At 60.6% G+C, this 112,804-nt stretch carries 114 protein-coding genes and 1 pseudogene (2 of these 115 only partly in view); 58 read left to right on the top strand and 57 right to left on the bottom strand.

Annotation, left to right across the window (positions count from 1 at the left end):
* The 8 genes from WHX55_RS20640 to WHX55_RS20605 all read right to left on the bottom strand — a co-directional run.
* Positions 1-665: the 5' portion of a glycosyl transferase family protein gene (locus WHX55_RS20640; protein ID WP_150758921.1), read on the bottom strand. 337 nt of this gene lie to the left of the window's left edge; only the first 665 of its 1,002 coding nucleotides appear in the window; the start codon lies at positions 663-665; the stop codon falls past the left edge of the window.
* Positions 662-997 (bottom strand): TusE/DsrC/DsvC family sulfur relay protein, encoded by a 336-nt coding sequence (locus tag WHX55_RS20635; protein ID WP_150755584.1) that lies wholly within the window; start codon positions 995-997, stop codon positions 662-664. Before WHX55_RS20635 ends, WHX55_RS20640 begins: the two co-directional genes overlap by 4 nt.
* Entirely contained in the window at positions 994-1,287 is a 294-nt protein-coding gene (tusB, locus tag WHX55_RS20630; protein WP_150755585.1) for a sulfurtransferase complex subunit TusB, read from the bottom strand. Before tusB ends, WHX55_RS20635 begins: the two co-directional genes overlap by 4 nt.
* On the bottom strand, positions 1,287-1,649 hold the full coding sequence (tusC, locus tag WHX55_RS20625; protein ID WP_150755586.1) for a sulfurtransferase complex subunit TusC: 363 nt from the start codon (positions 1,647-1,649) through the stop codon (positions 1,287-1,289). Before tusC ends, tusB begins: the two co-directional genes overlap by 1 nt.
* 1 nt (position 1,650) lies before the next feature.
* Complete coding sequence (gene tusD, locus WHX55_RS20620; RefSeq protein ID WP_150755605.1) at positions 1,651-2,043, bottom strand: sulfurtransferase complex subunit TusD; 393 nt, start codon at positions 2,041-2,043, stop codon at positions 1,651-1,653.
* 200 nt (positions 2,044-2,243) lie between these two features.
* A complete protein-coding gene (locus WHX55_RS20615; protein ID WP_353741199.1) occupies positions 2,244-2,948 on the bottom strand; it encodes a YoaK family protein in 705 nt (234 codons plus the stop codon).
* A gap of 25 nt (positions 2,949-2,973) precedes the next feature.
* Positions 2,974-3,303, bottom strand: coding sequence for a DUF6388 family protein (locus WHX55_RS20610; protein WP_150725954.1), 330 nt, complete (start codon positions 3,301-3,303; stop codon positions 2,974-2,976).
* Between the two features lie 20 nt (positions 3,304-3,323).
* Positions 3,324-3,572, bottom strand: coding sequence for a hypothetical protein (locus WHX55_RS20605; RefSeq protein WP_008049352.1), 249 nt, complete (start codon positions 3,570-3,572; stop codon positions 3,324-3,326).
* Between the two features lie 148 nt (positions 3,573-3,720).
* On the opposite strand from WHX55_RS20605, the gene WHX55_RS20600 reads away from it, so the two are divergent.
* Positions 3,721-4,071: a hypothetical protein gene (locus WHX55_RS20600; protein WP_150758918.1), complete on the top strand. Its 351-nt coding sequence runs from the start codon at positions 3,721-3,723 to the stop codon at positions 4,069-4,071.
* 130 nt (positions 4,072-4,201) lie between these two features.
* Here WHX55_RS20600 and WHX55_RS20595 read toward each other — a convergent pair whose 3' ends face one another.
* Entirely contained in the window at positions 4,202-4,627 is a 426-nt protein-coding gene (locus WHX55_RS20595; RefSeq protein WP_151214434.1) for a GNAT family N-acetyltransferase, read from the bottom strand.
* A gap of 166 nt (positions 4,628-4,793) precedes the next feature.
* On the opposite strand from WHX55_RS20595, the gene WHX55_RS20590 reads away from it, so the two are divergent.
* Positions 4,794-5,381, top strand: coding sequence for an NUDIX domain-containing protein (locus tag WHX55_RS20590; RefSeq protein WP_353741198.1), 588 nt, complete (start codon positions 4,794-4,796; stop codon positions 5,379-5,381).
* An 18-nt stretch (positions 5,382-5,399) separates the two neighbouring features.
* Here the strand turns inward: WHX55_RS20590 and WHX55_RS20585 are convergent, their stop codons facing one another.
* Positions 5,400-5,912 carry a methylated-DNA--[protein]-cysteine S-methyltransferase gene (locus tag WHX55_RS20585; RefSeq protein ID WP_150755590.1) on the bottom strand — a complete coding sequence of 171 codons (513 nt, stop codon included), beginning with the start codon at positions 5,910-5,912 and terminating at the stop codon, positions 5,400-5,402.
* A 136-nt stretch (positions 5,913-6,048) separates the two neighbouring features.
* Here WHX55_RS20585 and ggt point away from each other — a divergent pair, with 136 nt between their 5' ends.
* Positions 6,049-7,776: a gamma-glutamyltransferase gene (gene ggt / locus WHX55_RS20580; RefSeq protein ID WP_353741197.1), complete on the top strand. Its 1,728-nt coding sequence runs from the start codon at positions 6,049-6,051 to the stop codon at positions 7,774-7,776.
* Between the two features lie 69 nt (positions 7,777-7,845).
* Positions 7,846-8,379, top strand: coding sequence for a cysteine hydrolase family protein (locus tag WHX55_RS20575; protein ID WP_150755592.1), 534 nt, complete (start codon positions 7,846-7,848; stop codon positions 8,377-8,379).
* A 415-nt stretch (positions 8,380-8,794) separates the two neighbouring features.
* Here the strand turns inward: WHX55_RS20575 and WHX55_RS20570 are convergent, their stop codons facing one another.
* On the bottom strand, positions 8,795-9,697 hold the full coding sequence (locus WHX55_RS20570; protein ID WP_150755593.1) for a LysR family transcriptional regulator: 903 nt from the start codon (positions 9,695-9,697) through the stop codon (positions 8,795-8,797).
* A gap of 199 nt (positions 9,698-9,896) precedes the next feature.
* Between WHX55_RS20570 and WHX55_RS20565 the strand changes: the two genes are divergently transcribed.
* The 7 genes from WHX55_RS20565 to WHX55_RS20535 all read left to right on the top strand — a co-directional run bounded on the left by WHX55_RS20565 (position 9,897) and on the right by WHX55_RS20535 (position 19,384).
* Entirely contained in the window at positions 9,897-11,396 is a 1,500-nt protein-coding gene (locus tag WHX55_RS20565) for a cytosine permease (RefSeq protein WP_150755594.1), read from the top strand.
* Positions 11,393-12,235 carry a nitrilase family protein gene (locus tag WHX55_RS20560; RefSeq protein ID WP_150755595.1) on the top strand — a complete coding sequence of 281 codons (843 nt, stop codon included), beginning with the start codon at positions 11,393-11,395 and terminating at the stop codon, positions 12,233-12,235. The genes WHX55_RS20565 and WHX55_RS20560 overlap by 4 nt, the downstream gene beginning before the upstream one ends.
* Positions 12,236-12,321: 86 nt before the next feature.
* Complete coding sequence (locus WHX55_RS20555; RefSeq protein ID WP_150755596.1) at positions 12,322-13,344, top strand: helix-turn-helix transcriptional regulator; 1,023 nt, start codon at positions 12,322-12,324, stop codon at positions 13,342-13,344.
* A 201-nt stretch (positions 13,345-13,545) separates the two neighbouring features.
* Positions 13,546-15,342, top strand: coding sequence for an amidohydrolase (locus WHX55_RS20550; protein WP_353743074.1), 1,797 nt, complete (start codon positions 13,546-13,548; stop codon positions 15,340-15,342).
* Positions 15,343-15,360: 18 nt separating this feature from the next.
* Positions 15,361-17,100, top strand: coding sequence for an amidohydrolase (locus tag WHX55_RS20545; protein ID WP_150725965.1), 1,740 nt, complete (start codon positions 15,361-15,363; stop codon positions 17,098-17,100).
* 108 nt (positions 17,101-17,208) lie between these two features.
* Complete coding sequence (locus WHX55_RS20540) at positions 17,209-17,949, top strand: TorF family putative porin (RefSeq protein WP_150725966.1); 741 nt, start codon at positions 17,209-17,211, stop codon at positions 17,947-17,949.
* Positions 17,950-17,995: 46 nt separating this feature from the next.
* The gene (locus tag WHX55_RS20535) at positions 17,996-19,384 is read left to right on the top strand and encodes a cytosine permease (protein WP_353741196.1); all 1,389 of its coding nucleotides are present in this window, start codon (positions 17,996-17,998) and stop codon (positions 19,382-19,384) included.
* Positions 19,385-19,515: 131 nt separating this feature from the next.
* Here the strand turns inward: WHX55_RS20535 and WHX55_RS20530 are convergent, their stop codons facing one another.
* From WHX55_RS20530 to WHX55_RS20490, 9 genes are all read right to left on the bottom strand, one after another.
* Positions 19,516-20,235 carry a L,D-transpeptidase family protein gene (locus WHX55_RS20530; protein WP_353741195.1) on the bottom strand — a complete coding sequence of 240 codons (720 nt, stop codon included), beginning with the start codon at positions 20,233-20,235 and terminating at the stop codon, positions 19,516-19,518.
* On the bottom strand, positions 20,232-20,990 hold the full coding sequence (locus tag WHX55_RS20525) for a M15 family metallopeptidase (protein WP_353741194.1): 759 nt from the start codon (positions 20,988-20,990) through the stop codon (positions 20,232-20,234). Before WHX55_RS20525 ends, WHX55_RS20530 begins: the two co-directional genes overlap by 4 nt.
* Before the next feature lie 33 nt (positions 20,991-21,023).
* Positions 21,024-22,013 (bottom strand): lipoyl synthase, encoded by a 990-nt coding sequence (gene lipA, locus WHX55_RS20520; protein ID WP_353741193.1) that lies wholly within the window; start codon positions 22,011-22,013, stop codon positions 21,024-21,026.
* Between the two features lie 166 nt (positions 22,014-22,179).
* Positions 22,180-23,436 (bottom strand): serine hydroxymethyltransferase, encoded by a 1,257-nt coding sequence (gene glyA, locus WHX55_RS20515; protein WP_353741192.1) that lies wholly within the window; start codon positions 23,434-23,436, stop codon positions 22,180-22,182.
* A 30-nt stretch (positions 23,437-23,466) separates the two neighbouring features.
* A complete protein-coding gene (gene gcvH, locus WHX55_RS20510; RefSeq protein ID WP_150725972.1) occupies positions 23,467-23,850 on the bottom strand; it encodes a glycine cleavage system protein GcvH in 384 nt (127 codons plus the stop codon).
* A 404-nt stretch (positions 23,851-24,254) separates the two neighbouring features.
* The gene (locus tag WHX55_RS20505; RefSeq protein ID WP_150671676.1) at positions 24,255-25,763 is read right to left on the bottom strand and encodes a sigma-54-dependent transcriptional regulator; all 1,509 of its coding nucleotides are present in this window, start codon (positions 25,761-25,763) and stop codon (positions 24,255-24,257) included.
* Positions 25,764-25,831: 68 nt separating this feature from the next.
* Positions 25,832-26,746: a LysR family transcriptional regulator gene (locus WHX55_RS20500; RefSeq protein WP_150725973.1), complete on the bottom strand. Its 915-nt coding sequence runs from the start codon at positions 26,744-26,746 to the stop codon at positions 25,832-25,834.
* A 125-nt stretch (positions 26,747-26,871) separates the two neighbouring features.
* Positions 26,872-27,738: a phage integrase Arm DNA-binding domain-containing protein gene (locus WHX55_RS20495; protein WP_353743073.1), complete on the bottom strand. Its 867-nt coding sequence runs from the start codon at positions 27,736-27,738 to the stop codon at positions 26,872-26,874.
* A gap of 23 nt (positions 27,739-27,761) precedes the next feature.
* Positions 27,762-27,974, bottom strand: a complete 213-nt coding sequence (locus tag WHX55_RS20490) for a hypothetical protein (protein WP_353743072.1) — start codon at positions 27,972-27,974, stop codon at positions 27,762-27,764.
* Between the two features lie 494 nt (positions 27,975-28,468).
* Between WHX55_RS20490 and WHX55_RS20485 the strand changes: the two genes are divergently transcribed.
* The 7 genes from WHX55_RS20485 to WHX55_RS20455 all read left to right on the top strand — a co-directional run bounded on the left by WHX55_RS20485 (position 28,469) and on the right by WHX55_RS20455 (position 36,367).
* On the top strand, positions 28,469-28,765 hold the full coding sequence (locus WHX55_RS20485; protein ID WP_353741191.1) for a hypothetical protein: 297 nt from the start codon (positions 28,469-28,471) through the stop codon (positions 28,763-28,765).
* 321 nt (positions 28,766-29,086) lie between these two features.
* Positions 29,087-29,368 (top strand): hypothetical protein, encoded by a 282-nt coding sequence (locus tag WHX55_RS20480; RefSeq protein WP_353741190.1) that lies wholly within the window; start codon positions 29,087-29,089, stop codon positions 29,366-29,368.
* Positions 29,369-29,615: 247 nt separating this feature from the next.
* A complete protein-coding gene (speB, locus tag WHX55_RS20475; RefSeq protein WP_057714206.1) occupies positions 29,616-30,617 on the top strand; it encodes an agmatinase in 1,002 nt (333 codons plus the stop codon).
* 53 nt (positions 30,618-30,670) lie between these two features.
* Positions 30,671-32,182: an aldehyde dehydrogenase family protein gene (locus WHX55_RS20470; protein WP_151215139.1), complete on the top strand. Its 1,512-nt coding sequence runs from the start codon at positions 30,671-30,673 to the stop codon at positions 32,180-32,182.
* A gap of 246 nt (positions 32,183-32,428) precedes the next feature.
* Positions 32,429-34,003 (top strand): cytosine permease, encoded by a 1,575-nt coding sequence (locus WHX55_RS20465; protein ID WP_353741189.1) that lies wholly within the window; start codon positions 32,429-32,431, stop codon positions 34,001-34,003.
* 17 nt (positions 34,004-34,020) lie between these two features.
* On the top strand, positions 34,021-35,709 hold the full coding sequence (gene betA / locus WHX55_RS20460) for a choline dehydrogenase (protein WP_150726062.1): 1,689 nt from the start codon (positions 34,021-34,023) through the stop codon (positions 35,707-35,709).
* Between the two features lie 199 nt (positions 35,710-35,908).
* The gene (locus WHX55_RS20455) at positions 35,909-36,367 is read left to right on the top strand and encodes a GNAT family N-acetyltransferase (protein ID WP_353741188.1); all 459 of its coding nucleotides are present in this window, start codon (positions 35,909-35,911) and stop codon (positions 36,365-36,367) included.
* A gap of 1 nt (position 36,368) precedes the next feature.
* Here the strand turns inward: WHX55_RS20455 and WHX55_RS20450 are convergent, their stop codons facing one another.
* The gene (locus WHX55_RS20450; protein WP_150671671.1) at positions 36,369-36,686 is read right to left on the bottom strand and encodes an NIPSNAP family protein; all 318 of its coding nucleotides are present in this window, start codon (positions 36,684-36,686) and stop codon (positions 36,369-36,371) included.
* Between the two features lie 230 nt (positions 36,687-36,916).
* On the opposite strand from WHX55_RS20450, the gene WHX55_RS20445 reads away from it, so the two are divergent.
* From WHX55_RS20445 to WHX55_RS20420, 6 genes are all read left to right on the top strand, one after another.
* On the top strand, positions 36,917-37,579 hold the full coding sequence (locus WHX55_RS20445; protein ID WP_353741187.1) for an ATPase: 663 nt from the start codon (positions 36,917-36,919) through the stop codon (positions 37,577-37,579).
* A 67-nt stretch (positions 37,580-37,646) separates the two neighbouring features.
* On the top strand, positions 37,647-37,985 hold the full coding sequence (locus WHX55_RS20440; RefSeq protein WP_353741186.1) for a hypothetical protein: 339 nt from the start codon (positions 37,647-37,649) through the stop codon (positions 37,983-37,985).
* A 285-nt stretch (positions 37,986-38,270) separates the two neighbouring features.
* A complete protein-coding gene (locus tag WHX55_RS20435) occupies positions 38,271-39,200 on the top strand; it encodes a Ppx/GppA family phosphatase (RefSeq protein WP_353741185.1) in 930 nt (309 codons plus the stop codon).
* A 26-nt stretch (positions 39,201-39,226) separates the two neighbouring features.
* Positions 39,227-39,670, top strand: coding sequence for an arsenate reductase ArsC (locus WHX55_RS20430; RefSeq protein ID WP_353741184.1), 444 nt, complete (start codon positions 39,227-39,229; stop codon positions 39,668-39,670).
* 62 nt (positions 39,671-39,732) lie between these two features.
* Complete coding sequence (locus WHX55_RS20425; RefSeq protein WP_353741183.1) at positions 39,733-40,125, top strand: DUF1801 domain-containing protein; 393 nt, start codon at positions 39,733-39,735, stop codon at positions 40,123-40,125.
* A gap of 190 nt (positions 40,126-40,315) precedes the next feature.
* On the top strand, positions 40,316-40,705 hold the full coding sequence (locus WHX55_RS20420; RefSeq protein WP_353741182.1) for a cytochrome c family protein: 390 nt from the start codon (positions 40,316-40,318) through the stop codon (positions 40,703-40,705).
* Here the strand turns inward: WHX55_RS20420 and WHX55_RS20415 are convergent, their stop codons facing one another.
* The gene (locus WHX55_RS20415) at positions 40,706-41,581 is read right to left on the bottom strand and encodes a LysR family transcriptional regulator (protein ID WP_353741181.1); all 876 of its coding nucleotides are present in this window, start codon (positions 41,579-41,581) and stop codon (positions 40,706-40,708) included.
* Positions 41,582-41,715: 134 nt separating this feature from the next.
* On the opposite strand from WHX55_RS20415, the gene WHX55_RS20410 reads away from it, so the two are divergent.
* Genes WHX55_RS20410 through WHX55_RS20395 form a run of 4 tightly spaced genes read left to right on the top strand, consistent with a single transcriptional unit; the run spans position 41,716 to position 45,956 of the window.
* The gene (locus WHX55_RS20410; protein ID WP_353741180.1) at positions 41,716-42,768 is read left to right on the top strand and encodes an agmatine deiminase family protein; all 1,053 of its coding nucleotides are present in this window, start codon (positions 41,716-41,718) and stop codon (positions 42,766-42,768) included.
* A gap of 4 nt (positions 42,769-42,772) precedes the next feature.
* The gene (gene aguB / locus WHX55_RS20405) at positions 42,773-43,681 is read left to right on the top strand and encodes an N-carbamoylputrescine amidase (RefSeq protein WP_150725986.1); all 909 of its coding nucleotides are present in this window, start codon (positions 42,773-42,775) and stop codon (positions 43,679-43,681) included.
* A 1-nt stretch (position 43,682) separates the two neighbouring features.
* Positions 43,683-44,783, top strand: coding sequence for an extracellular solute-binding protein (locus tag WHX55_RS20400; RefSeq protein ID WP_353741179.1), 1,101 nt, complete (start codon positions 43,683-43,685; stop codon positions 44,781-44,783).
* A 48-nt stretch (positions 44,784-44,831) separates the two neighbouring features.
* Positions 44,832-45,956: an agmatine deiminase family protein gene (locus WHX55_RS20395; RefSeq protein ID WP_353741178.1), complete on the top strand. Its 1,125-nt coding sequence runs from the start codon at positions 44,832-44,834 to the stop codon at positions 45,954-45,956.
* Positions 45,957-46,102: 146 nt separating this feature from the next.
* On the opposite strand, the gene WHX55_RS20390 is transcribed toward WHX55_RS20395, so the two are convergent.
* From WHX55_RS20390 to WHX55_RS20350, 9 genes are all read right to left on the bottom strand, one after another.
* Positions 46,103-46,531, bottom strand: a complete 429-nt coding sequence (locus tag WHX55_RS20390; protein ID WP_353741177.1) for a nuclear transport factor 2 family protein — start codon at positions 46,529-46,531, stop codon at positions 46,103-46,105.
* Positions 46,532-46,533: 2 nt separating this feature from the next.
* Positions 46,534-47,268, bottom strand: coding sequence for an SGNH/GDSL hydrolase family protein (locus tag WHX55_RS20385; protein WP_353741176.1), 735 nt, complete (start codon positions 47,266-47,268; stop codon positions 46,534-46,536).
* Between the two features lie 6 nt (positions 47,269-47,274).
* Positions 47,275-47,847 (bottom strand): chorismate mutase, encoded by a 573-nt coding sequence (locus WHX55_RS20380; RefSeq protein ID WP_353741175.1) that lies wholly within the window; start codon positions 47,845-47,847, stop codon positions 47,275-47,277.
* 81 nt (positions 47,848-47,928) lie between these two features.
* Positions 47,929-48,219 carry a hypothetical protein gene (locus WHX55_RS20375; protein ID WP_150725994.1) on the bottom strand — a complete coding sequence of 97 codons (291 nt, stop codon included), beginning with the start codon at positions 48,217-48,219 and terminating at the stop codon, positions 47,929-47,931.
* 197 nt (positions 48,220-48,416) lie between these two features.
* Positions 48,417-49,970, bottom strand: a complete 1,554-nt coding sequence (locus tag WHX55_RS20370) for an amino acid permease (RefSeq protein WP_353741174.1) — start codon at positions 49,968-49,970, stop codon at positions 48,417-48,419.
* Between the two features lie 160 nt (positions 49,971-50,130).
* Complete coding sequence (locus WHX55_RS20365) at positions 50,131-51,291, bottom strand: iron-containing alcohol dehydrogenase (RefSeq protein WP_151215122.1); 1,161 nt, start codon at positions 51,289-51,291, stop codon at positions 50,131-50,133.
* A gap of 3 nt (positions 51,292-51,294) precedes the next feature.
* On the bottom strand, positions 51,295-52,686 hold the full coding sequence (locus WHX55_RS20360; protein ID WP_353741173.1) for an aldehyde dehydrogenase family protein: 1,392 nt from the start codon (positions 52,684-52,686) through the stop codon (positions 51,295-51,297).
* A 7-nt stretch (positions 52,687-52,693) separates the two neighbouring features.
* The gene (locus WHX55_RS20355; RefSeq protein ID WP_150725998.1) at positions 52,694-54,067 is read right to left on the bottom strand and encodes a glutamine synthetase family protein; all 1,374 of its coding nucleotides are present in this window, start codon (positions 54,065-54,067) and stop codon (positions 52,694-52,696) included.
* A gap of 258 nt (positions 54,068-54,325) precedes the next feature.
* Positions 54,326-55,915 (bottom strand): winged helix-turn-helix domain-containing tetratricopeptide repeat protein, encoded by a 1,590-nt coding sequence (locus tag WHX55_RS20350; protein ID WP_353741172.1) that lies wholly within the window; start codon positions 55,913-55,915, stop codon positions 54,326-54,328.
* Positions 55,916-56,174: 259 nt separating this feature from the next.
* Between WHX55_RS20350 and WHX55_RS20345 the strand changes: the two genes are divergently transcribed.
* The 4 genes from WHX55_RS20345 to WHX55_RS20330 all read left to right on the top strand — a co-directional run bounded on the left by WHX55_RS20345 (position 56,175) and on the right by WHX55_RS20330 (position 60,168).
* Positions 56,175-56,927 (top strand): SDR family oxidoreductase, encoded by a 753-nt coding sequence (locus tag WHX55_RS20345; protein WP_150725999.1) that lies wholly within the window; start codon positions 56,175-56,177, stop codon positions 56,925-56,927.
* A gap of 44 nt (positions 56,928-56,971) precedes the next feature.
* Complete coding sequence (locus WHX55_RS20340; RefSeq protein WP_150726000.1) at positions 56,972-57,385, top strand: cupin domain-containing protein; 414 nt, start codon at positions 56,972-56,974, stop codon at positions 57,383-57,385.
* A 96-nt stretch (positions 57,386-57,481) separates the two neighbouring features.
* Complete coding sequence (locus WHX55_RS20335; RefSeq protein WP_353741171.1) at positions 57,482-58,579, top strand: HlyD family secretion protein; 1,098 nt, start codon at positions 57,482-57,484, stop codon at positions 58,577-58,579.
* Complete coding sequence (locus WHX55_RS20330) at positions 58,576-60,168, top strand: DHA2 family efflux MFS transporter permease subunit (protein WP_353741170.1); 1,593 nt, start codon at positions 58,576-58,578, stop codon at positions 60,166-60,168. Before WHX55_RS20335 ends, WHX55_RS20330 begins: the two co-directional genes overlap by 4 nt.
* A 69-nt stretch (positions 60,169-60,237) precedes the next feature.
* Here the strand turns inward: WHX55_RS20330 and WHX55_RS20325 are convergent, their stop codons facing one another.
* The 9 genes and pseudogenes from WHX55_RS20325 to WHX55_RS20285 all read right to left on the bottom strand — a co-directional run bounded on the left by WHX55_RS20325 (position 60,238) and on the right by WHX55_RS20285 (position 68,434).
* Positions 60,238-60,561: a hypothetical protein gene (locus WHX55_RS20325; RefSeq protein ID WP_150759378.1), complete on the bottom strand. Its 324-nt coding sequence runs from the start codon at positions 60,559-60,561 to the stop codon at positions 60,238-60,240.
* Positions 60,562-60,797: 236 nt separating this feature from the next.
* Complete coding sequence (locus WHX55_RS20320) at positions 60,798-61,490, bottom strand: RES family NAD+ phosphorylase (RefSeq protein WP_353741169.1); 693 nt, start codon at positions 61,488-61,490, stop codon at positions 60,798-60,800.
* Positions 61,484-61,888, bottom strand: a complete 405-nt coding sequence (locus tag WHX55_RS20315; protein WP_150726005.1) for an antitoxin Xre-like helix-turn-helix domain-containing protein — start codon at positions 61,886-61,888, stop codon at positions 61,484-61,486. Before WHX55_RS20315 ends, WHX55_RS20320 begins: the two co-directional genes overlap by 7 nt.
* A gap of 127 nt (positions 61,889-62,015) precedes the next feature.
* Positions 62,016-63,209: a Fic family protein gene (locus WHX55_RS20310; protein ID WP_353741168.1), complete on the bottom strand. Its 1,194-nt coding sequence runs from the start codon at positions 63,207-63,209 to the stop codon at positions 62,016-62,018.
* Between the two features lie 341 nt (positions 63,210-63,550).
* Positions 63,551-63,700 (bottom strand): annotated as a pseudogene (locus tag WHX55_RS20305) (methyl-accepting chemotaxis protein); the annotation flags it as partial.
* Positions 63,701-64,074: 374 nt separating this feature from the next.
* Positions 64,075-64,209, bottom strand: a complete 135-nt coding sequence (locus WHX55_RS20300; protein ID WP_257605575.1) for a hypothetical protein — start codon at positions 64,207-64,209, stop codon at positions 64,075-64,077.
* 246 nt (positions 64,210-64,455) lie between these two features.
* The gene (locus WHX55_RS20295) at positions 64,456-66,492 is read right to left on the bottom strand and encodes a sulfatase-like hydrolase/transferase (protein ID WP_353741167.1); all 2,037 of its coding nucleotides are present in this window, start codon (positions 66,490-66,492) and stop codon (positions 64,456-64,458) included.
* A 32-nt stretch (positions 66,493-66,524) separates the two neighbouring features.
* Positions 66,525-67,142: a hypothetical protein gene (locus tag WHX55_RS20290; RefSeq protein ID WP_150759382.1), complete on the bottom strand. Its 618-nt coding sequence runs from the start codon at positions 67,140-67,142 to the stop codon at positions 66,525-66,527.
* The gene (locus WHX55_RS20285) at positions 67,139-68,434 is read right to left on the bottom strand and encodes a sialidase family protein (protein ID WP_150726009.1); all 1,296 of its coding nucleotides are present in this window, start codon (positions 68,432-68,434) and stop codon (positions 67,139-67,141) included. The genes WHX55_RS20290 and WHX55_RS20285 overlap by 4 nt, the downstream gene beginning before the upstream one ends.
* A 273-nt stretch (positions 68,435-68,707) precedes the next feature.
* On the opposite strand from WHX55_RS20285, the gene WHX55_RS20280 reads away from it, so the two are divergent.
* Complete coding sequence (locus WHX55_RS20280) at positions 68,708-69,610, top strand: universal stress protein (RefSeq protein ID WP_151215056.1); 903 nt, start codon at positions 68,708-68,710, stop codon at positions 69,608-69,610.
* A 35-nt stretch (positions 69,611-69,645) separates the two neighbouring features.
* On the opposite strand, the gene WHX55_RS20275 is transcribed toward WHX55_RS20280, so the two are convergent.
* The gene (locus WHX55_RS20275) at positions 69,646-70,023 is read right to left on the bottom strand and encodes a hypothetical protein (RefSeq protein WP_353741166.1); all 378 of its coding nucleotides are present in this window, start codon (positions 70,021-70,023) and stop codon (positions 69,646-69,648) included.
* A 156-nt stretch (positions 70,024-70,179) separates the two neighbouring features.
* Entirely contained in the window at positions 70,180-71,484 is a 1,305-nt protein-coding gene (locus tag WHX55_RS20270; protein ID WP_353741165.1) for an MFS transporter, read from the bottom strand.
* 356 nt (positions 71,485-71,840) lie between these two features.
* Between WHX55_RS20270 and WHX55_RS20265 the strand changes: the two genes are divergently transcribed.
* A complete protein-coding gene (locus tag WHX55_RS20265) occupies positions 71,841-74,678 on the top strand; it encodes an AMP-binding protein (protein ID WP_353741164.1) in 2,838 nt (945 codons plus the stop codon).
* 264 nt (positions 74,679-74,942) lie between these two features.
* On the opposite strand, the gene WHX55_RS20260 is transcribed toward WHX55_RS20265, so the two are convergent.
* A complete protein-coding gene (locus tag WHX55_RS20260) occupies positions 74,943-75,281 on the bottom strand; it encodes a hypothetical protein (protein ID WP_150753105.1) in 339 nt (112 codons plus the stop codon).
* A 706-nt stretch (positions 75,282-75,987) separates the two neighbouring features.
* Between WHX55_RS20260 and WHX55_RS20255 the strand changes: the two genes are divergently transcribed.
* Together WHX55_RS20255 and WHX55_RS20250 are read left to right on the top strand one after the other, a co-directional pair.
* Positions 75,988-77,421: an S-type pyocin domain-containing protein gene (locus WHX55_RS20255; protein WP_353741163.1), complete on the top strand. Its 1,434-nt coding sequence runs from the start codon at positions 75,988-75,990 to the stop codon at positions 77,419-77,421.
* Positions 77,421-77,693: a hypothetical protein gene (locus WHX55_RS20250; RefSeq protein ID WP_150759386.1), complete on the top strand. Its 273-nt coding sequence runs from the start codon at positions 77,421-77,423 to the stop codon at positions 77,691-77,693. The genes WHX55_RS20255 and WHX55_RS20250 overlap by 1 nt, the downstream gene beginning before the upstream one ends.
* A gap of 154 nt (positions 77,694-77,847) precedes the next feature.
* On the opposite strand, the gene WHX55_RS20245 is transcribed toward WHX55_RS20250, so the two are convergent.
* Positions 77,848-78,120, bottom strand: coding sequence for a hypothetical protein (locus tag WHX55_RS20245; RefSeq protein WP_353741162.1), 273 nt, complete (start codon positions 78,118-78,120; stop codon positions 77,848-77,850).
* Positions 78,121-78,562: 442 nt separating this feature from the next.
* On the opposite strand from WHX55_RS20245, the gene WHX55_RS20240 reads away from it, so the two are divergent.
* The 3 genes from WHX55_RS20240 (at position 78,563) to WHX55_RS20230 (ending at position 81,533) form a co-directional block, all read left to right on the top strand.
* Positions 78,563-79,921: an MATE family efflux transporter gene (locus tag WHX55_RS20240; RefSeq protein WP_150759388.1), complete on the top strand. Its 1,359-nt coding sequence runs from the start codon at positions 78,563-78,565 to the stop codon at positions 79,919-79,921.
* 233 nt (positions 79,922-80,154) lie between these two features.
* Positions 80,155-80,877 carry a phosphoribosyltransferase gene (locus tag WHX55_RS20235; RefSeq protein ID WP_353741161.1) on the top strand — a complete coding sequence of 241 codons (723 nt, stop codon included), beginning with the start codon at positions 80,155-80,157 and terminating at the stop codon, positions 80,875-80,877.
* Between the two features lie 86 nt (positions 80,878-80,963).
* A complete protein-coding gene (locus tag WHX55_RS20230) occupies positions 80,964-81,533 on the top strand; it encodes a YceI family protein (RefSeq protein WP_150726015.1) in 570 nt (189 codons plus the stop codon).
* 221 nt (positions 81,534-81,754) lie between these two features.
* Here the strand turns inward: WHX55_RS20230 and WHX55_RS20225 are convergent, their stop codons facing one another.
* Positions 81,755-85,144, bottom strand: a complete 3,390-nt coding sequence (locus WHX55_RS20225) for a multicopper oxidase domain-containing protein (RefSeq protein WP_353741160.1) — start codon at positions 85,142-85,144, stop codon at positions 81,755-81,757.
* A 496-nt stretch (positions 85,145-85,640) separates the two neighbouring features.
* On the opposite strand from WHX55_RS20225, the gene WHX55_RS20220 reads away from it, so the two are divergent.
* On the top strand, positions 85,641-86,363 hold the full coding sequence (locus WHX55_RS20220) for a GNAT family N-acetyltransferase (protein ID WP_353741159.1): 723 nt from the start codon (positions 85,641-85,643) through the stop codon (positions 86,361-86,363).
* A gap of 137 nt (positions 86,364-86,500) precedes the next feature.
* Here WHX55_RS20220 and WHX55_RS20215 read toward each other — a convergent pair whose 3' ends face one another.
* Positions 86,501-86,941, bottom strand: coding sequence for a hotdog fold domain-containing protein (locus tag WHX55_RS20215; protein ID WP_150759393.1), 441 nt, complete (start codon positions 86,939-86,941; stop codon positions 86,501-86,503).
* A gap of 165 nt (positions 86,942-87,106) precedes the next feature.
* Here WHX55_RS20215 and WHX55_RS20210 point away from each other — a divergent pair, with 165 nt between their 5' ends.
* Positions 87,107-87,727, top strand: a complete 621-nt coding sequence (locus WHX55_RS20210; RefSeq protein WP_353741158.1) for a TetR/AcrR family transcriptional regulator — start codon at positions 87,107-87,109, stop codon at positions 87,725-87,727.
* 296 nt (positions 87,728-88,023) lie between these two features.
* On the opposite strand, the gene WHX55_RS20205 is transcribed toward WHX55_RS20210, so the two are convergent.
* Both WHX55_RS20205 and WHX55_RS20200 read right to left on the bottom strand, forming a co-directional pair.
* The gene (locus WHX55_RS20205; RefSeq protein WP_150759395.1) at positions 88,024-89,154 is read right to left on the bottom strand and encodes a P1 family peptidase; all 1,131 of its coding nucleotides are present in this window, start codon (positions 89,152-89,154) and stop codon (positions 88,024-88,026) included.
* 178 nt (positions 89,155-89,332) lie between these two features.
* Positions 89,333-90,436 carry an extracellular solute-binding protein gene (locus WHX55_RS20200; protein WP_353741157.1) on the bottom strand — a complete coding sequence of 368 codons (1,104 nt, stop codon included), beginning with the start codon at positions 90,434-90,436 and terminating at the stop codon, positions 89,333-89,335.
* A 110-nt stretch (positions 90,437-90,546) separates the two neighbouring features.
* Here WHX55_RS20200 and WHX55_RS20195 point away from each other — a divergent pair, with 110 nt between their 5' ends.
* From WHX55_RS20195 to WHX55_RS20185, 3 genes are all read left to right on the top strand, one after another.
* A complete protein-coding gene (locus WHX55_RS20195; protein ID WP_150759397.1) occupies positions 90,547-91,320 on the top strand; it encodes a helix-turn-helix transcriptional regulator in 774 nt (257 codons plus the stop codon).
* A gap of 150 nt (positions 91,321-91,470) precedes the next feature.
* Positions 91,471-93,600, top strand: a complete 2,130-nt coding sequence (locus tag WHX55_RS20190) for an RHS repeat-associated core domain-containing protein (RefSeq protein ID WP_353741156.1) — start codon at positions 91,471-91,473, stop codon at positions 93,598-93,600.
* A 59-nt stretch (positions 93,601-93,659) separates the two neighbouring features.
* On the top strand, positions 93,660-94,295 hold the full coding sequence (locus WHX55_RS20185; protein WP_353741155.1) for a hypothetical protein: 636 nt from the start codon (positions 93,660-93,662) through the stop codon (positions 94,293-94,295).
* Between the two features lie 80 nt (positions 94,296-94,375).
* Here the strand turns inward: WHX55_RS20185 and WHX55_RS20180 are convergent, their stop codons facing one another.
* The gene (locus tag WHX55_RS20180; RefSeq protein ID WP_353741154.1) at positions 94,376-95,317 is read right to left on the bottom strand and encodes a class I SAM-dependent methyltransferase; all 942 of its coding nucleotides are present in this window, start codon (positions 95,315-95,317) and stop codon (positions 94,376-94,378) included.
* 291 nt (positions 95,318-95,608) lie between these two features.
* Between WHX55_RS20180 and WHX55_RS20175 the strand changes: the two genes are divergently transcribed.
* The 5 genes from WHX55_RS20175 to WHX55_RS20155 all read left to right on the top strand — a co-directional run bounded on the left by WHX55_RS20175 (position 95,609) and on the right by WHX55_RS20155 (position 98,767).
* On the top strand, positions 95,609-96,226 hold the full coding sequence (locus tag WHX55_RS20175; RefSeq protein WP_150726025.1) for a cytochrome b/b6 domain-containing protein: 618 nt from the start codon (positions 95,609-95,611) through the stop codon (positions 96,224-96,226).
* Positions 96,223-97,008, top strand: coding sequence for a molybdopterin-dependent oxidoreductase (locus tag WHX55_RS20170; RefSeq protein ID WP_353741153.1), 786 nt, complete (start codon positions 96,223-96,225; stop codon positions 97,006-97,008). Before WHX55_RS20175 ends, WHX55_RS20170 begins: the two co-directional genes overlap by 4 nt.
* Positions 97,009-97,061: 53 nt before the next feature.
* A complete protein-coding gene (locus WHX55_RS20165) occupies positions 97,062-97,346 on the top strand; it encodes a pentapeptide MXKDX repeat protein (RefSeq protein ID WP_353741152.1) in 285 nt (94 codons plus the stop codon).
* 290 nt (positions 97,347-97,636) lie between these two features.
* A complete protein-coding gene (locus WHX55_RS20160; protein ID WP_150756562.1) occupies positions 97,637-98,044 on the top strand; it encodes a response regulator in 408 nt (135 codons plus the stop codon).
* 60 nt (positions 98,045-98,104) lie between these two features.
* Complete coding sequence (locus WHX55_RS20155) at positions 98,105-98,767, top strand: HAD-IA family hydrolase (protein ID WP_353741151.1); 663 nt, start codon at positions 98,105-98,107, stop codon at positions 98,765-98,767.
* A 119-nt stretch (positions 98,768-98,886) separates the two neighbouring features.
* Here the strand turns inward: WHX55_RS20155 and WHX55_RS20150 are convergent, their stop codons facing one another.
* Both WHX55_RS20150 and WHX55_RS20145 read right to left on the bottom strand, forming a co-directional pair.
* Positions 98,887-99,546: an isoprenylcysteine carboxylmethyltransferase family protein gene (locus WHX55_RS20150; RefSeq protein ID WP_353741150.1), complete on the bottom strand. Its 660-nt coding sequence runs from the start codon at positions 99,544-99,546 to the stop codon at positions 98,887-98,889.
* A 72-nt stretch (positions 99,547-99,618) separates the two neighbouring features.
* Complete coding sequence (locus WHX55_RS20145; RefSeq protein WP_353741149.1) at positions 99,619-100,563, bottom strand: GlxA family transcriptional regulator; 945 nt, start codon at positions 100,561-100,563, stop codon at positions 99,619-99,621.
* A 124-nt stretch (positions 100,564-100,687) separates the two neighbouring features.
* Here WHX55_RS20145 and WHX55_RS20140 point away from each other — a divergent pair, with 124 nt between their 5' ends.
* Positions 100,688-101,479, top strand: coding sequence for an SDR family oxidoreductase (locus tag WHX55_RS20140; RefSeq protein WP_150756558.1), 792 nt, complete (start codon positions 100,688-100,690; stop codon positions 101,477-101,479).
* A 103-nt stretch (positions 101,480-101,582) separates the two neighbouring features.
* Complete coding sequence (locus tag WHX55_RS20135; protein WP_150759408.1) at positions 101,583-102,515, top strand: pyridoxal-phosphate dependent enzyme; 933 nt, start codon at positions 101,583-101,585, stop codon at positions 102,513-102,515.
* Positions 102,516-102,568: 53 nt separating this feature from the next.
* On the opposite strand, the gene WHX55_RS20130 is transcribed toward WHX55_RS20135, so the two are convergent.
* Positions 102,569-102,889, bottom strand: a complete 321-nt coding sequence (locus tag WHX55_RS20130; protein ID WP_150756556.1) for a DUF2388 domain-containing protein — start codon at positions 102,887-102,889, stop codon at positions 102,569-102,571.
* 77 nt (positions 102,890-102,966) lie between these two features.
* Here WHX55_RS20130 and WHX55_RS20125 point away from each other — a divergent pair, with 77 nt between their 5' ends.
* Together WHX55_RS20125 and WHX55_RS20120 are read left to right on the top strand one after the other, a co-directional pair.
* Positions 102,967-103,116, top strand: a complete 150-nt coding sequence (locus WHX55_RS20125; RefSeq protein WP_191625003.1) for a hypothetical protein — start codon at positions 102,967-102,969, stop codon at positions 103,114-103,116.
* Between the two features lie 72 nt (positions 103,117-103,188).
* On the top strand, positions 103,189-103,785 hold the full coding sequence (locus tag WHX55_RS20120; RefSeq protein WP_150756555.1) for a DinB family protein: 597 nt from the start codon (positions 103,189-103,191) through the stop codon (positions 103,783-103,785).
* On the opposite strand, the gene WHX55_RS20115 is transcribed toward WHX55_RS20120, so the two are convergent.
* Positions 103,706-104,626, bottom strand: a complete 921-nt coding sequence (locus tag WHX55_RS20115; RefSeq protein WP_150756554.1) for a LysR substrate-binding domain-containing protein — start codon at positions 104,624-104,626, stop codon at positions 103,706-103,708. The genes WHX55_RS20120 and WHX55_RS20115 overlap by 80 nt on opposite strands.
* 409 nt (positions 104,627-105,035) lie before the next feature.
* Positions 105,036-105,935 carry a LysR substrate-binding domain-containing protein gene (locus tag WHX55_RS20110; protein ID WP_353741148.1) on the bottom strand — a complete coding sequence of 300 codons (900 nt, stop codon included), beginning with the start codon at positions 105,933-105,935 and terminating at the stop codon, positions 105,036-105,038.
* A gap of 116 nt (positions 105,936-106,051) precedes the next feature.
* Here WHX55_RS20110 and WHX55_RS20105 point away from each other — a divergent pair, with 116 nt between their 5' ends.
* The 3 genes from WHX55_RS20105 to WHX55_RS20095 are packed head-to-tail and all read left to right on the top strand — an operon-like array spanning position 106,052 to position 108,305.
* The gene (locus WHX55_RS20105; protein ID WP_353741147.1) at positions 106,052-107,068 is read left to right on the top strand and encodes an aldo/keto reductase; all 1,017 of its coding nucleotides are present in this window, start codon (positions 106,052-106,054) and stop codon (positions 107,066-107,068) included.
* Between the two features lie 2 nt (positions 107,069-107,070).
* A complete protein-coding gene (locus WHX55_RS20100; protein ID WP_150726040.1) occupies positions 107,071-107,868 on the top strand; it encodes an SDR family oxidoreductase in 798 nt (265 codons plus the stop codon).
* Between the two features lie 26 nt (positions 107,869-107,894).
* Entirely contained in the window at positions 107,895-108,305 is a 411-nt protein-coding gene (locus WHX55_RS20095; protein WP_353741146.1) for an SRPBCC family protein, read from the top strand.
* 148 nt (positions 108,306-108,453) lie between these two features.
* Here the strand turns inward: WHX55_RS20095 and WHX55_RS20090 are convergent, their stop codons facing one another.
* From WHX55_RS20090 to WHX55_RS20080, 3 genes are all read right to left on the bottom strand, one after another.
* Positions 108,454-109,857, bottom strand: a complete 1,404-nt coding sequence (locus WHX55_RS20090) for a HAMP domain-containing sensor histidine kinase (RefSeq protein WP_353741145.1) — start codon at positions 109,855-109,857, stop codon at positions 108,454-108,456.
* Positions 109,835-110,518, bottom strand: coding sequence for a response regulator transcription factor (locus WHX55_RS20085; RefSeq protein ID WP_020796732.1), 684 nt, complete (start codon positions 110,516-110,518; stop codon positions 109,835-109,837). The genes WHX55_RS20090 and WHX55_RS20085 overlap by 23 nt, the downstream gene beginning before the upstream one ends.
* A gap of 197 nt (positions 110,519-110,715) precedes the next feature.
* Positions 110,716-111,321, bottom strand: a complete 606-nt coding sequence (locus WHX55_RS20080) for a glutathione S-transferase (protein ID WP_353741144.1) — start codon at positions 111,319-111,321, stop codon at positions 110,716-110,718.
* Between the two features lie 370 nt (positions 111,322-111,691).
* On the opposite strand from WHX55_RS20080, the gene WHX55_RS20075 reads away from it, so the two are divergent.
* The gene (locus WHX55_RS20075; RefSeq protein WP_007907888.1) at positions 111,692-112,096 is read left to right on the top strand and encodes a TraR/DksA family transcriptional regulator; all 405 of its coding nucleotides are present in this window, start codon (positions 111,692-111,694) and stop codon (positions 112,094-112,096) included.
* Between the two features lie 238 nt (positions 112,097-112,334).
* Positions 112,335-112,804, top strand: the 5' end (the start) of a protein-coding gene (locus tag WHX55_RS20070; protein ID WP_353743071.1) for a methyl-accepting chemotaxis protein. It continues 1,135 nt past the right edge of the window; only the first 470 of its 1,605 coding nucleotides appear in the window; it begins with the start codon at positions 112,335-112,337; its stop codon lies beyond the right edge, outside the window.

The following is a 112,804-nucleotide window of genomic DNA, read 5'->3' as shown; positions in this document are numbered from 1 at the left end:
TCGCGATGCACCGCCTGATAACCCGGGTGGAAAATGCTCTGCAAGCCGCAACGGGCGCCCAGCGGATTGAGAATCCGCGCCAGGGAGTGGATCGGCGAGCGCAGGCCCAGGGTATTGCGCAGGTCGATCATGCGTTGCAGCTGTGGCGCCCAGTCCATCAATGGCATGAAGGCCAGGCCGCCGTTATCCAGCGCCGAACCCACCTGTTGCCAGTTGCGGCACAGCGGGATGTTCAATTCGCCCAGCAGTTGCTCGCTGTACAAGCGTCCGGCCGTGTGGGCGCCGCCGCCGTGCATGAAAATCCGCACGCCGTTTTGCGCCAGGCACTTGGCTGCCAGCAGATACCACGGCAGATGGCGTTTCTTGCCGGCATAGGTCGGCCAGTCCAGATCCACCGCCAGCGTCGGAGGATTCAGACGCTCACGCAAGGCCTCGGTGAAGCCCGCCATCTCTTCCGCGCTTTCTTCCTTGTGCCGCAACAGCATCAGGAATGCGCCGAGTTGGGTTTCCTCGACTTTTTCATCGAACACCATGCCCATGGCCTCGCGGGCCTCGACCCGGGTCAGGTCACGGGCGCCGCGCTTGCCTTTGCCAAGGATCCGCACGAACTGGGCGAACGGATGCTCGGCGGGCGTTTCGAGTGTCAGTGCTGGGTAGTCGGTCATAAGCAATTCGTCGGTTTGGGCAGGCCCGCCAGTTTCGCGGCGAGTTTGGCGGGAGTGCCTTTGAACAGTCGGTTCAGGTGCAGGCTGTTGCCTTTTTCCGGGCCGAGTTTCAGGGCGGTGTACTTGATCAACGGGCGGGTGGCCGGTGACAGCTGGAATTCGTTGTAGAAACTGCGCAGCAGTTCGAGGACTTCCCAGTGTTCGGGCGTCAACTCGATGTCTTCGGCAGCCGCCAGGGCACTCGCCACATCGGCGGACCAATCACTCAGTTCGACCAGGAAACCGTCCTTGTCCAGTTCGATGGCGCGGGCGCCGACCGTCAATGCATTCATAGCCAACTGTTGACCTTGTCGTAGTGAATCGACAGTTCGACGAAGGCCGGGTAATCGATGGCTTTGGCCCAGTCTGGAACCGCAAGCGCACGGGCCTGGGCATCTTCGGCCAGGACGAACAGCTTCAGGCCACGTGCGCTGAGCGCCAAGAACGGCGCGGTGCCTGGCTGCAACGCATAGGCGGCATCACCGGACAACAGCAACCCGTCGCTGGCGCCGATCACGCGCAGGCAACTGGTCAGGCGTTCGTCGCCGAACGGGGAATGAGACAACACATGCAAAGTCGACATCAGAGGGTGATCACCTGGTCGTAACGGTCAATGAGGGCGGTGATTTCGTGGGCAGCCAACACTTGGGCTTCTTCCAGCGACAGGTCGCTGGGGGCCAGGCCACGCAGGGCGATGCTGTCGCCGCAGGCGAACAGTTCCTCGACACCGAACATCGGCAGGGCTTGCAGGTTGGCGCTCAGGTCCTTCTGTTGCAGGGCCTTGGCGTTCTGGCTGGCGGCCAGCTGGAACACGCCGTCATCGAGAAACAACAGGCCGATCGGCAGATCGAAGGCGCCCCCGGCCAGCACGATATCCAGCGCTTCCCGCGCGCCTGGGCCGGACCATGGCGACTGGCGGCTGATGATTAATATGGATTTGGCCATGTCATGCGCCTCCGAAACAGATCAGACGGTCGGCATCCTGCGCAGCGTCATGCAATTGGCCGAGGCCGGACAATTCCCACGGCGCACCGACGGCTACCGCCTCGCGCTGATAGCGTCTGGCTTCTTCCTCGTTCAACACACCACGCCGCAGGGCAGCGGCGATGCACACCACGCCATCGAGTTGATGGTCGCTGACAAAGGCACGCCACTGTTTGGGCAAGTCCAGTTCATCCTGGGGAGTGACCACGCTGGCGGATGCGTTGTAGACGCCATCCTGGTAGAAAAACAGCCGGACAATCTCGTGCCCACCGGACAGCGCCGCTTGGGCGAACAGCAGGGCGCGGCGCGAGGAGGGCGCATGGGCGGCGCTAAATACGGCAATGGCGAACTTCATGACGGACTCGATCAGCGAAACTGCGGCCATGATAAAGCTTTATCGGCGGGGCGGCTAAAGTGATGTTGTCTATGCTGGCCCCATCGCGAGCAAGCTCGCTCCCACAATTGTTTCGTGGTGGATTTCAATTTTGTATTCGACACCGATCCCCTGTGGGAGCGAGCTTGCTCGCGATGAGGCCCGCATAGGCACCGCCAAGCTCAACGCGGCATATACCCCAACTGCCAGCGCCGCGGGATCTTCAACGACAACACCCCGAGCCCGGCAGCCAGCAGGCCACTGGCAAACAACGCCTTGAGCCCCAGGTGATGTTCCAGCACGGCACCGAGTACCGCGCCGGCGAGCATGCCGGTCCAGGGGATCAGTTGCACGCGCCAGCCGCTACGGCGCTCGCCGAGCATCCAGCGACCCAGCCCGCGGCCGAAACGCGACAGGGCACCCGTAACGTAAGTCAGGCCAACCGGCAGGCCGTTCACTTCTTCCACCGCGGCGTTGAGCATGCCCATTGCGATGATCGCCGCCAGCAGGGCCGGCAGTTGCGCGTCATAAGGCCAGGCCGCGGCGGCGCACAGCAGGGTGGCTATGCACAACAGCAATGGCAGGGCCCGGCGGCCACCTAGTCGACTGACGATGATGCCCAGCGCGTTGCCGACGATGAAAGTGGCGACGAGGATCACCAGGCGCAGGGTCAACCCAAGGTCGCCAGCACTGATGGCGACCGCCATCCGCGTGGTATTGCCGCTCATGAACGAGACGAAGTCACCGCTGGCCATGAAACCGATGGCGTCGGTCATGCCGGCGAGGACCGAGAGCATGGCCACCAGGCTCAGGCCGATGCGCCCGCGCCATTTCTGCGTGTGCAAGTGACCGGGGCTGGCGTGGGTCCTGGCGGTATTAGGCAGCATCGGCGACGGCATCCTTGAACTGTGCTTAGGGTTTTATCCCATTCAACTCGCAATATTCCAGCCAGTCCATGCCGGCCATTTCCGCCACTTCCCGGTGCACTTCCAGGCGCTGCGCTTCGTACTCCTGGGGTGTGGCGGTGGTTAACTGCAACGTCAGTTCCCAGGCGAACAACTGCTGGCGTTCTGCTTCAGCTTCAAACGCTTCGTGCAGCCGTTCCTCGCGATACTGTTCCGCCGTTTCGCCCTTGGCCTGAGCCAGCAGCGGGTTGAGGTGGTCGAGTTCTTCGCGCAACTCGGGGCGCGCATCGAGAAACCGCTTCAGTGCTTGCTCATGCTGCAGTTCGGTTGCCGCCATGGTCGCTCCTTGAGAACGGATTACGAGGATTGCTTTTTGCCGGCCTTGGCCGCTGCCGCCAGGCATTCGAGGGCAAACTGTTCGGTGTAGGTCATCTGGATCGGCGTGGTTTCGCCTTTGACGGTTCTTTCGCCGTCGAGGATGTAGCGAATCCGCTTGTCGGTGACGCCGATTCGCTTGGCAATCCAGGAAGGCGTCTGACCGATCTGGCTGATCAGCTTGTCGGCATATTCAGTGCTCGGTTTGTAGAACTCGGCATTAGGTGTCATCGGGTTTCCAGTCAGAGGTGCGATGGGGCGTTATTGGCGCGACAGGGTGCGCGAATCGTTGCGCGCTGTCGCGGTATAAATGCAGTAAAGCAGAACGATACGGGCTGCCGGGGTGATAAAGTCCGCTTTTTCCTGATGAGTGAATGCAATGCGAATTCTGATGGCGGCGCTGGCCGTGACGTTGCTGGCGGGATGCGCCGGCTCGGCGATGAACGATGCCCGCACCAAGGCCCCGTACAAGACCCTGAACTCGGAAAAACCGGGAAAAGACGTCGCCCAGTGCGTGCAGTTTTCCTGGCAGGACGAGGCCGTGTTCGGTGTCGATGCCGCTGCGTATTTGGAGCCGGGGGAGAAGGGCGGTACGACCGTTTACACCCGTTCCGCGGAGTCTTTCGTCGACGTGACCACCGATGCCTCGGGCACGGTGTTGAGCTACTACGCACAGAAGGACGATTTCGTGGCCAAGCGCCGGTTGGCGGCGTTGGCGACTTGCCTGTGATCTGAAGGTTTGTTGCATTCCCCCTGTGGGAGCGAGCCTGCTCGCGAAGACGTAGTGTCAGTCGCTATCAATGTTGGCTGATATACCGCTTTCGCGAGCAGGCTCGCTCCCACAATGGTTTTTGTACTGATCAGTAATTCAGGCGCTTCTGGAAGAAGAAGTGCTTGTGCCCCGGCGGGTAATCGGCAATGTGCCCGATCTCGCTGTAGCCGCATTTCTTGTAGAACTCCGGTGCCTGGAATTCAAAGGTGTCGAGCCACAGCCCGACACATTTCCGCTCCCGCGCCAGGTCTTCGGCCATCTGCATCAATTTCGAACCAAGGCCCTGTCCCCGCGCCTGCTCCGGCACCACCAGCAAGTCGATGTACAGCCACTGGTAAAACAATCGGCCATGCAGGCCGCCGAGGATCTCGTCGTTGTCGTCGCGCACCAGCAAGGCGATGTGCTCAGGCACGTTACCTTCGGCCTTCGAGCCGTTGTACGCGCGCAGCGGTTTGAGGATGGCCTGTCGTTGTTCATCCGTGGGGTTTTGCGACAGTTCGATACGCAGGTTCATGGCTATATCCATATGGCATTGAAGCCGCAGCCTATCCCGGTTGCAGCGATTGTTCCATCCCCGGAAAAGTTGAACCGTCGCCAACGCGCAGCTTGCTTGAGGGGGCAAAGGCTGTCCGTTTTCACTTAACATGTGGACCCTCAGACCAATAACAGGACGCGTTGTCATGTCGAACACAGCCGAGCGGGTCAACATCCTAGAGTCTCAGGTGTTGTCCCACGACTGGTACCTGCTCAAGAAAATCACCTTCGATTACCAACGCAACAACGGTGAGTGGCAACGCCAGACCCGGGAAGTCTACGACCGTGGCAATGGCGCAGCGATTCTGTTGTACAACCGCGAAAAGAGGACCGTGGTACTGACCCGGCAATTTCGCCTGCCGGTGTTCGTCAACGGTCACGATGGGCTGTTGATCGAAGTGGCTGCGGGGCTGCTCGAAGGCGCAGCGCCTGAAGACCGCATCCGCGATGAAGCGGAGGAAGAGACGGGGTACCGCGTGCACCATGTGCAGAAGGTGTTCGAGGCGTACATGAGCCCCGGTTCGGTGACGGAAAAATTGCACTTCTTCATTGCCGAATACGATGCGAAGTCGAAAGTCAGCGACGGTGGCGGGCTGGAGGCGGAAACCGAAGAGCTGGAAGTGCTGGAGTGGGCGTTCGAGGACGCGCTCGAAGCGTTTTACCGCGGCGAAATCTGCGACGCCAAGACCATCATGCTGTTGCAGTATGCGGCGATGAAAAACCTCTTCAATTAAACGCAATCTCCTACAGGGTTAAAAGCCTGGCAGACGCGCGGTGCCGGGCCATTGCCCGCCTTCAAGGGTGAGCAACTTCTCCTTCGCCTCAAGCCCACCGGCGAACCCGGTCAACTTCCCCGACGCGCCAATCACCCGGTGACACGGCGCCACGATCGAAATCGGGTTCTTGCCATTTGCCGCACCCACGGCCCTGACCGCCGTCGGGTTACCGATCTGTTCGGCGATCTGGCTGTAGCTGCGGGTTTCGCCGAACGGGATGGTCAGCAGCGCCGCCCAGACCTTCTTCTGAAATGCCGTGCCGGCAAAATCCAGATCCAGTTCGAAGCGATCGCGGGTGCCGGAAAAATATTCGCGCAACTGCGCAGCCGTGCGCACCAGGATCGGATTGTCCGGCGCTTCGCTCATCGGTCCCAGGCGCACCCGGCCGGGTTTGTCGTTTTCCCAGAGGATGGCCGCCAGTCGTGAACCGTTCGCGACCAGCTTCAACTGGCCCACGGGGGAGGCCACGGTGGTGCAGGTATAGGTCATGCCAGGGCTCGCGCAAAATTGCTGAACAGGCGTTAAGGATACTGCCTCGACGGGGAGGCGCAATACGTAATCCCGACCATACTTGGCAACGGCTTTTGAAACGTTTCCCCGTTTAATGACAAGAAGAGACCGACTCATGAAGTACGAACCTTTTGCCAAATCGCTGATTGCGACCTCGTTGGCGCTCAGCTGCCTGACCGCCCATGCCGCCTCCGTGGCCCCGGCTACCGGGGAAAACGGCATGGTGGTCACGGCCCAGCACCTGGCCAGCCATGTGGGCGTGGATGTGCTGAAGAACGGCGGCAACGCCGTGGATGCGGCGGTCGCGGTCGGCTATGCGCTGGCGGTGGTGTATCCCGCGGCAGGCAACCTCGGCGGCGGTGGTTTCATGACCATTCAACTGGCGGACGGGCGCAAGACCTTCCTCGACTTCCGTGAAAAAGCGCCGCTGGCCGCTACCGCCAACATGTACCTGGACAAGGAGGGCAACGTCGTTCCCGATTTGAGCACCCGTGGCCACCTGGCCGTGGGCGTGCCGGGCACCGTTTCGGGCATGGAACTGGCGCTGTCCAAGTACGGCACCAAGCCGCGCAAGGAAATCATCGCCCCGGCCATCAAGCTGGCCGAAGACGGTTTCGTGCTGGAGCAGGGGGATGTCGATCTGCTGGACTACGCCACCGACATGTTCAAGAAGGACATGAAGGATTCCGGCGCGATCTTCCTGAGCAAAGGCGAGCCGATGCAGGTCGGCCAGAAACTGGTGCAAAAGGACCTGAGCAAGACCTTGCGGGAGATCTCCGAGAAAGGTGCCGACGGTTTCTATAAAGGTTGGGTGGCCGACGCCATCGTCACCTCGAGCCAGGCCAACAAGGGCATCATCACCCAGGCCGACCTCGACAAATACAAGTCCCGTGAACTGGCGCCCATCGAGTGCGACTACCGTGGCTACCACGTGGTTTCCGCACCGCCACCGAGTTCCGGCGGCGTGGTGATCTGCGAGATCATGAACATTCTCGAAGGTTATCCGATGAAGGATCTGGGCTATCACTCGGCCCAGGGCATGCACTATCAGATCGAGGCCATGCGCCACGCCTATGTGGACCGCAACAGCTACCTGGGCGACCCGGACTTCGTGAAGAACCCGATTGCCCATCTGCTGGATAAAAACTACGCGACCAAGCTGCGCGAAGCGATCAAACCACAAAAAGCCGCGGTATCCAGCGAACTCAAGCCGGGCGTAGCGCCCCATGAAGGCAGCAACACTACCCATTACTCCATCGTCGACAAGTGGGGCAACGCGGTGTCGGTGACCTACACCCTCAACGACTGGTTCGGTGCCGGCGTGATGGCGAGCAAGACCGGGGTCATCCTCAACGATGAAATGGACGATTTCACCTCGAAGATCGGCGTGCCGAACATGTACGGCCTGGTGCAGGGCGAGGCCAACGCTATCGCACCCGGCAAGGCGCCGCTGTCGTCCATGAGCCCGACCATCGTCACCAAGGACGGCAAAGTAGTGATGGTGGTCGGCACGCCGGGCGGCAGCCGCATCATCACCGCGACCTTGCTGACCATGCTCAACGTGATCGACTACGGCATGAACATCCAGGAAGCGGTGGATGCACCGCGTTTCCACCAACAGTGGCTGCCGGAGGAAACCAACCTGGAAGCCTTCACCACCAGCCCGGACACGGTGAAAATCCTCGAGAGCTGGGGCCACAAGTTCGCCGGTCCACAGGATGCCAACCACCTGGCGGCGATCCTGGTCGGCGCGCCATCCCTGGGTGGCAAGCCGGTCGGCAAGAACCGTTTCTACGGGGCGAACGACCCACGGCGTAACACCGGGTTGTCGCTGGGTTATTGAGGGTTGTGTCCGGAGGGGGACGGGCTTATGTTCGTCCCCTGATCCATCGACAAATCAAGGAAGGAAATCATGACCACTGCGTTGTTAATCATCGACGTCCAACAGGCTTTGTGTTCCGGTGAATACGAGTGCTTCGAGATTGGACGGGTCATCAACACCATCAATGACCTGTCTGCCCGGGCGCGCAAGGCGGGAGTGCCCGTGGTGCTGATCCAGCACGAAGAAGCGGGCAGCCCGCTGGCGCATGAGGCTGCCGGCTGGCAACTGGCGGAAGGGCTGGAAACCTCGCCCAAGGACCACCGCGTGCGCAAGACCACCGGGGATTCGTTCTACCAGACCAATCTGCAAAAACTGTTGCCGAAAGAGGACTTCGAGCGCCTGGTCATCTGCGGCCTGCAGACTGATTACTGTGTCAACGCCACCGTGCGCCAGGCCCTGAAACTGGGCTACGACGTGGTGCTGGCGGGCGACGCACATTCCACCGTCGACAACGGCAACCTGACCGCCGAAGACATCATTGCCGAGCACAACAAGGACCTGGCGCACCTCACCGGCTCCGTGGCGCGGATCGATGTAATACCGGCCAAGGACATCCACTTCTGAAACCACCACATCCGCCCTGTAGGAGTGAGCCTGCTCGCGATGGCGTCATTACAGCCAGCATCGGTGTTGACTGACCCACCGCTATCGCGAGCAAGCTCGCTCCCACAGTAATTTCGGTCGCTGGCAGATGTTGCGTACACCCACTAACCCTGTGGGAGCGAGCCTGCTCGCGATGACGTCGTTACAGCCAGTATTGATGTTGACTGACCCACCGCCATCGCGAGCAAGCTCGCTCCCACAGTGATTTCGGTCGCTGGCAGATGTTGCGTACACCCACAGTAATCCCGGTTGCTCGCAGATGTTGCGTACACCCACCAACCCCTGTGGGAGCGAGCTTGCTCGCGATGACGTCATTACAGCCAGCATTGATGTTGGCTGGCCCACCGCTTCGCGAGCAGGCTCACTCCCACTGGACTTACACCGCTCCGAAAATCTCGATCAGCTCGTTGAGGAACGCACTCACCAGGTCCCGCTGCCGCGCCGAATGCCGCACCGCCGCATGAAAGCTGACTTCATAGCGCAACAGGTCCGGGTTCAGCGGGTGTAACTGCCCCAGCTGTTCATGGCGGGTCGCGTAGTGCTGCGGCAGAAATCCCAGGTGCTGGCCGGACAGGATCAGCAAGGCCGCGCCGTCCATGCTGTCGGTGAGCACGGTCAGGCGCTCGATGGACGTGGGGGCCGGCATTTCCGGCAGCGGATGGCTCGGCCAGACCCAGTCGAACCCGCTGACATCTTCGCGAGTCAGTGCGCCGACCTGGCCGAACAGCGGATGCGAGGGCGCGCAATAGGCAATCTGGGTTTCCGGGAACAGCGGGAAATAATCGATGCTGGGCAAACGATGCCAGAAGTAACCGATGGCCAGGTCGATATGGCCGTTGATGATTTTTTCTTCCAGCAGCGACGACGACAGTTCGGTGAAGTGGAAGTACAGCCCTTCGTGCCGCGCCCGCAAACGGGCAATAGCCAGGCCGATTTTCCTGTTCGCCACTGGATCGATTTGCCCCAGCAGGCCGATGTTGATGCTGCCCGAGACTTTGCGGTTGATGTGCTGCACCTCGACCCGGAAACCTTCGGCCGCCGCCAGCAAGCGTCGGGCCGCGTCGATGAACTGAGTGCCTTTGGGCGTTACCGAAAACCCGCCGCGCCCGCGCTCGCACAAACGGAAACCGACCCGGGCTTCCAGCGTCGCCAACTGCGCGCTGATCGTGGGTTGCGTGGTGTTGAGGGCGGTTTGCGCCGCCGAGATGCCGCCCGCTTCGACGACGGTCAGAAATACCCGGATCAGGCGCAGATCCAGCTCCGTTACAGTTCCCAGCATGGGGGCTCCCGATTCTCGCTTACATAGATGTTGATCTATGTGAACAGTGTGCCTGCGATATTTTACTGCCCGGACTCACGCCCTACATTGCCGTGAAACCAGCGTCATCGTCAGCTTTTTATGGAGTTTCACCTGAACTGGACGTCGTAGCGAGCGCTGTACCCACAAAAACAACAAACAACAGCATAGGAACAATCGTATGTCAGGTTCCCCAGTGTCTGCGCACGCCGCCGAGGCGAGCGGCGGGTTGGCCATCGAAGGCCACTCCATCGACTACATCCCGGAAAACGAACGCCACGCCAAACTCAGCAGCCAGGGTCCATTCTGGTTCCTGGGCAATTTCCACTTCTTCACCATCTCCATCGGCTTTGTCGGCCCGAGCCTCGGCTTGTCCGCGCTGTGGACCATGCTCGCCGGTGCCCTGGGCATCATGTTCGGCACTATCTTCATGGCGTTCCACGGCTCACAAGGCCCGGAAATGGGCCTGCCGCAGATGATCCAGTCCCGCGCCCAGTTCGGTTATCGCGGGGTGATCCTGGCGTTGATGGCGACGATGTTTGTGTTCGTTGGTTTCAACGTGGTGAACATCTCGTTGATCATGAACGGCCTTGAACATGTGTTCGGCATTGACCCGACCATCGTCGCCGTGGCCGTGGTGCTGATCGGCGCGCTGTTGTCGATCTACGGCCACGACCTGATGCACAAGGCCTTCAAGTGGGCCTTGCTGGCGACCTTGCCGCTGTACGCACTGGTGACCATTGCCCTGATGTTCGGCGCGGGCCAGGAAGGCGTCACGCCGGCGACCGACCTGGGCTTCAACTGGGTGGCCTTCGCCACGCTGTTCGCCATCGGTGCCAGCTACAACATTTCCTATGCACCCTACGTGTCTGACTATTCCCGTTACCTGCCGAAAAACACCAGCCGGGCGAAACTGATCGCGGCGGTGTTCATCGGCGCCTCGTTGTCCGGCAGCTGGATGATCGGCCTCGGCGCCTGGCTGGCCCAGGAGCTCAAAGCAGCGGATGCGCTGGTGGCGTTGAACCAGGTCGGCTCCTCGATGGTGCCGGGGCTGGGCAATCTGCTGGTGATCGTCTCGGTGGCGGGCTTCCTGCCGATCATCGCCCTCAACACCTACAGCGCCATGCTGACGCTGCTGACCGGTGTCGACTCGATCAAAAAAATCACCCCGACACCCCGTGCCCGTGTGCTGTCGATCAGTGTGATCAGCGTCATTGTGTTGACCTGCGTGCTGTCGATCAAAGGTGACGGCATCGCGCTGTTGAACACCTTCCTGGTGCTGTTGCTGTACTTCCTCGTGCCGTGGACCGCCGTCAACCTGGTGGACTACTTCTTCGTGCGCAAGGGCCGCTACGCGATCCCGCATTTCTTCACGCCGAAGGGCATCTACGGCGCCTGGCAATTTCGCGGCATCGTCTCGTACCTGATCGGCTTCGCCGCCATGGTGCCGTTCTTCTACATCTACGATGCCGCTGCCGGCAAAGAGGTCTTCGTCGGCCCGCTGGCGCGAGTGCTGGAAGGCGTGGACATTGCCTGGCTGGTGGGCCTGGTGGTGTCGGGCCTGACGTATTACCTGCTCAGCCGTTCGATCGATCTGGCCGCCGAACGCCGGGTGATCGACGCGCTGAGCGAGAGCGACATCGTCGCCATGACCCATTCATCTGCGGAGGCAGGGCGTTGAACAGCGTAAAAAATACCGTGGTCGCCTGCTGCCAACTGGCACCGAAAATCGGCGACCTGGCCCACAACCGCATTCTGACCGAACGGGCGATTCGCCAGGCAGCCTTACAGGGTGCGCAAGTCGTGGTGTTGCCCGAGCTGGTGCAGAGCGGCTATCTGTTCGCCGACCGTGATGAAGCGCTGAGCCTGGCGGAAACCGTTGATGGTCCGACCTTGCAGCTTTGGCAGGCCCTGGCCCGTGAGCTGAACCTGGTGATCGTCGGCGGATTCTGCGAGCGCCTGCCCGGTGACGAACTGGCCAACAGCGCGGCGATGATCGACGCCAATGGCCTGCGCGCGGTGTACCGCAAGGCGCATCTGTGGGATGCCGAGAAGGACATTTTCACGGCCGGCGATGCGCCACCGCCGGTGGTCGAAACGCTGCATGGGCGGCTGGGCATGCTGATTTGCTACGACCTGGAATTCCCCGAGTGGGTGCGTCTTCCAGCGCTGGCCGGGGCCGATCTGCTGTGTGCGCCGGTCAACTGGCCCGACGGTCCGCGGCCGCAGACCGAGCGCCCGGCCGAAGTGCTGCGGGTGCAGGCCAATGCCTCGGTCAATCGCATGTTCATCGCCGCCTGTGATCGCTATGGCCATGAACGCGGGGTCGGCTGGGTCCAGGGTTCGGTCATCGTCGACGCCGACGGCTACCCGTTGGCCGGGCCGGCGGAGCAGGGCGGCGAGCAGTTGTTGCTGGCCACGCTGAACCTCGCCGAGGCGCGCAACAAGCGCATCAGTGCCCGCAATGACTTGCATCTGGATCGCAGGCCTCAGCTGTATGGGCTGCACAGCACGTTGTAACCGTTGATGTCGTTGCGTGCTGGACGCCCGTCACGGGCCATGGCATCGTCGAAACTAAAGGCCATGCAGTGAACGGGAACGCAATGATGGGGGAGGGAAATAGAGTCGACGGTGACGCAACGATGGTCACGCTCAAGGCATTCAATCATTGCGTATTGCACCTTGGCCGGTTGGCGCGGGAGAGCGGGGCGTCGCGATTCATCGCCGATGGCCTGCAGGCATTCGGTCAACTGGTGCCCTTCGCGTCTGCCTGGTGGGGTGAGATGTCGACCCCAGGTCCTGATGTTCCCCCTCAGAGCTGGATGCACGGCAGCATCAATCTCCCCGAATCCTTTGCCGCCGAATGGCATCCGGTGGCGGCAAACGATCAGTTCTCCCACGCCACGCTCAACCGTCCCGGTGAGGTGGTGCGCGACAACGGTTTCAACGACCCGTGCGAGGCGGTCAACGATTTCGCCCGGCGCTACGATCTCTACCACTTGATGAGCATCACCTATGAGCTGCCCGAAAGCGGCTTGATGTTTTTCGTCTGTCTCTACCGTGGCCAGGATGAACAGGCGTTCGAGGAGAACGAAGCCGAGCTGTTTTCGGCATTCTGCGATCACCTGTTCCAGCTGTGGCGGTTCCAGGTGCAGGACATGATTCGCTTCGACAGCGAAAACGGCGCGAGTGATTTTGGCGTCGCGCGCATGGACGGCAGCCTGCTGTATGTGGGCGCCAGGTTGTGCGCCGCCATTCAACGGGAATTACCCGGCTGGAGCGGTTCAATGCTGCCGGGCGAGGTGATCGCGCAACTGTCGAAGGCGCCCTGCGTCATCCGCCTGGGCCGCTGCGCCCTGACCCTGAGCCCCAACGCCGGACACGTCATCCTGTCCCTGGAAGCACCCTCGGGCGGGGACGGCCTGGCGCCACGGGAACGCACGGCAGCGATGCTGTTCGCCGCCGGCCACTCCTATAAGGAAATCGCCAAAATGCTCGCCTTGAGCCCCGCGACCGTACGCACCTACCTGCGCAATTGCTACTTGCAGTTGGGTGTGAAAAGCAAGGTGGAGCTGGGTTCGGCCCTGCGTTCGCCGGGTGCGCTGGCGGAGTCCGTGCGCCGGGATTAATCCCAGCCGTTTCAATTATTTGCCTTACCCCTCCTCATTTGCAGAGGTCCATTCGAACGCTGCGCCCTATAGGGTAGGCCCTGTCTATCAGGGGCTGGCGCAGTCGCTTCGGGCCGCTTCAAAACAATAAGAACAGGGGTGAGGCATTTGAGACTTTCCAGGCTTTTTGTCGCCTTCGCGGCGACGACGGCATTTTCCGGCATGGCATTGGCGGCGGCACCCGCCGACACGGTCATGCGCAATGGCTACGTCTACACCGTCGATGGCCAGAATTCCGTGCAGCAGGCCATTGCCATCTCGGGCGGCAAGATCGTCTATGTCGGCAGCGATGCCGGGGTCGACGGCTACATCGGCAAGCAAACCCAACTGATCGACCTGGCCGGGCGCATGCTGATGCCGGGCTTCGTCGATGCGCACATGCACCCGGGGGATGGCGGTCGCGCCATGACCTTGTGCGACCTGAAATACCAGACCATGACCCGCGCGCAGTTTCAGGCGAGCATCCAGGCCTGCCTCGATGCCGACAAGGACAAGGGCCCGGATGTCTGGCTGGAAGTCGGCAGCTGGGACCGCATGGGCATGACCGGGCTCGACGGCGACGCCGACAAATCGACCCTGGACGTGCTCAAGACCAAGCGTCCGATCCAGGTGCGCTCCACCGACTTCCACACCGTGCTGACCAACTCTCGCGGCCTGGAACTGGCCGGCATCAACAAGAACACCGCCGACCCCGAAGACGGCAAATACCGACGCGACAGCGCCGGCAACCCGAACGGCATCTGTGAAGACGGCGCCGCCGAATCGTTGGCCGCCGTGGTGCCGCCTGCCACCGACGCGGAAAAACTCAATCAGGTTCGCGCAGCCCTCGACGCCATGCGCCAGCAAGGCATCACCAGTTTCATGGATGCGCTGTCCGGCCCGGAAAACGGCAAAGCCTTCACCAGCCTGCAAAAGTCCGGCGAACTGACCGCCCGGGCCTTGCTGGCGATCAAACTGGACCCGGCCGCCGCTGCCGCCGACCCGGTGAAAACCATCGCCGAGGCCAAGGTCTTGGCCAGCACCTACGACCAGGGCGAAGTGCATGTCGCGCCGGGCGTGAACATGCGCCACGTCAAACTGTTCATGGACGGCATCATTAATGCCCCGGCGGACACCGGCGCCATGTTGACCCCGTACCTGCACAACAGCGGCACCGACAAGGCGCCGAAGTGGACGCCGGGCAAGAACCTGGGCGAACTGTACTTCCCACCGCAAGTGCTCAACCCGTTGTTGCTGCAAGCGGTGAAGGCCGGTTTCGATCCGCACCTGCACGCCACCGGCGAGCGTGCGGTGCGCGATGCACTGGACAGCGTCGCCTATGTGCGCAAGCAACTGCCCGGTCAAGACTTCCGCCCGGCCATCGCGCACGCCGAGTCTGTCGACCCTGCCGACTATTCGCGTTTCAAGGCTCTGGACGTCACGGCCACCATGTCGTTCCAGTGGGCGCAGCAGGCACCGTCCACGGTCGACGGCACCAGTGATCACCTTGGCGCCGAGCGATTCGAGCGCATGGAACCCTCAGGCAGCATCGCCCATGCCGGCGGCCGCGTGGCGTTTGGCAGTGATTGGCCGGTCGATCCGCTGGATGAATTCCTGGCGTTGAAAGTCGGCGTCACCCGTGCCGGCGACCCGACCAATCCGCACAGCTATGGGCCGAAGTATGCCGGGCGACTCAATGCCGATCCGGCGCTGTCGCGAGCCGAAGCGCTGCGCAGCATCACCCTTAGTTCCGCCGAGCAGTTGAAGCTGGACGCGGTGCTGGGGTCGGTCGAAGTCGGCAAGTTCGCTGACCTGATCGTGCTCGACAAGAACTTCATGCAGGTGCCCGAGGAGGAACTGGGCCGCAATGACGTGCTGCTGACGCTGGTCGGCGGCAAGGTCGTGTGGGCCAAGGCGCCGTTCCTGGGGCTTGCGCCGCACGTGGTTTCCCAAGCGGTTACTTCCCGATCCGCCCCATAAAAACTAGAGAGCGTTCCGATGCGATTGATTCCAAACCTGTTGGCCGCCGCGCTGGCCCTATCGTCGGTGCAGGCCATGGCCGCCGCTGACCTGGTGTTGTTCAACGGCAAAGTCTTTACCGCCGAACCCGGTCAGGCACTGGTGCAGGCTGTTGCGGTGCAAGACGGCAAGATTCTGAAAGTGGGCAGCGATGCCGAAATCAATGCCCTGGCCGATGCCAAGACCCAGCGCATCGACCTGGCGGGCAAAGTGTTGATGCCGGGCATGATCGACACCCACAGCCACCCGGTCTCGGGCGCTTTCGACAGCATGAAGGCCAACCTGCTGGACGAGGTCAAACCCTTGCCGGAACTGGAGCAATGGTTGATCGAAGAAGACAAGGCCGGGCGTGCCCGCTCCGGTGATGTAATCAGCGTGGCCGGGGTCAGTTCGGCCTACTGGGAGAAGAGCCGTGAACTCGGCAAGGTGTTCAACCAGGGGCGCTGGGCCGATCAGCCCATCGTCTTCAGCGGCATCGACGGGCACACCGGTTGGGCCAACAACGCGATGCTCAAGCGGCTGAACATCGACGCGGCACTGGTCAAGAGCCTGCCGGAGAAAGAGCGCAGCTTCGTCGGCCATGAAGCGGACTTCACCCCTAACGGCTACTTTGCCGAGTCCCGCTGGGACGTGGTGCGCAACGGTATTCCGGCGCCGAGCCCGGAGGCCATGCTCAAGGCCGCTCGCGAGGCGGTGAAGATCAACAACCAATTCGGCGTCACCGCCTGGATGGACGCGGCGGCGAACGGCGGCAGTGAAGATTCGCTGTTCGATTTCCATGCCACCGCCGAAAGTGTCGGCGTGCTGCCGCTGTACAAGGAGCTGGCGCAGAGCGGCGAACTCAGTGCCCACGTCGCTGCGTTGATGGTCACCAATCCGAAGAGCAAACCTGCCGACCTGGAAGTGATCGCCACGGTGATGAAGCAGTTCGAGGGCGTGCCTAACCTGACGTTCCCCGGCGTGAAGATATTTGTCGACGGTATTCTCGAGTTCCCGGGACAAACGGCGGCAGTCGTCGTGCCGTACAAGAACAGCCACAAGGACGGTCAACTGCTGACCGACCCGGCGCACTTCGGTGAACTGGTGGTGGCGGCGGAAAAACGCGGCTGGATCGTGCACATGCACGCCGTCGGCGACCGCGCGGTGCGTGAAGCGCTCAATGGCGTGGCGTATGCGCGCAAGCTCAGCCCGACGCCCGTGCCCCACAGCGTTGCGCACCTGCAACTGGTCAATCCCAAGGAGTTTCCACGCTTCAAGGAACTGGGCGTGATCGCCTCGATGCAACTGCTGTGGGCCACCGGCGAGTCCTACACCGTCGAACTGGTCAAGCCTTACATCAGCGCCTTTGCCTACGGTTACCAGTATCCCGCGCGGTCCTTGCATAACGCCGGCGCGACGATTGCCGGTGGCAGCGACTGGCCGGTGTCGAGCGCCAACCCGTTCAACGCCATTGCCCAGGCCAGCACGCGCAAAGGTCCGTTGGGCGTACTCAATGCCAAGGAAAGCATCGACCGCCAGACCATGTTCTACGCCTACACCATCAACGCGGCGAAAACCCTGCGCCTGGATCAGCAGATCGGTTCGCTGGCACCGGGTAAGCAGGCCGACCTGATCATCCTCGACCGCGATGTGTTCAAGGTCAGCGATGACGACCTGTTCGAAACCAAAGTCCTCAACACCTTCTTCGCCGGCAAGCAGGTCTACGCCCCCGCGTCCTGACCTGCGTACACCCAGCACCCGCAACAAACGGCCAGCCCCTCGTCGCGCGAGGGGCCTGGCATCGCCATGCCTGAAATTCCCCGTACGCCATAACAACAAGAGAACTGTATGAACGCACTTTCAGCATTGACCCTCGCGACACTGGCATTGATCCCCCTGACCAGCCAGGCCCTGACACTCAACGATGATTTCAGCCTGGAGATGACCCTGGGCGTCGTCAGCGACTACCGCACCCGTGGCATCTCGCAGACCCTGGGCGATCCGGCAGTGCAGGGCGGCGCAACGCTGCTGCACAGCAGCGGCCTGTACATCGGCGCCTGGACCTCCAACGTCGATTTCGGCGGCGGCTTCGACACCCGCCAGGAACGTGAGTACTACGCCGGTTACTACTGGCAGGCCACGGACGCCATCAGCCTGGACCTGGGCTACATCAAGTACGACTACCCGAAAAACTCCGAATTCAACCTCAGTGAGGCGTACGCCGTCCTCGACCTGTACGGCGTGAAGCTGGGTGCTTTTTACTCCAAGGACACGCCGAACTTTTTCGGCGAGGACCAGGACACCCTTTACACCTACGTGGGCTACAAAATCGATTTGCCGGCCGAAGTCGGCCTGGACCTGCGCTTTGGGCGCAACGATGTGAATGATCCCGCGTTCTGGTCCGCCAATGGCGATAGCCGTGAGTCTTACTACGAGTGGGAAGCCAAGTTGACCCGCGACTTCGTCGGCGTCACCTGGGGGCTGAGCTACGTCGACACCGACCTGTCGAAAAGCGAGTGCAGCAGTTGGTACGGCTATGACGACCTCTGTTCGGCGACAGTTGTAGCCAGCGCAACCAAGACCTTTTAAATTCCGTCCCTGACAACAAAAACAGTTCCACAAAGGAAACACCGTCATGAGTGCGCAACGCAGTCCCCTGATCGAGACCCGCTCGATCGATTTCATTCCCGAGGCTGAGCGACACGGCAGTCTCTACAGCCAGTTCACCCTGTGGCTCGGCGCCAACCTGCAAATCACCGCCATCGTCACCGGCGCCCTGGCCGTGGTGCTGGGCGGCGATGTGTTCTGGTCGCTGATCGGCTTGCTGATCGGGCAAGTGCTCGGCGGTGCCGTGGTGGCGCTGCACGCGGCACAAGGGCCGAAGCTCGGGCTGCCGCAGATGATCTCCAGTCGCGTGCAGTTCGGGGTGTATGGCGCGGCGATCCCGATTGTCCTGGTGTGCCTGATGTACCTGGGTTTCAGCGCCACCGGCGCGGTGCTGTCGGGGCAGGCGATTGCGCAGTTGATCAGTGTCAGCGACAGCACCGGCATCCTGATCTTCGCGGCGTGCATCGCGTTCCTGACGATCTTCGGTTATCGGGTGATTCATCTGGTCGGGCGGGTGACCAGCGTGCTCGGCATCATCGCCTTCGCCTACCTGTTCACCCGGTTGATGACCCTCAACGACATCGGCCTGCTGCTCGACAATCGTCATTTTGGCTGGAGCACCTTCCTGCTGGCGGTGTCGCTCTCGGCGTCCTGGCAGATCGCCTTCGGCCCCTACGTGGCGGACTACTCGCGCTACCTGCCGAGCAAGACGTCATCGTGGAAAACCTTCACCGCCGTGGGCCTCGGCACAGTGCTGGGGGCCCAGACTTCGATGGTGCTGGGGGTGTTCGCCGCCGCACTGGCCGGGGCGAATTTCCGTGGACACGAAGTGGCGACCATTGTCGGCCTGGGCAGTAGCGGTGTGATCGCGTCCTTGCTGTACCTGAGCATTGTGTTCGGCAAGGTCACGGTGTCCACTCTCAACGCCTACGGCAGTTTCATGTGCATCGCCACCATCATCAGTGGCTTCCGTCGTCGCCTGGAAATCACCGCCCGCCAGCGCATGCTGTTTGTGCTGCTGATCGTCGCGGCGTCCACCGCGCTGGCATTGCTGGGGCAGTACTCGTTCCTCAACTCGTTCAAGTACTTCATCCTGTTTTTGCTGACGTTCTTCACCCCGTGGAGCGCGATCAACCTGGTGGATTACTACTTCATCAACAAGGAGCGTTACGACATCCCGGCACTGTCCGACCCGAACGGGCGCTACGGTCGCTGGAACGTGCTGGGGATCAGCGTCTATGTGATCGGTGTGTTGATCCAGTTGCCTTTTGTCGACACCCATTTCTACTCCGGGCCGATGGTTGCGCAATTGGGCGGCGTGGATATTTCCTGGATCGTCGGGCTGCTGGTGCCGGGTGTGATCTATTACGCGCTGGCCAAACCGTCGATGGGTGCGGTGGTGGTTGAGCGGGGGTAATGCCCGCATTTGTGGCGAGGGAGCTTTTGTGGCGAGGGGGCTTGCCCCCGTTGGACTGCGTAGCAGTCCCATCTTTTGGGGCCGCTTCGCAGCCCAACGGGGGCAAGCCCCCTCGCCACAGGGTTCAGCGTTTACTGGCGTTCGGGAAGCTTCCAGTGCTCACGCATCTGCTCGTACTGCACTTCAGGCAGTTGCACCAGCACCGGGGATTTGCCCGGGTCCAGCCAGTCGAACAACCGCGCGATATCCGCCGGGTCCATGGCCGTACAGCCACGGGTCGGCGCCGCAGGGCCGCGCCAGATGTGGAAGAAAATGCATGACCCTGCGGCGGGAGTGGCCGGAGTGTTGTGCTGGATGACGATGCCTTGGCGGTACAGCTCATCCGAGCGGCGCATCCGTTCGGAACTGCTCCAGTCCTTTTCCACGACCGCTCCGTCGACCAGTTCGTTGTAGCGAGTCGATTGGCTGTCATCCACGCATTCGATGGCCGGCGTCAGCGGTAGATAAGGCAGGCGGGTTTCGGCCGAAGGCGCGTAGCCGAACGCCGTGCCCAGCTTGAACATGCCTGCCGGCGCCTTGCCATCGCCTTCCTGTTTGATCGGTCCTTCAGGTTGCCCGATATCGAGCAGCCCCTTGCCCCAACCCATGCCGTTCTTGCCGAGAACGACTGCAAAGGGAGATTCGAATTTTTCAAAGGTCTGCCCGTGCCGCTCATAGCGCTGGGCAGTCCCCTGGATGTCATCCCAGTTTTTGCTGGTGACCACGATCAGTTGGTCGCTGCCGTCGAGTCCCTGGGCCATTGCGGCCAGCGGAAACAACGCCACCAACAGGGTCTTGAGCAGAATGTTCATGGTGCAAGCGACGTGATGGGGAAGTCCATGACGTCCGGCTTCGGCGGATTCCCGCTGTACGTGAAGTGCCACCACTCGGCCGAATAACCCAAGAAGCCTTCCTTGGCCATGGCACTGGTCAGTCGCTGGCGATTGGCTTTGGCCGTGGCGTTGATCAGCGCCGAGTCGGTGTGGGCCCGCTCATCAAAGCAATCGAAACCGGTGCCCATGTCGAGCGCGCCGTCGCGCCAGCGCTGGCCGTAAGGGGCGGTGCAATCCACTGGCGTGACTGAAGGCGTCCAGGTGTCGGCGGGCAGGGCGTCGGGGCCGGTCATCGTCAGGTCTACGGTGTTGCCCCGGGAATGATTGGACACCCGGGCCACGTAACCCAGGCGCCAGAAATCCTGCTTGTCGACCCGAGGATAGAACTCGGTCTTCAGTGGATCACCCGGTTCGGTGGCGAAGCGGCCCATGTCCGCCACCGCACGCTTGGGTCGATAGCAGTCGAACACTTTCAAGCCGTAGCCTTCGGCCTTGAGGGCCGTTTGCACCCGGGCCAGGGCCTTGGCCGCGTCTGCCGACAACAGACACTCCGCCGCCTGGTAGCCGTCGAGCGGATGCCCGGTGAAGTTGTGCGCGCTGGCGTAGCGGATGTCCTGCTCGATGCCCGGGTCGACGCTGCGCACATACACCATGTGCCCTGGTTTCGACGCGTCGGCCATGCACGGCGTGGCAAGGCTCAGACACAGCAACAACAGACAGGGTGAACGCAACATCGGGAGCGGCTCCGTGCATGATCAGTCACCTCATCATGGCTTGAAACCGGCTGTACCTCCATGAAGTTGTTGATCGGCGTGATAGGACGAACGAACCAGCGGCCCGGACGCCACGTTCTTGAAGCCCATGCGCATGCCTTCCTCGGCGAACCAGGCAAAGGTGTCCGGATGCACGAAGCGCTGCACCGGCAAGTGGCTGCGCGAGGGTTGCAGGTATTGGCCGAGGGTCAGCATGTCGATGTCGTGCTCGCGCATGCGCTGCATGACCTCGATGACTTCCTCGTCGGTTTCGCCAAGGCCCAGCATCAGGCCGGATTTGGTCGGCACATGGGGCACCGATTGCTTGAATTTCTGCAGCAGGTCCAGCGACCACTCGAAGTCCGAACCCGGCCGCGCGGCCTTGTACAGGCGCGGTACGGTTTCCAGGTTGTGGTTGAACACATCCGGCGGCTCATTGGCGGTGATCGCCAGGGCCACGTCCATGCGTCCGCGATAATCCGGCACCAGGGTTTCCAATTGAATGCCGGGGGACAGCTTGCGGATTTCCCGCAGGCAATCGACAAAGTGTTGGGCACCGCCGTCGCGCAAGTCGTCGCGGTCCACCGAGGTGATCACCACGTACTTCAGGCGCAGCTCGGCGATGGCCACGGCCAGGTTCATCGGCTCGTTGGCGTCCAGCGGCTTGGGCCGGCCATGGCCGACATCGCAGAACGGACAGCGGCGGGTGCAGATGTCGCCCATGATCATGAAGGTCGCGGTACCACCGGAGAAACATTCACCGAGGTTCGGGCAGGACGCTTCTTCGCAGACGCTGTGCAGCTTGTGCTTGCGCAGCAGTTGCTTGATCCGGTCGACCTCGGGAGAGATCGGCATGCGCACGCGAATCCAGTCGGGTTTGCGCGGGAATTCATCCGTGGGAATGATCTTCACCGGGATCCGCGCGACCTTTTCCGCGCCGCGCAGTTTGGTGCCGATTTCTACTTTGGCCGGGCTTTTGCTGGTCGAATCGACAATGGCATTCATGATGCTTTCCTTGTGCAGCAGGGTACTGAACCTGTGGGAGACCCTGTGGGAGCGAGCTTGCTCGCGATGGCGGACTTTCATTCAACATCAATGCTGAATGTAATGGCCCCATCGCGAGCAAGCTCGCTCCCACAGGGTTTTTTCCATATGGTTTTGTCGTGTTTGTTCAGTCGCGGTAGACCGGGAAATCGGCACAAAGCGCTGCAGCCTGGCGGGCGACATTGGCCTCGATATCGGCATCGCCGAGGTGATCGAGGATGTCACAAATCCAGCCCGCCAACGCAATGCTCTGCGCTTCCTTGAAGCCACGACTGGTAATCGCCGGCGTACCAATGCGCAAACCGGAGGTCACGAACGGCGATTGCGGATCGTTGGGCACGGCGTTCTTGTTCACGGTGATGCCGGCGCGACCGAGGGCGGCGTCGGCGTCTTTGCCGGTCAGGCCCTGGCGGATCAGGCTGACCAGGAACAAGTGGTTGTCGGTGCCGCCGGACACCACGTCGTAACCGCGCTCGATGAAGACCTGCGCCATGGCCTGGGCGTTGCGGATCACTTGCGCCTGATAAGTCTTGAACGCTGGCTCCAGCGCTTCCTTGAAACACACGGCCTTGGCAGCGATCACGTGCATCAACGGCCCACCCTGACCACCAGGGAACACCGCGGCGTTGAGCTTTTTCTCAAGTTCAGGATTGGCCTTGGCCAGGATCAAACCGCCACGTGGACCGCGCAGGGTCTTGTGGGTGGTGGTGGTCACCACGTCAGCGTAGGGCAGCGGGTTCGGGTACAGACCGGTGGCTACCAGCCCGGCGACGTGGGCCATGTCGACGAAGAAGTACGCGCCGACCTTATCGGCGATCTGGCGGAAGCGCGGGAAGTCCAGGGTTTTGGAGTAAGCGGAGAACCCGGCGATGATCATCTTCGGCTTGTGCTCGACCGCCAGGCGTTCGACTTCGTCGTAGTCGATCAGGCCCGTGGTGGTGTCAATGCCGTACTGCACGGCGTTGTACAGCTTGCCGGAAAAACTCACCTTGGCGCCGTGGGTCAGGTGACCGCCGTGGGCCAGGCTCATGCCCAGCACGGTGTCGCCGGCTTGCAGCAAGGCCAGATACACCGCGGCGTTGGCCTGGCTGCCGGAGTGCGGCTGGACGTTGGCGTAGTCGGCGCCGAACAGCTGCTTGGCGCGGTCGATGGCCAGTTGTTCGACCACATCGACGTGCTCGCAGCCGCCGTAGTAACGCTTGCCCGGATAGCCTTCGGCGTACTTGTTGGTCAGGCCGCTGCCTTGTGCCTCCATCACCCGCTGGCTGGTGTAGTTTTCCGAGGCGATCAGTTCGATATGGTGTTCCTGCCGCGCATCCTCGGCGTTCATCGCCGCCAGCAGTTCGTCGTCATAGCCTTTGATCTGGTCCTGCTTGCTGAACATAGTGTGGTCCTTGTGTGGAAGGGTTGGGCTTCAAGCGTCGGCGTGTTCTGCGGTCAGGCGTTCATAGGCGTCTTGATCCAGTAGATCGCTCAACGCCAGGGCATCGACCGGTTTGAAGCGAAAGAACCAGCCTTCGCCCAATGGGTCTTCGTTGACCAGTTCCGGGGTGCTCTCCAGCGTCGCGTTGATCTCGACCACTTCACCATCCAGCGGCATGCCGATACTGCTGGCGGCTTTCACCGACTCCAGCACCGATACTTCCGCGCCTGCATCGAAGGCGCCCAATTCAGGCACCTGAACGAACACCACATCCCCCAGCGCCTGCTGGGCAAACGCCGTGATGCCGACGGTGACCAGGCCATTGCTCTCAAGGCGCAACCATTCGTGATCGACGGTAAAACGCAATTGGCTCATCTCAACTCCTTATTGTTTTAAGGCTCGTGGCGGGGCGACGAGCGGGGTTGCAGGAGTGATAGCAAGGGCGGTGCCAAGGTTGATTAGTTGTTTTAAATCAATGGCTTGATGTGATTTTATTAAGTGCGAGAGATTCCATCCGTATTAAAATCAATACAGACAAGCAGGGCTGTGGGCGCAGACGCCGTAAATGCGGGTGGGAAGGGTTTTGTCTTGATTTCGATACGCTGTATCGATTTGCAGACGAAAAATTCAGCAACACCACTGATCCCCTGTGGGAGCGAGCTTGCTCGCGATTGCGGTGTGACAGGCAAAATTGATATCGACTGACACGGCCTCATCGCGAGCAAGCTCGCTCCCACAGGGGAATGTGTTGTCGGTGACAATGTGTTCCGACAGATCACTCAGGGCTTGGCGGGAATCCCGTATTTGCGTAATCGAATGGCGATGGCGCTATGGGACGTCTGCAACCGCGCCGCCAGCAACCGGCTGGACGGATAACTGCGATAAAGTTGCTCCAGCAGGTTCTTCTCAAAGTCGCCAACCGCTTCTTCCAGGCTGCCGACTTCGCCGTCGTTTTGCCGCTCTACCGCCGTGCGCGCAATGTCCAGGTCGTCGATGTCCACCAGCGGGTTTTCGCAAATCGCCGCCGCCCGGAAGATCACGTTTTGCAGTTGCCGCACGTTGCCCGGCCAGCGGTTGCCGAGCAGGGCGCTGAAGGTGCTCGGTGCCAAACGACACGGCGGTCGCTGGATCTGCGCGCAGGCCTGTTGCATGAAGTGATTGGCCATCAGCAGGATGTCGTGACCGCGTTCGCGCAGCGGCGGCACTTGTAGGTTGAGTACGTTGAGGCGGTAGAACAGGTCTTCGCGAAAACGCCCTTCGGCGACCATTTTTTCCAGGTCGCGGTGGGTCGCGCTGAGTACCCGCACATTGACTCGGACTTCCTTGTCACCACCGACCCGACGGAAGCAGCCATCGCTCAAAAAACGCAGCAACTTGGCTTGCAGATAGGGCGACATTTCCCCCACTTCATCGAGGAACACCGTGCCCTGGTCGGCCAGTTCCAGCAGGCCGAGCTTGCCGCCCCGTTGCGCGCCGGTGAAAGCGCCGGGGGCGTAGCCGAACAGCTCGCTTTCGGCCAGGCTCTCCGGCAGTGCCGCGCAGTTCAGGGCCAGGAACGGCGCGTCGTGCCGTGGGCTGATGGCATGGCAGGCGCGGGCCACCAGCTCCTTGCCGGTACCGGTTTCACCCTGGATCAGCAACGGCGCATCGAGGGCCGCCACCCGTTGCGCGCGGGCCTTGAGCGCACGGATCGGCGGCGATTCGCCAAGCAGCGCATCGAAGCCTTCGGCATGGTCATGGTGCAGCGCCGACAGGCGTTCACCAATGCGGTTCGGTTGATACAGGGTGAGCAGGGCGCCGGCGTCGGTGATCGGCATCGCGTCGAGTAGCAGTGTCTGGCCGCCGAGACTGACCTCGTGCATCGGCAGGCGGAAATGCTGAGCGATCAAGGTGCGTTGCAAATCGGCATCGTCGAACAGCGCGGTCAGCGACTCACCGGCCGGTTCGCGGCCGCAGAGGGCGATCAGCGCCGGGTTGGCCAGCAGTACATGGCCGCGGTCATCCACCGCCAGCACCGGGTCGGAACTGGCTGCCAGCAACGCGTCCAGTTGCAGGCGCCGGCGTTGTCCCGGAAGGATGTCGACCATGGTCACCGCTTGCACGCCGCGCACGTCGAAAAGCGCCTCGCGCAACTCCTCCAGCACCTCGGCGCCGAGGGTCGGCGCATCGATGTAGACGTTCGGCGGCACCATCTCGACGGCGTCCAGGTTGAAACTGCGACCACCGAGCAGGGCCAGCACTTCCTGGGTGATGCCGACGCGGTCGATGAAGGTGACGTGGATACGCATGACGGGCCTGCAAGGTTGGCGAACCGAATCAGTATGCCCGGCAAAATTTGAATTTGGCGAGTGTCACATCACGGCTTGCCGGTTTTACGGGTGCTGGCGGCCAGGTCCTCGAGGAACGCTTGCAGGATCGGTGGCGGTGCCGTGCCGCGACGGGTGATCACGTCGAACGGCGATTTCAAACGCAGACTTGCGGGTGCCAGTTGGTGCATCTCGCCGCTCTTGACCCACTGGGCGGCGAAGTGCTCAGGCAGAAAGCCCAGGTAGGCACCGGAAATGATCAGGATCGCCGTGGCTTCGATGTTGTCCACGGTGGCGGCAGCCTTGCTCACGCCCAAGTGTTCGAGGTCGTATTGCTGCATGTAGCCGCGCACGACGATGCGCCCGGCAGCGACTTCTTCGAGCAGCTCCTCACCTTCGGCGTGGCTGCCGTACAACGGGTGACGCCGGCCGCAATACAAACCCAGGGCTTCCTGGTACAGCGGTGATTGCAGCAGGCCCGGCACATGGATCGGGAAGTGCCCGATGGCCAGGTGCAGGCGACCGTCGAGCACCCGCTCTTCGAGTTCCGCCGGGGTGCCGACGTACACGTTCAGGTGCACGTCATGGCCCCGTGAAACGAAGCGCTGGGTGGTGCGCGGGATCGGCGAGTCGGGGTCGGTGATCGTGGTGTCGATGATCCCCAGGTTGAGCTTGCCGCTGATGTGCTGCTTGAGCACGTCGGCGTCCATGCAGAAGTTTTCCACAGCGGACAATAATCGCTGTGTAGCTTCGTGAATTGCGACACCTTGTTCGGTCAGTCGAAAACCGCTTCGACCTCGTTGGCAAAGCTTCACACCAAGACGGGTTTCGAGGTGCGTCATCTGTTCGCTGATTGTCGACTGGCCCGCGTTTAATGCGGCCTGCGCGGCAGAAAAGCCACCACAACGGACAATCGTAGCGAACACTCTGAGCAACTTCAAATCGACATCGTGTAGCTGGATCACATGGAAACTCCCGCCTGAAAATGAATCAGAAACGCCGACATGGAATCAGAAAATGCAGGTCTAATTCCACATCAGTCGTGTACCCCGTGCGCAACAGATGCGCAACAGATGCGCAAAAGGATTGCTCAAAATTTCCCGGAAATCTCACTGATATCTAGATCTGGATTTGCTTCTGACCAGATGATTTCGTCGTGGTCTTTCTGGTAGTTTTTGGTCATCCCTGATGAAGCGTGACCAGCGATCTTTTGACCATCCTTGCCAGCCTTCTTGTACAGGTGAAGGGAGAACGCTCGTATCTCATGGAAGCCCGGCAACTCAGCATCAGACCAGCCAGCATAACAACCTGCTTCCTTCCTAGCCGCTTGGAACGCCATATCGAGGATGTCGTTACGGCGCTGTGCAGTAATCAAAGCAATGTCGATAGCGTTCTGTAGCCACACTGGCGACACTTCCCGTATAGCCCTCAACCCTTCGGCTGTGTGGCGTTTACGCTGCTTCTTCTCGATACGCTTAATCACAACCGTTGCTGGATTGTCAGGACACAGGCCCTTTGACGCAGCGTGATTGAAGATATCAACCAGAATATTCCTACACTGGTTCGATGACCTGGGGGGCAGGGAGTCTAGAAGTTCAGCCACCATTCTGATGGTAATCTCATCAACACGCTTGCCTTCAAAAGCCTTGCGATAGCGCCGAAAGTGAACCCGATACATACACAGTGTGGCTTTGGCCAACCCTCTTGGCGGCAATAGCACATCCTCGTAAAGAGCAAGGAATGCGCTAAAGGTTTCAGACTCTTCAGGACTCTTAGCCATCACGTTGCTAATAAGGTCTGCACCATGCATAAATGTAAGGTTCAGTTGCATAGCAGCATCAATAGCTTTTAAACGATCCTTGCCGAATTGAAACCACTTGCCATCTGTTGGGCGTCGGTATGGGTAAGATAACCTGCGCTTATCGAAGTACAGGTTTTGCGGTAAACCCTTGTTAATCTTTAAGCGCGACCTGTTGGACGTTACACTGTTCCTTTAAGCACCATAGATACCAGGTCATTGCCTGCGGCTTTACTGTACACACTCCAATCCACGTACCACAACTTGCCTATTTGCTCGCCGGGAATGCGGCCATTTTTAAGTTGATTGCGTATTGCTTGGCTGCATGGTGGAGTGCCGTTTACACCCCAGCGACGTTTTGCAAATTCACTAATCTTAATTAACTCGAGCTTCATCATTGCTAAAAAACTGGCTTTTGTTTTTAAAGGAAATCCGAGCTAATTTAACGGGTGTGCACAAAGAGGCAGAGCGCCAAAAATCTCGCACATATTGAACGTTGACAGGCAACTAGTCGCGTCCTACCATGCTGCGCCCTTGATCTTAAAGACCTCCGAGCTAATCTAATTGATTAACTCTATATATGTGGAGTTGGAGAATAAGTGAACAAGCATTATGTACTGTTCCTGCTGATGGCATCTCTTGCTGCGTTCTTGACCTTTAAGATCTCCGAGCTAATCTGATTGATTAGCCCTATACATATGGAATTGAACGTGAAAAAGTATTTTGTACTGTCCCTGCTGATGACATCCCTTTTAGGGTGTTGTTTTCGTCCGGGCTCAAGTCCTTTGTCGCTGAAATAAACTACAACACTACAACTGGCAGGTACGCTATTAGGTCCATGTAGTTTAAGTGTCTGTATTTGGTGATCAAACGAAATTGGAGAAACACAGTGAAAAAGCTTCTAGCAATATTTGCACTACTCGTACCTCTATCCGCTATGGCAGAAAACAAGGTAGAGAAGCTTTGTCAGGTGCTCATTCCTGATATTCAAAAGGGCTATCCCCTATCCAATATTGCTTTGACACCCTCGGGGGTTGTGCTGTCAAAGGATGAGGTGCCTATTATTCATTGTTTGTATACTGCTGCGTACCATCCCGACCTTGCGGTAATCAACAATAGTATTGCCGTAGCGGTTTACGTAGATGTAGACACGGCAGCGAAGACGTTCACTGTTGAATTCATGTAACTGATCCCCTCATTGCGCACTCTGCCTGGAGAAACAAACTGAAAACGTTTCTAGCATTACTTGCACTGCTGACTCCACTATCTGCGGTGGCGGCTACGAATAGTGCCTGCAATAAACTGATACCAAATATCGTCGAAAACTATGACGTAGACAAAGTGGTATGGCAGCCTGCTGGCAATCCACAGGTGTCAGAGTTTTTGGTGAATTGTATCTACAGTGCCGTTGTAAAAGAGGTTTGGGGCGATAGGGCCGTAATGCTCGTTGCACTGCTGAATACAGAAAACAAAAGGTTTACAGTCGAAGTTCGTTGAGGATGGCAGATTGAAAAAGCTACTTGCCCCACTGATCCTGCTTGTGCCATTTATGGCAATTGCTGACGAACCTGGCCACGAAGCTATTTGCAAGAAGCTCAGGCCAGACATCACACGAAGCTATGAAGTGTTCAATTTGGTGTTGATAGATAGCGGTAGTTCATACTCGTCAGAGGAGGGGCGTGTACTTTGTGTATATGACGGCATTGTCCAGAAATTTTACGGCGAACGCGCTGTAAGAGTAATGGCCACACTGAACACCGCTAACAACAAGCTGAATGTCCTGTTCTAAATGGCTTTAACTGTAGATTCCCAGGAACTCACGTTCTTCAACAGTTCTGTGAGTAATTTTGCGTGGCTTCAGGTCGACATCGTGCAGCTGGATCATCTTGGACCTCCGGCATGGGGATGCATCGGGAATACCGATATGAGTATCTGATGTTTAGCATTTTTTCCACGAAAACCTGCGCCCATAGTCTTTCCAACGGCGGTCGCCTTGCAGTCCGTCAAGCCGATAACAAGAAGTGGAGAGGCTAGAAATGTCGAACAACGGTTATGAATCCGGTCGCCTGAACCTGCCATTCGTGGGTCATTGCACCTTTGGCAAATCCCCGGTGTGCACCGATTGGGATGCACTGGATGCCGACGTTGCGGTGCTCGGCGTGCCCAACGACATGGGCACCCAGTGGCGCTCCGGCGCACGCTTCGGACCACGCGGGATTCGCGAAGCATCGACGCTGTTTTCCTTCGGCCACGCCGGCGCCTACGACCACGAAGATGACGTGATGTACCTCACCGCATCGGACGTGCGCATGGTCGACGTCGGTGATGCCGACATCGTCCACACCGACATGGCCACCAGCAACAAGAACACCGAATACGCCGTGCGCAAGATCCTCGATGCCGGCGTGATGCCGGTGGTGCTCGGCGGTGACCACTCGGTTCACGCGCCAGTGATCAAGGCCTTCGAAGGCCGCGGCCCGATCCACATCATCCACTTCGATGCGCACCTGGATTTCGTCGACGAACGCCACGGTGTTCGCTACGGCCACGGCAACCCGCTGCGCCGTGCTTCGGAAATGAACCACATCGTCGGCATGACCCAGATGGGCATCCGCAACGTGTCGTCGTCCAACCGCGATGACTACGAAGCGGCCCATGAAGCCGGTTCGAAAATCCTCTCGGTGCGTGACGTGCGTCGCCTTGGCGTCGAAGGTGTTTTGGCGCTGATCCCGCAGAACATCAACTACTACATCACCATCGACATCGACGGTTTCGACCCGTCCATCGCCCCCGGCACCGGCACCCCGAGCCACGGCGGCTTCCTCTACTACGAAGTGCTGGAAATCATCCAGGCCCTGGCCAAGCGCAGCAAAGGCAACATCGTCGGCATGGACCTGGTGGAAGTGGCGCCGGTCTACGACCCGACCGGCATGACCTCGATCCTGGCCGCGCAACTGCTGCTCAACAGCATCGGTTTCATCTTCCACGAGCGTGGCAAGGTGCGGGCGGCCGCCGAGAGCGAAACCGCATCAGCCTGATCATCGAAACCAGTGACCCGGCAGGCTCTGACTGCCGGGCAGAGAGAATAAAAATGGACACGATCGTCAAAAGTTACCTGCAAAAATTCGGCGTCAGCGAAGCCACCCAGACCTTCCTCGGCAAGGTCCAGAAAATGTTCATCGGCGGCGCCTGGGTCGAAGCCAGCGATGGCCAGACCTCCGATGTGATCGAACCTTCGACCGAAGGCCTGATCACCCGCATTCCCATGGGCACCACCGATGACCTGGACCGCGCCGTGCAAGCCGCCCGCGCGCAGTTCGACGGCGGCGCCTGGCGCCAGGCCAAACCGGCCGAACGCGAGCGCATGATGCAGCGCCTGGCCGACCTGATCGAGCAGAACGCTGCGGAACTGGCGGAAATCGAATCCATCGACATGGGCAAATCGGTTGCCTTCGCCAAGGACGTGGACATCCAGGGCACCGTCGATACCCTGCGTTACTTCGCCGGCTGGGCCACCAAGCTGCATGGCCGTACCGTCGAACCTTCGCTGCCGGGCAATTACCTTGCCTATACCCGCAAGGAAGCGGTAGGCGTAGTCGGCGCCATCGTGCCGTGGAACTTCCCGCTGCAAACCATGGCCTGGAAGCTCGGCGCGGCGCTGGCGACCGGTTGCACCGTGGTGGTCAAGCCCGCCGAACTGACTTCGTTGTCGGCCCTGCGTTTCGCTGAACTGGTGCAGGAAGCGGGCATTCCGGATGGCGTGATCAACATCGTCACCGGGCGCGGCAGCGTGGTCGGTGCGGCCATGGCCACCCACCCGGGCATCGACAAACTGACCTTCACCGGCTCGACCCCGGTCGGCCAGACTGTCGGCCGCGCAGCGCTGGATGACATGAAGCGCCTGACCCTCGAACTCGGTGGTAAATCACCGGTCATCGTCTGCGCCGACGCCGACATCCCGGCCGCCGCCCAAGCGGTCGCCAACGGCGTGTTTTTCAACTCCGGGCAGGTATGCGACGCCGGTACACGGGCCTATATTCATAGCAGTGTCTACGACGAATTCCTGCGTGAGCTGATCGCCTACACGCGCACCCTGAAAATGGCCCCGGGCCTGGATCCTGATTGCTTCATCGGCCCGCTGGTTTCGGCCCTGCAAAAGCAGCGCGTGACCGAGTACATCGAAACCGGCAAGGCCGAAGGCGCCGAACTGGTCTACGGCGGCCAACCGATCGATGGCCCAGGCTTCTTCGTCGAGCCGACCATCTTTGCCAATTGCCGAAACGACATGCGCATTGTCCAGGAAGAAATCTTCGGCCCGGTGCTGGTCACCGCACCGTTCGATGACGAGGAAGAAGCGCTGGCCCTGGCCAACGATTCGCCTTACGGCCTGGCGGCGGCGCTGTATTCCAACGACTTGGGCAAGGTGCACAGCCTGATCCCACGCTTGAAAGCAGGCTCGGTCTACGTCAACGCCCACGGCACCCTCGATCCGTCGATGCCGTTCGGTGGCTACAAACAGTCCGGATTCGGCAAGGACCTGGGCGCCGAGCAGCTCGACTACCTGCTCGAAACCAAGGCGGTGTGGATCACGCTGCCAAGCTGACGCTGATCAGTTAAGACAAGGAACAATGCAATCCCTGTGGGAGCGAGCTTGCTCGCGATAGCGGACTGTCAGTCAACATCAATGCTGCATGTCACGCCCCCATCGCGAGCAAGCTCGCTCCCACAGGTTTTCGATTCCAGCAACAACGCCAGGTAGGCACGGGCAACTGACTCAATCCCTGTGGGAGTCGTTCACCCGAAAGAACGCGGTTATCTCGTCATGATCTTCCAACAATAAGAGTCCATCATGAACACTAACGCCAAGTCCGCCCCGAGCGTGTCCAGCCTCGACGAAAAATCCGTCGTCGAGGGGCATTCGATTGACTTCATCCCCGAGAACGAGCGCACCGACAAGCTGGCCAGTCAGGGCCCGTTCTGGTTCCTCGGCAATTTCACCTTCTTCACCATGACCATCGGCTTCGTCGGCCCAAGCGTCGGCCTGACCGCGCTCTGGACCACGCTGGCCGGCACGCTGGGCATCATGTTCGGCACGCTGTTCATGGCGTTCCACGGCTCCCAGGGCCCGCACCTCGGCCTGCCGCAAATGATCCAGTCCCGTGCACAGTTCGGTTATCGCGGGGTGATTTTGGTACTGCTCGCAACGCTGTTCGTGTTCGCCGGCTTCAACATCGTCAACCTGGTGCTGATGATGCAGGGGCTGCATACGCTGTTCGGGTTCAACCCGGCGGTGATCGCGGTGGCGGTGACCATCCCGGCGGCGGTGCTGGCGATTCTCGGCCATGACTGGATGCACCGCAGCTTCAAATGGGCGTTATACCTGTCGTTGCCGCTGTACGGCCTGGTGACCGTGGCGGTGGTGATGGGCTGGGTGCCGGATGCGGTGCTGCCGGCACTCGCGGAAGGCGAAGTGGCCCGGGAACCGCTGGGTTTCAACTGGACCGGTTTCATCGCGCAGTTTGCGGCGGCCGCCAGCTACAACATCGCCTATGCGCCTTATGTGTCGGACTACTCGCGCTACCTGCCGAAAAACACCTCCAGCGGCAAACTGATCGCGGTGGTGTTCCTCGGGGCGTCGCTGTCCGGTGCGTGGATGATTTCCGTGGGTGGCTGGCTGGCCGATCACCTGCACTCCACTGACGTGCTGGTCGCCCTCGGGCAAGTCGGCAACACCGTGTCGCCGCTGGTGGGCACGGCAGTGGTGGTGGTCACCATCCTGGCGTTCCTGCCGGTGATCGCGATGAACATCTACAGTGCCAAGCTGACCACGCTGACCTGCGTCGACTCGATCAAGCACATCGAACCCACCCGCAAGGCACGCATCCTGGCCATCGGCTTCGTGATCCTGCTGCAACTGGGCGTGGCCCTGAGCATCCAGAGTTCCGGCAAAGGCTTGTCGGTGCTGGGGATCTACCTGGTGGTGATGCTGTACTTCCTGGTGCCCTGGACCTCGGTCAACCTCACCGACTACTTCTTCGTGCGCAAGGGCCGCTACGCCATCCCGCACTTCTTCATGCCCCACGGCAACATCTACGGCAGCTGGGGACTGCGCGGTATCGCCGCCTATGCGATCGGTTTTATCTCGATGATCCCGTTCTTCTACATCTACGACGGCGTTGAACAACGCGAGGTGTATGTCGGCCCGCTCGCCAAGGCGCTGGGCAGCATCGACATCGCCTGGCTGGTCGGGCTGATCGTGTCGGGCGTGGCGTACTACTGGCTGAGCCGCTCGATCGATCTCAAGCGCGAGGAGGCGGTGATCCAGCAGATCGAGAAAAACTCCCCGCAATACACCACCGGTGACACGCTGACCCACAAACAGCAGCCAGTGCCGGTTTTCACTGAATCGACGGTCGGGAGATAGTCATGACCACGCAAAGAATGTCTACGCAAAAATACGACTACATCATCATTGGGGCAGGCTCGGCAGGTTGTGTGTTGGCCAACCGCCTGAGCGAAGACCCGGCCACCTCGGTGCTGGTCCTGGAATTCGGCGGCAGTGACAAGAGCGTAGTGATCCAGATGCCGAGCGCATTCTCGATCCCGATGAACACCAAGAAGTACAACTGGCGCTACGAGACCGAGCCGGAGACCCACCTCAACGGCCGACGCATTCACTGCCCACGGGGCAAGGTGCTGGGCGGTTCGTCGTCGATCAACGGCCTGGTGTATATCCGTGGCCATGCGCTGGACTTTGACGAGTGGGAATCCCTGGGTGCCGAAGGCTGGGGCTATCGCAACTGCCTGCCGTACTTCAAGCGCGCCGAGAGCTACGAGTCGGGTGGCGACAGCTATCGCGGGCAGACCGGGCCGCTGCACACCACCAACGGCAACCACATGAAAAACCCGCTGTACGGTGCCTGGGTCGAAGCCGGCGCGGAGGCGGGCTACATCAAGACCGAAGACTGCAACGGCTACATGCAGGAAGGTTTCGGCGCGATGCACATGACCGTGAAGAACGGCGTGCGCTGTTCCACGGCCAACGCCTACCTGCGCCCGGCCATGGGCCGTCCGAACCTGACGGTGATCACCCATGCGATGACCCGTCAGATAATCCTCGAAGGCAAGCGGGCGGTGGGGGTCATGTATGACCACGGTGGCCAGACTCACCAGGTGTATTGCAACCGCGAAGTGCTGATCTCGTCCGGGCCGATCGGCTCGCCGCACCTGCTGCAACGCTCGGGCATCGGCCCGGCGGACGTCCTGCGCAAGGCCGGGATCGGCGTACGCCATGACCTGCCGGGAGTAGGGGAGAACCTGCAGGATCACGCCGAGGTGTACATCCAGTTCGGCTGCAAGGAGCCGGTGACCCTCAACAACAAGATGGACCCGCTGAGCAAGCTGATGATCGGTCTGCGCTGGCTGCTGTTCAAGGACGGCCTGGGCGCCACCAACCACTTCGAGGCCGGTGGTTTCATCCGCTCCGAGAAGGGCTTGCGCTGGCCGGACATCCAGTTCCACTTCCTGCCGGCAGCGATGCGCTACGACGGCAACAAGCCGATCAAGGGCCATGGCTTCATGGTGCTGACCGGGCCGAACAAGCCGAAAAGTCGCGGCTATGTGCGAGTACGCTCGGCCGACCCGTACGAGCATCCGGAAATCCGCTTCAACTATCTGGAGCGGGAAGAGGACCGCGAAGGCTTCCGCCGCTGCATTCGCCTGACCCGCGAGATCATCGGCCAGAAAGCCATGGACCGCTTCCGCGATGGCGAAATCGCCCCGGGCGCCCAGGTGACCAGTGATGAAGACCTCGACGCCTTCGTGCGTGACAACCTGGAAAGCACCTACCATCCATGCGGTTCGTGCCGCATGGGCGAGGACGACATGGCGGTGGTCGATTCCGAGTTGCGCGTGCGTGGCATCGCCGGTCTGCGGGTGATCGATTCGTCGGTGTTCCCGACCGAGCCGAACGGCAACCTCAATGCGCCGACCATCATGCTTGCCGAGCGGGCCTCGGATCTGGTGCGTGGCGCACAGATGTTGCCGTCAGCGGATGTGCCGGTGGGGTTGGTGGAAGGCTGGGAAAGCAGCCAGCGTACTTCGTTGCCGGGGCGTAACGTCCGCGTCTGACCACACCCCGCAATCCAATGTAGGAGCGAGCCTGCTCGCGATAGCGGTCTGTCAGTCAACTTCACTGTTGAATCTGATGGCCTCATCGCGAGCAGGCTCGCTCCTACAGGGGGCGACGGTGCTTTCAGGAAAATAGTGCGTTGCTGTTACGTCGCCATTGCTAGTCTGTAATTCCTTGAGACCCCAATGGAGCACCCTCATGGCTATTCAGGCCCTGCGCGCCGACGCATCGCACATCGACCAGATCGCACCTTTGTTTGACGCCTACCGGATGTTCTACAAGCAGCCGTCGAACCTCTCGCAATCGCGCGCCTTCATCGCCGAACGACTCGCCCGGGATGACTCGGTGATTTTTCTTGCCCAGGACAGCGACGGCGAAAACCTCGGCTTCGTCCAGCTGTTCCCGACCTTTTCCTCGATCGATGCCCATCGCACCTGGCTGCTCGGTGATCTGTTCACCACGCCTGCCGCCCGGGGCAAAGGCGTCGGCACCTTGCTGATGAACACCGCCCGGGATTTTGCGAAGCTGGCCGGCGGCAAAGGCATGACCCTGGAAACCGCCACCGACAACCTCACCGCCCAGCACCTGTATGAATCCCTGGGCTGGGTGCGCGACCCCGGTTACTACACCTATTGCCTGGATCTGAAAAAAGACTGAGTCAGCGATCCTGTTCGCCAAACACCGGCCGCATGAATGAACGCTCGTAGCTGAGGATGAATTTCCTGTCTTCGGCGTACTTGAACGCGGCGATGCACTCAGGATCGTTCATCGATTGCTGCCGGTAATGCTCGTACGTGGCCAGGCTGGGGAAGGTGAACAGCGCCAGGGCGATATTGTTGGCGCCCTCCGAGGGCAAAAAGTAGCCGTGGTGCTGGCCGCCGAATTTTTCCACCAGGGGAATCCACAACTTGCCGTAGTGCTCGAATGCGTCGAGCTGGTAGGGATCGAGCACGTATTTCAGGTAGCAGGTCACCATTGTTTCGTTCCTTGATCAGGTTTTGAGGGCAGTCGCCACTGTAATCAACCGTGGGCGCCCGGCACAGCCGCTTTTTCGACATTGACCGGTAAGTTTGCGCCAGAGGCAGGTGCTGGCGCCGCCGCACTATTGGTTCAGTCAATAGTCACCATCAAGAATCGCAAGTTCTGTTTTTTGCGCAAAGGCGGAAAATCGCCGGCATTGAACACGCTGCTCAAGGAACCTGCGCGATGAAAATCTTGACCCGACTGGCTGTGATTGCCCTGTTGCTGGGCAGTGTTGCATCCACCGCATCGGCCTTTGCCGAAGACGCACGCACCTGCCATCTGCCGCCCATCACCGCTAGCCAGGGCGGGCTGCAATACGGGCAGACGGTCGGGGTGCTGTACAGCGAAAACACCGTGGAAAACCTGCAATACCTTGAGCAATACCACTCGGTGGCCGTCAACGGTGCGAAGAACGCACTGGACGCGCGGATTCGCCAGGCGTTCGTCAACAGTTCCGACCCGGACCTGGCCATCGACTGGCTGATGGGTTCGCTGCACCACACCTTTGTGTCGGTGACGGTCTACGACAACCTCGATGCGCTGGTGCAGGCCCATCCGGATGTGGTGGTGATGCTCGATACCCACAACCAACTGCTGACCCAGCGTAACGACCGGGTCGAGGCGCGTTTCGCCGCGCGGTTCTACGACGCCAACCTGCAGTACATCGGCAAGGCCGAAGGCGCGGTGGAAAAACAACTGCCGTCGGTGTGGGTGCATGACAAGACCGCACCCGAGATCGCCGCGCAAATCGAACAGCAACGCGACCTGCAACTGACCGCGCTGAAACAGTTCGATGCGTCGTTGACGGCGCTGGTGACCGCCGGATTGACCGCAACAGCAAATTAATCAGACCGACGCCCATTGAGCGGCGGGCAACCCGATCCACCGTGGATTTCTATTCAGGACCTGATACATGCGCACTGTTTTTGCCCCGAGCCTGGTATTCGCCTCGCTGCTGCTGGCCGGTTGTGCCACGCCGAACAATCCGACCATGACCTTGCAGACCAGCAAGTCGCCCGAGGAGTACACCCATTGCGTGGTGCCGAAGTTGCAGCACAATGCGCTCAACCCAACGGTGTCGCAGACCCAGCGCAGCTACCGCATCGTCATCCCGAGCAAAGTGGCGGCGGACAATGTGCTGGAAGCCTATAAAGCCTCGAACGGCGGCAAGGTGTTCCTGTACGAGCGCAAGCTATTGGCTTCGACCTTCGTGCCGTCGACGTTCGAACGTGCGGCGCAGGAGTGTCTGTAAGCAGAATTCCAGGCAAAAAAAAGCTGCCGGGACTGGCAGCAGAAAGTTAAAGCACGCATTGAATGACTTGATTATGCCGCCCGGTTCATGACGATTCGATGACGGCTTGATGGCCATTCATCAGGATGCCGTTAATTCGCTGACTGCCAACTAATAGTGGTGTGGGTCAGATCTCCCGGCGCTGTCATCTGGGTGTCATCGAAGCAATGGCAAGATCCTCGCAATCCGTCTTGAGTGCCCGACGGCCGCCAGTCCGCCGGCAGATGAATGTGCAAGGAACCCCCTATGAAAGACGCCCCGCTGTTTGCCGCCATCGACCTGGGCTCCAATGCGTTTCGCCTGATGATTGGCCAGTCGGTGAGACGGAACCAGCAGATGGTCATCCAGGAAGTGAAAACCCTGCGTGAACCAGTGCGTCTGGCCGAAGGCCTGCAGGGCGGGGCACTCGATGAGTTGGCGCTGGACCGGGGCTGGCAGGCGCTGGCGCGATTCGGCAAAAAACTGCGCGGTTTCGAGGCCGGGCGCGTGCGGGCGGTGGCCACCAGCGCGGTACGCGAAGCGGACAACGCGCCGCTGTTCCTGGCCAGTGCCGAACGCCACCTGGGCTTTCGCATCGACGTCATTTCCGGTCACGAAGAGGCGCAACTGGTCTACGCCGGCGTGGCCCACACCTTGCCGGCGCAAACCACGCGGCTGGTGGTGGATATCGGCGGTGGCTCCACGGAGATGATCATCGGCCGTGGCAACCAGCTGCTGGTCACCGAGAGCATTGCCATCGGCAGCGGCACTTTCGGTGCGCGTTACTTCCACGGCGGGCGGATCGTGGCCGAAGCGCTGCTGGAGGCCGAACGCGAGGCCACCGTGCAATTCGAACGCATTGCCCGGCGTTACCGCGCCATGGGCTGGCAGCAGGCGGTCGGCTCCTCCGGGACGGCGCGGATGCTGGCCAAGGTGCTCAAGGCCAATGGCCTCAATGATGACGGCCAAAGCGGCATCACCTACGGCGGCCTGTTGCGCCTGTCGTTGCGCCTGCTGGAGGTCAAACATGTGAAACACCTCAAGCTGGCCGGTTTGCCCACCCATCGCCTGAGCATTTTGCCCGGCGGCCTGGTGGTGATGCTGGCCGCGTTCAAGGTGTTCGGGATCACGCAAATGATTGCGTCAGAACCGGGTTTGCGGTTCGGCGTGCTGCATGGATTGATGAGCAAACACTAAAACACCCAGCCAGCAGAGGTAAAACCATGACCGACCCCCGTCGCGTGCTGTTCGTCTGCGCCCGAAACGATGTCCGCTCACCCATGGCCGAAGCCCTGTTGCACCACATCGATCCTGCCGATTTCCAGGCCTTCAGCGCCGGGCTCGAGGCCACCGAGATCGACCCGCGCACGTTCGAATCCCTCGATCACATCGGTGTCGATGCCAGCGGCTTGCGCAGCAAGTCCCTCGAGGATTTCGAAGGCCAGGCATTCGACTACGTCATCACCCTGTGCGACAAGTCCTCCGAAGAGGCCTCGCGCATGCCGTTTACCGCGGAAGTGATGGTCTGGAGCTTCGAAGACCCGACCACCAGCGAAAGACACGACCCGTTCCGCCATACCCTCCAGGAAATCGGCGACCGCATCAAAATGTTCGTCACCGTGAAAACCCGCCCCGTGCCCCAGGTGCCGTCAGTCAGCGATTCCTGAAAACCTTCGAACAGCGTCTACCCTCATCGGTCACAACCATCATGATGAGGGTCGAAACGGTGATGAAAACGGACAAGGTTGACTCAAACGAAGCCTCGGCGCTGATCGACGAACGAATCCGGGAACTGGCCGACTGGCGCGGCGAAACCCTGGCACACGTCCGCAAGATCATCTGCCAGGCCGACCCCGAAGTGATTGAAGAGTGGAAGTGGGGTGTGCCGGTATGGTCCCATGCCGGCATCCTTTGCACCGGCGAGACCTACAAGCAAGTGGTGAAGCTGACCTTCGCCAAGGGCGCTTCACTGGACGATCCGTCGAAGCTGTTCAATGCAAGCCTTGAAGGCAATACGCGACGTGCCATCGATGTCCACGAAGGTGAGCAAATCGATGAAAAGGCATTGGCGTCGTTGATTAATGCAGCCATTGAACTCAATACCTCGCGAACCAAAAAGTAACTCAGTACACAGACCCCCTGTGGGAGCGAGCCTGCTCGCGAATGCGGACTGACATTCAAAATCAATGTCGACTGACACACCGAATTCGCGAGCAGGCTCGCTCCCACAGGGGACGGTGCCCACCTGACCGTTTTGGATATCCTCAGCTGTCATGTTCCAATAGCCGGTAATGTAAAACTGGAAACGCAATATGAAGAAAATCGCCGCCCTGACCCTCGCCCTGGCGCTCAGCGCTGGCCTGTTCAGCACTCCCACCCTTGCTGCCGGCGATGTCCAGGCCGGGGAGAAAGTGTACAAGCGCCTCTGCAGCGGCTGCCATCAGATCGGTGAATCGGCTCGCGCCTTCTTTGGCCCGCAACTCAATGGCGTGATCGGTCGCCACTCCGCCGTCACCACGGACTACGTGTATTCCGATGCAATGATGTCAGCCAACCTGGTCTGGGACCGCGAAACCCTGATCGCCTACCTAGAAGCGCCGAAGAAGGTCGTGCCCGGCACCCGCATGATTTTCTGGGGCCTCAGCGACCCGGAGAAAATCGAAGACCTGCTCGCCTACCTGCAAACCTTCCCGGCGCAGTAATCACACTGTGGCCTGCGGGTCGGTCGCCAGATTGTCGACCAGCCACTCGGTGAAGGCCCGCGCCATCGCAATGTTTTCGCTGTCACGGTGGGTCAGCAGCGCCCAGTTCGGGCCGCGGATGGTTTGCTCCACCATCGGCTGCAACAGCCCGGTGGCCCGCGCCTGCCGACTCAGCAACTGGCTAACCAGCGCAATGCCCAGCCCGGTGCAGGCCGCGTCCAGCAGCAAACCCGGATCGGAAAAGTTCAATCCCTGATCCATCTGCCCCACATCGATGCCCGATTCCACCGCCCAGTGGCTCCAGTCCATTTCCCGCTCGCCGTGCAGGGTGGTGCGCTGTTCCACCGGTACGGCCAACAGGCTCGGGTGACACGCCGGGTAGAGGCGGTCGGCGTGCAGCACCTTGAAGCTGCACTCGGCCTGGGAACCGATGTCGTCGCGCACCGCCAGGTCGATGGTCTGGCTGGCCATGTCGGGCACTTCATCGGTGCTGAAAATCCACAGATCGACCAGCGGATGCTGGCGACGGAAATCCCCCAGACGCGGCAACAACCAGTGCCGGGCGAACGCCGGGGTGGTGTTGAGCACCAGTTGATTGGGTTTCTGGTATTGCCCCAACCGGCGAATGCCCACCGCCAGTTGTTGCAACAACGCCTGGGTGGTGCTCAGCAGATCATGACCGGCATCGGTCAGGCTGACGCTGCGCCCGCTGCGATGGAACAGCGGTTGTTCCAGGTAGGCCTCAAGGCTGCGGATCTGCTGGCTGATCGCCGATTGGGTGAGGTGCAACTCGTCGGCGGCCTTGTGAAAACTGCCCAGCCGGGCGGCGGCTTCGAAGCCGCGCAGGGTGCTCAGGGGCGGCCAGTGTTTGAGCATATCGATAAGTTCCTCTAATCAGTTGTCTGCAAAATCCATCGTTTGTTTGCCCGTTTTACCAGCCGTAGCATGCATGCCAAGACCGCCAAGGCCGTTTTCATTGAACACAATGACTTAACTCAGAGGTACTTGTCATGCAGCAGAACGTAATTCAAAACAGCGCTTGGACGATGCCGGCCGAATGGGTCACCCACGCCGCCACCTGGATGGTCTGGCCGCACAACAAGACCCTGTGGGAGTCAGGCTGGCGGGTGACACTGCCACAGGTACAAGAAGACTTCGCCCGGGTGGCCAATGCCATCGCCCGCTTCGAACCGGTGAAGCTGGTGGTCGATCCTTCGGCCGTCGCCAGTGCCAAGGCCTTGTGCGGGCCGAACATCGAGTTGATCGAACTGGCGGTCAACGACAGCTGGTGCCGTGACTCCGGCCCGAGCTTCGTTTGCCACCCGCAGCAAGGCCTGGCCGGTGTGAGCTGGCGCTTCAACGCCTGGGGCGGCAAGTCGGCCCACGATCTGGACGAAAGCCTGGCCCGCCGCGCGCTCAATCATTTGGGGCTGGAGTGTTTCGGCACGGCACTGAGCAACGAGGGCGGCGCGATTCATGTGGACGGCGAGGGCACGCTGATCACCACCGAGTCGGTGTTGCTCAACCCCAACCGCAACCCGGGCGTGACCAAGGCCGAGATCGAAGAGATCTTCACTCGCCTGTTGGGCGTGAAGAAAACCATCTGGCTGCCGGGCGACCCAGACTACGTGACCGGCGACATGACCGACGGCCACGTCGACGGCGTGTGCGCCTTTGCCCGCCCCGGCGTGTTGCTGGTGGACGCCACCCACGACCAGAACTCTGTGTACGCCACAGTCGCACGGGAAAACCGTCGCGCCCTTGAACTGGCCACCGATGCCCAGGGCCGCAAGTTCGAGCTGATCGAACTCTATGAAGCCTCCGATGCGGTGGACACCGAGGCTGAAGTGTTCTGCGCCTCCTACACCAATTTCTACATCGCCAATGGCGCGATCATCATGCCGGCCTATGGCATCGATGCCGACAAGGTGGCGGCCGAAGTGCTGACGCAGGCATTCCCCGGACGTGAAGTGGTGCCGGTGCGGATCAACCATCTGGCCCATGGCGGCGGCGGTGTGCATTGCATCACCCAGCAACAGCCGGCCTGGTCGGTGCGGGGTTGATGCCATGACAACGCTGACCATCGCCACCACCCAGATGCCCTGCACCTGGGACCTGAAACACAACCTCGACCAGGCCGAGCAACTGGTCCGCGAGGCCGCGGCCAAGGGCGCGCAGGTCATCCTGTTGCAGGAGCTGTTCGCCACGCCGTATTTCTGCATCGAGCAGCACCACAAACACCTGGCGCTGGCCGAGGAGTATCGCGACAGCCACGTGCTCCAGCGCTTTGCCGCATTGGCCAAAGAGTTGGGCGTGGTGCTGCCGTTGAGCTGGTACGAGAAAGCCGGCAACGCCTACTTCAATTCGTTGAGCGTGGCCGACGCCGACGGGCGCCTGTTGGGCGTGTACCGCAAGACCCACATCCCCAACGCTATCGGCTATCAGGAGAAGGAATACTTCAGCCCCGGCGACAGCGGTTTCCGGGTCTGGGACACCGCGTTCGGGCGCATCGGCCTGGGCATCTGCTGGGACCAGTGGTTCCCCGAAACCGCCCGCTGCCTGGCCTTGATGGGCGCCGAAGTGCTGCTGTTCCCGACTGCCATAGGCTCGGAGCCGGGCTGCGCCACGCTCGATTCCCGGGATCACTGGCAAATGACCATGCGCGGCCACGCCGCCGCCAACCTGCTGCCGGTGGTGGCGGCCAACCGGGTCGGCCGGGAAGCGGCGACCACCGACCCGACCCTGCAAATGAACTTCTACGGCTCGTCGTTCATCTGCAATCACAAGGGCAAGTTGCTCGCCGAAGCCGACCGCGACAGTACCGGCGTGCTGGTCCACAGCCTGGATCTCGCGGCCATGCGCGAAGACCGCCTGACCTGGGGTATCTACCGCGACCGCCGTCCGGACATGTACGGCGCCTTGTTGACCCAGGACGGTCGTCAGATCCACTCACGCTGGGCAACCCAAGGGGTGTGACATGAACACGATCAACAAGCTGTGCCTGGCCATGGGGCTGGCGCTGGGCTGTGCGGTGTCTGCGTTGCACGCCGAGGAGAAAACCCTGCGCCTGTACAACTGGGCCGACTATTTTGCCGAGGACACCCTTGGCAAGTTCACCGCCGAAACCGGGATCAAGGTGATCTACGACGTGATGGACGGCAGTGAAACCCTGGAAGCCAAGATGCTCGCTGGCGGCAGCGGCTACGACCTGATCTTCCCCGGCGACACCGTGGCCGAACGCCTGATGCGCGCCGGCAGCCTGCAACCGCTGGATCAGTCCAGAATCATCGCCCTGAACGACGTCGAGCCGGGCTTGCAGAAACTGCGCTCGCACTATGAGCAGTCGCGCCAGGCCACGGTCCCGTATACCTGGGGCACCATCGGCCTGACCTACAACGCCGAGCAGATTGCCCAGCGTGCGCCGGACGCGCCGGTCAATAGCCTGGACATGCTGTTCAAGCCGGAACTGGCGGCGAAGTTCGCCGACTGCGGCATCTCGATGATCGACTCGCCGGACGAAGTGCTGGCGGTGGTGCTCAACTACCTCGGCCGCGACCCGCGCAGCGCCAAACCGGCGGACCTGGCGGCGGCCAGTGACTTGCTGATGAAGTTGCGGCCGTACATTCGCAAGTTCCAGTCGCAACCGGTGACCGACCTGGTCAACGGCAATCTGTGCATGTCCCTCGGCTACAGCGGCGACATGACCCAGGCGCAACGCACGTCGGACAGTGCCGGCAAGAAAAGCACCTTCCACTACCGCATTCCCCGGGAAGGCACCACGGTGTGGATGGACACCATGGCCATTCCCGTTGACGCCCGGCATCCGGAGTACGCCTACGCCTTCATCAACTTCGTGATGCGCCCGCAGAACATGGCGGCCATCAGCAACTTCACCGGCTACCCGACCTCCAACGCCAAGGCACGCCCGGATGTCGATGCCGCGATGCGCAACAACCCGGACATCTACCTCGATGAAGCCACCTACGCGCGGCTGATTCCCGGCAAGGACATTCCCCAGGCCGACATGCGGGCACGCATGCGCACCTGGACCAAATTCAAGACCGCTACAGTCAATTGATCGCCGGCCGGCCCGAGGGCCGGCCAAACCTCGATTTCAGGAAAACACATGCCGACACGTCGAACATTCATCAAGCAGGTATCAGTCGCCGCCGGGCTGGGCGCGGTGGCGTCCATGGGATTGGGCTTTGCCTGCCTGCCGGTGCGAGCGGCCGGCAACGGCAAGTGGTACATGCCCGATGAAGGGGACAAACACCAGCGGGCCTTCATTGCCTTTGGCGCCCAGGCCGCGATCTGGGAGGACTTCACGCCCCACGTGCAAGATGCCCTTGGCCGGATCGCCCGCAGCATTGCCGAATACGAGCCGGTCACCGTGTTCTGTCGCCAGAGCGAACGGCGCCTGGCCGAAGCCAAATGCGGCAGCCACAACACCACCTTCGTGATCACCGAACTGGACGACATCTGGATGCGCGACATCGGCGCCAATTTTGTTGTCGATGGCAATGGCGGCCTCGGCGCCGTGGACTTCAACTTCAACGGCTGGGGCAACAAACAGCAGCATGAGGACGATGCGCAATTGGCCGCCCAGGTCGCCGAAAACGCCAAGGCGGACTACCTGCGCAGCGAACTGGTGGGCGAGGGCGGTGGCATCGAAGTGGACGGCCACGGCACCGGGATCATGACCGAAAGCAGCTGGATCAACCGCAACCGCAATCCCGACTGGACCAAGGCCGAGGTCGAAGAGGAACTGAAACAACGGCTGGGCCTGCGCAAAATCATCTGGCTGCCGGGCATCAAGGGCAAGGACATCACCGACGCCCACGTCGATTTCTATGCGCGGTTCGTCAAGCCCGGCGTGGTCATCGCCAACCTCGACAACGACCCCGAGTCCTACGACTACAAGGTCACTCGCGCCCATCTGCAGATACTGGAAAACGCCACGGATGCCGATGGCCGCAAGTTGCAGGTGCATACCGTGTCGCCACCGCTCAACCCGCGTAACAGCCAGTTCAGCAAAGACAATCAGGACTTCGCCGCCGGCTACATCAACTACTTCGTGATCAATGGCGCGATCATCGCTGCGCAATTCGGCGACGAAGAAGCCGATGCCAAAGCCTTCGACCTGCTGTCCGAACTCTACCCGCAGCGCAAGGTGGTGCAACTCGACATCGACGCGATCTCCGCCGGTGGTGGAGGGATTCACTGCGTGACCAGTCATCAGCCGATGGTTTAACGGTTACACATGATCTGAGTTGGAACACCGGACCTGTGGGAGCGAGCCTGCTCGCGATGGCGGAGTGTCAGTCAATATGTTGTTCACTGACCCACCGCCATCGCGAGCAGGCTCGCTCCTACAGGGATTTTGGTGAGTCAGATAAGTCAGGCCTTGCTGGACTTCAGGTAAGCCCCGAGGCGCCGCCCCATTTCCTCACCCAATGCCTGCAAGCCACTCAACGGCCGCACCATCACTTCAAACTCGACAATCTTGCCCTGTTCGTTGAAGCGGATCATGTCGATGCCCTTCAGCTCTTTCCCGCCGACCCTGGCACTGAATTCGAGGATCACGTTCAAGCCATCCGCCGTCGCCAACTCGCGGTGATAGGCGAAATCCTCGAACACGTTGATGACCGTGTTGAGGATCATCGACACCACCGGCGCCCCCGGATACGGCGTATGCGCCATCGGCGAACGGAACACCGCCTGCGGATCGAGCAGTTCTGGCAAGCCGCTCAAGTCGCGCTTGCCGATCATCGCGTGCCACTGCTTCAGGGACGCTGCGACGTTGTGGTTCAGGTTCAGCTCGGACATCTTCAACTCCTGTTTTTTATTTTTGTGCTGCGAAAGCGTTGGTCGATAACCCTTGCGGCGTCGTCGGCCCATTGACGGTAGAGCATCGGCCCCGGATGAAAACCATCGCTGGCCATCAGGCCCGGTGCGGGCGCAAGCGGGGTAGTCAGCATCGTACATTGATCCAGGCGTGCGGCCAGATCCGCAAGCTGTGCGTTGAAACGCCGCGCCCTGAAACCCAGAAACCAGCGCAATGGTTGCGGCAATGCGGGGAACAAATGCATCGGCGGTAGCGGCGACACCACAATCTGCCTCACCGCGAACTTGTCACACAGCAGCGCCATCAAACGCTGTTGCCGAGCGAGCCACTGATCCAGGGTGAGTGAGCTGGTGACATCGTTGACGCCAATCGACAACAGCGCCACATCGAACGGCTCGGGGGCATGCTGTTCGAGCAGCTCCAGCAACCCTTGCGAGTCCAGACCCGAGCGCGCCCAGAGTTTCCACGAAACCTGGTAATCATCGGCCAGTCGCTCGACCAGCCGACCGCTGAGGGCTTCACCTTGAGTCGCCGCACCCACGCCTGCAGCGGCGCTGTCGCCGACTATCAACAACCGCAACACGTCGCCACTGCCGGCATCGCCCTGACGTTCACCTTCGGCCTCGGGCAACTTGGGCGTCACCCGCCTGGTGTAGAGACCTTGCGCCAGCAACACCGGGCCGAGGAAGATTTTAGCGAGGGTTTCAGTGTGGCTCATTTGAGGTTATCGCCCCACAACACACAACTCGCCCGTCGCACGAATCATCGCCTGGCCATGCAGGTAATCCTTGATCAGCGCGGAGCGTTCGGTGGCCAGCCATTGCGGGCAGTTTGGGTCTTTGCGATAGGGCAGGAACGCGGCGTACTGCGTGAGCAGCAGGTTTTGCAGGGTGTCGAGCTTGGGCCGGATGTCGTTGCCCAGGTCCGGCCGTGGCGTGTCCGGTGCCTTGTGCGCCGCTTGCCATTGTGCGATTCGGCCGTATTGCACCAGTTTGCTGGCTTCGATCTGGGCGGCGATCAGGTCGGCGACATCGTCGGGGTCGAGCTGGCGCTGGGTGGCTTGCGCGCGGGCGTTGGCGATGACTTGCGCTTCCCGGGTGTTGTCCTGGACCGGTTTGCCGCTGTCCCACTTGGTCAGCGCCACCAGTTCGCTGATGTACAACCGCTCATTCATCGTCGCCAGCAAGGGCTGCAAGGCATCGGGCGCCGGGGGCGTCGTGCCGGCCTGGGCACCGCCAGCGAACAAACCGAGCAGGGCGCAGGCCAGCCAGTGCGGCAGGCGTGGGGAACGGGACATGGGCAGAACCTCCTTGGACGCAAAAATCACTCCGGCTTGTTTATCACAAGTGCGACCAGGGAACGACAGGTTGCGCAGGATTCAGGCCAGCAACCGTTCAATCTGCGCCAGCTCCCAGGTACTGAGCAAACTCACCGGGTCGGTGCCGAAGCGTTGCCCGTTGTCGAACACATATTCACGGCCATCGGGGCTTTGGCCGTGCAGGCAGTGGCGCAAGTGGCCGGCGTCGACTTCCAGCGTCAGGCGCCAGCCGTCGATGTCGACCCGTACATGGCCAGACTCGCAGACGTCGTCGATTCGCTGGAAGGTGCAAATGCCCTGGGCGGCATCGCGCAACGGCTGGTAAACCTCGCGGGCGGTGAGGGCGGGCACAGGTGTCTCCGGGGTGAAATCGGAGGCACAGGATAAATCATCGCCATACAAAAAAACCTGGCAGATGCGGCCTGGACTCTGTAGGAGCGAGCCTGCTCGCGATGGACTTGAGAGCGCCGCGTTTAGCCAGTAAACACGCGTTATCGTTAACGACCATCGCGAGCAGGCTCGCTCCTACAGGTTACTCATTGCTTGCTCTATTTTCGGTCCAACGCCGCCTCCGCCGCGGCAATTTCAGCCTGGCGCTTGACGATCATGTCGCCCACCGGTGGCCCCTGGAAGCGCCGGGCTTCAAAGCCGAACCAGACGATGGCCGTCAGCACCAGGAAACCGATGGTGATGTACAGCGCCCAATCGTTCGGTGGCTGGATGCCGATGATGAAAATGATGAGCATCGACAGGATCGAGAGAATGGCGAACACCGAGTACCAGAAACGCCCCATGTTCCACGGTCCCATGGTCGGCCACTTCGACGTACCAAAGGTAAACAGGCCGAGCGCGATGGGAATGGCGAAGGAGAAGAACAGGAAGATCACCGTGCAGGACACCACGATGGTATAGACCGGCGTTGTCCCGATCGAGATCACCGACGATCCCCAGACGAACAACACCGCGAGGGTGGCACCGGTCCAGATCGCCGCCACCGGGCTGCGATGGGTCGATGAGACCGAGGACAGCGCTTTTGAGCAGGGCAGGCCACCGTCCCGGGAGAACGCGAAGATCATCCGTGAAACCGAGGTGACGGTGGCCAGCCCGCAGAGCACCTGCGAGATGAAGATCGCCACGAAAAGCACGAGTTTCAATGTCGGGTCGACCTGGGTGTTCATGGCCCAGAAAAACACGTTCCAGCCTTGCTTGGCCGCCTCGTCCATGTTCGGCAGCATCAGCACGAACGCGCTGAGCATCAGCCAGCCGAACAGCAACGACCAGACCACCGACATGACCATGCCGCGCGGCACCGACATGGCCGCATTGCGGGTTTCCTCGGAGGTGTGCGCAGAGGCGTCATAGCCGGTGATGGTGTAGATCGGCAACAGCAGCCCGAGCATGAACACCCAGCCGTTGGAGACCTGCGGCCAGACGCTGCCGCCCACCTCGCCGGAATAGTTGCTGAAGGTCCACAGCCGCGCGAACTCATAGCTGGGTGCCGATATCAGGCAGACGGCGGTCAGGGCCAGCGCCGTGGCGAAGATCAGGTAGCCGGAGAAGTCAGTGAGCTTGGCCGTCAGGCCGATGCCCAAGTGGTTGCACAAGGCCTGCAGGCCGGTGAGGATCGCCAGGAAAATCACCCGGACCGTGGTCGTGTCCTCCATGCCCAGTGCCGGTCCGAAGGCACCGAAAAAGAAATAATAGGTGCCGACGTTGATCGCGCCCAGCACCGTGACCAGCCCCAGCAGGTTGAACCACGCGGTCAGCCAGCCGGTGAAGCGGTTACCGAGAATCGAGCCCCAGTGGTACAGGCCGCCAGCGGTGGGGTAGGCCGAGGAAATCTGCGCCATGGCCATGGCGAATACCCCGGAGATCAGGCAGCCGATCGGCCAGCCGATGCCGATGGATATCCCACCCGCGCCCGAGGTGCCCTGGGCCAGGGAGTTGATGCCACCCGAGAGGATGCAGATGATCGAAAAGGAAATGGCGAAGTTGGAGAAAACCCCCATTCGTCGTGAGAGTTGCTGGGCATAGCCCATGCTGTGCAGCACCTTGACGTCATCGTCGTGCGTTTCGGTGCCCGGCTGGCTTGCTGGGTTCATGATGTGTGCCCCTTCAGGTTTTGGACAGGTCGAACTGAGCCGCCGTAGGCTCGACCTTGGTTTTCTGTAGGAGCGAGCCTGCTCGCGATGGACTTGAGGATGACGCGGGGTGTCAGGCTCCCCGCGTCATCGTTGGCGTTCATCGCGAGCAGGCTCGCTCCTACAGACGGCCGTGAAACGCCGCGTCGAAAATCTTTGCCACGCCGTCCCGGGTCAATGGCAGCGGGTTGCCGCTGGCGGAGGGGTCGACAATCGCCATGTCCGCGATCAGGTCGGCCTGCCGGTCATCCACGCCCAGTTCAAACAGGGTATGGGGCACGCCGATGTCCTTGCGCAGCTTGAGGACGAAGGCCAGGAAACTGTCGAACCCCGGCGAGGGCAGGCGCAGGTACGCCGCCAGGCGGGTGATGCGCTCCTCGATGGCCGAGCGATTGAACTGCAGGACATAGGGCATGAAGGTGGCGTTGGTCATGCCGTGATGGGTGTCGTACAGCGCACCCACCGGATGGGAGAGCGCATGCATCCCGCCCAGGCCTTTCTGGAATGCCGTGGCGCCCATGGCCGCCGCCGCGAGCATTTGCGCGCGGGCCTCAAGGTCCGACGGGGTGTGTACCGCCTTCACCAGTGAGTTGGCCACCAGGCGCATGCCTTCCACGGCAATGCCATCGGCCAGGGGGTGAAAGCCGGGGGCGCAATACGCTTCCAGGCAATGGGATAACGCGTCCATGCCAGTGCCAGCGGTGATTTTCGCCGGCATGCCGACGGTGAGGGCTGGGTCGCTGATCACCACGCGGGGCATCATTTTCGGGTGGAAGATGATGCGTTTGGTGTGGGTGCGCTCGTCGATGATCACCGCCGCACGCCCGACTTCGGAACCGGTTCCCGCCGTGGTCGGCACGGCAATGACCGGGGCGATGCGACTGTCGTCGGCGCGGGTCCAGTAGTCGCCGATGTCTTCGAAGTCCCAGACCGGGCGGGTCTGGCCGCTCATGAAGGCAATCAGCTTGCCCATGTCCAGGCCACTGCCGCCGCCGAACGCGATCACGCCATCGTGCTGGCCGGCACGCCAGGCGTCGAGCCCGCCGGCCAGGTTGGCTTCCACCGGGTTGGGCTTGAGGTCACAAAACAGCGCCACGCCAAGACCGGCGGCGCGCAATGCGTCGAGGGCCGCCGTGGTGATCGGCGCGCGCGCCAGGCCGCTGTCGGTCACCAGCAAGGGGCGCTGGATACCCTGGCTGCGACAGACCTCGGCCAACTCGGCAATGCGCCCGACACCGAAACGAACGCTCGTGGGGTAGTTCCAGTTTCCTGTCAGGTTCATGGTCTACACCTCGTGACGCAGATGAAAGGATTTGGCCCGGGTCAGGTGTTCGTAGCCCAATGGCGACAGAGTGACGCCGCGCCCGCTGTTCTTCACGCCGGTCCAGGCCAGTGCCGGGTCCAGGTAATCGCAGCGGTTCATGAATACGGTGCCGGTGGCGATCTCGTTGCCCAGGCGTTCAGCCGCGGCGAGGTCCTGGGTCCAGATGGAAGCGCTGAGCCCGAACTCACTGTCGTTCATCAAGGCGATGGCTTCTTCATCACTGGCCACCGGCATGATGCCGACCACCGGGCCAAAGCTTTCGTCGCGCATGACCGACATCTGATGGTTCACGTCCACCAGCACTTGCGGCGCGAGGTAGGCGCTGCCCGGTACGTCGGCGGGAAAGGACTTTGGATCGATCAGCGCTTTGGCGCCCTGGGCCAGCGCTTCGGCGATCTGGCCACGAACGAAGAATGCGGCGCCCGGCGTCACCAGCGGACCGAGGGTGGTGGCTTCGTCCAACGGGTTGCCCAGCACATACTGGCGGGTCAGTTCGGCGAAGCGCTCGACAAACACCGGGTAGATTTTCTGGTCGACGTAGATGCGTTCCACGGCGCAGCAACTCTGCCCGGAATTGAAGAAACTGCCGTCCACCAGATTTTCCACCGCATGCTCAAGGTTGGCGTCTGCCCGGACATAGGCCGGGTCTTTTCCGCCGAGCTCCAGGCCCATGCCGAGAAATTGTCCGCTGGCGGCGCTTTCCATGACTTTGCCAGCCTCCACGGAACCGGTGAAGTTCACTTGCTGCACGCGCCCGTCAGCAATGATCGCTCCGGTCGACACATGGTCGAGCAGCAGATTCTGGAACAACCCCTCGGGCAGTTTTGCGCGACGCATGGCCTCGGCAAAACGCTCGCCCACCAGCAGGGTTTGCGATGCATGTTTGAGGATCACACTGTTGCCGGCCATCAGCGCCGGGATGATTGTGTTCACCGCGGTCAGGTACGGGTAATTCCACGGAGCGACCACCAGCACCGTGCCCAGCGGCTCGCGTTTGATAAAGCGCCGGAAACCCGCCTTGGGCTCCGGCTCTATAGCGGCCAGGGCCTGCGGTGCGATAGCGATCATGTGCCGGGCGCGTTCGGCAAAACCGCGCAGTTCGCCGGCACCGTAACGCACCGGGCGGCCCATCTGCCAGGCCAGTTCCGGCACGATGTCCGCCTGCATCGACAGCATCGCGTCCACCGCAGCGCTGCAAAATGCCGCGCGTTCGCTCAGTGATCGACGTTGCCATGACGCCTGTGCGCTGGCAGCCGCCGTCAGCGCCAGCTCAATCTGCGCCGCATCGGCAAGATCGCGTTCGACGTACACCCGGCCATCGATCGGGGAGATCAGTTGCACCTTCGCAGTCATGATGTTCTCAGTAGCGCTCGAAACCGCGCTGCAATTCCCAGTCGGTGATTCGCCGGTCGTACTCCTTCTGCTCCCACTCGGCGGTGTGCACGTAATGGTCGACTACCTCATCACCGAATGCCTCGCGCAACATGCTTGAGGCCTTGAGGGCGGCGCTTGCCTCGCGCAGGGTCTTGGACACTTCCGGCAAATGCTCGTCGAGGTAGGCGTCGCCTTCGAATGGCGGCGCCAGATCGAGCTTCTCGTCGATACCTGCCAAACCCGCCGCGATCAACGCGGCGAAGGCCAGATAGGGGTTGAGGTCGGCGCCGCCGATGCGGCATTCGATGCGGATGGCCTTGCTGCCTTCGGCACACAGGCGAAAGCCGGCGGTGCGATTGTCGCGGCTCCAGACCGCCCGCGTCGGCGCAAAAGTGCCAGCCTGGAAGCGCTTGTAGGAGTTGATGTAGGGCGCGAGAAAACAGGTGATGTCGTTGGCGTACTTGAGCTGCCCGGCGACCCAGGCCCGCATCAGTTTCGACATGCCGAACTCGGCTTTCGCGTCGAAGAACAGCGGCTTCTTGGCGTTCTTGTCCCACAACGAATTATGGATGTGACTGCTGGAACCAGCGGCGTCGTAGCGCCACTTGGCCATGAAGGTGATCGCCTTGCCCTGCAACTGCGCGATCTCTTTGCAGGCGTGCTTGATGATGACGTGGTGGTCGGCCATGGTCATGGCGTCGGCGTAGCGGATGTTGATCTCTTCCTGCCCAGGGCCCCATTCACCCTTGGAGTTTTCCACGGGAATGCCCGAGGCCTGCAAGTGCTTGCGGATCGCCCGCAGCACCGGCTCTTCGCGGGTGGTCTGCAGGATGTTGTAGTCCTCGATGTAATGGCCGGCGGTTTTCGGTTTGTGATAGTTGCGCCGGTGGATCGCCTCGTAGCTCTCATCGAACAGATAGAACTCGAGTTCCGAGGCAAACATGCCGGTATAACCACGCTCGCGCAGGCGCTCGACCTGCTTTTTCAGAATCGCCCGCGGGCTGTGGGGCAGGTCCTGGCGATGGTGATGATCGAGCACGTCGCACAGCACCAGCGCCGTGCATTCAAGCCAGGGCACGCGCCGCAGGGTGGACATGTCGGGCTTGAGCACGAAATCGCCGTAACCCTTGCTCCAACTGGCCGCGGCGTAACCTGGCACCGGCTCCATGTCGATGTCATCGGCCAGCAGGTAGTTGCAGCAGTGGGTTTCTTCGTGGCCGCTGTCGATGAAAAACTCGACCTGGAAGCGCTTGCCGACCAGGCGTCCCTGCATGTCGACCATGCAGACCAGCACGGTATCGATTTCGCCAGCGGCAGCGGCGCGCTTGAGTGCATCAAAGCTGAGGAGGGGCTCGGTCATCACGGCAATCCTGCGTGAAAGGTTTGGGCCAGTCTGGGATAGCTGTTGCAGACGCTCTCCAGAAAAACCCAAAACCTGCAGAACCGAGCATCGTGAGCAACGAGTTGATCACAGCTTAGCCTACCTTGTAGGAGCGAGCTTGCTCCGGGCGGCGTTCCGACGATGGACTTGAAGATACCGCGTGTAATCAGAAAACCCGCGTCATCGTTGACGACCTTCGCGAGCAGGCTCGCTCCTACAGGGTAAGGTGGGTCGCCTTTACTCCGGCAACCCCGCCCGCCGCAGTCCATCGACGAAACGGGCGAAGTCCTCAGGCCGTTGAATGGGCAACCAGTCCTTGAGGGTGCACAGACGCAAGGAGGGGTCCAGCTTTTGCAGGCGCTGCATCGCCAGATTGGCTTTTTCCATTCGACCGCCGAGCGCATGACTGGCCGCCACCAATGCCGCTGCGACCAGCAGACTGGGCAAGTTGCCCAGCGCCTTTTCCGCCCAGTCCGCAGCGGCATCGAAGTGCCCGGCGAAGAAATGCGCGAGCGCCATCCCGACCTGCATCCTGAACATTTCCGGATCCAGCGGACTCAAGCGAACGGCATGGTTCAAATTCTCGATGGCGGCGTCTGTTTCGCCGTGCAGCGCCCGCAGGATACCGCCCAGGAACCAGGCGGGGGCGAGGTTGGGATTGAGCAGGCGCGCCCTGTCGAGCAGTGCAATGCCGGCGTCGACTTCGCCGGCGAGATGAGCAAGCGCATGTCCGCCCCGGGTCAACGCGACGGCATCGTCGCGGCCGAGGGACACCGCCAGACGCGCCAGCCGTATGCCCTCGGCGATTTCTGCTGGTCGATCGGTCATCCAGCCATTGAGCTTGCGCCAGAAGTGGCACCAGGCGGCCATGCCATAGGCCGAAGCAAATTCGGCATCGAGTTCGATGGCCTGGTAGAACATCGGCAGCGCCTGCTCGATGGCTTCCCGGCTGCCGCTGTGCAGTTTTGCCATGGCCCGCAGGTAGTAGTCGTAGGCGTCCAGGCTTTCCGTTGGCTTGCGTTTGGCGCGTTCGATTTCTGCCCGTTCCAGTTGCGGTGCGATGGCACCGACGACGCTTTCGGTGATTTGGTCCTGCAGCTCGAAGATGTCGTCGAGCAGGCCTTCGAAGCGCTCCGCCCAGATGTGCGTCCCGCTCGTCGCATCGATCAGTTGCCCGGTAATGCGCAGCCTGTTCCCGCACTTGCGCACGCTGCCTTCGAGCACGTAGCGAACGCCCAGCTCCTGGCCGACGCCTTGGGCGTCCACTATCCGGCCCTTGTAGGTAAAACTGGAATTGCGCGCGATGACGAACAGCCAGCGAATACGCGACAGGGCGGCGATGATGTCCTCCACGACGCCGTCAGCGAAATACTCCTGCTCCGGATCGCCGCTCAGGTTCTGGAACGGCAGGACGGTGATCGAGGGTTTGTCCGGCAGGACGAGCGTAGAGGAGGGGGTTGGTTTCGGGGCAGCGCTCGCGCGTTCATTGATATCAGGCTGTCGCGCTTCCCCGGTCATGGCGCCGTTGATCTGGCCAACGAAACGGTAGCCCTTGCGGGCGACGGTGCGCACCAGACGCTGCTCCTCACCGGTATCACCGATGGCCTTGCGTACCGCATTGATGTGGCTGGTGATCGTCGATTCCGAAACGATCCGGTCGCCCCACACCGCCTTGAGCAATTCGTCCTTGCCGACGACGCGATCGGGATTGTTGACGAACAACAGCAACAGGTCGAAGACCTGCGGTCCGACGGCCACGACCTGCCCGCGCAGGGTCAGCTCCCGGCGCTCCTGATCGAGTACGTAGTCTTCAAACGTGAATGGCAAGGTGAGCATCCCCTGGCGAAGCGCCCTCAACTCCGTGTCCCAGGCGGCTGGCGGTTGGTAACTGAGGCAGATGATACGGCAGCTCGACACCCGCTGCACCGTCTGCGGCAAGGGCGGCTGGACGAACACCATCGGCTTTGGACATAAATCCAAGCACACGCCAAGGCAAACCCAAGCCCGGCGCAAGGACTTGCCTGGTGCACGCAGGCAATCTCTCTACACCGACGCAATGGTTGCAGTCGACAAGTGGAGAAAAGTCATGAAGATCGTCGTCATCGGAGGTTCCGGCCTCATTGGATCGAAACTTGTGAATACCCTGCGCGAGCGCGGCCATGACGCGCTCGCCGCCAGCCCCAGCTCGGGCGTGAACAGCATCACCCGCGAAGGCCTGGCCGAAGCGATGGATGGTGCTGATGTGGTGGTCGACGTGGCGAACGCGCCGTCGTGGGAGGACCAGGCCGTTCTCGATTTCTTTGAAACCTCGAGCCGTAACCTGCTGGCCGCCGAAGCCGCCGCCGGGGTTCGTCATCATGTTGCCCTGTCGATTGTCGGCAGCGAACGGCTTCCCGATACCGGCTATTTCCGGGCCAAGGTCGCGCAGGAGGCCCTTATCAAGGCATCCAGCGTTCCCTACACCATTGTGCGTGCCACGCAGTTCTCCGAGTTTGCTGGTGGCATTGTCCAGTCGTTCGCCGTCGGCGAGGAAATTCATGCTTCGCCGGCGCTGATCCAGCCGATAGCGTCCGACGACGTGGTGGCGGCGTTGGCCGATGTCGTACTGGCTGCACCGCTCAATGGCACCGTTGAAGTCGGCGGCCCGGAAACCATGCCGATCGACGAACTGGCCAGGCGTTATCTGAGAGCGACCCAGGACAACCGCAAGGTCGTGCCGGACGTGCATGCGCGCTACTTCGGCGCCGTGCTCAACGATCAATCGCTGGTCACCGGCAAGAACGCACGCCTGGGGGCGATCCGCTTCGACGACTGGCTGGCCCGGTCGACGGCGCAGTAACGGATCGCACCTTCACATTTCCCTACCAATCCAGGAGAAATCCCATGGTTACCCGATTGCTAATGGCCGCTGTCTTCGCCGCGCTCTCGATCAGCGCCGCATCGGCCGCCGAGCCGCCCCACGGCAAGGTGACGGTGGTGTTCGACCGTCCCATCCCCAACATCCCTGGCAAGAGCATGAGGGGCGTGGTCGTCGAGTATGGGCCGGGTGCCGCGTCGCCGGCCCACACCCATCCAAAAACGGCCTTCATCTATGCAACGGTGCTGGAGGGCTCGTTTCGCATCGAGGTCAAAGGCGAACCGGAAAAGATCTACAACGTCGGTGAAAACTTCGTAGAGGAGCCGGGTTCCGTGCACCTGGTCAGCGCCAACGCCAGCGACACTCAACCTGCACGCCTGTTGGCGGTGTTCGTCCTCGACACCGACGAAAAGGTACTCGTAACACCTCTCAAGAAGTGAGCCGGGCAACGCGCTCATGAAGGCTCGACAGCCGGGCGGCAGACCCTGTCGCCCAGTGGCTGAGTCAGTTCTTGGCACTGAACAGGAAATGAAAAAATGAACTCGCTCCTGGACAAGGCCGCCATTGCCACCAGCGCAAGCGGCGGAACGCCTGTGGTCGTGGTGCGGCGAAGCAAGCGCAAGACCATCGGCCTGTTGCTGTGCATCGCGGCCTTGATGGTCATGGCGGTTTGGGGAGCCATGGCGTTTTCAAGTGGCGTGACCTCGACCGACAACGCCTATGTCCGCGGGGATGTCACCTCGCTCGCCGCCAAGGTGGCCGGCTATGTCACGGCGGTCGAGGCCCGGGACAACCAGACCGTGCGTGCCGGTGATGTGCTGTTTCGTATCGATGACCGCGACTATCGCGCCAAACTTGCGCAAGCCGAGGCCAATGTCAGCGCCGCCCAGGCGCGCCTGACCCATGTCGATGCGCAGATCCGGCTTCAGCATGCGCTGATCAGGCAGGCCGAAGCACAAAGGCGCTCGGCCACCGCCGACATGAGCCTGGCTGCCAAGACCCACGACCGCAGCCGTAAACTGATCGTCAGCAATGCGGTGAGCCAGGCCCAGGTCGATGAAACCGGCACGGCGCAATCCAGAGCCGTGGCCTCGGTTTCGGCCGCTTCGGCAACGGTCGAGGCGCAACAGCAACGCATCGCGGTGTTTGTGGCCGAGCGCGAGGCTGCAGTGGCCGCCGTGACGCAAGCACAGGCCGCGCGGGATCTCGCCCGGATCGATCTCGATCACACCGTGGTGCACGCACCTGTGGATGGCGTGGTCGGTAACCGTCAGGTTCGCCTCGGCCGCTTCGTCACGCCGGGCGTCTCCCTGCTCGATATCGTGCCGGTCAACGATGTGTGGGTGGTGGCGAACTTCAAGGAAACCCAGCTCGAATATATTCGCCCCGGTCAGCCCGTGCGCGTCACGGTCGATGGCTACCCCGATGCGGCACTGGAAGGCGTGGTCGACAGCTTTGCCCCGGGCAGTGGCTCGGCGTTCAGCCTGCTGCCGCCCGACAATGCCACCGGGAGCTTTGTGCGTGTCGTGCAGCGCGTGCCGGTGAAGATCCGCCTGGCCCACAATCCGCTGCCGGGGCGCATCGTGCCGGGCCTGTCCGCGCGGGTGGAAGTTGCGCAAGGGGCCGGCTCATGAACACCCTTGCCAGCGCCACGCCGAGCAGCATCAGAACCAGGACCGGCGTCCTGCTCATGGTGGGCATCGTGCTGGCGACGTTGACGGAAGCGATCGCCAGCACCGTGCTCGCCCTCGGCCGCGGCGACATCATCGGCGACACCTATGCCACGCCTGACGAGTTCGCCTGGCTGGACGTCGGCTACATCGCGCTCAAGCTGATCGGGTTTATGACCGCCCCTTGGTTGATGCAGCGGTTTTCTGCGCGCAACGTGCTCATCGGCGCCATCCTGGTCATGGGCCTGGCGTGCTGCATGGCTGCCGTTACCGCCCGGCTGGAGCTGCTGATCGCACTGCGCATCCTGCAAGGCTTCGCCGGCGGCACTTTACTGGTGGCGGGCCAGGCAATCATTTTTCGCAGCTATCCACGCGCCGTTCAGCCGATCCTGCAAGCTCTGTTCGCCATGGGCTCCGTGGTCGCGCCCGGTACCCTCGCACCAGCCCTTCAAGGGTGGTTGATCGACAGCCAGTCCTGGACCTGGATTTTCTTCAGCGTGGTGCCGCTGGCCCTGGCGGCGACAGGTCTCTTGCTCATCGCCGACCACCCCATGCCCGCCAAGGTCCGGCAACGTCCGTTTGACTGGCTCGGCTGTGCACTGATCGGTGCCGCGCTGTTGTGTTTCACCTATGTGCTCAGCCAGGGCAGCCGCTGGGACTGGTTCGAGGAGCCGCGCATTCTAGTGATGACGGTGATCGGCGGCGCCGCGCTGCTGGCCTTTCTCGGCCAACAGGTTTTGGCCAACGGCCGGGGGCTGCTCGATTTCAGCCTGTTCAAAACAAGCGATTTCACCTTTGCCTTTTGCGTCAGCTTCGTCGCCGGTGCCGCGCTGTTCGGCAGTGCGTACCTGATTCCGGCGTTTGCCCTGTCGGTACTGGCATTCACACCGACCGATGCCGGTCTGCTCCTGTTGCCCAGTGGCGGTTTTTTTGCCGGTTCGCTGCTCATCGCCGCCTATCTGTTCACCGTGCGCCGCGTGCCGCCGGTGGCGACCGTGCCCTTTGGCATCCTGCTGATCATGGCGGCGATGTGGATGCTGTCCGGCTCCACCAGTGAAAGCGGCAGCGACGACATGATGGCGGCCATCCTGTTGCGCGGCCTGGGCCTTGGCTTCCTGTTTCTGTCGATCACGCTGATCGCCTTTAGCCACCTCAACAGCCGCAACCTGGCCAGCGGCATCGGCCTGTTCAATACGGGGCGGCAACTGGGTGGCTTGATGGGCGTCGCGGGGCTACAGACCTTGATCGACCATCAGGTTGTCAGCAATGTCGTGGTCCTCGGCGCCAACGTCACCCCGGGGGGACACGCGCTCATCGAACGGCTGATGACCACAACCGCGATGCTGGCGGGGAAGGGCATGGATCAGTTGGCCGCTGGCCGGGCGGCCACGAGCCTGCTGGGCAAGGCGGTGTCAGGTCAGGCCACGGTGATAGCCTTCGATACGGCGTTCTTCGCCGTGGCCCTGCTGTTCGTCTTTGCCGCGCCCATCCTGGTTGGCATCAAGATTGGCCTCTCGCGATCCGCGAAAGTGCATGAACAACGGACACATTGATGACCCGCACGAAAAAGCCCGGCTGTTGAGGCCGGGCTTTTCGTTGAGTCCTGCGGTCAAGCATTGCATTCAGACAGCGCGGCTTTCGATCAGACGGTCCGAGCCACCTTCAGCGACGCGGTTTTGCAGCAGTGTGTCGGAACCGCCTTCAGCGACGCGGTTCTGCAGCAGCTTGTCGGAGCCGCCTTCGGCGACGCGGTTTTCCAGCAGGCGATCCGAACCACCTTCGGCCACACGATTCTCGATCAGGCGATCGGAACCACCCTCGGCCACACGGCTTTCAATCAGACGATCCGAGCCGCCTTCAGCGACCACAGGTTGAGCAGAGTTTGCGGCGAAAGCGTTAACTGCGAAAACCGAGAAAGCGATGCTGAGGAGGGTCTGGCGTTTCATGATGCTGTGCTCCGGGGTGCTTATGGGTTGGTATGGAGCAGATGTTACGCCGGGGATTTTTTAAGAGAACTTCATTGAAATGATGGTGACTATCGATGCAGTCAATGGATCGCATATCCCTGTGGGAGCGAGCTTGCTCGCGATGGCAGTTTCACATTCAACATATGTGTCGATTGACACACAGCTATCGCGAGCAAGCTCGCTCCCACAGGTTTTCATGTGCCTGACAACGGGGCTCAAGCCTCACTGATCTGACTGACACTGGTGATCTGCCCATTCCAGACCATCTCGTAATGCGCCGTCTGCACAATCGACGAAACCGGCCTCGGCGTCATCAACGCCCAGCAATGACTGCCCGGCATCCGCACCGAGTGATAACGCAACCCAGGACAACCGGCATCGCGCACCGCGCGCCCCAGCACACGGGAATGGCTGTAGTCGTCCGGCGCATACACCGGATCGCTCATCGGCAGGGCCGCGGCATCCATCATCCCTCCATCGCCAAAAGCACAAGCCAACCCACGAAACACAAAGCGCTCATAGTTCAGGCTCGGCACCCTCGACCAATACAGCGCCTGGTGATGCCGCACCTCGGCCAGCGCCGCTTCCATCGAATCCGCCAGGTACAACACCCCAAAACGCCCGTCACTGAAACGCGACCCCGCCGGGTTGACGTGGGTAAACGGCGCAATGGCGTAGGAGCAACCCGCAATACCGAACGGAATCTCGCTGCGCGCAATCAACTCAAGCTGACCCACCTCATTCTTCAGCCGCGGATTGGTCAGTGCCTGAATCTCGAACAACACCTCGAATTCATCCGCATCCGCCACATCATCAAACAACGCAATGGGCGGAAACTTCGAATTGACCAAGCGATAAGCCTGCAACGACTGACCGGCAAACACCGCCAGCTCACTCGCCATCACCATTGCGCACCCCGCAGCATGTCGATGCGGCGGAAGGTTTCATACAGCGAAATCATGTCGCCCTGGGCCATGATCTCCAGCGGCGAACGCCCGTTGAAAAACTCGTTGTCATTAGCCATCGAGGCAAAGCCGTACACGTTGTCCGGGTTGTCGAACACCAGCCGCAACGTCGCGTGAATGTTCAGCACGAAGCTGATGCGCTGCATCTGATCCGCATCCAGCGCCACCGCCCAATCCGGGTCACGCTGACGGGCGCGGGTATAGGTGCTGCGGGAAATACGCAGGATGCGACAGGCCTGCTCGCTGGTGGCTTTCCACTTTTCCAGAATGCTCACGGCGGCGCGCAGACCGGTGACGCATTGGTTTTTGCTGAAGGATTGGGCTTGGGCGGGGACGGCCATGTTCGTGTCCTTGGTTTGCATCTATAGATTCAAATGTAGATTTATTGAGTCTATAGAGCAATGTTGGTGCGACGGGTGGGCCTGGCGTGCCAATGCAATAGGGCAGCGATCTTGCTGAGGCTATGTGCTACTGAAACCGTCGATGCAGGTCTGGAAAAACATCCTGGGCAAACCAGGCGGGCAGGCCGGGGGTCACGACTCTGGATTTTGGCGTTCGGCTTTCTACCAGGCCGACTTTTACAAGCCTGGATAACTCGTCGATTGCCGGGCGCGGCGTCAGGCCGGTGAACGTCTTGATTTCATTGCGTGGCAAGCTGCCTTGGGTGATTAACGCGATGATCGCAGATGCACTTTCCGGACGGATACCTTGCTGTAGAAGTCTCTCGTTGTAGCGAAACGCGCGTATTACGCGCTCACGCAGTCGGGATGGGTCCACCGCGGCAATCATGTAGTCGACCTGGTCGTGACAAACCTGCAGCATGAACTCAATGAATTCGAAATAACGTCGCTGGGACAGTTGACCCCGTCCGTCCAAATCACCTTCTCGTGCGCGGTCGGCCATGGTCAGGGCGCTGTAGTAATCCTGATGCCGTCGTGCAAGGCCACGTGACAGTGACCAGAGGGTTGGCTCCAGCCCCAGATGTACCAACTGCAAATGGGTGATCAACCGTGCAACCCGACCATTCCCGTCGGTAAAGGGGTGAACCCAGGCGAGCCTATGGTGGTAGGCAAGCGAAGAAATCAGCTGGCGGCGAGGGTCCGTCTGCCGGCCAAACCCTGACTGAAGGTGTCGCAGCATCGCCTCGACAGCTGAAGCGTCCGGCGCATCATGATTGCCGACGATCACGTGTTGACCCGTGACCGACCGAAGTATGCCGGGCTGCATTATTGAGCCATCTGACAACGTACGTTCTGCGTCACTGGCTCCGCGAAAAAGCCGGTAATGCGCAGCGCTCACGAACTCGGGTGAGAACATGTCGCCCCAGGTAAAGGGGCCCCGCTGGCGCAACGTCCGCTCAAACAAGGCTTGTACCGCCATCTGTTCAACCGCCAGGCTTTTGAGCTGTTTACGATCTTTGACCGGCGCCGTTTGTGCTTTCTGCATATCGGCAGGCTCAGTGTATTGCCCTTCGATCAGGTTCGAGTAGTACGTATTGGTGATTTGCAGGAGACGGCCGAGTCGTGTGGCGGTTTCAGGCGATAGTCGCCCGGCTAAAAACTGGGTCTTTCTGGGCAACGCATCTGCAAGATCAATGATCGATGGGGGCAACGACTCCGGGAGAACCGGGTCTAGCCAGGATTTCGATGTGATTAAGGACATGGCAGTTCGTATCGTCAGAATTGTCTTCACATTTTATTTCACATAGATAATCGTTTAACAAGCCTTATTTTGTTGGGTTTTATGTGTGTTTGTGGGGATTTTTAACTGAGCTACCTTCACATTTTATTTCACAATTTTATTTGAAAAAAAACCAGGACTCTGAAGAGCCAATCGCCAGCGAATACAAATCGAGCGCCTATGAGGCGCTCGTGGTCAATTGCTTCGCTGCGGCGCCCTCAAGTAGCGTCTGCAACTTGCCTGGCCTGCGGGTTACCCGCCGTTTTCCCATTGGGAATAAACGCCGCACCCACGGCTGCATTACTGATGAAACATCCGCCCCAACGCATCCACCGCGACCCGCCGATGGCGCGATACAACAGTGTCAACAACACACTGATATCACCGCCCACCAGCAGCGCCTGCTTGAACGTGTCGTACCAGAACGCCAGGCCCATTGCGAAGACGAACATCAGCCAGATCAGGCCCGGCATGATGCGGTCGGCTTTGCGGTAATGGTCGAGGGAACGAGGGGGGGAAGGGCATGTACGCTTACTCCATGTATTCGAACCGGGAAAAAACCGGGCTAGGACTGATACCGGAAGAAAAGCCTGACACCGACCCTGTGGCGAGGGAGCAAACGCCCTCGCCACAGGATTTTTATCGCTTAAGCCATTGAGGCAAATCTGTTGCCGGCATGGTTGAGGTGTAATGGAGAAATCGTGGAGAGTGTAGCCATTAGCCATCAATCTTGGCAGGTACGACGTCGCTTGTGGAAAACAATGTCCGATATAGAGGCGAGTAATGCTGAATTGGCGGGGGGGGTACGACAGACTCCATTGCAAAGCCTGTCGTACCCCCGGGGTCATTACGACTTCTTCGGCGGATAGTTGCCGCGCAAGTCACCGGACTTCTTGCCGGTTTTGCCGGGCAGGTTTGGCACGACCGGACGGGATCTGGGCTGGGGGTTGGAGCGGCTTTGGGGTTGAGGTTGTTTGCTCATTGCTCGCCTCCTGAATTTCAGGGTTTCGCGAAGTGCTTTACTGATGAAGTTTAGCTAATTGACTGTGGGCTGCTTCGTTTGGCACTTGGGGAGTGCGTTGTGAGCGATGCCGATCAGGGTCAAATCAACGGCTGCAACTGAGTAAACAAGTGCTCTTGCCTTCAAAATACGTTGGCGGGGAAAAGGGGATGGTGTACCGGGCCGCGTCTATCTGCACCATAGACGCGGGCTCGCTGGCGCCGGCAGTTACTCTCGCACGTTCTGATACAGCATCAACCTTGAGGTTTCATGCATGGCGCGGGTCAACTGCATCAGGCGTTTGAACTCTTCAGGGTTTTGCTCGGCCACGTTGTCCAGGGGCGTCTTCGAGGCAAGGTCGTGGAGCGTTGGCGAGCTGCCGTCGTGCTCCATTTGCACCATGTAATGTTGAGTCACGCCGGCAATCAGCGGGAACGTTCCCTCACGCAATACCAGCGGTACCACGCGTTCACCCTCGGGCGCCGGCTGCTGGATATCACGACCCATACCGCTGTTGCGGAACTCAAGACCGGCCATGCCCGCCACGGTTGGCAGCAAGTCCACCAGGCCAACCGCCTCCTGGACCTTGCGTGTCCCGAGCAAGCCCGGGGCGTGGATGATCATCGGCACCGCATTGCTTTCCAGGCCCAGTTGCTCATAGGCCGGGGCCAGGAAAGGGATCTGGGCGATACGGGTGTTATGGTCGCCAAACAGCACAAAAATGGTGTTGTCGTAGTAGCCGCCAGCCTTGGCGATTTCCATCAAGCGGCCGATGTTGAAGTCCAGCAGGCGCACGGCGTTGTATTGCTCGACACTGCGCGATCCTGCGGCCTGGACTTCCTCGAGGGTAGGGTGCTTGACCTCGAATCCATCATTGGTCTTGGGAATGGTGAAGGGACGATGGTTGCCGGCAGTTTGTACATACGCAAAGAACGGTTTGTCCTTGGGCAGCGCCTGCAGGAGCTGGTCGGTTTCCTTGAACAGGTCCAGATCGGAAATGCCCCAGACATCCACCACCGGGGATTTCCAGTCCCGCTCTTCGTACAAGCGAACGCCGTCGATGCTTTGCCGAATCAAGGCATTCATATTGGCCCAGCCGGAGTTGCCGCCGATGGTGTAGATCTTCTCGTAGCCGGTGAAGGCATTGACCAGGGAGTTCTGCCGGGTGATCAGCGGGTTACGCGTCGCAGTCTCCTGACGCGTCACGTCAGGGACCCCGCTAATGCTGGCCCATACGGTTTTTGCGGTGCCCGTCACCGGCACATAGAAGTGCTCGAAGAACCAGCTCTGCGTGGCCAGGCGATCGATATTGGGGGTCGGATTGATCGGGTTGCCGTAAGCCCCGACGGCACTGGTGCCCAGGGATTCAAGCATGACGAACATCACGTTCGGCGGTCGTGATCCCGGTACTTTGTAGGGTTGTGGTGCCTGGTGGCGAACAAAATTGAGAGTTTGCGGATCGGGCTGGTCAACGCCCAGGTAGTTGGCCATGACTGAATAGTGCTCGCGCACCTGCGCTTCGTCATAGCGCGACTGGCCGACCTTGAGCGTGTCATAGAGGAATAACACCGGGTTGAGCCCCAGTGCGGCAGTCTGGTTATTGCCCGAGAAGAAGGCATCGCTCCAGCGCAATGGCACCGGGTTTTCCAGGTTCATGTTCTCGACACGGCCCAGGATGCCCAGCAATACCGCAATGACCATCAACGCACCGCCCCATGTGGCGGAGAGCGGGTGAATCGGTTTGCGAGGGCGGTCCAGCGTCACGCGTTCCAGGCGCACCAGGGCCAGTGTCGTCAACGCTACCGTTGCCAGCCAACCCAGAGAAATCCAGATGACCGGGTAGGTCTGCCAGACCATGTCACGGGATATCTGTGCATCCTCGATGAAGCGCAATACCGTGGCGTTGATCCTCACGCCCAAGTAAGCGTAATGCCCGAAATCGATGATGTAGATCAGCAGCAGGGCACCCAGGGACGCGAAGATATACAGGCGTGCGATCCAGCGCAGCAAGCGGCTTGTGGTGAGGTTCCAGCGAGGAATCCAGGCCAGCAAGGCCAGCGGCAGCATCACCAGGATGGCCAGGCGCAAATCGAAACGGAAACCGATGCCAAGGGTTTCCCGTACGGCCTCGTCGTTGGTCAGGGCATTAGCGTCGAAACCGGAATAGCCGAAAAAGAACATCACCCGTAGCAGGGCAAACAACGCAAACAGAATCGCTGTCGCGCCTAGCCAATAGTGCAAACGTCTCGATTGCAGCCAACCCATCCAAGTTCCCCTGTTAAATATGTCGTTGAAACTCAAGCGGATCTGGATACGTAACGCACTGAGCTGAATCGTTTGTTCAGGTAACCATACGTCCAGCGTGTGAAAAGCATCAGAAGTGCCGCGCAGCAAAACAGACCCAGTAGCGGATCAATCAGGTAATCCCAATAGTTTTGCGAAGGTTTTATCCCGGTGATGAAGGCCAGGGTCGCGCTGGCCAGCATCACGACGGCCAGGCTGTTGCGCAGGTAAAACAGGCCCAGTGTGAGCAGTGCGAAGAAAATCAACATCGGGCGCGGGCTGTATCCAAGCCGATAAGGATCCAGATCACTCAGACCAAGGGTTGCCGGGTACAGCACCAGGGCCAACAGGGCGAACATGATCAAAATGCAGGTTTTACCTTGCCGCGCAGGCGGCAGGAAGCCCAGCCGACGTAAACAGCCCCATGCCATGAACACCAGTGACGTGATCGCAAGGTCATCGATGTGGCTGCGCAAATACGTGGCCAACGACAACCCGTCCAGCGGTATGAAGCCGGCGGCCAGCAAGGCGGCAAGCAGAGCGATACGCCAGTTCCTGTTCAAACCGAAAGACGGCAGCACGAGGAAGATGATCATCGCGAAGCTGATATGGGCTTGCCAAAGGTTAATCATTTGAGTCGCTCGGACAGCCACGCATCGTTGAAAGCAACGTGCTTGATGAAAGTGTTGTTCCAGGAATAAACCAGGTGATACATGCCGTCCGGGCTGCGGATGAAATATGGATATTCATATTCAAACTCGCAGCCTCGGGGGTTACAGACACGCGTGTCGAGATTGTTCAGGAATTGCGCCTCCAGCGGCTGGCGGAGCGCTCCACTGGAACCGCGGAACTCCTTGCCTATGATTTTCTTGTAGGCCAGGGGTGAAAACGGCTCTCCTTCCGGGTCTGGTGATTTGTCCAGGTCACGCAACGAGCGCCAATCGTCCATTTTTTCGTCGGTACCATAGAGGCTCAGCTTGAAGCGCCCCTCTTGCAGGTCATTGAGCGCTACCAGCAACCCGTGCTCGGGGGTTGCGACGGCCGCCAGCGAGGAATTGGGGTTCGATGGCTCGAGCGGATAAGGTTCACTCCAGGTTTGTCCGGCATCTTCAGTGCGGGTCGCCAGAACACGGTGGTGGGTGTTGCCGGCATATCGCAACAAGGCGATGCCGCGCTGCCCATCCAGCGGTACCACTGTGGGTTGCAATGAGTTCTTGCCGTGGCTGATGCGGTATTTGTCGATCACATCACCGTCTGCGCTCAAGTAGAGGTATTCGGCAAACTTGCCCAGAAATTCGTGATAGACCGGTAAACCGATGGAGCCGTCGGCATGAAACACGGGGGCGGACCGGACCAGGGTGCTGATGTTCAGAAAGGGGGACGTGATCAGTTGGCGCGGAGCGGACCAATGTTCACCGAGGTCGTCGGAAACCATCACGTTGACTGCACTGCCGGCCCAGCCGCCCATGGACACGGATACGTAGAACAACCACAGGCGTTTATCCGGCGCCAGTGCAATTACCGGATTGCCCAGCTTGCGAATGTATCTTTGGGTGCCCTGTTGGGTCGAACTCCGAGTCGCCAATACCTGTTCAGCACCCCATTCGCCGGTTTTCGCGTCGAAGCGGGCGGAACGCACCTGCACATCGGCTGCGCCTTCGCGAGAGCCAGCAAACCAGGCTGTCATCAAGCTACCGTCAGGCAAGGCTGTTACGGCCGAGGAGTGCACGAAGTCCACCAGCCCGGACGAGGCGAAACGGCTGGTATAAATGGGCCTGGCCACTTGGTCGGTCACAGCCTTCACTGGATTCATCGCAAAGGACGAATGCGTGTGGGCAGGATTGAGTAACCAAGCGGTCACAAAGAGGCAAGACAGTGCGAGATAAACACCGAGGGCAGGAATACTAGGTAGTTTGATGCGCATTTGAGGCTAGGCATCTCTTGGCCCGATCGAGGGCCATAACTTATCACCTATAGTTGCAAGACCGGTTTTTTGCAAATGAGGTATTTGTAAGTAAATGTGTTTACGGTGTCGCCGCTGTTGAAAAAGTCGACCCGGTGAAGTGGGGAATTGATCGAATCCAGGCGTATATTGATAGTGTCGATCCAGACAGTTGAGGCGATAGTAAATCGTCGGTGGTGTGACAGGCGAGAGCGCTGGGGGAGCTAGATATCCCGGAACGTTTGGAGGTGTTACATGAGCCAATATCAACGACTCTTACTGATAGTCGGTCCTGCCATGCGTCACACCCCGGCGTTGGAGCGAGCTGTCGCCATTGCCGAAGCCACTGGCGCGGCGCTGCACATCACGGTGTTTATCGAAGACTCCAACCTCTTGGGTTTGATGAGCGCCGGTGCGCGTTTTCGTGAGGCCTGTCAGCAAGAGAACGAAAAGTGGCTGAAGGATGAGGCCGATCTGATCCGAGGGCGCGGGGTCAAGGTGAGTACCGAAGTGCTTGTTACGCGAACCGCGCTGCAAGAAATACTTCAGCATGTGGCAGAAATGCAGCCGGATCTGGTTATCAAGGACGTGCAACACGAGTCAGCGCTCAAACGCGTTTTCATTACGCCTCTGGATTGGCACCTGTTGCGCGAATGTCCGGTGGCTGTGCATCTGGTCAGCGAAGTCAGGTGCCCACTTCCGCGAGTGGTAGTGGCGGCAGTCGATCCGTCACACCCCGAGACTCAGATCACTGGCATCAACGACCGCATCATCCAGGTGGCGAACGGATTGTCGATGCAATGCAGCGCGGAGCTTCATCTGCTGCATGCCTACGATCTATCGCAGACACATATATCCGACGCAGGTGCTGGTGCAGTGACGATGCTGGGCTTCAGCAGCGATGTGCGCAAGTCACTGCAAAAGTCATTTATCGCACTGGCCGACCACTACGGCGTGCCCAATGAGCGACAACACTTCGTTGAAGGTCCGCCTGGCAAAGCGCTGGCCGACTTTGCAGCGCATCACCGGGCCGATGTGATCGTCATGGGAAATGCGCATCGCAAGGGGCTGGGCAAATGGGTGGGCAGTACGACGGAGCATGTTCTATATAAAGTGCCCTGCAACATTTTCGCCGTTACGGGGACAGCGGATCAGTAAATTGATTCGCTGTTAAATGACTCGCAAAGAGCGCCTCAGCGACTGTGGCGGGATTTTTTGAGCGCGCGTGCCGAGATATCCCGGTAGGTATCGCCATCGGTTGCCGCCAAGAGCTTGCCACCGTCCTTAAGGGTGGCCATGAAGGTCACTTCCGTGCTGTGGCCCGCGAGCAGATAGCCGGCGATGGCACCGACCGGCCCCAACAACATCGCGCCCGCAATGCCCAGGCCGATGGCGGCCTTTATATTCTTGTTGGATTCCGTGCTCTGGACCGTTAGATCTTTGAATTCCGAGACGGAAAAACTCTTTTTTCCCTGTCGTGGTTTGAAGGTCGTTTTGAGCGTGATGGTACCCAGATGATATTCCCCGTTGCACTGTGGGAAGTCACCGGCGAGCATGATGATCTCGGTCATGTGGCGTATTCTCTGGACGATCATTTTAGGGTAGACATTGCGCGCACCCAAACTCAAAACGTCAACGATCTGACGATGAGTGGCAGCCATAGGTCCTGTCAGACAACGCCAATTGACTGCACCAGGCGAAAGCTGGGCCGATAGGGATCGTCCCTTTCACTTTGCGAGACTCTCGGTATGGCTGATAGCTGCCTGCCGCCCGCGCTTGAGGTCGACGCCGGCCAGGATCAGCAGGCCGACTACGAAATAACTGCCGGTGATCAGCATCGCCAGGCGGTGATCGCCACCGGACAGCCAACTGGTCAGGCCGTAAGTCATGGGGCCGAGGATTGCCGACAGTTTGACCGCCAGCCCCCAGAGGCCGAAGAACTCCGCCAGGCGCGTCGGCGGCGCCAGCAGTCCGACTATCGCGCGGCCAGCCGATTGGCTGGCGCCCATGCACAGACCGGCGAGGTTGGCCGCCAGCCAGAATAGCTCGGGGCCGCGCGCGAACCAGACCAGACCGACCATGCCGAGCCAGCCCACCAGGGTCAGCGCCAGCGTGGCGCGATGGCCGAGGCGATCCTGCAGCCAACCGAACAGCACGGCACCGATGGAGGCCGTGATATTCACCACGAAGATCAGCAGCAGCGTGTCCTGGGTACTGAAGCCCATGACCTGATTGGCATAGATGGCAGCCAGGGCGATCACCGCCGAGATACCGGCCTGGTAGCAGACGGTGCAGGCAAGGAAGCGCAGCAGGTCGCGATAGTGCTCGGCTTCGCGCAGCGTCTGCGCGAAGCGCGCCAGCGCCGCCTGTGGGATAGGCGTGTCGCCGCGCCCTGGCTGCGGCTGGCTGCGTTCGCGCAGGAACAGGAAGGTCGGCACGCTGGCTACAGCGAACAAGGCCGCGGTGATCAGCATGCACACCGGCACGAACTGCGCCGCAGTCTGGCCCTGCGCCTGAGCCCAACTGACGAAGGCCAGGCAGGCACCCAGGCTGACCAGACCGCCGATATAGCCCAACCCCCAGCCCCAACCGGACACCTTGCCCAAGGCATCTGCACGGGCGAGTTGGGGCAGGAAGGCGGCGATCAGGTTCTCGCCGCTGCCGAAGCAGAAGTTGGATAGCACGATGAAAAGGATCGCGACACCGAGCTCCCCCGGTCCGGCCAGCGCGAGTCCAGAGGTGAAGGCGACGCAACCGACCGTGCTGAACAGCAGCAGGCGCTTCTTGCAGGCGAAGGCGTCGGCATAGGCGCCGATCAGTGGCGCGGTCAGGATAATCAGAACATAGGACAGAGCGGTGGCGCTGGTCCAGGCCAGCGTACCCCAGGCTTCGCCCTTGGCGACCACCGCGACGAAGTAGGCATTGAACACGGCGGTGATCACCACCGTCGTGTAGCCGGAGTTGGCGAAATCGAACATCGCCCAGGCCCAGATTTCTCGGCGTGTCACTCCGGGGGCAAGGCTGGCTGGCATGGCGATCTCTCTGTAGGTGCGGCATCCTTAAGAGCCTAGCCCCAATGCCAGTCAGTTAACAAAAATCTACAGCTTGGTGATCAATTGTGGCGAGGGAGCTTGCTCCCGTTCGGCTGCGAAGCAGTCGTAAAATCAGGCGACTCGGTACTAACTGCAAGATTGAGTCGCCTGATTTTGGACCGCTTCGCGCTCCAGCGGGAGCAAGCTCCCTCGCCACAGGGCAATGTTCGTCTCAAAGTCCTTAACTGGCTCAGCCATCCTGCGAGCGCTGATGGCATTCCCAGTCGCCGCCATAGGCGCATAATGGCAATTGGCAAGGATCTACACACAGAGTGTCCTGTCATGAGGGGCCGCCGATGTCTCGTCCGCCTCCAGAAACCCGTGCCGTTCCCCGTTCCGATGGGGACGCGGAAAAATTGCTCGAAATTGTCCAGCGCACCGTGGTCGAGTTGCGGCCGCAGGCGGCAGAAGGTTTGCAAGTCACCTTGCACAGCGTGCTCGACCGGGACCTGGGCGTAGACAGCCTGGCCCGGGTCGAGTTGTGGTCACGTATCGAGCACGAATTCGGTGTGCGCTTACCGGAAACCCTGTTCGCCTCGGCGGACACCCCCGGCGATGTACTGCGCGTGCTACACCGCAGACAGGGTGCCGATGCGGTACGCCCGTTGTCCTCCAGCGACGCCAGCGAGGCCCCGACAGCAACGGGGCAGGCTCCTGACTCCGCGCGGACCTTGATCGAAGTGCTGGAATGGCATGTGCGCCATCAGCCGCAACATCCCCATGTGCGCCTGCTGGATGAAAGTGAGCAGCCGGAAGACATCAGCTATGGCGCCTTGCACCAGGACGCTCTGGCCGTTGCCGCAGGACTGCAACGCAGTGGCTTGCAGGCGGGTCAGACCGTGGCCTTGATGCTGCCCACCGGGCGCGACTTTCTCCATGGCTTTTTTGGAACGCTGTTGGCCGGCGGTGTGCCGGTGCCCATCTACCCACCGCTGCGCCTGTCGCAGATAGAGGATCATCTGCGCCGCCAGGCTGGCATCCTGCGCAACGCCGAAGTCAAAGTGCTGATTACCGTGACGCAAGCGAAGCTGCTCGCCCGACTGCTCCAGCCGCAGGTTCCGAGTCTGACTCGCATTGCCACCGTGGCCGAGTTGACCGGTGAGGGGGGCGAGTGCATCACACCCGCGCGGCAACCGGATGACCTCGCCTTCCTGCAGTACACCTCGGGCAGCACTGGACAGCCCAAGGGCGTGATGGTCAGCCACGCCAGTCTGCTGGCCAATCTGCGCGCCATGGGTGGGGCTCTGAACGTGGGGCCACAGGACGTGTTCGTCAGCTGGTTGCCCATGTACCACGACATGGGCCTGATCGGTGCCTGGCTGGGCAGCCTGTATTACGGCTACAGCCTGGTGCTGATGTCGCCGCTGGCTTTCCTTGCGCGGCCGGCGCGCTGGTTATGGGCTATCGACCGCTTCCGCGGCACGTTGTCGGCGGCGCCCAACTTCGCCTACGAACTGTGCCTGAGCAAACTCGCTGACGGCGACCTCGAAGGTCTGGACCTGAGCAGTTGGCGCGTGGCCTTCAACGGTGCCGAGCCGGTCAGCCCGGATACCTTGCAACGCTTCACCGAACGATTCGTTCGCTATGGCTTGGCGCCCACAGCGCTGGCGCCGGTCTATGGGTTGGCCGAGGCCACGCTGGGCGTGGCCTTTCCTCCCCTGAACCGAGGGCCGCTGATCGACAGGGTGCAGCGCGAGGCGTTCCAGGCCCGTGGCAATGCGCTGCCCGCCGAAGCGGACGCCAGCGCGACGCTACGCTTCGTCTCCAGCGGCCGGCCGCTGCCGGGCCATCAGATTCGCATCGTCGATGGCCGCGGGGTCGAACTCCCCGAGCGCAGCGAAGGTCACCTGCAATTCAGCGGGCCGTCCACCACCGGTGGCTACTACCGTAACCTCGAAGAGACCCGCCGGGTGCTGCACGATGGCTGGTTCGACTCGCTCGACTTCGCCTACATGGCCGGCGGCGAGGTCTACCTGACCGGCCGCGCCAAGGACTTGATCATCCGTGCCGGGCGCAACATCTATCCCTATGATGTCGAAGCGGCGGTCGGCAATTTGCCCGGCCTGCGCAAAGGCTGCATCGCGGTGTTCGGCAGTCCTGACCCGGCCACCGGCACCGAGCGCCTGGTGGTGTTGGCAGAAAGCTACGAGAAGGAAGCTGCCGCGCGGCAACGCCTGCAGCAGGAGGTCAACCGCATCGTGGTCGACCTCACCGGTGTGCCGCCCGACGATATCGTTCTGGCGCCACCGCATAGCGTACTGAAGACCTCCAGCGGCAAGATTCGCCGTGCTGCCAGCCGTGAACTGTATGAGCGCGGCGAAGTGGATCGGCCGCACCTCGCCGTGTGGCACCAGCTACTGCGCCTGGTGCTGCAGGCTGTACGTGGGCAGTTCGGTCGCAGCTGGCGGACCTGCCGCGCTGCGCTGTATGCCGCCTACATCTGGCTGCTGTTCTGGCTGGTCACACCGCTGACCTGGCTGGGCGTCGCGATCCTGCCGCGCCAGCGTTGGTGCCGCAGCTTTACCCGCGCGGCCGCACGGCTGTTCGTGCGCCTGGCGGGGGTGCCGTTCAGCGTCACGGGGCTGGAGCGCCTGCCTGAGTCAGGGGTGAGCGTGCTGGCCGTAAACCATGCCAGCTACCTCGATGGCGTCATTCTCTGCGCAGCCCTGCCGCCGCAGTTCAGCTTCGTTGCCAAGCGCGAACTGGCTGACCAGTGGATTGCCGGCCTGTTCCTGCGCAAGCTCGGCGCCCGCTTCGTCGAACGCTTCGACCTGCAGCGCAGCGCCGCAGACACCGAGCCCTTGGCCGAGGCGCTACAGACTGGCCAGCCGCTGGTGTTCTTCCCCGAGGGGACCTTTACCCGAGAGCCAGGCTTGCGCACCTTCCACATGGGCGCCTTCGTGCTCGCCGCGCGTGTCGGCGTGCCGCTGCTGCCGGTCGCAATCTGCGGCACGCGCAGGGTGCTGCGCGACGGGCAGTGGTTCCCGCGCCACGGTGCAATCCACGTCAATGTCTGCCCTCCGCTGTTGGCGCAGGGACCGGGCTGGATAGAGGCAATCAAGTTGCGGGATGCAACGATAGCGGTGCTGCTAGAGCACTTGGATGAATCTGAACGGGCCCAGCTCGCAGGTTAGGCGATGACTTCGCCGGTGTCGGCTTTCCAGAGCTGTTTAAAGAGTGGGCAAGCGTCAAAAGCTAAACTGGATTCTTATCCTTTATCGAACAAGGCTGATATCGACATCTGCTGTGAGTGACCGCTTCTGGCCGTTCTCTGCCGGTCATGACAGGCTGTTTCTGGCCGATTTTTGCCTGCCCCGAAGTGCTGAAAACGATCCAAAGCCATCATTGGAAGTGCTTGGTATTTCGACTCTGGCATTCGCCAAGCCAGCATCATTCCCTCACCACAACCGTGCCTCTATCTCGTCATATTTACTGGCGATTTTCAAAAAGGTTTCCGCCCACCCACTGCTGAGACTGAGCTCTTGCAGCGGACCTGTTGGTGCAAAAAGTACAGCAAAGTGGGTTCTTGCGGGCAGCACCCCGGCTTTAAGCGATTTGATCAACCCCTCCAGTTCTGCTTTTGCTTCATCGCTGTCAGCCCAAAAAGACCAGCAGAAATCATTCTCAGGAAGCGATATCAATTCGAGGGATGCCTCCAGCACATGGATGAGGCGCTCAAGAGGGTTGTTGTGTTGAGTTGATCCACAGACAAACTGCTTTGTACGGTTCATCTCCATAAGGCATCCAGGCGTCAAACCGACGGAAAGAAGATAAAGCCTGGCGCGCTTCGCCAGGACCGAGCCTCAGAACAAGTAAACCACTTTTCTCGTCAGACAAAAAAACGGGCACCTTTGATGCCCGTTTTCCTTTACTCAGAAGCCTGCGCCCGTAACCGCCGCCCAATCACATCTATCAAGTCACAACCATCGTGCAACGGAATGGCCAACGGTGAAGATTTTGCTGGAAGCCGCAGAGGTTGTTTGGGCCTAATGCTATTTTTCGCGCGATGCATGCAGTAAATATTGAAGTGTTGAAATTGCTATGTTGTTGCGGCATAACTTTTGTTCTGTCTATTTAATGGAATTAATATTGTTGCATGGAGTGCTATATGCAAAAACCAGTTACTCATTATTCACCTTCAATAACGTCTGGGTCTCTGCCGGTTCAAGCTGCGCAAGCCTCAGTTTTTCCTTCAAGCTTCGATAGTATTTTGTTTTGGGATGGGAATGTCCCGGCGGTTACTACGCCGCATAGTATTGAGGGCGTCAAAAAAACCAGAAACGAATACCAACAATTAGTGGCGATATTTCTTTCGGCGCACGATCAGATAACGAATGTTTTTCGGGTGGTGCACCGAATATTCGAGATTATCTAGAGAAACGCATAGCCGCAGGCATTGACTCCCAAGAGTTAAATGCGCTGGAAGCTGCCTTAAAAAAGAAAGTGATCATCGTTGAGCTTTTGCAAAGGGTCACAATGCACGGAAGTTGGCACGATGCAATATTGCATATTGGCGTGGACGCATTGTCGCTAGACAGAGAAACAATTGCCGAGTTTTTTGCAAGTGATGTGGAGTCAGAAAGAGATGATGAAGTACGACTAAGTTTTTATGAAGAATTCCTGTTGTCGCTAACTGCCGCCTACGTTAAACGAATCCTTATCGAGGCCGTTCGCATTTTGGAGGACGCTTCCGCAACTGCAGACGCTGAAATCCATCGCGCCTTGGCAAGGGGCGAAGTCGCCTACACCTACAGGTTGCCCATTGGTCATGGCGAAGAGGCAGGAACCGTGGCGGGTGCCATTGCCATCCATTTCGCCGACGGTTGGACCTTCGGGGCGCGAATCCAGGGAGGCATTAGGTTATTGGCAGGGTTGGGGGAAGCACTAATCAGTCGGGCCACTGCTGTTGGGATCGGGGCCTTGTTCTATTCACCTGCTCTTGCTAACGGCGAACGCTTTCCTCAAACAGCTCTCAAACTACCCGGTACCACTTTTTTACCAAAGCTGCCGTCAAACCTGAATGAAATCGCCGCTGCCGAAGGAACCATTGACCTTCCTTATCGGATTTATGGCGACCTTAACCAATACACACTCGTTGCAACCCCGGCTGGAGGGAGCGTCTCGGAAAAAGTGCCAGTACGAGCATTGACATTCGATCCAACGACCAGCAGCTACAGTTTCACGTCAAACGATACACCGCCCATTATCCTCAGTTTTCCAATTATTCACTTGGGAAACGGTTCGACAACTTCGCCTGCCCGACCTGCGCAAGTACCGACATACACTGGAGTTACGCTGTCGCCATTGCTTGTGCAGCCTGAAACCTTGCCCGCGGTCGAATTGCCTGATTTCAGGGATTGCATTTACTGCTTTCCGATTGAAAGCGGTCTACCGCCAATCTACGTTGTTTTTAATAGTCCTTATGAAGGAGCAACCACAAGGGGAAAATACAGCGGTCGACTTTTCAATCCCGCCAAAGCTGGAGGCCCAATCCTCGATCTCGATTGGACAAGTGCTGCTGTGACCCAAACGGGTATTGACCTGGTCAAATTACATACGGGACGTTTCAGATCTTCGGATGCCAATGCCATCATGATTGATCGCTTGAAAAAAATTCTGCTGGGTGAATTGGTCATCACAGATGTGGACAAACGCTTCTATACTCATGAAATCAGAGAGCTCGAACGTTTCAGAGCATTAGGTGTAGCTGACGGTGTAAACTCGGATGACGGTGTTATTTGGAACAATACTCACGCCGCGACGCTGGAGGACTACAAAGTCAAAGATGCTTTTGAATTGCTCTATACGCCTGATGCTTTAGAAGCGGATGAAAAGCAAAGGGAACGAGAGTACAAGGAACTTGGAGGGATAAAATAATGAGCTTCATTGCAACCATCGTGCTTAACGAGAAACCTGAAGAGGTAATTCTATTTGTAACCAAAAATCAATTAGGTATTTCCTTTCCTCAGCTTGATGGCCTTTATAATCGGGCTAACTGGGCGCATGTGGAGAACAACATAGGGCTATTGAACCTTGTCCACAAAATGTGTGATGCCGGTTTTATCAAATATAGTGGGGGCGGAGTTGTGAGAGGGCCCAACTGGAGAGAACCGGCATTCATGCTCGAAGGCAAATATACCTTTGATTGACAGCACCAAGTGCCTGAACGCAGGTGCCAGAGAACGGTGACAGTAGCCATCATTTCGTGGTCGTCCGGTTCGTTGGCCAGTCGTTTAAATCGTCGAAGGTTTCCCAGGTTGAGCCGCTGCCGCAGCGGCTCTTCTCTTTGTTACGGGCATATTGCTACTCCGCAGCCTGCGCCCGTAACCGCCGCCCAATCACATCCATCAAATCACACCCATCTCGCAACGGAATGACCAGCAACTTGGAAAAGTCCTCCAGCACCACGGTGTCGCAACCAAGTTCGGATCGGTAGGCGATGTTTTCCAGCACCTGCGTGACTGTCCGAATTCGGTAGTCGGCCATGGCTTGCAGAACGTCGAGAGGGGCTTGGGTGTCGATGAGCAGGGAAGCCGGTATCAGGTCAATCCCGGTAAGAGGCATATATCGATTCATTGTGAAGATCTCTATTTGATTGGCTTAAGCCGTCACTCAGTCGTCGCCAAACGATTGGGTGGCAGCTGTGCGCAGGTTGGCGAACCGGTATAGAGAAAACCGGCAGACCCTAAGGTCTCCCGCGCACAGCCGCCATAACAGCGGCTTTGCGGGTGCGATGATACCTGCAATGAAGCGGATAACCTTCGCATTCTCTATGATCAGGTCGCCAAACCCGAATCGCCATTCTGGGCGACGGTGCCGACTATAAGCCGCATGAGATCAGCGGGGGAAGGTGAGGGATTCCGAGCTTTATGTAGGACCCGCGACGATGAAACTTCAGACCTTTCACATAACGTCGCTGGAAATATAAACACAGACCTGAGATGTTCACGGCCCCTTGGATTCAGCCTCCCACGCTATCCTTAATCTTCGCTCCTCCCGTCGAGATGGACCTTCCCGAATGCAAACCCCCAACCCCCAACGCGCCCTCTGGAAAACCTACCTCCTTTTCCTTGCCCCGATGGTCCTGTCGAACTTCCTGCAATCCATGTCCGGCACGGTCAACAGCATCTACATCGGCCAGATGCTCGGCACCCAGGCCCTGGCGGCGGTGTCGGGAATGTTCCCCATCGTGTTTTTCTTCATCGCCCTGGTCATCGGCCTTGGCGCCGGCGCCGGGGTGTTGATCGGGCAGGCGTGGGGGGCGCGGGAGATGCATCTGGTGAAGGCGATTGCCGGGGCGACGTTGTTGTTGGGGGTATTGATCGGGTTGGCGGCGGCGGTGGTGGGGAGTGTGTTTGCGCGGTCGGCGTTGGTGGGGTTGGGGACGCCGGCGGATGTGCTGGACGATGCGGTGGCGTATGCCCATGTGATGTTGTGGATCATGCCGTCGCTGTTGGTGTTTGTGTTGTTCACCCAGTTGCTGCGCGGGGTCAGTGATACGTTGTCGCCGTTGCTGGCGCTGGTGGTGTCGACCTGCGTGGGGCTGGCGCTGACGCCGGCATTGATTCGCGGGTGGTTGGGTTTTGCGCCGATGGGGATTCAGAGTGCGGCGTTTGCCGGGTTGGTGGGTAACCTGGTAGCGATGGGGCTGCTGGCGTGGCGCTTGATTGGCAAGGGCCATCCGCTGGCGCCGGACCGCGAGTTCTTTGCGGCGATGAAGCTGGACATGGCGATTCTCGGCAAGGTGCTGCGCATCGGTTTGCCCACCGGATTGCAGATGGTGGTGTTGTCGCTGTCGGAGCTGGTGATTCTGGCGCTGGTGAACCAGCACGGTTCCCAGGCGACGGCGGCGTATGGCGCGGTGACGCAGATCGTCAATTACGTGCAGTTCCCGGCGCTGTCGATTGCGATTACCGCGTCGATCCTCGGAGCGCAGGCGATCGGGGCCGGGCGCATCGAGCGCATCGGGCCGATCCTGAAGACCGGGCTGATGATCAATGTGTGTTTGACCGGTGGCCTGGTGGTGCTCGGGTACCTGTTGTCGAGCTGGTTGCTGGCGTCGTTCCTCACCGAAGAGGCGACGCTCAACATGGCTGAGCACCTGTTGCACATCATGCTCTGGAGCCTGTTGGTGTTCGGCTTCCAGGCGATCATCGGCGGCATCATGCGCGCCAGCGGCACGGTGATGGTGCCGGTGGCGATTTCCATTGTCTGCGTGGTCGGGATTCAGTTGCCGGCGGCGTATCTGCTGGATGCGAATTACGGGCTGCAAGGGGTATGGATGGCGTTTCCGGTGGCATATCTGGGGATGCTGGCGTTGCAGACGCTGTATTACAAAGTGGTGTGGCAGCATCAGAAGATTGAGCGGTTGGTGTAGGCGGGGTAAAGGGGGCGGATAATGCTATGGACCAAGTTTGTGGCGAGCGAGCTTGCTCGCGCTTGAGTGCGTAGCACTCACAAAACTCGGTAATCGTTTTCGGTTTTTGGGGGCTGCTGCGCCCGAACGCGGACCGGCCCGGCGGGAGCAAGCTCCCTCGCCACAAAAGCCCCTGCCACAAAAGGCAGGTTTGGCTGAAGTTCGCAGGCGAGATCGCCTGGGGAGGTTTTCACATGAACCCCTTGTCCCATTCCATCCTGCAAGACCGGCCAGCGGCCGGGCGGCGTTTGATTGAGCCGTTGCTGCCTTACGCCAATCGCTCCGACGTCATCGTTCTGGCCTTGCCCCGTGGCGGCGTGCCGGTGGCTTATGAGGTGGCCACGGCGCTGAAGGTTCGCCTGGACCTGATGCTGGTGCGCAAGCTCGGCGTGCCGTCCCACCCGGAGTACGCCATGGGCGCGATTGCCAGCGGCGGCATCCAGATTCGTAATGAAGAGGCGCTGCGGGTGCATCCGATTGCGAAGGCTGCGTTCGACGCTGTGGTCGAACGGGAAAGCCGCGAGCTGCTGCGCCGCGAGCAGGTCTACCGTGGCATGCGGCCGGCGGTGCAGCTCAAGGATCAGGTGGTGATCCTGATCGACGACGGCCTGGCCACCGGCGCTTCGATGAGGGCGGCGATCCAGGCGCTGCGGGTGCAGGCGCCATCGCGCATCGTGGTGGCGGTGCCGGTGGCGCCGATCGAAACGGTGCAGGCGCTACGCAGCGAGGTGGATGAGTTGATCTGCCCGCTGATACCCGAGTGGTTCATGTCGATTGGCCATTGGTACATGGATTTTTCCCAGACCTCAGATACCGAGGTGATCGACCTGTTGCAGCGGGCGTGGCAACGCGGGGAGTGCGGGCAGCGCGGACGGCCAGCGGCAGGTGGTCGCAAATCAACGGGTGAGGTGGAATAAGCGCCGGTTGTTTGCTTTAGTCCATCTGATGCCACCCGATCTGTGCGGCACGCCAACTCAAGACGGGAGCCCTCCCGGAGAGTGCCATGAACCTTCGATCCGCGCGTTGTGTCGCTCTGGCCGGCACGCTTGTGTTCGGCCCGGTGCCGTTTGCTGAAGCCGTGGAATACAAGGATGTGAACGCCAGGGCCAGCACCTTGAGTTTCACCTATGTGCAGATGGGTTCGAAAGCCTTCGGCACCTTTGGCAAGTTCAAGGCCAAACTCGACTTCGACACCGATAACCCCGGCGCCGCCCATGCCGCGCTGACCATCGACCTGAAAAGCATCGACGCCGGCAGCAGCGACGCCAACACCGAGCTGCAAAAACCGGCGTGGTTCGACACCGCGACTTATCCGGTGGCGACCTTCGAGTCGACGTCCATCAAGGCCCTGGGCAATAACCGCTACACCATCACCGGCAAGCTTTCCCTGCGGGGACTCACTCGGGAAGTGAGTGTGCCGGTGCTGCTCAAATCGGAGAGCGCCATCGGCATCTTCGAGGGCCAACTGGTGCTCAAGCGTGACGACTTCAAGATCGGCGAGGGCGAGTGGGCGGACAGTGTGGTGTCCAACGAGATCAATATCCGCTTCCGGATGGTGGCGCCGCAGCGGTGAGTTGGGCCGAACGTTAACTTCCGGTCAACGACATTCCTGTTGTGGGAGCGAGCCTGCTCGCGAAGGCGGCGAACCTGTCGTAGAGATGTCGCCTGACACTCCGCTTTCGCGAGCAGGCTCGCTCCCACATTTGATCTTTGGTGAATGCAAAATCTGAGTACGCTGCACAAAAGAAAAACGCCCGAGCCACATTGCATGGACCGGGCGTCGATCAATCCGCTCTAGTTCGCCTTTATCGGCACCGTCACGGTTTTGCCGAAGGCCGATTTGATGGTCGCCGTCGGGCTAGGCGACGGACCACTGCCGGCGGTCGTCACCGCTATATTCCAGCGCGCGCCTGTCGGTGTCAGCGTCAGGACGGCGGCGCCAAGGTTCACCGTACCGGTCGTGGTGGTGGCAGTCGCCGTGATGGTATTGCCCGCGCCACGGGAGGTGGTGCCGGACAGGACCCAATACCAGCGGCTGTTGCTGCGGGCGGTGACGGTAGCGCTGGTGACGATCAGGCTCTCGTTGATCGCTGCCGAGACCGCCACGGACACCGTCGCCGGTGCCGACTCCGCGTTCCTGGCATCGCTGGCGCTATAGGAAAAGGTCGCGGTGAACGGCGCGGGGACCGTGGCCGGTGGTGTGTAGGTCACGCGCAGACCGTCGGTGCTGACCACGCCCTTGCCGGAGTCCGGTTGCTCCAGGCCCACCACTTTAAGTGGCACGTTACCGTCAGGGTCGGTGTCGTTGGCCAGCACGTTGATGATCACCGGTTGGCCGGTGTTACTGATGGCGCTGTCGGGGTTGGCAATCGGTTTTTGGTTATCGCCGTCCTCTTCACGTTTATCGCCAGTGCGGAAGGTCGGCAGCGCAGCGGAATTGACGTAGGTGACGCCGTCCCAGCCAGGCAGGGGCGTTGGCATCAACTGGAACTGGCCGGGGTGCTCGACATCCCAGCGCAGCAGCATCGAGGTGTCCTCGTGCTGGGTGTTGTGGCAGTGCTCCAGGTAGGTCCCGGCGAACTCCCGGAAGCGGATCGCTATGTCCACGTCCACCGAACTGTCGATGCCCTCGCCGATGAGATAGACGTCCTTGCGCGCCCATTTTTCCCATTCCGGCGGCGCCTTGCCGTCGCGGCTGAGGACGATGCCTTCTTCGAAGTGCACGTGCACCGGGTGGCTCCAGCCGTTGCCGCCGTTCCTGATTTTCCACACTTCCAGGGTGCCGTCGCCGGAGAACCCGGCAGGGGTCGGACCGGTGGCCAGTTGCAGAGCGGCGCTGATGATTCGAGGGTCCATCTGGAAGCCGAACCCACCGTCGGTCTTGATCGTCCAGGGTTCTTCGTCGGTGCCGTCGGAGCGGCCGAAAGTGAACTCGCGATGCCGCGCCGCGTTGAGCTTGGCTTGCACCGTCGGGTCGTCACGGTTGAGGGTCAGCGGGATCATGCTTTGACCCACCGGCTTGCCCGGCTTGGCGGGTTCGTAGTCGGCGGGGTTCATGCTCACGTCCTGGCCGGCATAAGGCTGGACCACCATCTGCATGAACTTGCCCACCGCCGGGTCGCCGGCGTCCCATTCCAGCCCTTTGCTGCCCAGCTTGAGCACTGCCTTGTACTTGCCGGACAGGACATCGGCCAGGCTCAGCGGCAGACTTTCCGGACCCTTGCCGTCGTGGTGCTCCATCAGGTTGACGAAGTACAACTTGTCGCCGGTGCTGATCCCGTGTTTTGAGAAGTTGACGATGATGTCGAAACGCTCGGCGATGCCCTGGGCGGGCAGGATGGCGTTGTGGTCCTGCACATCGCCGTCGGCGTCCAGGTCCATGCTGCCGTCGAACGGCACGGCGTGTTCCATGAGGTTGCCGTCGTTGGCGATCAAGTGGAACGGCACACGGGTATAGGACAGGCCGGAACCGGTCGGGCCGGGGAATTCGCCACCGGTGCCGACGATTTCACGCACCAGCGCGATTCTGAAGAAACGTGACACCGAGCCATTGAGAATGCGGAAACGATAGCTGCGCGCGCGCACTTTCAGGTATGGCTGGTACTGCCAGTTGACCAGGATCTGGTCGCCGAGAAAACCATCGGTGTTGAACGGGTTGAACCACAGCTGGCCAGTGGTATCCCAGGCCTTGTCGGCCACCGTCAGGTTGACGTCATAGTCGCGGTTGCCCCAGGGCAATGCAGAACCGCTGGGCAGGCGCAGGTTGACGCCGTCTACAAACGCTTCGTTACCGCGATCCAGGGCGCTGTAGTAGTTCATCATCGTCGCGTTGCCCTTGTAGACGTTCTGCGCGGTGAAATCGAGCATGTGGTCGTGGAACCAGTGGGTGCTCATGGTTTCGCGCCAGTCGCCACGGATCTTGATGGTGCCGTTGTTGCAGGTCTTGAGGCCCGGCGTGGCATCGTTGACGAACAGGGTTTCGCCCGGGGCGCAGGGGAACGCCGCGCGCGGATCCTGGGCGCTGGTGTTGATGCTGTCGTAACCGGCCAACTGGATCGGCCAGCGATAGTCGTAGTACTGCCCCGGAAAGAAAAACGCATTGGCATAGCCGTCGCTTTCGGCCGGGGAGTGGCCGTTGTGTTCGTGGGTGCTGAGGGTGTGCAGACCGAAACCCATGTTGGCCGACGGATCGATCGGCAGGGCGTTGTAGTGACGCATCAGCACGGGTTGGCCGTACCGCACCATCAGCAGTTTTGGCGGAAAGGTGCCGTCGAAGGTCCAGAGTGCCTTGTGGTTCTGAATCGGCATGTTGGGGTGAAAGCGGGTGTCGATGCCTTTGGTGGTGCCCGTTATGACCGGGTTGTCCGAGGTCTGGTTGTAGAGCCCGCCAGGCCCGAACTCACCGACGGCGTAGTTGTGCAACTGTCGGCGGTCGCGCATGCCGCCGTTGAGCTTGGCACCCGCTTGAGCGGTCTTGAAGGCGACCTGTGGGTAAAACTCGTTCCAGCGCTGGTGCGACCAGCCTTTTCCTGGCGGACGACCTTCGGCCGGCGAGCCGACCGGATGGCGGTTGAGGAAGGCTTCGATCTGCGCTTTCCATGGGTTGCGGTCCAGCACGTTGGAAAACTGCGACGGAAACGGGTACAGCCCCGGCTGGCGCATGAAGGCTTCCAGCGTCGCGGCCGAAGGGCCGCTGCGGGCGATGTTGTTCGGGTCCTGGGTGGGCGCCGGGCCGACGATCGGAACCGGGAAGGTCAGGGGCGGTGCCGGCAGTGTCGGGTCGAGTTTCTCCGTGCCGAATTCTTCGAACAGCAGCAGTTGCTGAGTGTACGGCTGGGCTCCGAACAATGGGCTGGGCTTGCCATTGGTGGGGATCTTGAAGGATGTCTGCAGGGCTGGCGGCAGCACGTTGTCGACCGTTGGCGTGGTGCGGGTGCCGTACACACCATTGGGCAGGGCGTAGGCGCCCGTGTTGGCGGGTGGCATGGCCTCTATGGCATCCAGCGCGGCCTTGGGGTCGGCCGGCGGGTTGGTAAACGCCGAGGGGTCCGTCGGAGGGGGCGGGCCGAAATCATCCAGCGGTGCGGCGTTGACGGCACCGAGACTGACGTTGATCAGTATCACAGCGGCGATGCCCGGTTTGCTGAAAAAGCCGAGCAATTTGAGGTCTGGCATTTTTTTCATGTTGTTCCCCTCGGGGCGCGCCGGTGTGGCTGACGTTCACCATTCGCTCAGTGCAAGAGGTGCGCCAATCGTGGGGAAAAAACGTGGGAGACGAAAAGTTGTTTGATATCAAAAGGCTGGCGGTTTGGACTTTAGTCGTAGTGGCGCTGTGGGTGGGAATCCTCAAAGTTGGGGGGCCTTCACCCACCCATTCCCCCCCAGTCACACCACGGACCGGTGTGATGGTGGACGCTATCGCGAGCAGGCGAGCTCCCACAGAAGATCGAGGAGTGGGCAAAACCGCGGTCCCGGTGGGAGCGAGCCTGCTCGCGAAGAGTCCAGTTCATCCAGCACAAAGTGTGCCTGACTCACTGTTGTCAGCCTTGAAAACGCAACCAGGCGTCCGCCGGCGATGCGCATGGCCCATCAACGGGGGATGTCTGTCCATCACTCTTCGGACCGCTGGTGCCAGGCGCGCTATGATAGGCGGCCCTCGCCCCCGGAGCCTGTCACCGCAATGCCCCTGATCAGCCATTTCAAGACCCCGTGCCCCGAGCACATCAATAGCCAGATCCTGCAGATGGTGGTCGACAACCTGACCGACATCAGCATGGTCGCGATCCCGCCCAGCAACCTGCTGTACAACCTCTATCAATATGCGATCGGCTATGAGGTGCACCTGTATCTGGAGGCGCTGAACGGTGAAAAAGGCATTGCCGTGGAGTTGATCGTCGCCACGGACGAAGACGACCCGCAAAAGGTGACTGGCTTTGTGCTGTACCTGCCGGTGCAGGACGACCCGGAGGCCTGCGGTGTGGCGTACATGGCGGTGCACGCCGAGTATCGGCGCCAGGGCGTGGCCCGGCGGATGCTGCGCGAAATGGTCGGCCGCTATCCCCATGCCGAGCTGACCTGCGCGGTGGCCAGGGTGCCGTATTTCGAGGCGATGGGCTTTGAGGTGGTTGGCGTGCGTGCGACCCAGGTGTTGATGAACACCCGCGACCACGCCACCGATGGCTTGATGGCGCTGCTGGATGTGGCGTCAATCTACAGCTCGCTGGAGGTGCGGCAGATTCACACCTATCTTTTGCAAAAGCATGGCAAGCGGGCCATGACCGACGCGGAAAAACAGCGCGACCGACATCTGGACCAGTTGACGCGCAAGGCTCAGGAGTTTGTGCGGGGGCGGCTCGGAGAGGATGCCGTACCCGCTGGCGGACCTCGATTGCGCCTGGTCTGACCGAACTCTCCCAATCACCACATTTCCCCTGTGGGAGCGGGCTTGCTCGCGAAGGCACCATCACATTCAACATCAATGTTGACTGAACCACCGCTTTCGCGAGCAAGCCCGCTCCCACATTCAATTGCGGTCAGCGCTTAAGCCAGCTTCACATTCATGGTGATCCGCGCCGTGAACACCTTCTTGCCCTCGGCATCGTGAATGTCCACCGGCACGATCTTGTCGCCTTCGGTGGTCCAGTCCACCGCATTCCCCTCGGCCACCGCCGTCACATCGCTCTTGGCCTTGGCCAGGTATTCCACGGTCATGCCTTTGGGGATCCAGCGTGCGCCGGCGGGAATGGAAACGTCGGTCATCATTCCGGCGGCCAGTTCGGCGGCGTTGCACATCGCAATCGCATGCACCGTACCCAAATGATTGGTGATCTCCCGGGCAAATGGCACGTGCACGGTGGCGCTGCCTTTGCGCAAATCCTTGACCAACGGGTTGATGGTGGAGAAGTAGGGCGCCACCTGGCAGGCCATTTTGCTGAACGCTTGCGGGCCTGCGCTGCTGAACATGCTGAGGAACTGACTCATTTTGATGCCTCTTGAGGATGACAGTTTGCAGAATAATATTCTTTAACGGAATAATGTTCTGTAACGGAACAGTATTCTGTCGAAGGGAAATCTGTCAACCTAGCGCCACTTGTTCGCTGGCAACCACCAGCCCCCACCGATGACTTTTCCGGACTGTCTTTGCGCATGGAAACCGCCGATCTGCTCGAACGCTGCTACCCCGGACGACGCGCCGAACTCAAGCGCGACATCTTCAGAAAGGCCCTGGGCCTGTTCAACGAACAGGGGATCGAGGCCACCACCATCGAAATGATCCGCGCCGAATGCGATACCAGTGTCGGCGCGATCTATCACCATTTCGGCAACAAGGAAGGCCTGGTGGCGGCGCTGTTTTTTACCGCCCTCGATGATCAGGCCCGCTTGCGCGACAGCTACCTGGCTGAGGCCAAAACCACTCAAGCGGGGGTGCATGCGCTGGTGCACAGTTATGTGGATTGGGTCGATAGTCAGCCGGAGTGGGCGCGGTTCCAGTACCACGCGCGGTTTGCCGTCACCAAGGGGCCGTTCAAGGACGAACTCGCCACCCGCAACAAGACGCGCAACAAGCAGTTGCTGGAGTGGCTGGGGGCGCAGGGTAATGAGCTGGGGAGTTTGCCGGCGGAGCTGATCCCGTCGTTGATCGTCGGCCAGGCAGACAGTTACTGCCGAGCCTGGTTGTCGGGTCGGGTCAAGAGCAGCCCGAAGGCGTACCGGGACATGCTGGCGCAGGCGGCGTGGCGGTCGCTGTGCACCGGCGAAGCACAATGACTTTCCCCCCTGTGGGAGCGAGCCTGCTCGCGAAGGCTATTTACCATTCAACATTGATGTCGACTGATAATCCGCTTTCGCGAGCAGGCTCGCTCCCACAATGAACAGTATTGGTTTTCAGAGGTAAAAAAAGAGCCTCAAAGCTCTTGATGGGGAGGAAGTGGAGCCGTGAGGCTCAAGATGCGCGTGAAACAAGCGGTGAGCTTGATAGGGGTTCAGTGCACTCACCACTTACGCAGCGGCTTGCACAAACAAGCGACTGCGTAAGTTCATCCTAAAAAGACCTAGTGTTTCACTCAAGTACCGCTAGTCGCATCCCCCGGCCAGCCGGCGCGACGCAACGCCTTGAGCAGGGTGTCGGCATCCAGCCCCTGCACCCCATGCCCGTTGCCTTCGGCCGTTTCGGCGGCGAGCAGGGCATTGATGATGGCTTCTTCCACGGCTTCGGTGGCGGCCAGGAACAGCTCACTGATGTGGTCATTGTTGACCATGCTCAGGTTGTGGGTGGTCGGTGCTTTCTTGCTCTCGTAGGCAGCCGGTGGCACGTGATCGTTACCGGTGGCGAAGGCGATGAAGATGTCGCCGCTGTGGTCTTCATTGCCGCCGCCGGTACGGGCCAGGCCGAGGCTGGCGCGCTGGGCCAGGCGGGTGCACTGGTGTGGCAGCAACGGTGCATCAGTGGCCAGGCAGACCACGATCGACCCCATGCCCGGATGGGGCAACGAGGCCTTGAGGAATGGCGAGTCGACCTGTTCCATGTAGCGCCCTACCGGGTAGCCATCGACACGCAATTCATTACGAATGCCGTGGTTGGCCTGGACGATCGCCCCCACCGTCCAGCCGCCCTGGGCGCTGCTCAAGCGGCGCGACGCGGTGCCAATACCGCCCTTGAATTCGTGGCAGATCATGCCGCTGCCACCGCCGACATTGCCTTCGGCCACCGGACCACCCGTCGCCGAATGCACGGCCTGGGCCACGTGTTCAGGCTTCACGTGAAAACCGTTGATGTCGTTGAGCAGGCCGTCGAAGGTTTCCAGCACCACCGGCATGTTCCAGTAGAGGCGCCCGTCATCCGGTTGCTGCTCGCGGTCGAGCACGATCAGCGCGTCGCGCACCACGCCCATGCTGTGGGTGTTGGTGAAGGCGATGGGGCTGGTCAGCAAGCCGGCCTCGCGTATCCACTCCAGCCCCGTGGCATCGCCATTGCCGTTGAGCACATGCACACCGGCAAAGCAGGGTTGCTGACTGGTGGAACCGGCGCGCGGTTCGATGACGGTGACGCCAGTGAGGATGTCGCGGCCATTGGCGGTGCGTCCTCGTACATTGCTGTGGCCGACGCGTACGCCGGGGACGTCGGTGATGGCGTTGAGCGGGCCGGGTTGCAGTTGGCCGATCGGGATGTTCAGGTCACGGGCGCGTGGTTTCATGGGTTTTCTCATCGTTAATTCATTCCAGAAAATTTGCAGGCCAACTCGATCCTGTGGCGAGGGAGCTTGCTCCCGCTGGGTTGCGCAGCAGCCCCAAGATCTCAGTTAATACGTCGATTTTGTGAGTGCTGCGCACTCAAGCGGGAGCAAGCTCCCTCGCCACAGAACAGAACTGGATTCACTGGCCGTTTTTGACCTTGCTCCAGATCCGCGTGCGCACGCGCTCGGTAGCGGGCGGCAGGGGCTGGAGGGTGAACAAGGTCGCCATGGCTTCGGCGGGTGGATAAACGGCCGGGTTGCTGCGGGTCGCTTCGGCCACCAGTGTGGTCGCGCTACGGTTGCCATTGGGATAGTTGAGGTGGTCACTGACGGGTGCGATGACTTCAGGGCGCATCAGGTAGTCGATGAAGGCCATGCCTTGTTCCGGGTGTGGCGCATCCTTGAGCAGCACCAGCGTGTCGAACCACACCGGCGCGCCTTCCTTCGGCAAGCTGTAGGCGATCTTAACGCCGTTGCCGGCCTGCTCGGCGGTGGTCTTGGCTTCGAGCATCGCGCCGGACCAGCCCACCGCCACGCAGATGTTGCCGTTGGACAGGTCGCTGATGAACTTCGACGAGTTGAAGTAGGCGATGTGCGGGCGCAGTTTCAGCAGCAGCGCTTCGGCCTTCTTGTAGTCCTCGGGGTTGGTGCTGTTGGGCGGCAGGCCGAGGTAGTGCAGGGCGACCGGCAGCATCTCCGACGGCGAGTCGAGCATGGCCACACCGCATTCGCTGAGCCTGGCCAGGTTCTCTTCCTTGAACACCAGGTCCCAGGAATCCACCGGTGCCTTGTCGCCCAGCGCTGCGCGGATTTTGTCGATGTTGTAGCCAATGCCGTTGGTGCCCCACAGGTAGGGCACGGCGTACTGGTTGCCCGGATCGTTGTTGGCCAGTTTTGCCAGCAGTTCGCTGTCCATGTTCTTGAAGTCCGGCATCTGCGCACGGGGCAGGGGGGCGAGGGCACCGGCCTTGATCAGCGTGGGCAAACTGAAGTTGCTGGCCACCACCACGTCGTAGCCGCTACGGCTGGTGAGCAATTTGCCCTCGAGCACTTCGGCACTGTCGAAGGTGTCGTAGACCGGCGCAATCCCGGTGTCACGCTTGAAGTCCTGCAAGGTGGTGGGGCCGATGTAGTCGTACCAGTTGTACACGTGCACCGTCGGGGCTTCGACCGCAAAAGCCGACAGCGAAACCGCCAGACAGGCGCCAAACCCCAGATTGAAATACAAGCGGTGACGACTCATGATGCGGCACTCCTGGCCTGTGGCGGCCGGTGGTAATCAGGAGTTTGCAGCGTATCGACCGGGGTGGTTTTCACCCATTCCCATCATGGGTTACTCAAAAGGGGTAGTGCGTGGACGCGTTGTTGAAAGAGTTGCCGGTGCACCAGGGGCTGGCGCGGGTCTTCACGGCGGTGGGGCGGGACAGTTTCTGGCGTGCGCTGGTCGATACCCTGCGCTTGCTGGTGCCGCTGGACAATGCGCTGGTGGCGCTGATGCGCCCGGGTCATGTGCCGCGCCTGCTGATTGACTTCGATGCCAAGGGCAGCACCGAAGAACATGAAGAACTGGCGGACTACAGCGCTGGCATGTACCTGCTCGATCCGTTCTACCAAGCCGCTTGCGCGGGCATCGCCGACGGCTTGCACAGTCTTGACTCGGTGGCCCCCGACCAGTTCCAGCACAGTGAGTACTACCTGAGTTACTTCAGCACCGTGGTCGGTGGGGACGAGTTGCAGTTCATGGTCAACGTCGATGGCGCCGTGCTCGGCCTGTCCCTGGGGCGTTCGACGCGCTTCAGTCTGGAGGAACAGGGCCGTCTGCTGTGCGTGCGTGACTGGGTGCTGGCAGCAATGCGTCGACACCTGGATTTGCTGCCACCGGAAGGGCCGGTCGCCGAACCACCGGCCGGCGACCTGGCGACTTTGCTTGATCGCTTCGACGCACGCCTGACGCAGCGGGAAATCGAAACCGCGCGCCTGATTCTCCAGGGTTTTTCCAGCAAGGCCATCGCCCAGCAATTGGGCATCTCCCCGGAAACGGTGAAAGTGCATCGGCGCAACCTCTATCACAAGCTCAACGTGAACGGGCATGGCGAGTTGTTTGCGCTGGTGTTGCAGCCGCGTTGAATCGACAGCCCTGCGTCTCATCCGCTTGAATGGAAAAAGCTTTGCCCGCCATGGCGATGTCACAGGCGCAGACCTGTAACTTCTTACAGTTTCGGTCCGGCGCAAATAGGCCCAGTCTGTCCTCAGTCAAAGCGAAGGACCGTCAATGCCGTGAACACTCACCACCACGCCGCGACACCAACGCTGTCGGTCATCGATCCTCGTGCCCTGACGGTTCGCAGCATCGGCTATTGCCGTCATCCCGACAGCCCGGAGATTGACCCGCGCACCACCCGGCAAAGTTTCGACGCGGCAGGGCGGTTGGTCGAGTCGTGGGACCCACGGTTGTGGGGCATGGCGCCGCAGCCGAACCTGACCACGATCTACGGCTTGAGCGGGCAACCGTTGTTGACGGACAGCGTCGATGCCGGGTGGCAGTTGAGTTTGCCGGACCAGGTTGGGTTACCTCTCTCGTTCTGGGATGCACGAGGCAGTCAGCGTCACACCGAGTTCGACGAACAACAGCGACCGATCACCGTCACGGAACAGGACGCGGGGGAACGACCTCGAGTGGTGGAACGCTTGACCTATGGTGGCTCCGAACCCGCGTACGTAGCGCACAACCAGTGCGGGCAGATGATCCGCCATGACCATCCGGCGGGTACTCAAATCTTTCCCGTCTATGGGCTTGTCGGTGCCGTGCTGGTAGAAGATCGACGCTTCCTCGCTGACCTCGAAACACCTGATTGGCCCTTGGATATCGATGACCGCGAGGCGTGTCTGGAAGCCCAATCATTCATCACCTGCCACATCTTCAATCCCATCGGCGAGCTTCAGGAACAAACCGATGCCATGGGCAACGTTCACACCTTTGCCTACGACGTGGCCGGCAAGCTGAGTGAGGTCTGGCTGCAAATGGCCGGTGAGAACAAGCAGCGACAATCCTTGGTCCACGACATCCGCTACAACGCCCAGGATCAGGTCGAACGCGAAACCGCCGGCAATGGCGTGCTGACCCACGTCGAATACGCTGCCGATGACGGCCGGCTGATCCGGCTGGTAGCGGCAGTCGGAAACCAGAAGCCCTTGCAGGACCTGAACTACGTCTACGACCCGGTGGGCAATATCGTCAAGCTGCACGACGAGTCCCAAGCCGTCAGCCATTTCAACAACCAGCGCATCGAGCCGATCAATCGCTACCGCTACGACAGCCTGTATCAACTGGTCGAAGCCCAGGGCTGGGAGGTCAGCCAGCCGAGTCATGGCCCGGCCCTGCCGGCACTGCTACCCACACCGCTGGACCCCAACCAGCGGCGCAATTACACCCAACGCTTCGAGTACGACCGGGGCGGCAACCTGATCACCCGCCAGCACAGCGATGCGCCCGGCTTCTCGATGTTCACCTCGGCACGGAGCAACCGCAGCCTCGCGCAACGCGACGACGGCTCGCTGCCCGGTGAGCCCGATATCGCCTCGAGTTTCGATGCCGGCGGCAATCAACAGGAACTGCAGCGCGGGCAAGCCATGCTCTGGGACAGCCGCAATCAGTTGAGCCGTGTGACGTTGGTCAAACGCGAAACCGAGCCCGACGACTACGAATGCTACCGCTACGACCGCCCCGGCCACCGCTTGCGCAAAACGGGATTCACCCACAGCAGCGGCCGCACCCTGCGCAGCGAGGTCCGTTACCTCCCCGGTCTGGAAATCCACCGTCAGGCCGACGGTGAAGAGCATCACGTCATCAGCCTCGAAGCCGGGCGCAGCAGCGTGCGGGCGCTGCACTGGCCCGAAGGTGCTCATGACGATCAATGGCGCTACAGCCTCAGCGATCACCTCGGTTCCAGCACCCTGGAACTGGATGACGAGGCGGGCATGCTGACCCAGGAACACTATTACCCCTTTGGCGGCACGGCGTGCTGGGCGGGTAAAAGTGCGTTGGTGGCGCAGTACAAGACTATTCGCTATTCGGGTAAAGAGCGGGATGCGACGGGGCTTTATTACTATGGCTACCGGTATTACGCACCGTGGTTGCAGCGCTGGATTTGCCCGGATCCAGCGGGTCCCGTAAATGGGCTAAATATTTTTTGTTTCGTTTCAAACAAGGGGGTCAGTGTTAGCGATGTAGATGGAAGATATTATCCTGGTGGAAACGATCAGATTGAACGCGAGATTATTCCGAGTGGTTCTGTAATTGTCGCGCGTGGCCTTCATCAGTTCTCATCAGCACAATCGACCTACATTAGGTCAGAGATTCTCGAGGCGATGAATTTTTTTCAGGTGCGCAAAATGCTGTGCACTTAGGATATATGGAAAATACAAATATTTTGCAAAGCTACTTCAGCCCGGGATACAGCTCAGTAATGAGTAAGGTCTTGGACTCTATGAGGCGAGGAGAAGGGCTGGCCAGGGAGTACCACGGTCCGCGTGGTCGTGGAAAGTTTCTTGGTTTTAGTGGGAACAGTGAAAATACTAATGCCAGGGTTCATGCGGGGGACTTTTATGGTCGAGTCGCAATAAATGTAAATCCTGTTGGGGATGTTTCACTTCGTGCGGTATTAGGTCATGAGTTTTTGCATTTAAATAGAGCGAGTGGGATGGTAACTATTGGGCCGAATGCCGTAGATAATTTTTACTTAAATCATCATGCGCAGTGGGCACTAGGTCGCCCTATCCGACAGTATGAGATTCCGCAGCAGGGTATATCTGAAGTTATCATGGGTGGAGGATTGACTATGCAATATCTCAACGCATTTACGAGTGATCAACGTGATTTTATTTTTGCGGTCGGAGATTATGTCTCAAAAATGCATCCTGGTATTGAGTTTAAAGGAGGCTTAGAAGATGCAGTCTCATTTTTTAATGTTTTACCGGACCTTAGGGCGAGAATGGCATCCGAAAACTCGGACAGTATTACATTTGCTGCAATAAGCTTGCACCGGTTAAATCAGACCAGAGTTGCAGATAGCCAACTCCTCTATGGCTTGCTAAGAAGTTGAGTCTATCCAACTGCGGAGGTGCCGTGTGGAGCGGGTTGGCGCTGAGCGGGTGGCGCATATCTATAAAGCGATATCCCTCGTTATCTCTCCAACTGGAACACAAGCGCCTTCAACCCACACTCCATATCCGCATCCGGAAACTCCGGCGGGTTCTCCAGCCGCTGCTCAAACCGCAGGCTCGGCGCTTCACGGGTCACGCCATCGATCAGGAAGTCGGCACCAAACGCCGGGTCGTTCATGCAGGCCAGCACGGTACCTTGAGGGCCGAGCAGTTCCGGCAAGCGGCGCAGCACACGCTGGTAATCCTTGGTCAGCAGGAAGCTGCCTTTCTGGAACGACGGCGGGTCGATGATCACCAGGTTGTACGGGCCTTTGCCGATCACCTTGCCCCAGGATTTGAACAGGTCGTGGCCGAGGAAACTGACCTTGCTCATGTCGTGGCCGTTGAGCCGGTGGTTGTCGCGGCCACGGTTCAAGGCCGGACTCGACATGTCGAGGTTGACCACGTGGCTCGCGCCGCCTTCGATGGCCGCCACCGAGAAACCACAGGTGTAGGCGAACAGGTTCAGCACCCGTTTGCCCCCGGCATTGGCGCGGACCCAATCGCGGCCGTAGCGCATGTCGAGGAACAGCCCTGTGTTTTGCTTGCGGCCCAGGTCCACCCGGTACTTCAGGCCACCCTCGGTGATGGTCATTTCCTCGATGATGTCCCCCAGCAGCCACTCAGTGGTGCTTTGCAGCAGGTAGCGGTGTTGCAACAGTAGCGTGTGAGCACCGGATTTTGCCCACTGCTCAGACTGGGTGATCGCCATCAGCAATTGCTTCAAATCTTCCAGTTGCGCCGCTTCCGGCTCCTTGAACAGCGCCACCAGCACGACGCCCTGCAACCAGTCCACGGTCACTTGCTCCAGCCCCGGCCAGCAGCGGCCACGGCCGTGGAACAGGCGGCGGGTTTCGACGGGGGCGGCCGCCAGGGCGGTCAGCAGGTGCTGGTTGAGGGTGGCGAGGGCTTCAGGGTTCATCGGGTCGGGTCGGTCATTTGTAGGGGGCGGCATTTAAACATAACTGAGTCTTTGCCGGGCCACACAAAACACTGTGGGAGCGAGCTTGCTCGCGATAGCGGTGGGTCATTCAGCAGTTGTATCGCCTGACACTACGCCATCGCGAGCAAGCTCGCTCCCACAGGTTCTCCCACAGGTTCTTTGGTCAGCAGTTACCAGGCAGTTATCACGTTTAATTTAACTTTACGTGAGGATTTGGCGATCTTCCGGCTCCCATACTCGGCTCCAACGAACAACAACCGGGAGCCGGACATGTCGCAGAACACTGCTTCACCCAAGTCCACTCATCCACGCTGGCTACGCCTGACCCATTGGCTCAACGCCCTGGCAGTGCTGGTGATGGTCACCAGCGGCTGGCGCATCTACAACGCCTCGCCGATCTATGATTTCAGCTTTCCCAATTCGATCACCCTCGGCGGCTGGCTGGCAGGCGCGCTGCAATGGCATTTCGCGGCGATGTGGTTCCTGGCGATCAACGGCCTGATCTACCTGGCCTTCAACCTGTTTAGCGGACGCCTGAAGCGGCGTTTCTTCCCGGTTTCGCCCAAAGGTGTGCTGCATGACCTGTGGGCCGCCTTGCGCGGAAAACTCGGGCACGCCGATCTCAGTCATTACAACCAGGTGCAGCGTTTTGCATACCTGTTCGTGATGGTCGACATCCTCCTGCTGGTGCTCTCCGGGCTGGTGTTGTGGAAGTCGGTGCAGTTTCCGCTGCTGCGTGAATTGCTGTTCGGCTACGAGGGCGCGCGTCGCGTGCACTTCTTCGCCATGGCATTGCTGGTGGCCTTCGTGGCGGTGCATCTGGTGATGGTCGCACTGGTTCCGAAAACGCTGTTGGCCATGATCGTCGGCCGCAAGGAGCAGGTATGAAAAAGCGCATTCAGGTACCCGGGCTGGACGAGGCTTCGATCCTGACCGACGCCCGAAAGATCCTCGCGCCACAGATCGAAGACCGCTCGCGCCGCTCGTTCCTGCTGCGTGGCCTGACCCTCGGTGGCGTGGCGATGTTGTCCGGTTGCAGTATCACCGACAACGAAAGCGTCGAGACTGCGCTGTCGTCCATGTCGCGCTTCAACGACCGGGTGCAAGGCTGGCTGTTCAACCCCAACGCGATGGCGCCGACCTATCCAGAATCGATGATCACCCGGCCGTTTCCCTTCAATGCCTTCTACGGCATCGACGAAGCACCGACGGTGGAGGAGGAGGGCTATCGCCTGGAAGTCACCGGCCTGGTCGCCGACAAGCGCAGCTGGCGCCTCGAAGAGCTGCGCGCCATGGCCCAGACCGAGCAGGTCACCCGGCACATTTGCGTCGAAGGCTGGAGCGCGATCGGGCGTTGGGGCGGCGTGCGCTTCAGCGATTTCCTCAAGCGCATCGGCGCCGATACCGACGCCAAATACGTCGGTTTCAAGTGCGCCGACGACTACTACACCAGCATCGACATGGCCACCGCGCTGCATGCGCAGACCCTGCTGACGCTGACTTATGACGGCGCGGTGCTGCCGCGCGAATACGGCTTCCCGATGAAGCTGCGCATGCCCACCAAGCTTGGCTACAAGAACCCCAAACACATTCAGGCGATTTTCGTCAGCAACACCTACAGCGGCGGCTACTGGGAAGACCAGGGCTACAACTGGTTCGGTGGCAGCTGATGGGGGCCTGGCCGTTTCACACCTCCACAACCCACGCTCCAAGGAGTTTCATCATGAAAAAGTTGACCACTGTTGTTCTGTCCATGTGCCTGGCCGTTGGTGCTGCCTCTGTGTTCGCCGCTGACACGATGAGTAATGACAGCATGAGCAAGGATTCGATGTCCAAGGACGCGATGTCCAAGGATGCGATGAAGAAAACCGATTCGATGTCCAAGGACGCCATGTCCAAAGAAAGCATGTCCAAGGATGCAATGTCCAAGGATGCAATGTCCAAGGACGCGATGAAAAAAGACGCGATGTCCAAGGATGCGATGAAAAAAAGTGAAATGTCGCAGTAAGTCCAACCGCCGCGGTCCATGTGGGAGCGAGCCTGCTCGCGAAGACGTAGTGTCAGTCGCTATCGATGTTGGCTGAATTACCGCATTCGCGAGCAGGCTCGCTCCCACAGGTTTTTTCCGCAGGGCTTTAGGGACAGCGTGCCGCCTGATGGGCAAAATTGATCAGCATGCTTGATACCCGTCACCTGGTTGCATCAAAAATGAATTTCCGCCGAGTCCGCTGCTCATACCTTTTAGGTAGCGGATCAGAACCCGCGAAATCATTGAGGCAATCAGGGAGCGGCACGGTCATGAGTCGAGTACCGACGGCGGATGGAGATCTTCCTGGCGGGTTGATTCTGGTGGTTGAGGATGACCCGCTGATCCTGGAGTTTCTCTGTGAGATTCTTCAGGAGGAGGGTTTTGTCGTCGAGCCGCACATCAGTGCGGACGCAGCAGCGATCTATCTGGAACAGCATGCACCAGAGGTGGGCATGTTGCTGACAGACATCACCATGCCCGGCACGCTCAATGGCGCGGACCTGGCCAACCAGTTCGGCGATCGCTGGCCAGACAAGCCGATCATGATCATGTCCGGTTTCGAAACCCCTGAAAGCGCAGGTGTGCGGCACCCGGTCTCGTTCATCAAGAAACCCTGGATGATTGGCGGGCTGCTCGATTGCGTGGGCCAGACCTTCAAATCCAAACGACTCAACTGAGCTGCGCGCAGATGCTACATTGCCGGGCAAATCCGTCTGGCACCTGCGAGGTTCTTTTCCTTGTCCGATCACTCTGTATTCAACTCGACTTACCGTGCCTTTCTGTTCGACATGGACGGTACGGTCCTGACGTCCATTGCCGCCGCCGAGCGGGTCTGGACCACCTGGGCCGTGCGCCATGGTGTCGATGTCGACAGCTTCCTGCCGACCATTCACGGTGCCCGCGCCATCGACACCATCAGGCGCCTGGGCTTGCCCGGGGTGGATGCCGAGGCGGAAGCCGCGTGGATTACCGAAGCGGAAATCGTCGACGTCGACGGGGTATTGGAAGTGGTTGGCGCGGCGAAATTCTTGCGGTCTTTGCCAGCCAGTCAGTGGGCCATCGTCACTTCCGCCCCGCGGGAGCTGGCGTTGCGGCGGATGGTGGCGGCGGGGATTGCCGAGCCTGCCGTCATGATCACCGCCGAGGATGTGACTGCCGGCAAACCGGACCCCGCGGGTTACCGCCTCGCAGCCCGGCGCCTGGGTGTCGAGCCTGGGCAGTGCCTGGTTTTTGAAGATGCCACGGTGGGAATTCTGGCGGCCGAGGCGGCGGGGGCGGACTTGATGATTGTCACGGCGACTCATGAGCAGCCTATTGAGACGCCGCATGCGACGTTGGCAAGTTATGAATCGGTGCGGGTTCTGGTGGATGCCGCAGGTCTGCGTCTGCACTCCGTCTAATGTGGGAAGGGCCGGGCGACGTTCGCTTGCTCGCGAAAGCGTCCTTTCAGTCCACATGTTTGTTGAATGATGGACCGCTTTCGCGAGCAGGCTCGCTCCCACAGGGGATAGGGTTGCATTCAGTAAAGCCCGGGGATCAGACGCCAACTGCGGGCGCAATAGGCCTCGTATTCGCTGCCGAACTGCGCCCTCAGCAAGGCTTCTTCCGCGTGAATGCGCGCGATCAGCGGGATCAGCGTCAGCGCCACCAGTATCAGCCCGACACCCGAACGAAAAGCCAGTGCCCAACCCATGCCGATGACCATCATCCCCAGATAACTGGGGTTGCGCAGGTTGCGGTAAATTCCCTCGGTGACCAGTCGATGCCCCGGCTGAATCGCCACCAGCCCGCTGAAGCGCTTGCCCAGCACAAACACCGGCCACAACCGCAGTGCGCCGCCGACGATGAACAACAGTGCGCCGAGCCAGCGCACGCCCTCACCGCCAAAAGTCCAGAAATCGATGCGGTCGGTATAGGCCGGCAGAAAGCCGCTCAGCACACCGATCACGCCGAAGGCCGGAATGACCCAGCGATTGGCCCGGTCTTCGCGTTCCCCCGAACTCAGGTTGACTTCGGTGAACAGTGATACGACGGCCATGATCAGGGTGGCCAAGGCAATGACGACCAGTGCACCGTGGCTGAAGTAAGCCGCGAAACCACCCAGTCCCCAGATCGCCAGGGCGAGGTAGGCGAGGGTGCCGACGACGGCGAAAAACGCCAGTTTGGCCGAAATTTTCAAGGTGCCTCCAAAAGTAACCTCCGTCAGGTTCAGTGTAGATTCCGATGGTTCCCAAGCCGGGCGAGGGCGCGATCAAGGCACCTCTGCTCGCGCATTGCGCCGAATCACCTGTGGCGGTTGCCCGAACACCCGCAGGAAGGTTTCGCGCATGCGTCGGTGGTCAGTGAACCCGGTTTCCAGGGCGATCTGGTCGAGGGTCAGGCGTCCGCGTTCGAGCATCTGTCGCGCCGCTTCCAGGCGCAGGTTTTCGATGGCCTTGGCCGGTGATTGACCGGTTTCGGCGCGAAACGCCCGGCTGAATTGCCGGGGGCTGAGGTTGGCCACTTGTGCCAGTTGCTCTACCGAAAGGGGCTGGGCCAGGTGTTCCCGGGCGTAGCCGAGCACGGTTTGAATACGATCGGATTTCGGATCCAGCTCCAGCAGCGCCGAGTGCTGCGACTGGCCGCCCGCGCGGCGGTGGTACATCACCAGTTTTTGCGCCACGGCCCGGGCCAGCTCGGCGCCGTGGTCCTTTTCCACCATGGCCAGTGCCAGGTCGATACCCGCCGTCATGCCGGCGGAGGTCCAGATCGAGCCATCGATCACGTAGATGCGATCGGCCTCGACCTTGATCGCCGGAAACCGCGCCTGCAGTTCCCGGGCGTAGGCCCAGTGGGTGGTGGCCCGCCGTCCGTCGAGCAAACCGGCCTGGGCCATGACGAACGCCCCGGAGCAGATCGACGCCGTACGGCGTGCAGTGTTGATGCTGGCCCGCAGGTAATCCAGCACGGCCTCGGGCGCCTGTTCGACGATGGAGTCGCCACCGACCACGATCACCGTGTCGAACACGCGCCCGTCGAATGCCTCGGTGCCGACGCTCAAGCCACCGGAGGCCCGCAGGTTGTGACCGTTTTCGGACAGCACGCGGACGTCATACAGGGTCTCTGCGGCACTGAAATTGGCGTATTCGAATACCGGCATGGCGGCCAGTGCCATGGACTGGAAACCCTCGAAAACCACGAATGCGACTCTGATCATGGGCCTGTCCTCAAACGGTTATGTCCGAAAAACGTACTTTAAACGTCATTTGAGACATTCGTAAGTCCCTTTATAACGGTCAGCACCCGGCGAATCTCTCGCCTCACCGTAGAGGAATTGCACCATGGCGCTTTCATCCAAAGGCACTGCACTGATCACCGGCGCTTCTTCGGGCATTGGCGCGGTGTATGCCGACCGCCTGGCCCGGCAGGGTTACGACCTGATTCTGGTGGCCCGCAGCCAGGGCAAGCTCAATGCCCTGGCCAGTCATTTGAGCGACGAAACCGGGCGCACCGTGGAGGTGGTGGCCGCCGATCTGACGAACAAGGCGGATTCGCTGCGGGTCGAACAGATCCTGCGCAGCGACGCCAGCATCACCCTGTTGGTCAACAACGCCGGGGTCGGTGGCGTCATGCCGCTGCTGGCAAGTCCCGTGGACGACATGGAAGCGATGATCGACCTCAACGTGACGGCGTTGATGCGCCTGGCCTATGCCGTCGTACCGGGCTTTGTCGCCCGGGGCACCGGCACCGTGATCAACATCGCGTCCATCGTCGCCATCGCCCCGGAAATCCTCAACGGCGTGTACGGCGGGACCAAGGCGTTCGTCTTGAGCCTGAGCCAGTCGATGCAGCATGAACTGGCGGACAAGGGCATACGCATCCAGGCGGTGTTGCCGGGGGCGACCGCCACCGATTTCTGGAGCGAGGCCGGCAACCCGGTGGAAAACCTGCCGAAGGAAATCGTGATGTCCGCCGAAGACATGGTCGATGCCGCGCTCGCTGGCCTGGCGGCCGGCGAAGTGGTGACCATTCCGGGGCTGCACGATGGCAGCCAGTGGGACCGTTACGAAGCCCAGCGCAAGACGCTGTCCGGGTTGTTTGGCAATTGCGTGGCGGCGCCGCGTTATCGCTGAGAGGTCACCCCGAGGCCGGGTGAACTAAACTTGCATGAGAGGACCGTTCACCGCTGGCTCGTTGACGCGTTCGACGAGCCTGTGGCGTGAAACAGGAGCCTATATGCTTCACATCCGCACGCCTTTGATCCTGCACCCTGGCCTCTCGACCCCAACCCGCCGTATCTGGCTGAAACTGGAAAACCTGCAACCCAGCGGCTCGTTCAAGTTACGCGGCATGGGGTTGCTGTGCAGCCGGGCGGCGGAGCAGGGCAAGCGCGAAGTGGTCTGTCCCTCCGCCGGGAACGCGGGGCTGGCCACGGCCATGGCCGCTGCCCGCCTGGGGCTCAAGGCATGCATCGTGGTGCCGCATACGACCCCGCAAAGCACCCGGGCGCGGATCAGCAAGACCGGCGCCGAAGTGATCGTGCACGGTAAGGTCTGGGACGAAGCCAATCAACGGGCAATGGAACTCGCCCAGGACCCACACAGCGAATTCGTGCCGGCCTTCGACCACCCGCTGTTGTGGGAAGGGCACAGCACAATGGTCGATGAAATCCTTGAAGACTGCCCGCAAGTCGATGCGCTGGTGACCTCGGTTGGCGGCGGTGGCTTGCTGGCAGGGTTGCTCACCGGGCTGATCCGTCATCGGCGCACTGATTGCCGAATCATTGCCTGCGAAACCGAAGGCGCGGCGTCGTTCGCCGCGGCGGTGGCGGTCGGGCATCCGGTCAAACTGGCGAAAATCGACACGGTCGCCACGTCCCTGGGCGCCGCGCAAGTGGCCGCCTGGCCGGTCATGCACATCGGCGATTTCCCCCATGAGTGTGTGGTGCTCAGTGATGATGAGGCGATCATGGGCGTGGTGCGTTACGCCAATGATTTACGGCAGTTGGTCGAGCCGGCGTGCGGCGTTTCTTTGGCGCTTGCCTACCTGGATCACCCGGCGATTGCCGACGTCCATGACGTGGTGATCGTGGTATGCGGTGGGGTGAGTATCAACGCGCAACTCGTGGCCGGGTGGGCACGCTTGTCCACTGGCGCGCACGCCAGGTAGGGCTGGAAACGCTATCCCGGTGTCACAAGCCCCACCGCTGGCGATGACGATCTTCAGTGATCGGTGGCAACGCCTTCCTGGACGAGAATGGCGCGGGCCAGGTCTTCGTCGCTTGCGTTGTTGAGGGCGGGATTGTCCTGACGGACTTTTTTCAATACCGCCTCCAGGTAAGCACCACGAATCGCACCGTCACTGGCAACGAAGCTGGAGGCGTCATCCCGGGCGGGAATCATGAGTTTGTCGTCTTTGAACGTCGAGTACAGCGAGGCGGAAACCCCGGCGGAAGTGGCGACGTCACCCGCATCCACATCGGCCAGAGCCGAGCCGAAAGGTAAACAAAGTACCAGGGAAGAAATGATAAACATCCGGCGCATGACGGTGTCCTCCGACAGCATGAAGCATAAGGTAAGTACCACATAGTTTAGGATGCGCGGCGATCACCAAGAGTTCCGTGGAGCGTTTTCGCTTTATTGCCGACAACGCCGATCAGTCCATACATGGCATGGCGGGGCTGGTGAACCTGTTCGGCATCGAATCACCGGTGCTGACCGGTTGCCTGGCGCTCGCCGAGCGCGTGGTGAAACGCCTGAATGACCGATGATCAGTGCTCGCGCTGCATTGTGGGCATCGGGTCTATGCTAGGGGGTGCGCTTACTGCCATCGGAGAACTCTGATGATCACCGTACGCACTGCCTGCCTGCTGGCCGATTACAAACGCTGGGCCAATCAGCGCCTCTTTGACAGCCTCGCGGCGCTCCCTCCGGGCGAAGTCAAAAAAGAACGGGTGTCGGTGTTCAAAAACATGATCGGCACCCTCAATCACGTGTACGTGGTGGATTGCATCTGGCAGGCGCACCTCGAAGGCCGGGGGCATGGCTTCAAGACCTCACACGACCTGCTACATGCCGACCTGTCCGAACTGCGCATGGCGCAAAAAGCCATCGATCGCTGGTACTGCGACTGGAGCGCCCGGCAAACCGATGCGTCCCTGGACAAGCTCCTGGAATTCACCTTTGTCTCAGGCGAAAGCGGCACCATGAGCGCCGGCGCGATGCTGATGCACGTGGTCAACCACGCCAGCTATCACCGTGGCTGGGTGGTGCAGATGTACTTCGAGATTCCGGCCATGCCACCGGTGACCGACATGCCGGTGTATTTGCGCGAGTCCGAGCCGGTGGTCCTGCAGTCGCTCAATGCCCCGATAGTGGCGCCGCCATGTGCTGTACAATTTTCGAGCGCAACCAGCGTTCTGCCGGATCGTTATCGTTGACCCCGTTCCAGACCATCGACAGTTCGGACAGGTTGATATCAAACGGTGCATCGTCCGCCCGTAGCTGGCTGCTGCCTTCGATCAACGCACTGGCCGCGTAATCCGGCACGGTGGCGAGCATGTCAGTACCCGCCAGCAAGGCCCGCAACCCCGCGAACTGTGGCACCGCCAGCACCACCCGGCGCGAGCGGCCGATTCGGGCCAGGTCATTGTCGATGGCGCCGCTCAGATCCCCGGAAAACGACACCAGCGCGTGGGGTCGTTCGCAGAACTCGTCCAGGGTCAACGGCCCCGGACGATCGTCGCCGCGCAGGATCTTCACGCTCAAATCGCGCAATTTCTTGCGCTTGGCATTGGCCGGCAATTCCGTGGTGTAGCTGATGCCGACGGAAATCTCGCCGCTGGCCAGCATCGACGACATCAGCAGGAAATTCACCCGGCGCACCACCACCACAACGTTCTGCGCTTCTTCACGAATCTGCTTGAGCAACGGCGGAAACAGCCCGAACTCGGCGTCGTCGGACAGACCGATACGAAACACCTCGCGGCTGGTGGAGGGATCGAAATCCTTGGCTCGGCTGACGGCCCCGGAAATGGTGTCCATCGCCGGCTGCAATTCCTTGAGAATCTGCAATGCCCGCAGGGTCGGCTCCAGGGTTCGTCCGTTGCGCACCAGCAACGGGTCGTCGAACAGATCGCGCAACTTTGCCAGCGACGCGCTGACAGCGGGCTGGCCGAGGAACAGCTTTTCCCCGGCCCGGGTCAGGTTCTTCTCGAACATCAGGGTTTCGAAAATCACCAGCAGGTTCATGTCCACGCGGCGCAGGTCGTTGCGGTTCATGGTGGAGGCTCGCTGGGGATTGGGGTCTTTTCAGTAAAGCACCAAACCCTGTAGGAGCGAGCAGGCTCGCGATAGCGGTGTGTCAGCTACATAAATGTTGAATGTGCCGCCGCCATCGCGAGCAGGCTCGCTCCCACACTGGATTTTCAGCGGGCACAAATGCTGCGTACGCCCCCCATCAACTGTGGGAGCGGGCTTGCTCGCGAAGAGGGAGTGTCAGTCGACATCAACGTTACCTGACGCGCCGCTTTCGCGAGCAAGCTCGCTCCCACACTGGATTTTCAGCGAGCACAAATGCTGCGTACGACCCCCATCAACTGTGGGAGCGAGCTTGCTCGCGATGGCGGTCTGACAGTCACATAGAGCTGAATGTGCTGCCGCCATCGCGAGCAGGCTCACTCCCACAGTGTTATGTGGTGGATTCAGGCTCCGTCAGCACCTTCCTGAACGTCTCCACCAGCGGCCGCAGGTTGATCCGGTGCCACGCCGCCCACAATGGCGTGGTGAAGGAAATCCACGGCACTTCCCGCAGCACCACACCCGGCGGGGCATTGCGGCTCAGACCTTTCTGGATCATCGCGATGCCCAGCCCCGACGCGACCAGACCCAGTGCGGTGAAGGGTTCGGTGGCTTGCATGCGGATATCCGGGGTGAAGCCGGCGCGGATGCAGGCGCTGACGAAGTCGTCGTGGCAGCTGGCGTTCTGTCGGTGCTGCACGCCGATCCATTCCTGGTCGGCGAGGTCCGCCGGGGTCAGCACAGTTTGCTGCGCCAGCGGATGGTGCTCGGGCAGGGCCAGCAGCATCGGATCGTCCAGCACCTGAAAACCCAGCAGGTGCGGGTCGTCATCGGTCGGTGGTTCGCTCACCAGGGCAATATCCAGGCTTCGCTGGCGCAAGCCTTCGAGTTGTTCGGCCGAGCTGAGGTTGTACAGCGCCACGTGTACGTTCGGCCGGTCGACCCGCAACACGCGCAAGGCATTGGGCAGCACGCCGGCGTGCATGGCATTTTCGATGTAGCCAATGCACAGGCCGCCTTCTTCGCCACGCCCCAGACGCTTGCCAAGGGATTCCAGTCGATTGGCGTGGGTCAACAGGGCGCGGGTTTCGGCGAGAAAGGTCTGGCCGTCGCGGGTCAGGCGGATGCGTTGCTGGCTGCGCTCGAACAGGGTCAGGCCCAGGCGCTCTTCGAGCTGGGCGATCTGCCGGCTCAGGGGTGACTGGGAAATGTGCAGGCGTTCGGCGGCGCGCCCGACGTGTTCTTCCTCGGCGACGGCGACGAAGTAGCGCAATTGGCGGATGTCGATCATATCAGACCTGTAGGGACTCAAGTGCTGCACATTATGTCTTGGACGGTCCGATCCTCGCAATCTAGCATCTGCTCAACGGTCATCACTGACCCCTGACTACTGACGAGGAATCATCCATGAGCTTGAAAGACAAACTGCCCGGCGCGCTGGGTTTCGGTACCGCGCCGTTGGGCAACATGTTCCGCGCCATCCCGGAAGAAGAAGCGCAAGCGACTGTCCATGCCGCCTGGGATGCCGGTGTGCGCTACTTCGATACCGCGCCGTTCTACGGTTCGGGTCTGTCGGAGATTCGCCTTGGCACCGCACTGTCGCGCTATAACCGTGACGACTATGTACTGAGCAGCAAGGTCGGCCGGGTGATCCTCGATGAAGTCGAAGACGCCGCCGCCCGTGACCTGGGCGAGAAGAGCGGGGTGTTCGAGCACGGCCGGCCGAACAGGATCGTCAACGACTACAGCGCCGATGCAACGATGCGTTCGATCGAGGACAGCCTCAAGCGCCTGCAAACCGATCGCCTGGACATCGTCTGGGTGCACGATATCGCCCAGGATTTCTACGGCGATCAGTGGCTGGAGTACTTCAACCAGGCCCGTACCGGTGCCTTCAAAGTGCTGACGCGTTTGCGCGAAGAGGGCGTGATCAAGGGCTGGGGGCTTGGCGTGAACAAGGTCGAACCGTGCGAACTGACCCTCGATCTGAGCGAAGCGCAGCCGGACGGTTTTCTGCTGGCGGGTCGCTACACTCTTCTCGACCATGACCGCGCCTTGCAACGTTTGATGGACGCCGCCCTGGCGCAAAACGTCGAGATTGTGGTCGGCGGCCCGTACAGCTCGGGCATCCTGGCCGGTGGCGCACACTTCGAGTACCAGAAGGCCAGCCCGGCGATCATCAGCAAGGTCGAGCAGATCAAACGCATCGCGGCGGCCCATGGTGTCGACGTCAAAGCCGCTGCATTGCAATTTTCGTTGGCGAACCCGGCAGTGGCGGCGGTGATTCCGGGCTCCAGTCGCCCGGATCGGATCGCCGAAGATGTGGCCGCGTTGTCGGCGGTAATTCCCGCTGCATTCTGGCAGGCGATGCGTGAGGCGAAGCTGGTTTCCGAGCGCGCACCCTTGCCCCTCATTGGAGCTTGAGCATGAAAATCGATTTGAGCGGAAAACTCGCGATCGTCAGCGGTAGCACCGCTGGCATCGGCCTGGGCATCAGCCAGGCACTGGCCGAGGCGGGCGCCACGGTGGTGGTGATCGGCCGCGACACGGCCAAGGTCGAACAGGCGCTGGCGAGCATTCGCCAACGCGTACCCGGCGCGCAATTGCGCGGCGTGACCGCCGACCTCGGCACCGCCGAAGGCGCCGAAAGATTGTTCGCGGCCGAACCTCGGGCGGACATCCTGGTGAACAATCTCGGGATATTCAACACGGTGGATTTCTTCGACGCCCCGGACAGTGAGTGGACGCGCTTCTACGAGGTCAACGTGATCTCCGGCGTGCGCCTGTCCCGGCACTACACACCGCAGATGGTCAAGCAGGGCTGGGGGCGGGTGATCTTCCTGTCTTCGGAATCCGGCGTGGCGACCCCGGCGGACATGATCAACTATGGCGTGACCAAAAGCGCCAACCTGGCCGTGTCCCATGGCCTGGCCAAACGCCTGGCCGGTACCGGCGTGACGGTCAATGCGATCCTGCCCGGCCCGACCTTTACCGATGGCCTGGAAGACATGCTCAAGGACGCCACGGCCGAATCCGGACGCAGTGCCCGGGACGAAGCCGATGCGTTCGTGCGCAAGGCTCGGCCGACGTCGATCATCCAGCGCGTGGCGGATGTCGAGGAGGTTGCCAATCTGGTGGCCTACATCGCTTCGCCGTTATCCTCGGCCACCACCGGTGCTGCCTTGCGGGTCGACGGCGGTGTCGTCGACAGCCTGGCCATCTGAACCTTATTGATTGGAGAGAGTATTTCATGGCAACTGCATCAGCCTTCATCGACATCCCGGCTTCGGCCGATCAGGTCTGGCAATTGATTGGCGGTTTCAACTCGCTGCCGGACTGGCTGCCGTTCATTCCTAAGAGCGAACTCAGCGAAGGCGGGCGGGTACGCAGCCTGCAAACGGCGGACGGCGCCGTGGTGATCGAACGCCTGCAAGCCTTCGACAACGCGAGCCAAACCTACAGCTACTCGATTTTGCAGGCACCGTTTCCGGCGACTGATTATCTGGCGACGATCAAGGTTCAAGCGCAAGGCGAGGGCGCGCGGGTGACCTGGTCCGGAAGGTTCGAGCCGGTGGGTGTGAGCAACGAGGAAGTGGAGGCGTTGTTTACCGGCATCTATCAGGGCGGGCTTGAAGCGCTACGGGCCAATTACCCGGCCTGATTCACTCCCCGGGCAAACACCATCAATCCCCTGTGGGAGCGAGCCTGCTCGCGATGACGGAGTGTCAGGCCATGCATTTTTGCCTGCTGAACCGCTATCGCGAGCAGGCTCGCTCCCACAGGGGTTGATCATGGTTAGTGGGACTTTGTCAGGCCTGCGGAATCAAACTCTCCCGACAATCAAGCACCAACCGCGCGCCACCCAGTTCGCTTCTGCCCACCTCCAGCGTAAACCCGTGCAGGCTGACAATCGCCGCGACGATGGACAGCCCCAGCCCGAAGCCGCTTTTATGATTGCCCGCCTCGGCGCGATAGAAGCGCTGGAACACCGCTTCACGTTCCGCCTCGGGAATGCCCGGGCCGGAGTCAAGCACTTCGATCCGCGTGTGCCCGCCATCATTGACCCCGCGCAAGATCACCGCGCCGCCGGGCGGGGTGAATTTGATCGAGTTGCTGAGCAGGTTCGCCACCGCTTCGAACAGCAGTGCCCGGTCGCCATGGAGGGGTGGCAACGACGCGGGCAGGTGCAGCTGGAACACCAGGTCGTCGTCTTCCGCCAGGGGCAGGTAGAACTCATGCAGTTCTTGCAACAACGCCACCGGGTCCACTTGCACGAAGCCGGAGCGACGCTGGCGGTCTTCCAGCTCGGAGATCCGCAGCAAGCCACGAAAACGCGCCATCAGTGTGTCGGCTTCGGCCAGCACCAGGTCCAGTTGCATGGCCTGCGGCGAGCCTTCGCCGGCTTGTTGCTGCATGCGGTAAAGCTGCGCGCGCAGACGGGTCAGGGGCGTGCGCAGGTCATGGGCGATGTTATCGCACACGCCCTTGACCTCGTTCATCAAGCGCTCGATGCGTTCGAGCATGGCGTTGACGATGGCGGCGAGCATGTCCAGTTCGTCACGCCGATTGGACAGTGGCAAGCGCCGGCTCAGATCGCCGGCGACGATGGCCTCGGCACTGGCCTGAATCCCGCGAATGCGCCGCAACGGCCGGCGCCGCAGCAAAGTCCAGCCGACGATGCCCGGCACGATGGTCAGGGTCACACCCCAGAACAAGGCGTGAAGGATGATCCGGGTCACGGCGAACAGCGAACCGTTGTCGCGCACCAGCACCAGCCAGCGGCCGTCGAGGGTGCGGGTCGCCACGGCGTCGCAACTGTCGGCGGGCAGCCTCTGGTCGTCGCTGTCGTCGGAGGCATCGCAGTCGCGCAGCATGTGGATCTTGCCATCGAGCGGCAAGCCGTCCGGAATGTAGCGCAGGGCGCCGCTGAGGTAACGGTGTTGGGCATCGAACAGACCGTAGGCGTCGATGCCGCGGATGTCGAAGGTCATGCTGACGGCGAGGGCGTCCACCAGTTGTTCGCCGGAAAAACGCGAAAACAGGTGCTGGCGTTGCATCAGCGAATGCTTGGCCAGGTTGTCCAGGTAAGCGGAAACCTCGTAGTACATGACCCCCATGAGGATCCCGCTCCAGATCACGAACAGCGAACTGTAGAGCGCCAGCAGACGGCTGCTGGAAGAGCGCCAGCCTTTAGACGGGTTCGGCAATGACATAACCCGAGCCTCGCACGGTCCGAATCAGTGGGACATTGCCAGGTGGGTCGATCTTCTTGCGCAGACGGCCAATGTGTACGTCGATCAGGTTGGTGCCGGGGTCGAAGTGGTAACCCCAGACCTCTTCGAAAATCATCATCCGCGAGAGGATTTGCCCGGTATTGCGCATCAGGAATTCCAGCAGTTTGTATTCGGTGGGCAACAGCGTCAGCAGTTGACCGTCGCGGCTGGCTTCGTGGCTGATCAGGTTCAGCTCCAGATCCGCCACCCGCAGCGTGGTGGCCTGGGCGGTCACGGTGTTCTGCCGGCGCAGCAGGACTTCGACCCGGGCGGCCATTTCATCGGTGGCGAAGGGTTTGGTCAGGTAGTCGTCGCCGCCAGCGCGCAAGCCACGCACTCGCTCATCGACGTCGGACAGCGCGCTGATCATCAGGATCGGCGTGGCCACGCCCATGGTCCGCAGGGTGGTGACAATCGCCAGGCCATCAAGCTCGGGCAACATGCGGTCGAGGGTGATCAGGTCATAGTTGCCGCTGACCGCGCGCTCCAGCCCTTCGCGGCCATTGTCGACCCAGTCGACGTCGAGGCCGTGGCTACTCAGTTCGGCGACAATCTCCCGTGCGGTCACGGCGTCGTCTTCGATGGTCAAGATGCGGGTCATAAGGCTGGCCTGATTAAATGTTCACAACGTTGTGCGGCATTTTGCCAAGAAATGATCGCAGGCTTTCTAAATAAAAGTTCATGGACATTCCGAGTTTCGGTCAATGCACCGATCCCGCTGAACATACCCGTTCGCCGCAAACCCCTGTGGGAGCGAGCCTGCTCGCGATGACGGTAGGTCTGGCGAAGCGAATCTATCTATTCGATCGGCGTATCCACAAACACCTCAAGCCTTTCGGCATACACCGTGAATGCCGCGATCCGCGGAAACTGCGCCGCACTCACCTGGTCCGGTACTACCAGATTGGTAAAACTCCAGGCTACGGCGAGGGTAATGCCATCCTGCTCAATCGAACCGTCAGTCTTCAGCGGCTGCTTTTTCAGCTCCCGCTCCAGCGCCGAATAGGCTGCCGTCAGCTGTCCTTCGACCCGCTGCACCCAGGGTTCGAATTGAATCTCCGCCGGCCGCAGGTTGCGCTCGTAGTAAAGCTGCACGGATTTTTCGCTGGCGGCCAGCGCCAGGCCAATCAGGCGCAACGCGCGCAGGCGCTGACCCGGCTCGACGGGCAGCAGGCTGTTGCCGGCCAAGGTTTCCAGGTAGTCGATGATCAGCGTCGAATCCATCAACACCTCACCGTCATCCAGCACCAGGGTGGGCGCCTTGACCACCGGGTTGATCTGCCGGAATTGTTCGAAGTGGCGGAACACCGAGACCGATTGATGCTCCAGCGTGATTCCCAGGCATTTGGCAGAAATGGCGGCGCGCCTGACATAGGGCGAGTCCAGCATACCGATCAGCTTCATGGTCCTTTCCTTTATATGGCCATTTCGGGAGGGACAACCTTAGCTGAGGTTCGCAGCCCTGCAAATGACCGTGAATAATGCCCGGTGCCAGCCGTTTGTCTTCTATATACAGCCGCTCGATTGAATTTCTTGCTATAAACGCACTCCGATTACCGCCTCAAAGCCTGCCTTAGAGCATTTTCAGGGCTTTGTCGGACAAATTCGCAGTCTTTTCAGTTGCTGAGGCCTCAAGTCGGCCGTAGACTGCCGCCCCTCGTAAATTGAGTGCCGGGTGGCGCTTGGAACAAACGGCGCCTTTCCGATGGCCTGCCCAGGTCTGCCGGAACGCTCCCTTATTCGCCTTAATGCACGTTTTTTTATAGAGATATCAATGACAAAGGACAAGTTGCTGGCCATGCCGGCGGATGACTACATGAATGCCGAGCAACATGCTTTTTTCTCCGAGCTGTTGCAGAACATGAAAGTCGAAACCCATGAGCGCATCGAACAGAACCGCATCGCCATCGAAAGCCTGGACACCCCGGCCGATCCGGCAGACGCGGCTTCGGTCGAAGAAGAGCGCACCTGGCTGGTGAACGCGATCGATCGCGACCAGCGCATGCTGCCTCAGTTGGAACAAGCCCTTGAGCGCATCAAGGAAGACAGCTTCGGCTGGTGCGACGACAGCGGCGAGGCGATTGGCCTCAAGCGCCTGCTGATCAGCCCGACCACCAAGTACTGCATCGAAGCTCAGGAACGTCACGAGCAAATCGACAAGCACCAGCGTCAGGCCTGATTCTGCGAGTCAGTCCATCAAGATGGACTGCCTTTGAAAAGATCGCAGCCTGCGGCAGTTCCTACGCATTTGAAGTAGGGCGCTGCCGCAGGCTGCGATCTTTGTTTTCTGCCGTCTTCGATTTCCCGGTTCTTCTATTGATCTGCTGCAACGTTCGCGACTAAAGGCTCATGGATAATGGCTTTATGGTGGCGTTTAATGCGAAGACAACAATTAGAAGCTTTCCGGGGTGACGATGATGACGAGAGACGGGTCTCTGGTTGCGGCAGTGCCCGCACCCGTGCTGTTGCCGAAAAACCGCTGGCTGACGCCAACGCTGCAAAGCATCGCCCTGATGCTGTTGTTAAGTGGCATGACGCTGGGCGGATGGTCGCTCTACCTTGGCCTGCCCCTGGCCGTATTGATTATCTGGCTGCCTCGCCTGCGTTCGCGCGCGACCCTGGAGGCTGCTGCCCCCGCCAACCCCGATGCCATCGGCGAGTTGACTCGCGATCTTTCCTGCACCACCAGCCATAACGCACTGTCGGCCGCCGGTGTGGCGTTTTCGGTTCGGCAACTGGCGGACAAACTGCAATCGCAGCTCACGGCGGCAGCACAGATCGTCAGCAATGCCGAAGTCATGATCACCACCGAACAGGCCACCTCGACGCTCAGTCGCCAGGCGCTCTGTGCCGCCAGCGAGGCTCATCAAAGCGGAGTGGTCGGGCG

Source organism: Pseudomonas fluorescens (genome assembly GCF_040448305.1).
Classification (GTDB): domain Bacteria; phylum Pseudomonadota; class Gammaproteobacteria; order Pseudomonadales; family Pseudomonadaceae; genus Aquipseudomonas; species Aquipseudomonas fluorescens_BH.
This window is presented reverse-complemented; position numbering and strand designations above follow the sequence as displayed.

Bases quoted from the DNA above. Each gene is read 5' to 3' on its own strand.
- WHX55_RS20325 (WP_150759378.1), bottom strand. From the start codon at position 60,561: ATGAAACGCCAGACCCTCCTCAGCATCGCTTTCTCGGTTTTCGCAGTT.
- WHX55_RS20265 (WP_353741164.1), top strand. From the start codon at position 71,841: ATGTCTCGTCCGCCTCCAGAAACCCGTGCCGTTCCCCGTTCCGATGGG.
- WHX55_RS20170 (WP_353741153.1), top strand. From the start codon at position 96,223: ATGAAAAAGCGCATTCAGGTACCCGGGCTGGACGAGGCTTCGATCCTG.
- WHX55_RS20380 (WP_353741175.1), bottom strand. From the start codon at position 47,847: ATGTCCCGTTCCCCACGCCTGCCGCACTGGCTGGCCTGCGCCCTGCTC.
- WHX55_RS20100 (WP_150726040.1), top strand. From the start codon at position 107,071: ATGAAAATCGATTTGAGCGGAAAACTCGCGATCGTCAGCGGTAGCACC.
- WHX55_RS20230 (WP_150726015.1), top strand. From the start codon at position 80,964: ATGAACCTTCGATCCGCGCGTTGTGTCGCTCTGGCCGGCACGCTTGTG.
- WHX55_RS20590 (WP_353741198.1), top strand. From the start codon at position 4,794: ATGTCGAACACAGCCGAGCGGGTCAACATCCTAGAGTCTCAGGTGTTG.
- tusB (WP_150755585.1), bottom strand. From the start codon at position 1,287: ATGTCGACTTTGCATGTGTTGTCTCATTCCCCGTTCGGCGACGAACGC.
- WHX55_RS20085 (WP_020796732.1), bottom strand. From the start codon at position 110,518: ATGACCCGCATCTTGACCATCGAAGACGACGCCGTGACCGCACGGGAG.
- WHX55_RS20320 (WP_353741169.1), bottom strand. From the start codon at position 61,490: ATGGTGATGGCGAGTGAGCTGGCGGTGTTTGCCGGTCAGTCGTTGCAG.
- WHX55_RS20235 (WP_353741161.1), top strand. From the start codon at position 80,155: ATGAACCCCTTGTCCCATTCCATCCTGCAAGACCGGCCAGCGGCCGGG.
- WHX55_RS20585 (WP_150755590.1), bottom strand. From the start codon at position 5,912: ATGACCTATACCTGCACCACCGTGGCCTCCCCCGTGGGCCAGTTGAAG.
- WHX55_RS20505 (WP_150671676.1), bottom strand. From the start codon at position 25,763: ATGCGTATCCACGTCACCTTCATCGACCGCGTCGGCATCACCCAGGAA.
- gcvH (WP_150725972.1), bottom strand. From the start codon at position 23,850: ATGAGCCAATTGCGTTTTACCGTCGATCACGAATGGTTGCGCCTTGAG.
- ggt (WP_353741197.1), top strand. From the start codon at position 6,049: ATGAAGTACGAACCTTTTGCCAAATCGCTGATTGCGACCTCGTTGGCG.
- WHX55_RS20200 (WP_353741157.1), bottom strand. From the start codon at position 90,436: ATGAGTCGTCACCGCTTGTATTTCAATCTGGGGTTTGGCGCCTGTCTG.
- WHX55_RS20215 (WP_150759393.1), bottom strand. From the start codon at position 86,941: ATGAGTCAGTTCCTCAGCATGTTCAGCAGCGCAGGCCCGCAAGCGTTC.
- WHX55_RS20470 (WP_151215139.1), top strand. From the start codon at position 30,671: ATGGACACGATCGTCAAAAGTTACCTGCAAAAATTCGGCGTCAGCGAA.
- WHX55_RS20370 (WP_353741174.1), bottom strand. From the start codon at position 49,970: ATGAACCCAGCAAGCCAGCCGGGCACCGAAACGCACGACGATGACGTC.
- WHX55_RS20420 (WP_353741182.1), top strand. From the start codon at position 40,316: ATGAAGAAAATCGCCGCCCTGACCCTCGCCCTGGCGCTCAGCGCTGGC.
- WHX55_RS20430 (WP_353741184.1), top strand. From the start codon at position 39,227: ATGACCGACCCCCGTCGCGTGCTGTTCGTCTGCGCCCGAAACGATGTC.
- WHX55_RS20445 (WP_353741187.1), top strand. From the start codon at position 36,917: ATGAAAATCTTGACCCGACTGGCTGTGATTGCCCTGTTGCTGGGCAGT.
- WHX55_RS20385 (WP_353741176.1), bottom strand. From the start codon at position 47,268: ATGAGCCACACTGAAACCCTCGCTAAAATCTTCCTCGGCCCGGTGTTG.
- WHX55_RS20160 (WP_150756562.1), top strand. From the start codon at position 97,637: ATGAGTCGAGTACCGACGGCGGATGGAGATCTTCCTGGCGGGTTGATT.
- WHX55_RS20140 (WP_150756558.1), top strand. From the start codon at position 100,688: ATGGCGCTTTCATCCAAAGGCACTGCACTGATCACCGGCGCTTCTTCG.
- WHX55_RS20225 (WP_353741160.1), bottom strand. From the start codon at position 85,144: ATGAAAAAAATGCCAGACCTCAAATTGCTCGGCTTTTTCAGCAAACCG.
- WHX55_RS20115 (WP_150756554.1), bottom strand. From the start codon at position 104,626: ATGAACCGCAACGACCTGCGCCGCGTGGACATGAACCTGCTGGTGATT.
- WHX55_RS20130 (WP_150756556.1), bottom strand. From the start codon at position 102,889: ATGCGCCGGATGTTTATCATTTCTTCCCTGGTACTTTGTTTACCTTTC.
- WHX55_RS20110 (WP_353741148.1), bottom strand. From the start codon at position 105,935: ATGATCGACATCCGCCAATTGCGCTACTTCGTCGCCGTCGCCGAGGAA.
- WHX55_RS20165 (WP_353741152.1), top strand. From the start codon at position 97,062: ATGAAAAAGTTGACCACTGTTGTTCTGTCCATGTGCCTGGCCGTTGGT.
- WHX55_RS20390 (WP_353741177.1), bottom strand. From the start codon at position 46,531: ATGTCCGAGCTGAACCTGAACCACAACGTCGCAGCGTCCCTGAAGCAG.
- tusC (WP_150755586.1), bottom strand. From the start codon at position 1,649: ATGGCCAAATCCATATTAATCATCAGCCGCCAGTCGCCATGGTCCGGC.
- glyA (WP_353741192.1), bottom strand. From the start codon at position 23,436: ATGTTCAGCAAGCAGGACCAGATCAAAGGCTATGACGACGAACTGCTG.
- WHX55_RS20425 (WP_353741183.1), top strand. From the start codon at position 39,733: ATGAAAACGGACAAGGTTGACTCAAACGAAGCCTCGGCGCTGATCGAC.
- WHX55_RS20435 (WP_353741185.1), top strand. From the start codon at position 38,271: ATGAAAGACGCCCCGCTGTTTGCCGCCATCGACCTGGGCTCCAATGCG.
- WHX55_RS20205 (WP_150759395.1), bottom strand. From the start codon at position 89,154: ATGAAACCACGCGCCCGTGACCTGAACATCCCGATCGGCCAACTGCAA.
- WHX55_RS20120 (WP_150756555.1), top strand. From the start codon at position 103,189: ATGATCACCGTACGCACTGCCTGCCTGCTGGCCGATTACAAACGCTGG.
- WHX55_RS20635 (WP_150755584.1), bottom strand. From the start codon at position 997: ATGAATGCATTGACGGTCGGCGCCCGCGCCATCGAACTGGACAAGGAC.
- WHX55_RS20285 (WP_150726009.1), bottom strand. From the start codon at position 68,434: ATGCGCATCAAACTACCTAGTATTCCTGCCCTCGGTGTTTATCTCGCA.
- WHX55_RS20415 (WP_353741181.1), bottom strand. From the start codon at position 41,581: ATGCTCAAACACTGGCCGCCCCTGAGCACCCTGCGCGGCTTCGAAGCC.
- WHX55_RS20250 (WP_150759386.1), top strand. From the start codon at position 77,421: ATGAGCTTCATTGCAACCATCGTGCTTAACGAGAAACCTGAAGAGGTA.
- WHX55_RS20600 (WP_150758918.1), top strand. From the start codon at position 3,721: ATGCGAATTCTGATGGCGGCGCTGGCCGTGACGTTGCTGGCGGGATGC.
- WHX55_RS20300 (WP_257605575.1), bottom strand. From the start codon at position 64,209: ATGAGCAAACAACCTCAACCCCAAAGCCGCTCCAACCCCCAGCCCAGA.
- WHX55_RS20455 (WP_353741188.1), top strand. From the start codon at position 35,909: ATGGCTATTCAGGCCCTGCGCGCCGACGCATCGCACATCGACCAGATC.
- WHX55_RS20530 (WP_353741195.1), bottom strand. From the start codon at position 20,235: ATGAACATTCTGCTCAAGACCCTGTTGGTGGCGTTGTTTCCGCTGGCC.
- WHX55_RS20525 (WP_353741194.1), bottom strand. From the start codon at position 20,990: ATGTTGCGTTCACCCTGTCTGTTGTTGCTGTGTCTGAGCCTTGCCACG.
- WHX55_RS20270 (WP_353741165.1), bottom strand. From the start codon at position 71,484: ATGCCAGCCAGCCTTGCCCCCGGAGTGACACGCCGAGAAATCTGGGCC.
- WHX55_RS20540 (WP_150725966.1), top strand. From the start codon at position 17,209: ATGAACGCACTTTCAGCATTGACCCTCGCGACACTGGCATTGATCCCC.
- tusD (WP_150755605.1), bottom strand. From the start codon at position 2,043: ATGAAGTTCGCCATTGCCGTATTTAGCGCCGCCCATGCGCCCTCCTCG.
- WHX55_RS20105 (WP_353741147.1), top strand. From the start codon at position 106,052: ATGAGCTTGAAAGACAAACTGCCCGGCGCGCTGGGTTTCGGTACCGCG.
- WHX55_RS20360 (WP_353741173.1), bottom strand. From the start codon at position 52,686: ATGACTGCGAAGGTGCAACTGATCTCCCCGATCGATGGCCGGGTGTAC.
- WHX55_RS20555 (WP_150755596.1), top strand. From the start codon at position 12,322: ATGGGGGAGGGAAATAGAGTCGACGGTGACGCAACGATGGTCACGCTC.
- WHX55_RS20595 (WP_151214434.1), bottom strand. From the start codon at position 4,627: ATGAACCTGCGTATCGAACTGTCGCAAAACCCCACGGATGAACAACGA.
- WHX55_RS20080 (WP_353741144.1), bottom strand. From the start codon at position 111,321: ATGAAGCTGATCGGTATGCTGGACTCGCCCTATGTCAGGCGCGCCGCC.
- WHX55_RS20550 (WP_353743074.1), top strand. From the start codon at position 13,546: ATGGCATTGGCGGCGGCACCCGCCGACACGGTCATGCGCAATGGCTAC.
- WHX55_RS20490 (WP_353743072.1), bottom strand. From the start codon at position 27,974: ATGAAGCTCGAGTTAATTAAGATTAGTGAATTTGCAAAACGTCGCTGG.
- WHX55_RS20345 (WP_150725999.1), top strand. From the start codon at position 56,175: ATGAAGATCGTCGTCATCGGAGGTTCCGGCCTCATTGGATCGAAACTT.
- WHX55_RS20330 (WP_353741170.1), top strand. From the start codon at position 58,576: ATGAACACCCTTGCCAGCGCCACGCCGAGCAGCATCAGAACCAGGACC.
- WHX55_RS20245 (WP_353741162.1), bottom strand. From the start codon at position 78,120: ATGAATCGATATATGCCTCTTACCGGGATTGACCTGATACCGGCTTCC.
- WHX55_RS20175 (WP_150726025.1), top strand. From the start codon at position 95,609: ATGTCGCAGAACACTGCTTCACCCAAGTCCACTCATCCACGCTGGCTA.
- WHX55_RS20395 (WP_353741178.1), top strand. From the start codon at position 44,832: ATGCCGACACGTCGAACATTCATCAAGCAGGTATCAGTCGCCGCCGGG.
- WHX55_RS20410 (WP_353741180.1), top strand. From the start codon at position 41,716: ATGCAGCAGAACGTAATTCAAAACAGCGCTTGGACGATGCCGGCCGAA.
- WHX55_RS20570 (WP_150755593.1), bottom strand. From the start codon at position 9,697: ATGCTGGGAACTGTAACGGAGCTGGATCTGCGCCTGATCCGGGTATTT.
- lipA (WP_353741193.1), bottom strand. From the start codon at position 22,013: ATGAATGCCATTGTCGATTCGACCAGCAAAAGCCCGGCCAAAGTAGAA.
- WHX55_RS20535 (WP_353741196.1), top strand. From the start codon at position 17,996: ATGAGTGCGCAACGCAGTCCCCTGATCGAGACCCGCTCGATCGATTTC.
- WHX55_RS20355 (WP_150725998.1), bottom strand. From the start codon at position 54,067: ATGACCGAGCCCCTCCTCAGCTTTGATGCACTCAAGCGCGCCGCTGCC.
- WHX55_RS20135 (WP_150759408.1), top strand. From the start codon at position 101,583: ATGCTTCACATCCGCACGCCTTTGATCCTGCACCCTGGCCTCTCGACC.
- WHX55_RS20260 (WP_150753105.1), bottom strand. From the start codon at position 75,281: ATGGAGATGAACCGTACAAAGCAGTTTGTCTGTGGATCAACTCAACAC.
- WHX55_RS20335 (WP_353741171.1), top strand. From the start codon at position 57,482: ATGAACTCGCTCCTGGACAAGGCCGCCATTGCCACCAGCGCAAGCGGC.
- WHX55_RS20450 (WP_150671671.1), bottom strand. From the start codon at position 36,686: ATGGTGACCTGCTACCTGAAATACGTGCTCGATCCCTACCAGCTCGAC.
- WHX55_RS20210 (WP_353741158.1), top strand. From the start codon at position 87,107: ATGGAAACCGCCGATCTGCTCGAACGCTGCTACCCCGGACGACGCGCC.
- WHX55_RS20440 (WP_353741186.1), top strand. From the start codon at position 37,647: ATGCGCACTGTTTTTGCCCCGAGCCTGGTATTCGCCTCGCTGCTGCTG.
- WHX55_RS20290 (WP_150759382.1), bottom strand. From the start codon at position 67,142: ATGATTAACCTTTGGCAAGCCCATATCAGCTTCGCGATGATCATCTTC.
- WHX55_RS20220 (WP_353741159.1), top strand. From the start codon at position 85,641: ATGCCCCTGATCAGCCATTTCAAGACCCCGTGCCCCGAGCACATCAAT.
- WHX55_RS20280 (WP_151215056.1), top strand. From the start codon at position 68,708: ATGAGCCAATATCAACGACTCTTACTGATAGTCGGTCCTGCCATGCGT.
- WHX55_RS20240 (WP_150759388.1), top strand. From the start codon at position 78,563: ATGCAAACCCCCAACCCCCAACGCGCCCTCTGGAAAACCTACCTCCTT.
- WHX55_RS20400 (WP_353741179.1), top strand. From the start codon at position 43,683: ATGAACACGATCAACAAGCTGTGCCTGGCCATGGGGCTGGCGCTGGGC.
- WHX55_RS20365 (WP_151215122.1), bottom strand. From the start codon at position 51,291: ATGAACCTGACAGGAAACTGGAACTACCCCACGAGCGTTCGTTTCGGT.
- WHX55_RS20075 (WP_007907888.1), top strand. From the start codon at position 111,692: ATGACAAAGGACAAGTTGCTGGCCATGCCGGCGGATGACTACATGAAT.
- WHX55_RS20095 (WP_353741146.1), top strand. From the start codon at position 107,895: ATGGCAACTGCATCAGCCTTCATCGACATCCCGGCTTCGGCCGATCAG.
- WHX55_RS20180 (WP_353741154.1), bottom strand. From the start codon at position 95,317: ATGAACCCTGAAGCCCTCGCCACCCTCAACCAGCACCTGCTGACCGCC.
- WHX55_RS20275 (WP_353741166.1), bottom strand. From the start codon at position 70,023: ATGACCGAGATCATCATGCTCGCCGGTGACTTCCCACAGTGCAACGGG.
- WHX55_RS20465 (WP_353741189.1), top strand. From the start codon at position 32,429: ATGAACACTAACGCCAAGTCCGCCCCGAGCGTGTCCAGCCTCGACGAA.
- WHX55_RS20545 (WP_150725965.1), top strand. From the start codon at position 15,361: ATGCGATTGATTCCAAACCTGTTGGCCGCCGCGCTGGCCCTATCGTCG.
- WHX55_RS20610 (WP_150725954.1), bottom strand. From the start codon at position 3,303: ATGGCGGCAACCGAACTGCAGCATGAGCAAGCACTGAAGCGGTTTCTC.
- WHX55_RS20575 (WP_150755592.1), top strand. From the start codon at position 7,846: ATGACCACTGCGTTGTTAATCATCGACGTCCAACAGGCTTTGTGTTCC.
- WHX55_RS20315 (WP_150726005.1), bottom strand. From the start codon at position 61,888: ATGGCCGTCCCCGCCCAAGCCCAATCCTTCAGCAAAAACCAATGCGTC.
- speB (WP_057714206.1), top strand. From the start codon at position 29,616: ATGTCGAACAACGGTTATGAATCCGGTCGCCTGAACCTGCCATTCGTG.
- WHX55_RS20605 (WP_008049352.1), bottom strand. From the start codon at position 3,572: ATGACACCTAATGCCGAGTTCTACAAACCGAGCACTGAATATGCCGAC.
- betA (WP_150726062.1), top strand. From the start codon at position 34,021: ATGTCTACGCAAAAATACGACTACATCATCATTGGGGCAGGCTCGGCA.
- WHX55_RS20310 (WP_353741168.1), bottom strand. From the start codon at position 63,209: ATGTCCTTAATCACATCGAAATCCTGGCTAGACCCGGTTCTCCCGGAG.
- WHX55_RS20565 (WP_150755594.1), top strand. From the start codon at position 9,897: ATGTCAGGTTCCCCAGTGTCTGCGCACGCCGCCGAGGCGAGCGGCGGG.
- WHX55_RS20185 (WP_353741155.1), top strand. From the start codon at position 93,660: ATGAGTAAGGTCTTGGACTCTATGAGGCGAGGAGAAGGGCTGGCCAGG.
- WHX55_RS20145 (WP_353741149.1), bottom strand. From the start codon at position 100,563: ATGATCAGAGTCGCATTCGTGGTTTTCGAGGGTTTCCAGTCCATGGCA.
- WHX55_RS20295 (WP_353741167.1), bottom strand. From the start codon at position 66,492: ATGGGTTGGCTGCAATCGAGACGTTTGCACTATTGGCTAGGCGCGACA.
- WHX55_RS20090 (WP_353741145.1), bottom strand. From the start codon at position 109,857: ATGTCATTGCCGAACCCGTCTAAAGGCTGGCGCTCTTCCAGCAGCCGT.
- aguB (WP_150725986.1), top strand. From the start codon at position 42,773: ATGACAACGCTGACCATCGCCACCACCCAGATGCCCTGCACCTGGGAC.
- WHX55_RS20340 (WP_150726000.1), top strand. From the start codon at position 56,972: ATGGTTACCCGATTGCTAATGGCCGCTGTCTTCGCCGCGCTCTCGATC.
- WHX55_RS20615 (WP_353741199.1), bottom strand. From the start codon at position 2,948: ATGCTGCCTAATACCGCCAGGACCCACGCCAGCCCCGGTCACTTGCAC.